The organism is Cribrihabitans marinus (genome assembly GCF_900109035.1).
Taxonomy (GTDB): domain Bacteria; phylum Pseudomonadota; class Alphaproteobacteria; order Rhodobacterales; family Rhodobacteraceae; genus Cribrihabitans; species Cribrihabitans marinus.
Genome location: NZ_FNYD01000008.1, coordinates 165,252 through 264,113 on the forward strand (window position 1 = coordinate 165,252; position 98,862 = coordinate 264,113).

A 98,862-nucleotide genomic window follows, 5' to 3' on the forward strand; every position below is an offset into this window, starting at 1 on the left:
ACGGAAATCGACCACTTCGGACACCGCACGTGCGTTGCCGGCCATCCAGTCGCGTTCTTCCGGCGTGGCGAAGCGATAGGTGAACTCCATCTCGGCATCGCCGCCCAGAAGCGCCGCGCCGTCGCGCGCCAGTCCGGCCTCGATCGCGGCCCGGACGGACCCGACTGCGGCGATGGCGGCAACACCGAGGGCCAGGCAGGCCAGAAAGATGCGAAACCCGCGCAGCCCGCCACGCAGCTCGCGGCGGGCAAAACGGGCGGCAAGGCGCAGGCTCACTCGGCCGCCTCTTGTGTGGTGTCTGACGCCAACCGACCGTCGCGCAGGCGGATCACCCGGTCGCAGCGGGCGGCCAGGCTGTGCGAGTGGGTGACAAGGACCAGCGTGGCGCCATGCCGGTCACGCAGGCCGAAGAGCAGGTCGATGATCGCGGCGCCGTTGGTTTCATCCAGGTTGCCCGTGGGCTCGTCCGCCAGCAATAGCGCCGGCCGCGGGGCCGAGGCGCGGGCCAGGGCCACCCGCTGCTGTTCGCCGCCCGACAATTGCGCGGGGTAGTGATCGGCCCGATGGTTCAGGCCCACGGTCTCCAGTTCCGCCGCGGCGCGGTCGAACGCGTCGGCGTGGCCGGCCAATTCCAGGGGCGTGGCGACATTCTCGAGCGCGGTCATGGTCGGGATCAGGTGGAAATTCTGGAACACGACGCCCATGCTGTCGCGGCGGAACCGCGCCAGGGCGTCCTCGTCCATCGCGCACAGATCGCGGCCCAGCGCGTGCACCTGACCGCCGGTGGCGCGTTCCAGCCCGCCCATCAGCATCAGGAGCGAGGATTTGCCCGACCCGGACGGGCCGACAAGCCCAAGCGTCTCGCCGCGCTGAACGCTTAGCGTGATGCCATGCAGGATATCGACCCGCCCGGCATTGCCATCCAGGGACAAAGCGGCATCATTGAGGCTGAGAACAGGATCGGTTTCGGTCATCTGTCAGGGATATGGAGCAGTTGCCATGTTGCGCAAGTCGATTCTTGCAGGAACGTTCTTCGTGTTGGCGCAGGCGGCACACGCCGAGCCTGTCGTCATCGCGGCATTGGGGGACTCGCTGACCCAAGGATACGGGCTGGTGGAGCCCGACGGCTTCGTGCCCCAGATGCGTGATTGGCTGGCCGAGCAGGGGGCCGAGGTGCAGCTCATCAACGCCGGCGTTTCGGGCGATACCACCGCCGGCGGCGCGGCGCGGGTGGGCTGGACGCTGACGCCCGAGGTGGATGCGATGATCGTGGCGCTGGGCGGCAACGACCTGCTGCGCGGGATCGCGCCCGAGGTGGCGCGGGCCAACCTGGCCCGGATCCTGGACGCGGCCGAGACGGCCGATGTCGAGGTGCTGCTGGTGGGGATGCAGGCGCCCGGCAACTACGGGCCCGACTACAAGGTCGAGTTCGACGCGATCTATCCGGAGCTGGCGGCGGAGTTCGACACGCTCTATGCCGAGGATTTCTTTGCCGGGCTGGAGGCCGGTGACGATCCGGCGGCGGCGCGCGAGATGATGCAGGCCGACGGTATCCATCCCAATGCCGAAGGCGTCGAGCGGATCGTGGCCGCGCTGGGTCCGCATGTGCTGGAACTGGCCGAACGGGCGGCGGGAGAGTAGAGGCGATGCCGGGCCGCGTGTTCCTGACCACGCCGGTGTCCCGGATCGCCGAGAGCCTGGGCCTGTCGGCGGAGATGGGCGACGATCCGCCCCGCTGGAACATCCAGCCCGGGCAAGAGGTTGCCGTGCTGACGCCGGATGGCCTGATCCGGATGCGCTGGGGCATGATCCCGGTGGGCCGAGTGAACGCGCGCGGCCGGCCGGTTATGGAGACCATCATCAATGCCCGGTCCGAAACCGTGTTCGACAAGAGCGCCTTTGACGGGGTGGGGTTCGCCGCGGTTCCGGTGAACGGCTGGTATGAATGGACCGGCAAGGCCCGCCGCAAGACCGCCTGGCGCATCCGGCCCGCGGATGGTGGTCTGCTGTGGTTCGCGGCCATCACCGATACCTGGGCCGCCCCGGGCGGCCGGCAGGTGCCGCAGGTAGCGACGGTGACCTGTGCGCCGAACGCGGATGTGCAGGACATCCACCACCGCATGGCGGTCATCCTGGAGGCCGCGGATCTGCCCGCCTGGCTGGAGGGCGACACGGACACGCGGCGAAGCCTGTCGCGTCCCTGGCCGGAGGGGCGGCTGGTGATCGAACCGGCGGACGACGTAGACTGGCAGGCGCCCTGAGGGCCAAAAAAAGGCGATGTTATACTTGACGTACCCACTCCAGGCGCCTATATATAAGGGGTAAGGAGAAAAGCCATGTCGATCTTGTCCCGCAAAGAGTTCCACAACGAAGAAGCCGCCTACGAATACGTAGAGGCGCGGGTGTGGCCGCATGGCGCAACTTGCCCCAAGTGCGGCGAAACTGAGCGCGTGTCGAAAATGGGCGGCAAGTCCACTCGGATCGGCGCATACAAGTGCTACAAATGCCGCAAGCCGTTCACCGTGAAGGTCGGGACCATCTTCGAGTCCAGCCACGTCAAGATGCACGTCTGGCTGCAAGCGATCTATCTGATGTGCGCCAGCAAAAAGGGCATCAGCAGCAATCAACTGCACCGCATCCTTGGCGTCACCCTCAAGACTGCATGGTTCATGTCCCACCGCATCCGCGAAGCTATGCGCTCCGGCGATCTCGCGCCCATGGGCGGCGGTGGCGGCGTTGTGGAGGTCGATGAGACCTTTATCGGCAACGACCGCACCAAGAAGCCGCATGGCGTCAAGAAGGGCCGTGGCTACGCACACAAGCACAAGGTTCTGGGCCTCGTGGACCGCGCCACTGGCCGCGCCAAGTCGTTCGTTGTGGACGATGTGAAAGCCAAGACCCTCGTGCCGATCCTGCGCGAGAACATTGCCAAGGAAGCCAGCGTCATGACCGACGAAGCCAGCCAGTACTTCAATCTGAGCAACGACTTCGCCAGCCATGACTTCGTGCGCCACCAGCAAGGCGAATACGGGCGCGGGGAAATCCCCACCAACACCATCGAAGGCTTCTACTCGATCTTCAAGCGCGGGATGAAAGGCGTGTACCAGCATTGCAGCAAGGAACACCTGCACCGCTACATGGCCGAATTTGACTTCCGTTACAGCAACCGTGTCGCCAAGGAAGTTGACGACAAACTGCGGGCTGACATTGCCCTTCTGGGCATCGTCGGCAAGCGGCTCACCTACGAAACGATTGGTAAGTGATGGCAAAGAAGCAAAAGCCAGAAAGCGACGATCAGCAGTACCAAAGGTTTCTGGAAAAGGTCCAGGAAATGGTGGACGCTGGCGAACTAAGCCCCACCGAAGCCGAAGAAAGGTTTGAACGGGCGATGAATGAGATCGCCCGTTCAAAAAGTGACAGTTCATGACTTGATGCCTGAATTGCAGAAGGGATGAGTGGGCTGCATATCCTCCCCCCGGTTTCCCCCACCATCCCGAACCCTCACGATATGATCGAAGGTAATCGAATTGCAGTGAACCGCCGCACCGCAGATGCCGCACTTAAGCGGTGTCTCCATCGCGTTTCGGATAAACGCAGACGATTTTGACGCAGAAGATGCTGATTTCTTCCCTCCCTCAAACTCTGCGCCAGGAGGCGGAACCTCAAGTTGCTTTAGGTGTGCAAACTCTTTCCGAATAGTCAGACGGGGCAGGATTTCGTCGTCGGCGGCACCATCCAACATCTCTGATAAAATTGACCAGTACAGATCAATTATTCTCGGCTGACTTCTCCCGCTGGCACCTAAGCGGCTCATCGTCAGAGACACAAAAGTTCTGTTCCTGAGCAGGTACTTTTCGAATCGCTCTCTATACTTGGTGAATTCCTCTTTCTTTCTCCTCTCCTTTACAAGTTCGGCAAAAGAAACAGTCGCCAAGAAGGCATTCGGCTGAAAGTTTCCAGTCGATGAGTAGCAGTAGACTAGCGGGTGTAGCCCAAGCGACCCGCTATAGTTTGTTGAGATCAATCTCAGGCGCGATTTCACACTCTTCAGAAATGCCAATGTCTCCTGACCATCCTTGTCCTCCGGCAATGGCTCCGGCAGCTTCTTCGCGCTACTGCTGGTCGGCAGTGGGATTTTGTTGCACACGCTGACAAGTTCGTAGACAAACGGAAGCGCACTGTACCCTTGGCCCGCTATTGGAACGTCGGTAGTTGTGACCGGTCCACTGTGGGGCGGATCGTAAAGGATGGAGTTCAGTTCTTCACCTATGCTTTCGATTTCTTCTTGGGTCTCCCTGTCAAAAGAGGACCAATATTTGTGCCCCTTGCCTCCCCGCGCAATACACCGAGCGGCAATTGAGTTCGGAGACCGACGGGTCTGCAAAATACGACGTTCAGTTGGATCAATTGGCTGCGCGGCTTGATTGATTTTGAAGAATGAGTCCTCCGCCGCCTTTGAGTTAGTCGCAGTGACCCATTGTATTTCAACCGAGCCAGTTCCGATCCTACTAACCCATTTCGCTTTCTGCGGGTCGGAAATCTCTTGGTCGATCAACCCCTTAAATTCAGCATAGGATCCAATCTTCTTTCGTACTTGGTCGCGTGTGCGTTTCGCAACACGTTTCTGTTCATCAGTGAGACCGCTGCCAAATCGTGCGTTGGAGGCAGTGCCGTCACCGTAATCGTCGCGAATCCATGCAATAAGCGCGCTGATTCTGTGAGCGCCGTCGATAACGAAAACCTTGTCACCGCTTTGCCAAAGTATCACGGCTGGAATCAGGTGGCCTTCGAGATAGGCCCATACCAAATCGCAGACGGCAGCAGGCGTCCAGTGAGTAGTCTCGCGCTGAAAGTCGGGCTTCCGAAGGCTGCGCTGGAAGAAGCCGGTTTCCTCAAGATCGGACAAACTGATGGTCTCGCGCAGGCGACCTCCGGCACTTCCCGCGGTTGATTCAAAATCCTCCCTCGGTATCAATGCGTCTAAGTTAACATGCGATGCTGCCATAGGTGCCTCAAAAGCGAATGGAGATAGGTTAGTCATTAGCTACCTCACACCACCGGGTACGGCAAGTATAACATCGCCCAAAAAAAGGGGCCGCCCGGCGGGCGGCCCCAATTCGGTTGGATGACCGGGTGGCTTACATCATGCCGCCCATGCCGCCCATGTCGGGCATGCCGCCGCCACCGGCGCCGGCGCTTTCCTTCTGCGGCTTGTCGGCCACCATCGCCTCGGTGGTGATCAGCAGGCCGGCAATCGAGGAGGCGTCCTGCAGCGCGGTGCGCACCACCTTGGCCGGGTCGATGACACCGAAGGCGAACATGTCGCCATACTCTTCGGTCTGGGCGTTGAAGCCGAACTTCAGATCGTCGCTTTCGCGGATCTTGCCGGCCACGACCGACCCGTCGACGCCAGCGTTCTCGGCGATCTGACGCAGGGGCGATTCCAGCGCCTTGCGAACGATGGCGATACCGACATTCTGGTCGCTGTTCTCTCCGGTCAGGCCTTCGAGATGCTTGGCCGCCTGAACCAGCGCGACGCCGCCGCCGACGACGATGCCTTCCTGAACGGCCGCGCGGGTTGCGTTCAGCGCGTCATCGACGCGGTCCTTGCGCTCTTTCACCTCGGTCTCGGTCATGCCGCCCACGCGGATCACGGCCACACCGCCGGCGAGCTTGGCAACCCGCTCCTGCAGCTTCTCGCGGTCGTAGTCGCTGGTGGTTTCCTCGATCTGGGTGCGGATCTGGCTGACACGCGCCTCGATCTCGGATTTCTCGCCGGCACCGTCCACGATGGTGGTCTCGTCCTTGGTGATCTGCACCTTCTTGGCCGAGCCCAGCATGTCCATGGTGACGTTCTCGAGCTTCATGCCCAGGTCTTCGCTGATGACCTGACCGCCGGTCAGGATGGCGATGTCCTGCAGCATGGCCTTGCGGCGATCACCGAAGCCCGGCGCCTTGACGGCCGCGATCTTCAGGCCGCCACGCAGCTTGTTCACCACCAGGGTGGCCAGCGCTTCGCCTTCCACGTCCTCGGCGATGATCAGCAGCGGCTTCTGGCTCTGGATCACCGACTCGAGCAGCGGCACCATCGGCTGCAGCGACGAGAGCTTCTTCTCGTGCAGAAGGATCATGCAGTCGTCCAGCTCGGCAGTCATCTTGTCGGCGTTGGTCACGAAATAGGGCGAAAGATAGCCGCGGTCGAACTGCATGCCCTCGACCACGTCGGTCTCGGTCTCGAGGCCCTTGTTCTCTTCGACGGTGATGACACCCTCGTTGCCGACCTTCTGCATCGCGTCCGCGATCTGACGGCCGATTTCCTTTTCGCCGTTGGCCGAAATGGTGCCGACCTGCGCAACCTCGGCGCTGTCGCTCACGCCGCGCGAGGCGGATTTGATGGCTTCTACGACCTTGGTGGTGGCCAGGTCGATGCCGCGGCGCAGATCCATCGGGTTCATGCCTGCGGCAACCGATTTCATGCCTTCCTTGACGATGGCCTGGGCCAGAACCGTCGCGGTGGTGGTGCCGTCGCCGGCCTCGTCATTGGTGCGCTGGGCAACTTCCTTGACCATCTGCGCGCCCATGTTCTCGAACTTGTCCTCAAGCTCGATTTCCTTGGCGACCGAGACACCGTCCTTGGTGATGCGCGGCGCGCCGAACGACTTGTCCAGCACAACGTTGCGGCCCTTGGGACCCAGGGTCACCTTGACCGCGTCGGCCAGGATGTTGACACCCTTGAGCATCTTGTTTCGGGCATCGGTCTCGAATTTGACGTCCTTAGCAGCCATTTGACTTGCTCCTTGGAATTTCTTGTCGTGTTGAGGTCAGACGAATCTGGGCGTTCAGGCGGCCTTGGCGGCTGCCGAAGCTTCGATGATGCCGAGAATGTCGCTCTCTTTCATGATCAGCAGCTCTTCGCCGTCGACGGTGACCTCGGTGCCCGACCACTTGCCGAACAGGATCTTGTCGCCTTCGGACACGGCCATCTCGATCAGTTCGCCGCTGTCCTTGCGCGCGCCGTCGCCACAGGCGACCACGATGCCTTCGGCGGGCTTTTCCTTGGCGCTGTCGGGAATGATCAGCCCGCCAGCGGTTTTCTCGTCGCTTTCCACGCGGCGCACCAGCACCCGGTCATGAAGAGGTTTGAATGCCATCTTTGCAGCTCCTTGGCTCAAAGTTTGTTTCCCTGTAGGGTCCGCCCAGTCAGCGGCACGGACCGTTGGCACTCAGTGAGTGCGAGTGCCAACGGCGCATAGCTAAGGGCGGATTTCGGGCAAGTCAACGGTCACTTGGCGAAAAATTTCGCAGGTTGGAGCGAGCCGGCTCGGGGCGCGTCAGGCCGACGTATCCTCCCAGCTGTAGGCCCAGTGCGTCAGGCCCGCTCTGCCGGCATCCGTAAGCCCGTAAACCCCGCGTTCGACGCGCTCGAACCAGCCGTAATGATTGTCGGCCATGAGGCGGGTTGCGGCCGCCACGCCGGTGGCCCGGGCCACCGCCGCGCCACGGCAGGCACCATGCCGGGCCAGGTGCGCGGCGCAGCGCAGCGCGTCCTGGCGGTAGGCAGTGACGATCCCGTGCCGGGTCGCGCCGCCGGCGTTGGGATCCCCCTGCAGCCGGTCGAACTCGCGCAGCAGGCGCGCCGTCCGCGCCTTGTTCTTGCGCGGCGCATAGGGGCCGGGATCGCACTGCACCTCGGCCCGGCCATCGGCGCGCACGGTGATCAGGCCCAGGCCCAGCCGGCGGCACAGGGCAAGGTTGTCGCGCAGCGCCCGCCGCGCGGTCCGGCCGGTGGGGCGCGGCACGGCGACATAGACGAGGTCGGTGAGGGCCATCCTGGCGATGGCCTGATGGAAGAGGCCGAGCGAGAACCGGGTCTTGAGCTCGACGATGACCGGCGGTTCGGTGCCGCGCCGGGCCACCACGTCCGCCGCACCGACCTCGCCCTTGACGGTATAGCCCTGGCGTTCCAGCAATGCCTTGACCGGCGGATAAAGGTCCTGCTCGCGCGTCATCACGGCCAGTCTAGACAAGCCCGTGCTTCGCGTCCATTTGTCCGCGATCGGGCCGCGTGACATCCGCGCGGCGGCCCCCTATAAGGCGCGCGAAATCCGCCATAACGCAGGACGCTGACATGACCACGCTTGTTTTCGGACACAAATCCCCCGACACCGATTCCACCGGGTCGCCGATCCTCTGGGCCTGGTATCTCAACGAGATCAAGGGCGAGAAGGCCGAGGCGGTGCTGCTGGGCGAGCCGAATACCGAGGCCGCCTTCATGCTGGGGCGCTGGGATCTGCCCAAGCCCCGCATCGTCGAGGGCATCGAGGACGGCACGCCTTGTGTGGTCGTCGACACCAACAACCCCGCCGAACTGCCCGCCAACATCAACGGCGCCGATCTCCGTGCGATCATCGACCATCACAAGCTGGTCGGCGGGCTGGAGACCAGCGGCCCGATCGACATCACCATCCGTCCGCTGGCCTGCACCGCGACGATCATGGTCGACCTGATGGGCGAGGACGCCAAGCGCATGCCCGACTGGGCCAAGGGGGCGGCGCTGACCTGCATCCTCAGCGACACGCTGGAGTTCCGCTCGCCGACCACCACCCCGCATGACCGCGCCCTGGCCGAGGAGCTGGCGCGCGACCTGGGCCTGGACATCCCCGGCTACGCCGCCGAGATGTTCGCCGCCAAGTCGGACGTGTCGGCGTTTTCGGATGCCGAGCTTCTGCGCATGGACAGCAAGGAATACGAGGTCTCCGGCACGAAGTTCCGCGTCAGCGTCCTCGAGACCACTGCGCCCGGCACCGTGCTGGATCGCAAGGCGTCGTTGATGCAGAGCATGACCGAGGTCGCCGCCGAGGACGGCGTGGATCAGGTTCTGCTGTTCGTGGTCGACATCCTCAACGAGGAGGCGACGCTGCTGGTGCCCAATGATCTGGTGAAGGGCGTCGCCGAAAAGAGCTTTGGCGCCAGTGTCGACGGAGACTCCGTGGTCCTGCCCGGCATCATGAGCCGGAAGAAGCAGATCATCCCGAATCTCAAGGTCTGATCCGGCCTTGTCATGTGGTTCAGGGCGTCCCGATGGGGCGCCCTTTGCATTTGCGGGCTGTGCCGAGGTAGAAGGCCGGAATGGCGTCGCTCCTGATCGTATATCATTCCCGCACAGGCGGAAGCCGGCAGATGGCCGATGCAGCGGCCGAAGCCGCCCGCGCCGAGACCGACACCCGTCTGATGCGGGCGCGGGAGGCCGGCCCCGACGATCTGCTGGCGGCCGATGGCTACCTGTTCTGCGCGCCCGAGAACCTGGCCGCGCTGTCCGGCGAGATGAAGGAGTTCTTCGACCGCTGCTATTACCCGGTGCTGGGCCGGATCGAGGGCCGGGCCTATGCCCAGATGGTCTGCGCGGGATCCGACGGCGAAAACGCCGCCCGCCAGACCGCCCGCATCGCCACCGGCTGGCGGCTGCGCGAGGTGCAGGAGCCGCTGATCATCTGCACCCACGCCCAGACGCAGGAGGCTATTTTGGCCGAGAAGACGATCCCGGATGACGACCTGCGGAAATGTCGCGAGTTGGGGCAGGCGATGGCGGCGGGGCTGGCGATGGGGGCGTTCTGAGCACCTGCGATCAAGCTGATGGCCATTCCCGGCCGGATCGGGCATATCGGCTCCATGCCAGCAACCAGGACCGCACCATGACCCAGATCATCTCTGCCCTTTCCGAGGTTTCCGACCGTTACAAGGCGCTTTTTGTCGATCTCTGGGGGTGCGTGCACAACGGGATCATGGCCTATCCCGAGGCTGTTGCGGCGCTGCAGGCCTATCGGGCTGCGGGTGGTGTGGTGGTGCTGGTCACCAACTCGCCCAAGCCGCGGGCGGGCGTGGGCCAGCAACTGGCCGGTTTCGGCGTGCCGAAGGACGCCTATGACACGATCGCCACCAGCGGCGACAGCGCGCGGGCGGCGATGTTCCGCGGCGCGGTGGGCAGCCGTGTCTGGTTCATGGGCGAGTGGGAGCGTGATGCCGGGTTCTTCGAGCCGCTCAGCATTCTGGACGATCCCGTCGACATTCGGCGCGTACCGCTGGAAGAGGCGGAAGGCATCGTCTGCTGCGGGCCGTTCGACCCGCTGAAGGATCCGGCCGAGAACCGGCCGCAATTCCTCTATGCCAAGCAGAAGGGCCTGAAACTTCTCTGCGCGAACCCCGATATCGTCGTCGATCGCGGCGACGTGCGCGAGTGGTGCGCCGGGGCCCTGGCGCGGCTCTATACCGAGATGGGCGGCGAGTCGCTCTATTTCGGAAAGCCGCATCCGCCGATCTATGACCTGGCCCGTCGGCGGCTGGTCGGTCTGGACCTGGATATCCGCGATGGCGAGATCCTGGCGATCGGCGACGGCATCCACACCGACATCGCCGGGGCGATGGGCGAGGGGATCGATTCGCTGTTCATCACGGGCGGGCTGGCCGCGTCCGAGACCAAAACCGACCGCGATCCGGACCCGGACGCGCTAAACACCTACCTGGAAAAGGAAATGGCGGCTCCGACCTACTCCATAGGACAGCTCCGCTGACTTAAAACAGCTTGATTTTCTGCGCTTGCAAAGTAATAAAGTTTCCCAATGGATAACTTGAGGGACGCAATATTACCCTCCGACGCAAGACAGAGGCTTGAAATGTTGGACAACCTGCCGCGCGGAACGATCTGCATAGAAGATATCGAGATGGGCATGTCGCGCGATCTGCGCAAGCAGGTGACGGATTCCGACATCGAGATGTTCGCGACGGTGTCCACCGACCGCAACCCGGTGCATCTGGACGACGATTACGCGCAGGATACGATCTTCGAGGGTCGGATCGCGCACGGGATGCTGACCGCCGGCCTGATCTCGGCGGTGATCGGCGAGCAACTGCCGGGTCACGGCACGGTCTATTTGGGCCAGACGCTGAAATTCCTGGGCCCCGTGCGCCCCGGTGACATGGTCTATGCCGAGGTCAGGGTCACGGATATCGACATCGCGAAGCGCCGCGTCAAGCTGGATTGCCATTGCGCAGTCGAAGGCAAGAAGGTGCTGGTCGGAGAGGCCACGGTGCTGGCCCCGTCGCGCAAATTCGACTGAACGCAGCTTCGGCCAAACAGGGATGGCAGGCCCGGGACCGAGCCTGCCGAAAGGATCCTAGATCAGTTCGATATTCGCCGCCGACTCGCGACCGTCGCGGCCGGCCTGCAGCTCGTAGTTCACCTTCTGATTGTCGGCGAGGCCGGTCAGGCCGGAGCGCTCGACCGCGGAAATGTGAACGAATACGTCCTTGCCGCCCTCATCGGGCGCGATGAAGCCGTAGCCTTTGGTGGTGTTGAACCATTTCACGGTACCCTTGGCCATCGTCTCTCTCTCCTCTCAGGGTCTGCCCGCGGGATGCGGCAGGTCGGCTCAGTCAGTGCAAAATCGAGAACTGAGCCGTGGCAGGAGCAGTGTGGTCGATAGCTTAACGTCGCGGGAACAAAATTGGATTCTTGCCGCGAGTCGCGCAAGAGAAAATTCGTTCGGGTCTATTCTCGGGCTTCCAGCGCCGCAAGTTCCGCCAGCGAATAGCGCGCGGCGATCTCGCCATCATCGCCGGGGCGGAAGGCGGGATCCTGCGGCAGACAGCCCGGACCGCAGAGTTGCACCGCCACCATGACTTTGCTGTCGATATACCACAGCCGCCCGCCCGGCGTGGCGACATAGCCGTTCACGCCCTCGCGCCGGTCGCTTTCCAGGTCGATGACCGACGGGAATTCCGCCGGAACCCCGGGATCGTAGGTGCCGTGCGTGTGCATGGACGCGATCATCTCGACATCTTCGTCCGGCATGATCGGGGTACACCCGTCATGGCCGCCGCGCTGCATCGTGGTGAAGACCAACTGCCGGTCGCGGGTCTGCCCGAGATAGCCGCAGTATTCGAAGCCGGTGGCGAAGGTCAATTGCTGGATCGGTTCGAGCCGCGCGATGACCGCATCTATCTCGGAGCGGTCGGGCAGCGTGGGATCGGCACAGGCCGCGGCGGCGGCAAGGGCCAGCACCATTGCGCCGGTGATGCCGCGCCTCACGCGCCGCGGCGCTGTCACAGCACAGTCACCACCGTTCCGACCGGGACCCGCTGGTACAGATCGACCACATGCGAATTGAGCATCCGGATGCAGCCATTCGACACCGCGCGCCCGATGGTCTCGGGCTGTGTGGTTCCGTGGATGCGGAAATAGGTGTCGACGCCGTTCTGGAACAGGTAGAGCGCCCGCGCGCCCAGCGGATTGCCGGGTCCGCCCGGTTGCACATAGTCGTTGTCGATGAATTTCCCGTAGAGATGGGGGTCGCGCTCGATCATCTCGTCGGTGGGCCGCCATGTGGGCCATTCCTTCTTGACGTCGATCGTCGCCCGGCCGGTGAATTCCAGCCCGGCCTTGCCGACGCCGCAGCCGTAGCGGATCGCCTTGCGCGGTTCGGTCACGAAATAGAGGTAGAAGGAGCGCGGCAGGACCAGCAACTCACCCGGCAGAAAGTCCTTCTTGATGCGCACGTATTGCGGGGTGGGATCGAAGGGTTCGGCGGTATCGGCAAGCGCCATCCGCGGCAGGGCAGAGGCCCCGGCAGCGGCGGCGATAAAGGAACGGCGCGAAATCATGGGCGGCCTCGTCTGTATTTTCAATCGGTTCGCACAAATCTGATCCTTGGCGTGCCTACGGTCAATAGCACGGGGAATCCCCCGCGCCAGGTGTGGCGGGGCATCATCTGTGCGACCCGGGGCGAACTGGACCGGGCGATCCCGTTCCGCAGAAGGGTTGCAGACGCCGCGCCGCATTTGGCACAGAGCACTGATCCGGACGCCATCTCGCACGGGGTGGCTGTCGGTGCCGGGCGCTCCCTCTGAAGCTGCGATTGCGACCGATGGGACCCGCAGCTAGTCTGCGCCCAAGCAGAACGAGGAAGGTGGGCGATGGACGAGGAAACGGCCGGGACCGGGCCGCAGGGCGTGCTGACGCTGCGTACGCTTGCCATGCCGCGGGACGTCAACGTGAACGGGGACATCTTCGGCGGCTGGGTGCTGAGCCAGATGGACATCGCTGCTGGCATCACGGCCGGAGAGCGGGCGCGCGGGCGGGTCACGACGGTGGCGGTCGATGCGATGAAGTTCCTGCGCCCTGTGAACGTGGGAAACGTGATGTGCATCTATTGCCGCATCGGACGGGTGGGGCGCACGTCGATGGCGATCGAGGTCGAGGCCTGGGCCCTGCGTGGACGCGGCGGCGCGCGCGAGAAGGTGACCGAGGCGGTCTTCACCTTTGTTGCGATCGACGAAAGCGGGCGACCGCGCCCGGTTCCCGAGGCCTGAGTGGTTGTGCCAAAGAAAACGGGCGGCGCCGGGATCAACCGGCACCGCCCGCCTGGTCAAGTCGGTCCGGCTCAGGCGAGCTGGATGTTCGACGCGCTTTCGCGGCCGTCACGGCCGGCTTCGACGTCGTAGGTCACTTTCTGGTTGTCGGCCAGGCCGGTCAGGCCTGCGCGCTCGACGGCGCTGATGTGGACGAAGACGTCCTTGCCACCGGTTTCCGGTGCGATGAAGCCGAAGCCTTTGGTGCTGTTGAACCATTTCACGGTGCCATTGGCCATATCCGTGGTCTCCTTTAGAATTCGTTGCCCGCGGAAGTGCGGCAACCCGGCGTAGTCGGTCTGGATCGAGTGACTGAACGCCGTGTAAGGGAGACAGTGGGTCGACATAGAATAACGTAGCCCTTCGCATATGGCACCTGTCGGGGCATGGCGCAAGGGTGTTTCTTTTGTTTGTAGTCCGCTATCGCCATATCGGCGCGCCAAAATTCTGCCCAATCCGAAGGCTATTGCGGCACTCGGAACAGGAGGGCATGGCATGAGGTTTCTGGTAGCGCTTTTCAATCGGCTGTTCGGGCGTTCGAAGCACGTCCGCGGTGAAAACGTGGCGCATTTGCCGGGCGAACGCGCGCGGATCAAGGACACGGGTATGACCGCTCAGCAGATGGCGTGGCGCAAGGTCGGGGCCGAGGTTGGCGACAGGCGCCTTGCGGAGAAACCCACCAGGTCCTCCGAGTTCGAACGGCTCTTGCGCAAGTAAGGGGCGCCTTTCACGCGGTCTTAACCCGATCAGGCCACGGTTCGGCCATGACCAACTACAGGCGTGCCCGAATCCCCGGGGTCAAGTATTTCTTTACTGTCGCGCTTGCCGACCGGGAGTCCGACCTGCTGATCCGCAGGATCCACGCCCTGCGCCGGGCCTTTGCGCAAACGCTGGCGGAGCGGCCGTTCTGGTGCGACGCCTGCGTCGTCCTGCCCAACCACTTGCACACGGTCTGGACCCTGCCGCCCGGGGATGCCGATTTCTCGACCCGGTGGGGCGCGATCAAGTCCCGGTTCACCCGTGATGTGAAGCCGTCCGGTAGGATGGGGTTGAACCCCATCCTACGCTCCCGGTCGAAAGTGTCCAAAGGCGATGCCGGGGTCTGGCAGCGGCGGTTCTGGGAGCATTGCATCCGCAACGAAGAGGACTACCGCCGGCATATGGCCTATTGCTGGTACAACCCGGTGAAACACGGGCTGTCGGGATCTGCCGTGGACTGGCCCTATTCCTCGATTCACAGGGACATTCGCGCTGGGCGCGTCGCTCCGGGATGGTCCGGGGCATGCGAGCAGGGCGAATTTGGAGAGCCGTAGGATGGGATTCCATCCCATCCGGCGCCAGTCGGCCAAGGCCGGTCACGTGACCCCGGCCGGAAATCGTTCACCGAACGAATTTCTTGTGCTTCAACCGTTTCGGCTCCAGCGCGTCCGGTCCGAGCCGGCGCTTCTTGTCCTCTTCGTAGTCCTCGAAATTGCCCTCGAACCATTCCACATGGGCGTCGCCTTCAAAAGCCAGGATATGCGTGCAGATCCGGTCGAGGAAGAAACGGTCGTGCGAGATCACCACGGCGCAGCCGGCGAAATCGACCAGGGCGTCCTCCAGCGCGCGCAGGGTTTCCACGTCGAGGTCGTTGGTCGGCTCGTCGAGCAGCAGGACGTTGCCGCCCTCTTTAAGCAGCCGCGCCATGTGCACGCGGTTGCGCTCGCCGCCCGACAGGAGCGACAGCTTCTTCTGCTGGTCGCCGCCCTTGAAGTTGAAGGACGAGCAATAGGCGCGGGAATTGACCTGGGCGTCGCCCAGTTCGATCACTTCCCCTCCGCCCGAGATCGCCTCCCAAACGGTGTCATTGGGATTCAGGTCGTCGCGGGACTGGTCGACATAAGACAGCTTCACCGTGTCGCCGTAGTCGACAGATCCGGAATCGGGCTGCTCCTGACCGGTGAGCATTCGGAACAGCGTGGTCTTGCCCGCGCCATTCGGGCCGATCACGCCGACGATGCCACCGGGGGGCAGGGAAAAGGACAGATCCTCGATCAGCTGCTTGTCGCCCATATGCTTGGCCAGGTTCTCGACCTCGATCACCTTCGATCCCAGTCGGGGGCCATTGGGGATGACGATCTGCGCGCGGGTGATCTTCTCGCGCTCCGACTGGCTGGCCATCTCGTTATAGGCCTGGATCCGCGCCTTGGATTTCGCCTGCCGCGCCTTCTGGCCCTGGCGCATCCATTCCAGCTCGCGTTCCAGCGTCTTCTGCTTGGACTTGTCCTCGCGCGCCTCCTGCGACAGCCGCTTGGCCTTCTGTTCCAGCCAGCTTGAATAGTTGCCCTCGTAGGGGATGCCGCGGCCACGGTCCAGCTCGAGGATCCAGCCGGTGATGTCATCCAGGAAATAGCGGTCGTGGGTGACGATCAGGATGGTGCCCTTGTAGTCGATCAGGTGCTGTTGCAGCCAGGCGATGGTTTCCGCGTCCAGGTGGTTGGTCGGTTCGTCCAGAAGCAGCATGTCGGGCGCTTCGAGCAGCAGCTTGCACAGCGCCACACGGCGGGCCTCGCCGCCCGAGAGGTTGGCGGGCATGGCGTCGTCGGGCGGGCAGCGCAGCGCCTCGAGGGCGACGTCGATCTGGGAATCCAGATCCCACAGGTTCTCGCTGTCGATCTCGTCCTGGAGCGTGGCCATCTCCTCGGCGGTCTCGTCGGAATAGTTCATCGCCAGCTCGTTGAACCGGTCGAGCTTGGCCTTCTTGGCGGCGACGCCGAGCATGACGTTTTCGCGCACGGTCAGGGTGTTGTCCAGCTGCGGCTCCTGCGGGAGGTAGCCGACCCTGGCGCCCTCGGCGGCCCAGGCCTCACCGGTGTAGTCGGTGTCGAGCCCGGCCATGATCCGCATCAGGGTGGATTTGCCGGCGCCGTTGACGCCCACGACACCGATCTTCACGCCGGGAAGAAAGCTCAGGTGGATGTTTTCAAAGCATTTCTTGCCGCCGGGATAGGTCTTGGAGACGCCCTGCATGTGATAGACATATTGATAGGCAGCCATGTCGTGTCCTTCTGAACGGGAATTCGGGTCGAGCCGCTAGATACCCAAGCGTGTGGGCCGGGGCAAGGCGGCCCTGGTCGTCCGGAATAGGCCAGTACCACCGGCCCGAATTCGGGCCGCGACGCTGCGCCGCAGCGCAAGCGGGAACCTGCCCAGCGCGATACCCCAATTAGGCGAGTTTTGACTTGCGGTTTTGAGACGCCGCGCCGGCCTCTCAAAACCGGCAGGGTGCGTGAGCAACTAGCGAAGGAAGCGCCAATCCCGGCGCGTCAACCAATTAACGAGGGGATTACCGCTATGAAATACGCTCTTCCGTTTGCCTTGGCCTTCACCGGCGTCACCGCAACAAGCGCGCTGGCCGGAAACCTCGAGCCTGCGCAGGTCGAGCCGGCCATCGCTCCCGCACCTGTTCCCGCCTCCACCAGTGGCGACTGGGGCGGCTTCTATGCGGGTGGTCAGCTTGGCTATGGCTTCGGCAGCCTTGATCTGGACCCGCGCAACATCGACGATCTCGACACCGACGGAATCGTCGGCGGTCTGACGCTCGGGTACCTGTGGGATCTGGGCAACTGGGTCGTCGGTCCGGAACTGCAATACGACTTCTCGGACCTTTCGGTGGACGAGCCTTCGGGCAGCGGCAGCTTCGACGGCATTGCACGTCTCAAGGCGCGCGCCGGTTACGACCTGGGCCGCAGCATGGTCTACGGCAGCGCCGGTGTCGCCTATACCAACTTCGACGGGCTGTCCGGCGTGAATGACATCGATCTCGATGACCCGGGCTATGTCGTCGGCATCGGTTATGACTACCAGGTGAATGACAGCTGGGTCGTCGGCGGCGAATATCAGCACCATGTGTTCGACGACTTCGGTGCGGACGGCAACGATGTCGACTTCGGCACGGTGCATCTGCGCGCGACCTACCAGTTCTGATCCCGCGCTGAATTGCGCCGGATCCGATCCGGACAACAGACCCCGGGCCCACGGCCCGGGGTTTTTCGTTTTGGGGACGTGCTGGCGGCGTCGGCGCGCGCACGGATTGACTTTTCCCGCCCCACGAAGGAAGCAGGGTCACGAAGGATGTGACAAGTGCTTGAAAACAGACCCTTTGCGCGGGCGGGGCAGGTTGTGGGCCTGCTGGGCGGATCCTTCGACCCGCCGCACCAGGGGCATGTCCACATCACACGGGAATCCCTGAAGCGTTTCGGTCTCGATCACGTCTGGTGGCTGGTCAGCCCGGGCAACCCGCTGAAAGCGCGCGGCCCGGCGGCGCTGGACCGGCGGATGACGGCGGCGCGGGGGATCATGCAGCATCCCCGGGTCCGCGTCACCGATCTGGAGGCGCGGCTGCGGACGCGGGCAACGGCCGATACGCTGGCGGAACTCAGGCAGGTCTATCCCGGGGTTCGGTTCGTCTGGCTGATGGGGGCCGACAACCTGGCGCAGCTGCACCTTTGGCAGAACTGGCGATCCATCATGGAAACGGTGCCGGTCGGTGTGCTGGCGCGGCCGGGCGATCGCATCTCGGCCAGGATGTCGGTGGCGGCGCGCGCCTACAAGTCGTATCGACTGGACGGGCAGGCATCGCATCTTCTGGGTCGGGCCAACGCGCCGGCCTGGTGTTTCGTGAACGTGCCGCTGATCTCGGTGAGTTCGACCCAACTCCGGGCGCGGGGCCGCTGGGGTGCGGCCCAGTTGCGGCAAGGGACGGACGAAGGTACCCGGGGATAAGCGGAGCCAGATGCGATGCGCGCGGATAGGTTGCATCGGATCGAAAAAACATGGATCCGGTCGCTTGTCCGCCGCCGCGCTCTGCGCTCTTATGGCGAAATGACACAGCGGATTTCTCGTCGGTTCTTTCTGGGTGGTGTTGCGGCTTCGGTAGGCTTGGGGCCGGCTCTGGCCGATGCGCCACTGGTGTCGTTGCGGCCGCAATTGCGGCCACGGCAGAAGCCGGTCCCCGGGGCGCAGAAACTGATCGCGGACGCCGGGCTGCCGGGAATGGTGGCCTTTGCCGTGGCTGATGTTAAAAGCGGCGTCGGCCTGGAGTCGATCAATGCCGGGGCGGGTCTGCCGCCCGCCAGTGTCGCCAAGGCGCTGACCGCGCTCTACGCTCTGGACACGCTGGGGGCGGATCACCGGTTCGAAACGCGGGTGTTCGCCGAGGGCCCGGTCGAGAACGGCATCCTGCAGGGCGACCTGGTTCTGGCCGGCGGGGCGGATCCGACGCTGGACACCGAGGGCCTGGCGCGGCTGGCGGCCAACCTGAAGGCCGCGGGCGTGCGCGAGGTGCGCGGCGCGTTCAAGGTCTATGACGGGGTCCTGCCGCGTATTCACAGCATCGATCCGGGCCAGCCGGATCATCTGGGCTACAGCCCCGCGATCTCCGGAATCGCATTGAATTTCAACCGCGTGCATTTCGAGTGGAAGCGCGGGACGAGCGGGTATTCGGTCACGATGGACGCCCGCACGGCGAATTACCGGCCTCAGGTGGCGATGTCGCGCATGACCGTCGTGTCGCGGCGGATGCCGGTCTATACCTATGAGCCCGCGCCGGGGATGGATCGCTGGACCGTGGCCAGTGGGGCCTTGGGCGGCGGCGGCGCGCGTTGGTTGCCGGTGCGCAAGCCGGCGCTCTATGCCGGTGACGTGTTCCAGACGCTGGCGCGGTCGCAGGGGATCGTTCTGGACAAGGTGCAGGTGGTGCAGACGGCGCCGACGGGGCGGGTTCTGGCCCGCCATGCCAGCGCGCCACTGCGCGACATCGTTCGGGGGATGCTGAAATATTCCACGAACCTGACCGCCGAGATGGTGGGCATGGCGGCCAGTTCGGGGCGGATCGGGACGCCCGCGTCACTGGCGGAGTCGGCGGCCGAGATGTGCCGCTGGGCCACGGATGCCTATGGCATGTCCTCGACGCTTCTGGTGGATCATTCCGGCCTGGGCGATGCCTCGCGCATGGCGCCGCGCGACCTGGTCGGCGCGCTGGTGCAGGTGCGCCGGGCCGGTATCCTGCGGCCGTTGCTCAAGCCGTTCGCCATGCCGGACGCCTCCGGCCGCCTGGTCAAGGCCGGCCCGGTCGCGGTGGCCGCCAAGACGGGAACGCTGAATTTCGTCTCGGGGCTGGGCGGGTTCGTGACCGCATCGGACGGCACCGAACTGGCCTTTGCCATCTTTACCGCCGACATGGAGCGTCGTTCGCGCCTGAAGCGGAGCCAGCGCGAGCGGCCCGAGGGGGCGCGGGCCTGGAACGGGCAGTCGCGCGGTCTGCAGCGAAAGCTGATCGAAAGGTGGGCGAAGGTTTACGCCAAGGGGCACAAGGCCTGAGGCCAACTCCGGATCTTACGTGGCGTGTCGGGCCCGCGCGCCACGCTCTATCGCCGCGGCATGCAGGCGGTCGATGTTGAGCTCATAGCGCATCTCTTCCAGCAGGCGCAGTTCGCTCTCGCTGAGCCGGCCATCGGCGGCGGCAACGTCGCAGGCCAGCGCGTAGGCGGTTTCGTTCAGGCGTTCCGGCAGGTTGTCGCGGATCAATCCGAACAGGGCATCAAGGCCGTCAACCTGGTCGAAGAGGTCGAACACGATTTGCGAGACGCGTTGAATCCGGTCGTCGTCGTAGTCGGCGAAGATCGGCAGCATGTTCACCGCGGACTGGATCTTGACCAGTTCGGCGGTCCGGATGTTCTCGTCCGAGGCGGACACGGCCAGCATGATCGCAACAAGGCAATCCTGCGGAGTCATCGGATGGGGGGCTTGCTGGTTCATGGTCCTGTCCTGATCGGGTTCTGCAGCTGCAAACTATGGTCGCGGGTCGTTTGGTTCAACTGTTTCCGGCGCCGCCATTCATTGACTCATGCTGCACAAGCACAATAGGAGGGGCCGGGCCGGGCGCATGGTGCTGTCCGGCGCCGCATTCGGCCCGATCCGGCCGGTTCCCGATGGAGATCCAAATGTCTGATCTGCGTGACACCGCACTTGCGTCCAAGGCCTGGCCCTTCGAGGAAGCGCGCCGGGTTCTGAAACGCTATGCCAAGGCGCCGCCGGAAAAGGGATATGTCCTGTTCCAGACCGGATACGGACCCAGCGGCCTGCCGCATATCGGCACCTTTGGCGAGGTGGCGCGCACGACGATGGTGCGCCACGCCTTCGAGCAGCTGAGCGACATTCCGACCAAGCTGATCTGTTTCTCGGACGACATGGACGGGCTGCGCAAGGTGCCGGGCAACGTGCCGAACCAGGAGCGTATGCAGGAGGATCTGAACCTGCCGCTGACCAAGGTGCGCGATCCATTCGGCACACATGAGGGATTTGCCCAGCACAACAACGCGCGTCTATGCGCCTTTCTGGACAGTTTCGGGTTCGAGTACGAATTCGCCAGCGCGACCGATTATTACGCCGCCGGCCGGTTCGACGAGATGCTGCTGGTGGCGCTGGAGCGGTTCGACAAGATAATGGAGATCATGCTGCCCACCCTGGGGGCGGACCGTCAGGCGACCTATTCGCCGTTTTTGCCGGTCAGTCCCAAGACCGGCCATGTCCTGCAGGTGCCGACCCTGGAGCGGAGTGTCGAAAAGGGCACCATCGTCTATGAAGAGCCGGATGGCGAGCGGGTCGAACTGCCGGTGACGGGCGGCAACGTCAAGATGCAGTGGAAGCCCGACTGGGCGCTGCGCTGGGCGGCGCTGGGCGTGGATTACGAGATGTCGGGCAAGGACCTGATCGATTCCGTGACCCAATCGTCCAAGATCTGCCGGGCGCTGGGCAAGCAGCCGCCCGAGGCGCTGAGCTATGAGCTGTTCAACGACGAGAACGGGCAGAAGATTTCCAAGTCCAAGGGCAACGGGCTGAGCATGGAGGAGTGGCTGACCTATGCCGCGCCGGAATCCCTGAGCTATTTCATGTATCAGAAGCCCAAGACCGCCAAGCGGCTGTTCTTCGACGTGATCCCCAAGGCCGTGGACGAGTATCACCAGCAACTGCGCGCCTATCCCGGGCAGGATCTGAAAGCGCAGCTGAACAACCCGGTGTGGCATATCCATTCCGGCGACGTGCCGGAATCCACCCTGATCGTTCCGTTCGGGATGCTGCTGAACCTGGCCTCGGTCTCGGGGGCTCAGGACAGCGATGCGTTGTGGGGGTTCATCCGCCGCTATGCGCCGGACGCCTCGGCCGCCAGCCATCCCGACCTGGATCGGGCGGTGGGCTATGCCGTGCGGTATTTCAACGATTTCGTCAAACCGACGCGCCAGTTCCGCGCACCGACCGAGCCCGAGCGCGAGGCGTTGGAGGCGTTGCGGGCGCAACTGGCCGCCTATGACGGCCCTGTGGAGGACGAGGCGCTGCAATCGGTGGTCTATGCGGTCGGACGCGACCGGTTCGACCCGCTGCGCGACTGGTTCAAGGCGCTTTACGAGGTGCTGTTGGGTGCCAGCCAGGGGCCGCGGTTCGGCGGGTTCATCGCGCTTTATGGTGTCGATGAAACGGTGGCGTTGATCGATCAGGCGCTGGCGGGCGATCTGGCCGGCGATTGACGCGGCGGCGCATGGCACTAGCTCTCCGACATCAAGCGGAGGAGATGCCATGCGCCTTTTTCTGTCGGCCCTGGTGATCAGCCTGGGCCTGTCCCTTGCCGCCCAGGCCCAGAATGCCGAGATAGAAGCCAATATTTCGGCCCAGATCGAAGCGTTCAAGGCCGATGATTTCGACGCCGCCTTCAGCTATGCCAGCCCGAATATCCGTCAGATCTTTCGCACGCCGGAGAATTTCGGCGCGATGGTGCGCGGCGGCTATCCGATGGTGTGGCGCCCCGGGAACGTCCAGTTCCTGGAGTTGCGCGAGATCGCAGGTCGGCTCTGGCAGAAGGTTCTGATAACCGATGCGCAGGGTGCGATCCATATCCTCGACTACCAGATGATCAAGCTTGAATCCGGTTGGAAGATCAACGGCGTGCAGATCCTGCAGGCCCCGGGCGCCGCAGCCTGACGCAACACCACCGTGACGGTGCGGTCAAGCGGCCTTAACCGCCGCTGCTTACCCATTCCCAATGTCCGGGTGCGGCCCGGGCCCGGCTTGCACACGTCCGGATCGACAGGTCCGGGCGATTGGGAAAGGGATCTTTATGAACAAGGCAATCACCGACGGCATCGAGTTCATGCCGCGCGCCTTCGAGCATGGCCTGGACAGGTGGTCGAGCGGCGACGGCACGCCCGGCTCGGAGACCTATGACGGCGCGTTCAACGCAGCTTTCGTGCCCGCGGATGCCGATTTCGGCGGCTGTCTGGAATTGCAGAAATCCGACACGGTGCAAAAGCTGCGATACATGGGGCAGACCCCGATGCAGCCGGGCTGCTATCTGATGATCCGCGCGCGGATCAAGGCAGTGAGCGGCAACCTGCCCCAGGTGCGGATCGCGGGTTGGGCTGGTGACGCGGACGGGCATATCGCGGATGTGCCCGAATTCGCCGCGCCGGTGCAGTTGACAGGCTATGGCGCGGTGGTCGAGGTGACGGGCATCGTCGGATCGGGACCGCGCGGCGGCGTGGACATGCCCTGGGGGCCTGATGCGCTCTATGGTCATTTCGGGTTGGACCTGATCGGCCCGAACGGCGGGATCGTGCGCATCGACGACATCGAGATCACCGACATTTCCGCAGCATTCCTCGATGACAAGATCGGTTTGGTGGATGTGCGCGACTACGGTGCCGTGGGCGACGGCGTATCAGACGATTCATTTGCGTTCGAGGCGGCAGACAAGGCTGCCGACGGACGCCGTGTGCTGGTTCCGGAGGGTGTGTTCCACCTGGCAGAAACCACCAGCCTGAAATCCCAGGCGGTGTTTGTCGGGCGGGTCACGATGCCCGCTGACAAGATGCTGCTGATGACCAAGAGCTTCGATCTTCCCACATATATCGACGCCTTCAAGGACGAGGACCTGGCCTTTCGCAAGGCCTTCCAGGCGCTGGTGAACAATTCCGACCATGAATCGCTGGACATGGGCGGGCGCAAGATCAGCGTGTCCGCGCCCATCGACATGGCCGCCGCGGTTCCCAACCGGCCGAGCTATGCCACGCGCCGGGTCATCCGCAACGGCCAGTTCGATGCCCAGGAGAGCACGGAATGGGACACCGAGGTTTTCACCTCGCAGGCGACCTATGCCCCGTCACAGAATGCGCGCGTTCTGAAGAACGTGGTCAATGTCGTCAACATCCCGGTGGGGGCGCTGGTATCGGGTAACGGGGTGGGGCGCGAGATCTATGTCCGGTCCAAGGACGTCGCGGCGCAGGAGATCACGCTGAACGCGCCGCTTTTCGATGCCGATGGCACACAGGTCTTCACCTTCACCGCGTTCAAGTATCTGCTGGATTTCAGCGGGTTCAGCAAGTTGGCGAAATTCGGGATCCAGAATGTCGAGTTCCAATGCAACGGAAGGTGCAGCGGAATCCGCCTGGCGCCGAACGGGGCCGTCTTCAGCCTGAGCGACAGTTTCGTCAGCCGGCCGAGGGATCGCGGCATCACCTCGATCGGCGGCGGGTGTCAGGGCATGCTGATCGACCAGTGCCAGTTCTTGTCCACCGAGGAGACGCTGAACGTGGCCGATCGCCGGACGATCGCGCTCAATGTCAATGCAAACGACGTGAAGCTGCGGAACAACAGGTCCACCAACTTCCTGCATTTCGCTGTGCTGGGCGGCGGCAACCATATCGTGCTGGGAAACCATTTCTTCCAGGGTGATGCCGTCAGCGACGGCGTGCGCAGTGCCGGTCTGATCCTGCAGGACAATTATGTATCGGTCAGCATTGTCGGCAACTATGTCGACAATTGCTTTGTCGAATGGACGAACGAGCGTGATCCGGATCCGGATTTCTCGGGTGGCTTCTCGTTCAGTTCGCTGAGCATCAGCGACAACGTGTTCCTGGCCAGCGACGTGGCGCCCTGGTTCGCCTTCGTGATCGTCAAGCCGCATGGAAACGGCCACTTCCTCAACGGGGTGAGCGTGACCGGCAACAAGTTCAAGGCGGTGAATGGAGTCGTAGATCGGATCGAGGCTGTCGACACCAGCTTTGCCGATCTGGATTACGACCGGTTCAAGCATGTCGAGGTGTCGGGAAACACCTATCACCAGATCACACGGCAGGCGATGTCACCTCTTCGGGTGCGGCACAGCCAGCCGACGGCCGCGCAGACCTGGGTGGTCGATCCCGCCGCCGAGCTGCCCTTCGGCGGATGGGCGCGGGCCGTCGACGGCGTGGTGCCGATCAACGGGGCCCAGGCGGCCCAGGGCCCGGTATTCGCCGCGCCCTATGTCAGCCTGGCGCAGGGCGCCGCGCGGGACCAGGTACACCTGGTCTGGCCCAAACCGGTCCGCGGCGTGGCCGATGTGATCCTGCGGGTCGACACTTGAACACACGGGCGGCACCGGGCGACCGGCGCCGCCCCGCGATCAGAACTCGCGCCAGAGCGACAGCTTGATGCCATAGGAGTCGGGAAAGGCAGAGCGGCGTTCCGCACCCAGGACCAGGCGCAGGTCGTCGCGCAGCGTGACGATGACCGAAGGTGTCACCGACCACAGTATTTCTTTTCCGGACGGGCGGGCGGTTTCGACCTGAAGCATCGGGTTGAGCCGCCTTCCCTCCGACATCCCGGCGGTCAGGTCGAGTTTGACGAGATCGGCATCGGTGCCGTCCCGCCGCTCGAGCGACAGATCGGCCGCGAACCAGCCGGCGCCGAGCCACCCGCCGAAACCTTTGCCGTAGGACACCGATCCGCGATACATGGGCGACCACTGGTCCCACCAGTGATGGGTGCCGACGCCGAACTCCAGCGCGGCGCGCCCGCCGCCATCCCCGCGATAGAGCGGAAACCGTGCGAAGAGCAGCGCATGACCACTGGTCAATTGATACTCGTCGGCATCCAGGCCCAGGGTCATGTTGCGGTGCAGCCCCCATTCCGCGAACAGGGACGAGCGGTATTCCCAGACCGGATCGGCGTGATATCCGGTTCCCGATACCGACAAGAACCCGGCTCCTGCCTCGCGCAACCAGGCGCCGGCCCGGGCGGAATGCGGCGCGGCCAGGCATATCAGCAGGATGAACAAGATGCGGACCATGCAGCAGCCTCCGCCGCGCAGCCTCGGCAATATTGGTTAACAAGGGGTTACGGGAAGCCTTCAGGTATTGAGCGGACCGAAACGGGCCGGAAAACCGGGATGCAGGCGAACACAGCTGTGCTAGGCTGAGACCCAAAGCAAGGAGTCAGCCAATGCCACGCATAGCCCAGGATGCAACCGTTCAAACCGTGATCACCACGTTCGAAATGACCCCCGGCACGTGCCAGGACCTGCTGGATGCCCTGCGCGCGGCCTATGCCGAGTTCATCTCGAAACAACCGGGGTTCATCGCTGCCGGCCTGCATGTGAACGACGCGCAGACGCGGATCGCGAACTACTCGCAATGGGAGCGGCGCGAGGACTTCCTGGCCATGCTGCGCACCGACGAGATGCGCGCGCGCAATCGCAAGTTCAACGATCTGTGCAAGAGCTTCGAGCCGGTGATGTATGATGTCGCGGCAACCTTCGACACCAAGTGATCTGGATCATTGCGCCGGCCCGCCGGGCTTGGCAGGCTTGACCCAAACACGAGGAGGGTACGCCCCATGTATCACAATATCCTGGTCCCGATTTCCTTCGACACCGACCGCGACACGTCCGCGCCGCTGAAGCTGGCCGAGTTGCTGGCGACGCCGGATGCAAGGGTGACGCTGCTGCACGTGGTCGAGCATATCCCGACCTACGCGATCAGCTACATGCCGCAGGACTACATGGCCTCGGCGCGAAAGGCGATCCAGGCGGAACTGGACGAGTTGGCCGGCCGGCTGCCGAACGCCACCGGCGTCGTGGTCGAAGGCCATTCCGGCCGATCGATCCTGGACTGGGCGGAAGAGAACAAACCGGACCTGATCATCATCGCGTCGCACCGCCCGGGCATGCAGGACCTGCTGCTGGGCTCGACCGCCAGCCAGGTGGTGCGCCATGCGGCCTGCGCGGTGCATGTGGTGCGCTGAGCCCACAACGCACGGACGCGGCCATGCGACAGGCGGCATGGATCGCCCGGACCGGCGCGATCTATGCCAGCGTCAGATAGTGCATGTAGACGATCAGAAGAAAGGCCGACACGCCACAGATCGCCGCCAGCGGCAGGAGCGGGCGCGCGGGTTCCTCGGCGTCATCCGACGCGGCGATCACAAGATCGCCGCCCAGGACCAGAAGAACGGCGAACACGGCGAATCCAAGCCCGATCAAGGTGTGCATGTGCTGGTCCCTCCCTATTTCCGCCACTCCGGCAGAGCCTGAGTCATGACCGATTCCGGGCGCGGCGTCTGTGACCTGGACCACACAAGGCGACGGCCGCCGCCTCAGCTTTGCCACAGTGCCGTGCCATCACCAGCGCATGACACGGATCGTCAAACCGCCGCGCCCAGGGGCCAGGACCACGCCTGCCGAGCGCCGCCGGCGCCGGGCCGAACGGACACGTGCGCGGGCGCTGTCGCCAGTGCGCCTTGTCTGGTTGCTTTTCAGCCTGCCACTGATCGCCGGCAGCGTGGCCGTGTCGGTCTATCTGCGCACCAGCCCCTATCCGCGGGCACAGGCGATGCAGCACCTGGTGGCGCGCGCCGGATGCGAGGCGGCGGCGCGGGTCGGCGTGCGGTATGCCCGGAAGGGTCAGCCGGGATATCATGCCCGCAACGACCCCGATGGCGACGGGGTGGCCTGCGGATCGGCCCCGGCGGCGCGAACCGCGGCCAGCGCGGCGCCCGAACCCCCGTCGGGACCGGCCACACGCCAGGTCGGCGGCGCAAAATTCGTTCGGCCCTGACGCACCGGCGGACCCCCGCGCAAGGCTCCAACTCCCCAGAAATACGGATGGATTCCACCGCGCGCACCCCTATCTCCGAACGAGACATTTGGAGGTGCCCGATGAAATGCCCGATTGACGGAAGCGACCTTGTGATCTCGGACCGCAGCGGGGTCGAGATCGACTATTGCCCGCAATGCCGCGGCGTGTGGCTGGACCGGGGCGAGCTGGACAAGATCATCGAACGCTCGGCCGAGCATCTCGCGCCGCCGCCCCCGCCCCAGGCGCGGTATGACGAACGCTCGGACCACGGCTATCGCAAGAAAAAGAAGCGCGGCGGGTTCCTGGAGGACCTGTTCGACTTCTGAGGCGATGGCCGGTCCGGGCGAAAATCCTCCCGCGGCTCCGGAAATCGTGTAACCCTTGTCCGGTCGGACCTCATTTCGAGGCCCGCAAGGGGGTGCTGCGCCCCATGGGAGGGACACGATGTTTGCTCGGATTACCCAATTCAAGATGAAGCCTGGAACCCGCGACGCCGCTACCGCGCGGATGGAGGAACTCAAGGGTCAGATCATGGCCATGCCGGGGATGCACAGTTTCCTCAACGTGATGAACGAGGATGGCAGCGGCTATGTCGTCTCGGTGGTCGACAGCGAGGCGACCTCCGACGCCAACGCGCCCAAAGTGGCCGAGCTATGGGGGCAGTTCGCGGAATTCCTGGAAGGCCCGCCGACGCCCGGTGGGTTCGACGTGATCGCGAATTGGAGCAAGTGAGCCGGTTGGGTGACAGCGCTTTGGGGCGGGGTTTTGCCCCGCCTCTTGCTGTTCGAGGTAGTTCATCGAGGGTGCGGCCCGGCTGTGCAAGAGATGAAATGGCTGCTGGTCTATGACCAGCGCAGCACTTGCGACGTGCCCCTGTGAGATCTTAGCGCGACGTTGATTAGGCTGGTCGTGTCAGTGCAGAGCAAGAAGAAGCGAGCGGAGTTGAAGGTTTAAGTTGGAGTAAAAATCAACTTAAGGTTGCAACCATGCGGCTTTGACAAGAGAATCAACAAGGCGTTCCGAACGTGCAGCAATCGCTGTACTCTGCTTGGCTAGTTGACAATTTAGCTTTCGAACAAGAGAATCATCTAACAATAGGCAATCCGAATCAGCATCAGACCTTCCAAAACCGATTGCCAATTTGGGCGAAAAGGTAGTCCACAACTCGACTCCAGGTTCGCCCAATTCCTGTAATGGATACTCCTCGAACCTCACGACTGGTTTGCTAGCAACTATAAATTGCTTCGCTTCTCGTAGCGGTTTTGCCACGATTATCCGCATAGAAACCAACCTATTAAGAATGCTCTCCGCTTGTTTGCCAAGGTTGTGAACTCTGCTGTTGGTTTTTACTTTCTCTCGAAATTTCTCTTCACTTAGTAACTTCTTTTCGACATCAGAGAGCCTGCGAAACTTTGTCTCTAATTCTGCTTCAATACCTGCGTGAAAAACCTCGTCTGACGCACTTTGTACAATAGGTTTCAGAAAATCAGGTCCACGTTTGATGTGGTTGTAGAAGAACTGAACGAAGCGGTCTCTGGAAGCTATTTTTGGAAAATTCAGAACCCCGGTTTTTGCGGCCATGTCAAAAACTGTTGCCCATTTGGGGACGTAATTGTCAAGCTCATAGGCGAAGAACTTTTCGACTGTATCGTCTGTCTCGCCGTCACCACTAGTAATGCTATTGTAGTGCCGTCGACAGAAAATTCTCTCGATGTTCCGCATTTTTACATCTCGACGATCTCCATACCTAGTAGCGTAGTAGGTTGCGTTGCCAGAAACACAGAATTCCCTCAGAATGGCCTTTGGGATATAATGGTGTCTTTTTGATTTTGACATTTTGTAGAATGCTTCCTTACCTCTTCCGCCGCTTCACATTCCCACCCCTTTGCCCCGGACGTCCAGCCGTTGACCGTCCTTTGCCCTTCACGGCCGCCTCGCCGGCCTTCTCGACCGCCCATTGCCGCGCCATCGGGTCGTCGGCCACCGCAAGGTCGACCGCTTCCAGCCGCTTGATCTCGTCGCGCAGACGGGCCGCTTCCTCGAATTCCAGGTTCTCGGCGGCCTTGCGCATGTCCACCCGCAGCCCGTCCAGCACCGCCTCGAGATTGGCGCCGTGCAGCGGCTTGTCGATCTGGGCGGTCACCCGGTTCATGTCCACGTCGCCCTGGTAGAGGCCTGACAGGATGTCGTCGACATTCTTGCGGATGGTTTCGGGCGTGATGCCGTGTTCCTCGTTATAGGCGATCTGCTTGGCCCGCCGGCGGTCGGTCTCGGCCAGCGCACGCTCCATCGAGCCGGTGATGCGGTCGGCATACATGATGACGCGGCCCTCGGCGTTGCGCGCCGCCCGCCCGATGGTCTGGATCAGCGAGGTCTCGGACCGAAGAAACCCCTCCTTGTCGGCGTCCAGGATGGCCACCAGCCCGCATTCGGGGATGTCCAGCCCCTCACGCAGCAGGTTGATGCCCACCAGCACGTCGAAGGCGCCCAGGCGCAGGTCGCGCAGGATCTCGATGCGTTCGATCGTGTCGATGTCGGAATGCATGTAGCGGACCTTGATGCCCTGCTCGTGCAGGTATTCGGTCAGATCCTCGGCCATGCGCTTGGTCAGCGTGGTGACCAGCGTGCGGAAGCCCGCGGCGGTCACCTTGCGTACCTCGTCCAGCAGGTCGTCGACCTGCATCTCGACGGGGCGGATCTCGACCTGCGGATCCAGCAGGCCGGTGGGGCGGATCACCTGTTCGGTGAAGACTCCGCCGGTCTGCTCGATCTCCCATTTCGCCGGCGTGGCGCTGACAAAGACCGATTGCGGCCGCATGGCGTCCCATTCCTCGAACTTGAGGGGTCGGTTGTCCATGCAGGAGGGCAGGCGGAACCCGTGCTCGGCCAGGGTGAATTTGCGGCGATAGTCGCCACGATACATGCCGCCGATCTGGGGCACGCTGACATGGGATTCGTCGGCAAAGACGATGGCATTGTCGGGGATGAATTCGAAGAGGGTCGGGGGCGGCTCGCCCGGCGCGCGCCCGGTCAGATAGCGGGAATAGTTCTCGATCCCGTTGCAGACGCCGGTCGCCTCGAGCATTTCCAGATCGAAATTGGTGCGCTGTTCCAGCCGCTGCGCCTCCAGCAGCTTGCCTTCGCCGACCAACTGGTCGAGGCGCTGGCGCAGCTCCTTCTTGATGCCGATGATCGCCTGCTGCATCGTCGGCTTCGGCGTCACGTAGTGCGAGTTGGCATAGACGCGGATCTGCTCGAAGGTGTCGGTCTTTTCGCCGGTCAGCGGATCGAACTCGGTGATCGCCTCCAGCTCTTCGCCGAAGAACGAGAGTCTCCAGGCCCGGTCCTCCAGGTGGGCGGGCCAGATCTCCAGGCTGTCGCCGCGCACCCGGAACGACCCGCGCTGGAACGCCTGGTCGTTGCGGCGGTATTGCTGGGCCACCAGGTCGGCTATGATCTGGCGCTGGTCATACTCGCCGCCCACCTTCAGATCCTGGGTCATGGCGCCATAGGTCTCGACCGAGCCGATGCCGTAGATGCACGACACCGAGGCCACGATGATCACGTCGTCACGCTCCAGAAGCGCCCTTGTGGCCGAGTGGCGCATCCGGTCGATCTGTTCGTTGATCTGGCTTTCCTTCTCGATATAGGTGTCCGAGCGCGGGACATAGGCCTCGGGCTGGTAGTAGTCGTAGTAGCTGACGAAATACTCCACCGCGTTTTCGGGAAAGAAGCTTTTGAACTCGCCATAGAGCTGCGCGGCCAGCGTCTTGTTCGGGGCGAGGATGATGGCCGGGCGCTGGGTTTCCTCGATCACGCGCGCCATGGTGAAGGTCTTGCCGGTCCCGGTGGCCCCCAGCAGGACCTGGTTCTGCTCGCCCTCCGTCACGCCTTCGGTCAGTTCGGCGATGGCGGTGGGCTGGTCGCCGGCGGCGCTGAACTCGGTGTGCATCCGGAACGTCTTGCCACCCTCCAGCTTGGGCCGGGCCCGCACGTCTTCGGCAACCATCTGGGACTTGTCGGAATGGGCATAGGGCATCGGGGCGCTCGCGTTTTCGGGTGCGTTCGAGAGTTGTTCCGAATCCCGCCGGGTTCAAGGGGGCTGATGACGGGACATGGCAGCAGGCCCCTGATGTCGCGCGTGCGGCGGCTGGACACCGGCGCGGCAGGATGCGACCAGATACGGGCTTGTCGGGGCGATCCGTTCGCCGCATATATGGGCCGACGCCAGACCTCAAGGGAGAGACCGATGCGCGCACGGATCTACAAGCCCGCCCGGAACGCGATGACCTCGGGCACGGCGAAGACCCGCAAATGGGTGCTCGACTTCGCACCGTCCTCGGCCCGCGAGGTCGATCCGCTGATGGGGTGGACCTCCTCTGACGACACCCAGAGCCAGGTGCGGTTGCGCTTCGACACCAAGCAGGAGGCGCTGGACTATGCCAAGGCGCATGGGATCGACGCCATCGTGACCGAGCCCCACAAGCGCAAGCAGAACATCCGGCCGCGCGGATACGGCGAGAATTTCGCCCCCGACCGGCGCGGGCCCTGGACCCACTGAGCACATGACCGGCACGGCTGCGATCGGTCGGGACCGGCCGGACGATCCGGCGGTCGTGGCGCTTTTGCAGCAGCATTTCGCCCTGATGCGCGCGACCTCGCCGGAAGAGAGCTGTCACGTTCTGAAGCCCGGGCAGTTGCTGGACAGCGGCGCGGTGGTGGTCACCGCAAGGCAGGATGGCGCGGTGCTGGGCGTCGGCGCGCTGACCCGGATCGGGCCGGATCATGGCGAGTTGAAGTCCATGCACACCGCCCGCGCGGCCCGCGGTCGCGGCATTGGCCGGGACATCCTGACCGCCCTGATGCAGGAGGCTCGGGCGCAAGGGCTAACCCGTCTCAGCCTGGAAACCGGATCGCAACCGGACTTCGCCGCCGCCCGCGCCCTCTATGCCGCGAACGGGTTCGAGATCTGTCCGCCCTTCGGCGCCTATGTGTCCGACCCGCTGAGCGTTTTCATGACCAGGCGGCTTTGACCGCTTGCCCCGCCCGCCCGGCTGCGGCAAAAGCGGGTCAGCGGTCCCGTAGCTCAACTGGATAGAGCAGCTGACTTCTAATCAGCAGGTTCGGGGTTCGAGTCCTCGCGGGATCGCCAGTTTACCCTTTTAGGTCAGTATCTTGCCGGTTTCTGCGTTCAGTGTCCGTCCGACCGTCCGAATGCGTCCGAGTCGGACGGTGCTCGTTGATCGGGATATGAGCGCAAATCAGGTCTAGGACTGCCTCATGCTCGGCGCGTCGTTCCGCGCTGCTCATTTCCGCCGGGTCTTTCTTGATAATTTCGCGATAAGCCTTCCGCGCGGCTGCGATCGCGCCTTCGTCAAGCTTGACCATCTTCACCCCTCCCGCCGGCACTGGTTGCAAAGCCGGTTGTGCGGGCCTTCGGATGTGAACTTGGCGCCGCAGCACAGGCAGGGGCGGCGGAGCTGGCGGGAGCGGCGCAGCAGGCGCTCGGCCGCGCTCTGGGCCTGACAGCGGTTGTGGTACCACCTGGTGACGCGCTGTTCGCCATTGAACGCGGCGAAGGCGCGGCCGGATCCGATGACGTCCAGCATCTCAGTGCACCTTTCCAAGCGTCGGCCGCGGCGCCTTCAGCTCGTCCGAGATCGCCTTGCCGAGGAAGTGGTGGACGGCCGCCTGGTTGATCTTCAGCGCGCAGCCCGGGCAGTCGCAGCCGGCGGAATAGACGGCCGAGTTGCCGGCGTCGTCGACCAGGAAGGCGGCCCAGCTGTGCACGTCGGCGCGGCCGGCCTCTTTCTCCTCGCTGATCACGCGGGTCAGGTACTCCATCGCGGCGTCGATCCGCGCGTTGTTCTTCAAGCTGCTCATGCCTCTTTCCTCTTTTTCGGCCTCTCGATAGACAGCACCGCGCGGCTCGAGGTCGCAAAGCTCGCCGGCATGTAGGTGTCCTGCAGCCGGGGATCGAGCGCGGCGGTGTTGCCCAGCACGTCGCCGACATCGTCGTCAGTGGCGCCGCCGGCGCGCGACCAGACGGCGAAGGTGCGGCGCAGATCGCGGAACTGCAGCGGGTCTCGGCCGTCCAGGCTGCGGCAGTGCGTGGCCGCGGCCGCGCGGACCTCCCCCCAGCGCGACCAGAACAGGTCTTCGGAATAGCCCTGGCCGGTGCGCTCCTCGATCAGCAGCCGTGCGTCCTTGTCGGCGTCGGCCAGGCGGGCCTCGATGCGATCCAGCACCAGCGGGTGCAGCTGCATCAGTCCCAGCGTGCCGCGCTTGGAGCGGTCGACCTGCCAGGCCCAGACCGTCTGTTGCGCGCGGCCGAGCGGGATCGTGACCTGGCGGAAGTCGCCGCAGGTGGCCTCGATCACGTCGGTCTGGCGCTGGCCCTGCAGGGCGCTGAGCAGGACGGCCGTGCCGATCGAGCGCAGGCCGCAGGTCGTTGCGGCGTCGAGGATGGCGTCGAGCTCGTCCCAGGTGGCGATGCGGCGGCGGGGCTTCGGCACTTTCATCTTGATGCGGAAGCAGGGGTTGCTGTCCTCGGCGCGCCAGCCCTTGAGCTCGGCGAAGCTGAACAGGATCGACATCATCCGGATCAGTGCGACGGCCTGCGTCTCGCCCCGCGCGGCGCGGTTCGTCACGTACCATTCCCGCATCACCGGCTTGGTGAAGCTGGTCACCGGGTAGCTGCCCCATTTCGCCTCGATGAGCCGGAGGTTGCGGGCATAGCTGGCCTGCGTCTTGAGTTTCTTGTCGGTGAACTCCGGATCCCGCTGGTAGGCGTGGATCAGCGCGGCCAGGGTGCGCCCGGTCGAGGTGACGGGCGTCTTCGTTTCGCCGGCGCGCTTGCGGGCGACGTCCTCGTTCAGCTCCGTGGCGCGGCGCACCGACCAGCTGAGCTTGTCCGCGCTCAGCTCGACCGGCTCGAAGCCCAGGGCCCGCGCGCCTGCATTGGGTTCCCACCAGATCCGCCAGCTGCCATCGGCGCGCGCGCGTTGCCGCAGGCCGGGGATCTTTTGGGAGATGGGCGCGCGCGGCTTCATGATGTCAGCCAGTATTCCCGAACCTGGCTGTCCGGCTTTTCGTCGAAATCGGTGAAGTCGCCGTCCTGGTCCATGAGGAAGATGTCGGCGACCGTGCGTTCCGCGACCGACCCGGTCACCGGATGGTCGCCATACACGTGTACCAGCTCGGTCAGGCGGGCGATGAGTTCGGAGGCCTTCATGCCTTCCGCGCCTCTTCGAGAAGGACCACGTTGGCCCCGATCGGGGTCGGCGCGGCCGGGTTTGCGATGCCGGCGGTGTCCAGCCAGGCCTGGACGGCGTCGGTGCGCCATTTCAGCGGGCGCTGGCAGGTGGGCATGGGCGGCGGAAAGTCCTCCTGCCGCTCCAGCCGGCGGCGGGCGGCCAGGAAGCCGGCGGCGGTTTCGAAGCCGACCATCTCGGCCACGGCGTCTGCAGTGATGAAAGTCATTCGCCCATCCTTTCCTGGACGTGGCGGTTGCGCTCCATTGCGGCGCGGAAATCGTCCTGGACCTCGGGGTGGTTCTCGGGCCAGGGCGTGCGCTTCTCGGCGAAAGCCATGATCGCCAGGAAGGCCAGGCTGGAGACGATCGAGATTGCGCCGATGATTGCCAGTGCCAGTGTCATCATGGTCGGTTGATCCTGTGTGGCGTCCCGGACGTGCCGCCTGCCGGCCGGGTGTGAGTGATGGCGGGGGCGAAGGCGAGCAGCTCTTCGCGGGCGGCCCCCAAGCGCAACTCAGGTCAGAAAGGTGACGTTGTCGGGGGCGGCCATGTCCTGGATCACCCGCAATGCGCGGCGGTGGTGCAGGCATTCGCGCAGCAGCGGGGCGGCGACCATGCTGATCAGGTTCAGATGGGCGCCCAGCTCCTCGGGCTTCTGGTCTTCCCAGTCGCCCTCGAGCGCCTCGGCCGAGCGGATGGCCATCTCGAGCTTCTCATCCGAAATCGGCCCGGGGACGGCGCGGGGCACGGTCTGCTCGACAGGGTGTGCCATGATGTTCCTCCTCTTGGTTGTGACCCAAGAGTTAGGAGTTGCTACCCCTGACTGTCAACGCAAAAAAGGTAAAAATCACAAAAAAGGTGACGCGAGGAGTAAGGGAGACGTCCGTAGGAGTGGGCGAAAGCGCACATTTCGTGCGCGCCGGACGTGGCACGCGGGCGTCGTGCCGGGCAGATCAGGGGCTTCGTTCTTGTGGTTAATGGATTGGAGATTTCGTGACACAAAGGGATTTGTGCCGCATTTGTCGGTCACGAAACGAGCGCATTAGTTGCGCCAGCTGGCGATGACCTTGCCGCGGATCAGGACGTTGTTCCGATCGACCACCAGAACGCGACCGTCTTCCGGATCTGGGCTGGCCGCGACCAGGACAGGTGGCTCGAAGCGCCGCAGTAGGGTTGTGGCGCCGCCCGATTGCCAGTCATAACTCTGGGCGATCACTACATCGCCGGCGCTGCATGTCTCACTTTGGTGGGTGTCGACCAAGAGGCGGTCGCCGGGCAGATAGCCGCCCAGGATCATTGAGTTTCCCTTTACAATCCAAGTATCCACACCGGGACGGTCGCCGCCGAATGCCGAGATAACCCCGATCATGCTGTGGTTCGATCCAAGCTTGGACATGAACGGCACGGCATCGCCATCGGAGAAGCCGGGCTGCAATTCGCGGGCTTCGTCCTCGTCCAGAACGCCGGCGCGCTTCATGACTTCGGCAAGCGGAACATCGAGGACCCTGGCGAAAACCTTGGCCTGCGCAGCGGACATGGCTTGTCGGCCAGTGTAGATGCGCGAGACGACCGAGCGGTCACGTCCGAGTTCGGCGGCAATATCTTCGGCGGTAACGCCTGCGATTTTCTGCCGCTGTTTGAACCACTTGTCATCCATTGCCGACAAGTAGGCACCCATGACTACAAAAATTAGAGTGAAAATCACAAAATTGGTATTGCAATTTGTAGTGGGCGGCCGCTACATCTGGGGTCATGAGTGACCACCTCACACCATTGGAAGTATGCGAACGGCTGATCGCGCCCCGGAAATCGCTGGGTTCGCTGATCGGCTACAAGCCCAAGGCCGCATACAATTGGGTCAACGGCTCGGCCTGGCGCCGGCCGGGCGACATGCCGCCCGATGCAAACCGGCGGCTGCTGGCGCATGCGGCCAAGAACGGGATCCCGCTCACGGCCGATCACCTGATCTGGGGCGCGCCGCGTGCCGAGATCGAGGCGCTTGTCGCAGAAGCCAATCCCGCCCAGGTGGCCGCCCAATGAATGCCTGTCGCGCATATCCGCGTGCGCGACCTGCGACGCCGGTGTTTGCGATTCCACCGGCGCACCTGCGGGGCGGGGCGTCGACCTCCCCGTCCGTTCCGTCCCGCCTTTTCCATTCCGAGGCCCGCCATGGCCGGTGATCCGCAGCTCGCCCTGCGCCTGGCCGCGTTCTCGGCGGGCATGAGTGCCAAGGCCGGCACGCTGGACATGGCCGACCTGGAGCGGCTGCGCGCGCAGGCGGCCATGTTCGATGTTGCGCTGACGCTGCGCCGCGCGATCGAGGGGTTCGCGCTGGACGCGCGGGTGCATGCCCGCGACCCGGTGCGCCTGGCCGAGCTGGGCCGCGACCTCTGCCGCTACATCGACACGCTGAACATCCCCGAACCGCCTGACAGTCAACGGAGGGATATCTATGGCTGAACCGCAACTCACCTCGCAGGATCACCTGCTGGCCTCGGCCCTGACGGCGCTGGTGACCAACCGCATCGCAGACAGGAAGCGCGAGGGTTTCTGGCTGGGCATGCTGACCGAGACGCTGCCCCATGCCTCGCGCGCCCACAGCCGCGTCGTGCCGCTGATCGAGGCGGCCGAACGCCTGGTCGAGGCCGGTGACGGCCCCGATCGCGCCTGGGCGCACCTGAAGGCCTCGGCCGCCGTGTGCGCCTGGTCCGAATGGCGCATGGCCCGCGCGCAGGAGGTGATCTCGAAGCGGGAGGCGGCGGCATGAGCGCGATCGAGGAGCTGCGGCGCGAGGCCGCGCAGCACATGGAGTGCGCAAAGGCCCGGCTGGAGGCGGTCAACGACCTGGCCTGGGCCGAGGGCAAGCTGCGCAAGGCGGGTTTCGCACCGCAGCTGGTGCGCGACGAGACGGGGTTCATTATCCTGCGCGTGGATCTCGATGACTGGCAGGCCGTGGCGATTGTGGGCCGGATCGAGCTGGTCCACGAGATCGAGGTGCCCGCCGAGATACCGACGATGCCAGAAGCTTCGGCGGAGGTTCCCCCGCCGCCGGAGCTGGTCACCGGGCCGTTCAGCGACGAGGAACGCGAGATTGCAATTGCGCAGTTCGCCCAGGGCATCGCGCCGGCCGAGGTGGCCCGACGGCTGAACCGCAAGACCAAACAGCTGGCCAACTTGAGGCAGCGCAGCAAGGATGTGATCGAGGCCATACAGGCCCGCGCCGAAGATCTCGCCGATGAAGAGATCCTGAGGCCAACAAAACCAGCGTCAGGCCCGGGGCTCGTCGCTGCCGCTGCCGACCACAAACCGGACCCCGAGCCTGCGCCACCGGACGCGCTGAACGCTGCCGAGCGCGAGATCGACATGCACCTGAACGCGCTGGGATACGGCAACAGCTGGTCGCCGGCGCGCGATCTGCGCCTGGCCGAACTGCTGGCGGAAGGTGCAGGTGCGTTCGCCGCAGCCGAGGAGCTGGGCATCGCCAAGACCGAGGCGGTCGGGCGCTGGATGAACCTGAACACCGACAAGGGCTCGATCGACCACCAGGCGCGCCTGCTGCGCGTCCTGCGCCACCGCGCCCAAGGCCAGCAGGAGGCGGCGGAATGAGCGCGATGTCCGAGGCCACCGAAAAGGCCCACCGCGCCCTGATCGCGGCCGAGATCGCGGCGCTGCCGGATCCGCCGGTGAAATGGTGCGCCGAATACGACCTGGCGCTGGTGCGCTGCCTCCTCTCCGGGGGGGGGGCTGGAGCAGGCCATCGCGGCCACCGGCTACGCCGCCAGCACCTGCTGGACGCGCCTTCAACGGCTTCTGCCCAAGGTCATGAGCCACGACGCCAAATCCGCGCTGCTGGCCGAGCTGGAAGCGCGGGCTGAAAGAGAAAGAAGGGAAGGCTGACATGAGATTTGAAGATGCGCTGGCGGCACTGAAAATGGGCGATGCCGTGGCCCGTAGTGGCTGGAACGGCACGGGGATGTTTATCGTTCTCATGCCGGCACTCTACCTGCCTCCGTTCAACACGCAGGACACGGCACGCAAGGTCAACGATCGCACCGCGAAGTGGATCGGCAAGGACACCCCGCTCGATTGCCAGCCCTATATCGCCATGTTCACTGCGCAGAAGCAGTGGCAGCCGGGTTGGGTGGCGTCGCAGGCCGACCTGCTGGCCGATGACTGGGTAGTCGTGCCGGTGGAGGCTTGAATGGCTCGGATTTACGTCGCCTCAAGCTGGCGAAACCCCTATCAGCCGGACATCGTTGCCCTGCTGCGCAATAACGGCCACGAGGTGTACGATTTCCGTAATCCATTTCACGGCCGATCCGGGTTCTCCTGGTCGGATCTCGACGAGAGATGGGAAAGTTGGACAGCGGAGCAATATCGCGAGGCTTTGCTGACTGATCCGCGCGCGGCAGCGGGTTTCATGAGCGATCTGCGAGCAATGCAGTGGGCAGATACCTGTTTGCTTGTGCTTCCATGCGGCCGATCTGCTCATCTCGAAGCCGGCTGGTTCGCTGGTCAGGGCAAACGCACGATCATTCTGACCAATGATGGCGAAGAGCCGGAGCTGATGGCATTGCTCGCAACCGACATTTGCGTGTCGATCCGCGAGGTTCAGCGTCTGCTGTCCGGAGGCTGACCCATGGCCGCCCGCCAGACATACTCGATCGACCAGATCAAGGACATGCTGCTGGCGCAGCTGGCGGGGGTCGTGGATCACTACGCCCCGCCGGCGCCGGGATCCTATACCCATCACGGGCTCTATTTCACGCTGAACCCCGGCCGGGCCGACCGCAGCGTCGGCAGCTTCTACATCCGCATGACCGGGCCCAGGGCCGGCAATTGGGTGGATCATGCCACCGGCGAGTTCGGCGACGTCCTCGACCTGGTCGCGCTCAGCTGCAATTGCGACCTCATGGGGGCGCTGGCCGAGGCGCGGGCCTGGCTGGGTCTGCAGACCGCCAGCGCCGAGGACATTGCTCGCCGCAAACGCGCCGCCCAGGCCGCGGCCGAGCGCCGGCGCAAGCAGGCGGCCGAGGATCGCGAGAACGCGGCCCGACGATCCCGCGCGGCGCAGCGGATCTTCCTGTCGGCGCAGGAGCGGCTGCGCGACACGCCGGTCGCCCGATACCTGCGCGACCGGCGGGGCATCGACCTGGCCCGGCTCGGCCGGCAGCCCGGCGCGATCCGGTTCCACCCGGCCTGCCGGTATTACGACGAGGATCCCGAGACCGGCGAGGTGATCGAGGCCGAGTTCCCCGCCATGGTCGCCGCGATCTGCGATGCGCGCGGCAATTTCACCGGCGTGCACCGGACCTGGCTGGCGATCGACCGGCGCGACGGTGTCTGGAACAAGGCGCCCGTGCGCCAGCCCAAGAAGGTGCTGGGCGACTATGCCGGCGCCGGCATCAACATCTGGCGGGGGCGCGGCCCGCGCGGCGGCAAGCCCGCCAGCCTGCCGCAATGCCCGCCGGGCACGCGGGTCTACCTGGCCGAGGGCATCGAGGACGCGCTGAGCGTGGCGCTGCTGCTGCCCGACGAGCGGGCGGTGGCCGCGATCAGCCTGTCGAACCTGGGCGCGCTGAAGCTGCCGGAGAACGTCAGCGAGGTGACGCTGGTCGCTGACCGCGACGAGAACGAACAGGCGCGCGCGCAGCTGCTGCGCGCCGCCGAGCTGCACCAGCAGGCCGGGCGCACAGTGCGCCTGTGGCAGAACCCGCTGGGCGGCAAGGATCTGAACGACGCCCTGCGCGCGGTGCAGGGCCAGAGGAAAGAGGGGGCAGCATGAACGGGATCATGATCGACGGGGACGCGGCGCTGGTGCTGACGTTTCTGTTTGTCGTCGCCGGTGTGTGCACGGCGACGGTGCTGGTGCTGGAGGTCATCAAGGCGGCTGGGGAGATGGATGGGCATCCTGCCGCGCTGGCGGGTTTCGTTCAGCGTGGACGAGCTGACCTGCAGTCCGCCGTAATGTCCGCATTGCGGCCGGGCGATGGGGGATCAGCCATGAGCGATCCGATCATTGCCGAGACCGTCTTGCTGGCCAACTGTCCGCCCGATTGCCCCTGCCAGTCGGTGAGCGTCGAATTTTACGACACCGATCACACCTGCTTCGCGGCGATCCCGCTTTCCCCGGAAGATGCCCGCAAGATGGCCGCCGATCTTCTCGCCAGCGCCGACCAGGCCGAGGCGCGCAAGGCGCAGCTCGAGGGGCGGGTGATATGAGCGGCGAGTGGGGTCCCTGGATCGAGCACGATGGCAGCGGGTGTCCGCTGCGCGTCGGGCAATTTGTTCACATCGAGTATCCATGGGCACGCTATGTCGGGCCGGTCCTGCCGGGGTTTGAAAGCGATCCCGCCAGGTGGGAGGTCACGGGCGTTCCGAACTCCTCGCAGGGCTATGTCGACAGCTGGGAATGGTCGCAGCCGGGACCGTGCCAGCCTGTCCAGCGCTACCGCATCCGCAAACCCCTCGGCCTGGTGATCCTCGAGGAGCAGCTGCAGCGCATCGAGGCTCCGCAGCGGGACGAGGTGCCCGCATGACGGTTGTGTTCCTGGTCTGCATCCTCTGGCGGTTCGACGGGGAGTGCGGCGGCGCCGTTGCGATCTCAGCCCGCACCGCGACCTGGTCGGACAAGCCCTGCGAGGAGCTGTGCCCGCCCAAACTGCGACCGCACCTGCTGAACTGCGCCAAGCGCCGCGAGGTGCGGGCATGAGCGAGCCGAACAACGACGACTGGCTGCCGGACCCCGAACCCCGGCCGATCGACGAAGAGGCCCTGCGCCGCAACCTGGCCGACGCGCCGGTGGTGCCGGGCGAGGTTTCCGAAAAGAAGAAGGGCAAGGACGATGGACCTAGAAAAGCCGGATCCCGAACTGCAAAAGCGGATCGATCGTCTCAGGGATCTGATGGTGGAAGGGGCAGAGGCTCACGAAAACGCGGAGAAATCTTTGACGACTGTCCGGTCACGCCTTTGGGGGTCCACGGCGATTACGCCTATTTCCTCGATGTCAGCTCTCAGATCCGCGCGGTAAAGAAGCTCGAGGGGCAGGTCATCCAGTCGCTGTTCGGACATGCCCTGCCGCAGCTGCGCCATCATTTCCCGGTCTGGAAGAAGTCCGGCGACGATTTTGTGCGCGATCACAAACGTTTCGACCAGACCCACGCAAGCATGGTGATGTGGGAGGCGGTAACCGAATGCGGTGTTCTGAACCCCAAGGGAGCGGTGCGCGGTGTCGGTGCCTGGACGGACGACGACGGCCAGCTGATCTATCACCTGGGCGACGCGGTACTGGTGGGTGGCGAGCTGCAAAAGCCCGGCCGCATCGGCAAGAAGATCTACCCCGCCCTGCCGCCGATGCCGCATCCGTCGGATGATCCCGGACCCGATCCGGTGCCCGAAATTCTCGACACGCTGGAGAGCTGGAACTGGCGGCAGCCGGACCTGCATCCGTTCCTGACGCTGGGCATGATCTGCGTGATGATGCTGTGCGGTGCGCTGGATTGGCGACCTGTGTTCTGGATGCTGGCGCCGGCGGGTGCCGGCAAATCGGAGTTCCAGAAACTTCTGGGCTTCCTGCTGGACGATGGCGGCGTCATCCAGACCACCGATACCACGAAGAGCGGTATCACCTCGCAGCTGGGCCAGTCGAGCCTGCCGGTTTCGGTGGACGAGCTGGAGCCCGGTGACGAGCGCAGCACCAAGGAAAGGGACATGATCGCCCTGGCGCGCGTCGCGGCCTCGGGCGGCGAGTGGTTGCGCGGATCCTCGGACCAGAGCGGGGTTGGCGGCAAGGTGTTCTCGGCCTTCCTGTTCTCCTCGATCCTGATCCCGGGCGTGATGAAGACGCAGGATGTCCAGCGTCTGATCCGCCTGGAGCTGGAGCCGCTGCCCGAGGGCACGGCCGGGCTGAAGCTGCAGCCCAGAACATGGCGCGACCGCGGTGCCCGATTGCGGCGGCGGCTGATCGATCGCTGGGCCGGCTGGCCCGAGCGCTATTCCGCCTGGCGGCAGTCGCTGGAGCTGGCCGGCGTGACCGGGCGGAACGCCGACAACTGGACGCCGGTGCTGGCGCTGGCGGATATGGCGATCGGCGAGGACATCGCCGGCGAAACGGCGCGCGCCGGCTGGGCCCGGAAAGCCGCGTTCCAGGTGACCGCGGACCGGGACGACACCACCAACGACAGCGAGGCGATGCTGCTGTACCTGCTGTCGCACCATTACGATCCCTGGCGGCGCGGCGAGCAGTGGACGGTCGCCCAGTGGGTCATGGCCGCAGCCGGCCTTCCGGGTGCGCCCGACGCGCTCAGGGACCATCTGAGCGACGCCAGCGCTATCGACGACCGCACCGGCCGGATGGGCAGGGCCAACGCGCTGCTGGCCAAGATCGGGCTGCGGGTGGTTCACAACGATCCGCCGTCGCTGTTCATTTGCAACGCGCAGATCCAGGGCCTGAAGGATCTGTTCCGGAACAGCGACTGGGCCGGCGGCGTCTGGAAGCAATCGGCCGGCCGCGTGCCTGGCGCCAGTCTCACCCCGAACCCCCTGACACTGGCCGGGATACGCTCGCGCGGCACGTTGATGCCGCTCAAATCCATTCCCGGCCTGATGACGTTCCCGATGGATCGCGAGGCGCCTGCGGCTGGTGCCCCGAGCGACGAGATCGAGGATTTCATGTGATGGCGCGCAACCTGCTGTTTCACCGCGATATTATGCGCTTTCCCCGCACCCCGGCCTGTGCCATCATTGACGCGCGATCAGGCGCCGCAGGCGCGGGTCTGGGGCACAACGGCGCACAAATTGACACCTCTCCCGTTGTGCCCTGCGTTGTGGGTTATCTCGCAACGAAATCAACAGCTTACGTCACCCCACAACGGCACAACGGCGAAATTGAGCCGCCTACATGTGTGTGCGCTCGGGCGCGCGCGCGCGTATGGGACACCCATGTTTCCCGTTGTGCCGTTGTGCCTATTTCTTATCTCCTTGAAAAAGAAAGAGAAAAAGAGGGAATAGCCCACAACGCTAGGCACAACGGTGCCGAAAATGGCCGGAAAACCGTTGTGGGCAGCGTTGTGGGTCAACGCCGGCCATCTCTTAACCCTCTGTTTTCGAATAGAAAAGGGGGTTTCTGATGGCCAAGGTGCGCAATTCCTTCGAACGGTTGGCCGGCGAGGCGGCCGAGCGGCTGGATGCGGCGCGGCAGGCTGGCGAGCAGCTGGCGCTGCTGGCGGATGAGCCGGGCCGGACGCCGGTCGAGGCGGGATCCGGGAATGTCGGGCGGCCGAAGGGTGCGCTCGGCAAGGGGTCGAGCCAGCTGCGCAAGTGGCTGGCCGAGCGTGGCTACCGGATGCCCGAGGACGTGCTGGCCGAGATCGCCGGGCTGGCCAGCGGGCAGGATGCGATGCTGACGGCGATGGCCAAGGCCGACCAGGTGCTGACCTGGGCGTATGGCGGCCAGGGCGACAAGGTGGCGCAGCCCGAGCAGCGGATCTCGATGTTCATGCAGATCTACGCGGCCCAGCTGCGCGCGGCCGACGCCCTGCTGCCCTATGGCACGCCGAAGGCCTCGCCCGACACCGTGGTGCAGCAGTCGGTGACGGTGAACGTGCCGGCGGCACCCGCCCAGGCGCGCGATGTGACGCCGCAATCGCCCCGGATCAGCGGTCGGATGGTGCCTGCGGACGTGGCGCATGAAATTGAGCAAAAACAAGACGTTAGCACGGATGGTATCGAGCGTCCGACCGACGAGAATTCGGACGGAGACGCCAAGTGACTGAAAAACAGGCAAAAAACCGGGCCAACCTGCTGATTGAAAATCAGCCAGTGCGCCGCCTGGTCGCGACCAGGGCAGGCCTCGATCGAACCCGCGCCGCGCTGGCATCGCGGATCGCCTCGACCCCCCCGGGGGGGGTCCTGCCCGGTGGGTCGAGAGGGGTCTCTCCGACCCCGTACAGCTTTTTGGCAGACCCGGAGGTTGGCCAATGAGCGCGATTGCTGGGTTCGACGGATGGGGTTGGGGGGTCGTTCGGGCTGCGCCCGAGGGGGTGCGGGGGGCGGTCTCCGATCCGGCGGCCAAGGGCCTGACGGACGATCAAATCGCGGCGCTGCAGGGGCAGGGGGCGAAAGAGGCAATTGACAGCCTAAACGGGGAATTCGCCGCGGGTCAACTGCCCGATGTCGAGACGGTCACGTTCCCCGGCCCGATCGCCGAGCGGTTCTACTGGTCGAACGACGACGTGATCGGCATCCAGGGCCCGGTCGGTTCGGGCAAGACCACAACGCTGATGAAATCCCGTCTGCGCCGGGCCATCGAGATGCCGCGCAGCGTGATCGACGGGGTGCGGCGCTACAAGGTGCTGTTCATCCGCGAAACCTATCGCCAGCTGTGGTCGACAACGATCCCGAGCTACCTGGAGAGCTTCCCGAAAGACCTGGGCAAGTGGTCGGGCGGGCGCGGCGACCCGGTGACCCATGTGATCCGGTTCGAGGATGCGCATGGCCCGATCGAGTTCGTGGCCGAGTTCATGGCTTTCGGCGATGACATCATCGCCTCGATGCGCGGCGTGCAGACCACCGACATCGTCCTCAACGAGGCCGATACCATGCCGGTCGAGATCCTGACGGTCGGCATCGGTCGGATCGACCGCTGGCCGGCGCGCGAGCATTTCGCGGGCCTGCCCCTGCAGCTGCAGAGTTATGGCCAGATCGTCGGCGACTTCAACGCGCCTGACGAGGACAACTGGACCTTCAAGGTGTTCCATGACACCGAGGCGCGCGAACGGCTCGGCAAGGAGCTGACCGATGCGATGCAGCAGGACGAAAGCGCCCGTGCCCGCAAGGAAGGCCGCGACCCCGTCACCGTCCGACCGATCACGATCGCGTTCTGCAACCAGCCGGGCTATGGCGAGCCGGGCTGCGAAAACCTGCAGAACCTGAGCGCCAGCTACTACCCGCGCCAGATAGCCTCGATGCAGCTGGCCGGACGCGGCGACATGGTCGAGCGGCTGGTGCGGAACAAGATCACCTACATGCGGGTGGGCGACCCGGTCTGGAAGCGTGAATTCAGCCGGCGGGTGCACGTGAGCGACACGCCGCTGGCGCCGATCGCGGGCCTGCCGCTGCTGATCGGTCTCGACCAGGGCTTCAAGGGCGCGGCCGTCATCGCGCAATGCGCCGGGTTCTACCGCTGGCGCATCCTGGGCGAGCTGCATTTTCCCGAAGAACGGCTGATGGCGCAGGTCTTCGGCCAGCGCCTGGCGGACCTGATCGAGGATCGCTGGCCGGGGATCCGGATCGAAAGCGGCTATGGCGACATGGCCGGCGAGCACGGGGCGTCCCAGGCGGCCGACGAGAACGCCACATGGAACCTCATGGTGGGCCGTGCGGGTGAGTTCACGGTGCGCCCGCAGGTGATCGGCACGAACCGGATCCAGCCGCGCCTGGAGGCCGTGCGCGCCGCTCTCGAGGCGCCGATGGAGGCCGGCGAGCCGGGGTTGCTGATCGATCCGTCCTGCCGTTTCCTGATCCGGGGTTTCGAGGCGCGGTACGTCTGGAAAGACGACACCGACGCCCATGGCGACAAGCGCAAAATCCCCGACAAGAGCTTCACCGAGGCCAACGTGCATGACGCGCTGCAATACCTGCTGCTGAGCGGGCATTCCGGCGATGGCACGTCGCCCTATGCAAGACGCCGCCCCGGCGGTTCACCGGCCCGGATGGGCCACAACGGCGGCCCGCGCCTGACCGGGGACGATCAAGGCGGGCTGACAACGGGATGGAATGTCCTGGAACCCTATGGAGGGATGCAATGACCACGAAAAAGGCGGCGAAACCGGCCGCGAAGAAGGCGCCGCGCAAGCGCAAGCTGGATCTGGCGCGGCTGCGGAGGCTGGCCGACGAGCTGGCGGAGTACGGGCGGGGCGACCTGTCCAACCTGGTGCATCGCTGGGAGGCCGAAGAGGGCGCCAAGTTCGACGAGGCCGGCACCGCCGGCAGCCGGATCCGCCTGGCCGGGATCACCGCAACCTCGACCGCCGGGCAGCGCGGCGCCGTGACCAACTGGGGTCAGGCGGCGCGACGGGCACTTCTGAAAGGGGGTGTCTGATGGAAAAGCAGGAAGCCGTTGAGATGATGGAGCGCGCCAGCTCCGAAATCAAAAATCTGCGTGCACAGGTGGCTGAACTCCGCCCTCGCGCGGAGGCTTTCGATGCAGTGCAGAACGTACTTGGGCTGACTTGCTCGAAAAGCTTGGGTTACACCGAAGACTGGGCGTGGATGCTCGACAAGCGGGCAGCCGAACTCAAGGCAGAATTGGCCGCCGAAAAGGCCTCAGCTGTCGAGGGCGAGTAATGATCCTCGCGCAGCCCTATGACGATCACGTGGCGATGGCGGTTCTGTCCTGCCTCGATGGCGACGACCTGGTCGAGGCGCAGCTGGTACGGGGCGGGTATGCCTCGCACCTGGCGCTCTTCGCCGACTGGCGGTCGCTGCAGCCGCATTGCGTGCTGAGCCTGGTGCTGCGCGATCAACGTCTTGCCGGCCAGCCCTTTGCGGTGCTGGCCGTCAGCAACACCGGGCAGGCCGGGGTGGCGCAGGCCGCCCTGCTGGCCCGGCCGCACCGGCGCCATGCCCGCGCCCTGGTGGCGACCTGCCGCCGGATCCGGACCGAGATGCCCGGCTGGTGCGCCGATCTGGGCATCCACCGCGTCGAGGCGCGCGCCCATGCGGGCCATCCGCGCGCCAGCCGCTTCCTTTCCGCCTGTGGCTTTGTCCACGAGGCCGACATGCCGGGTTTCGGGGCCGATGGCCGCGCGACCTTCCGCCAATTCGCCTGGACCGACCCAACCCTGAAGACAGGAGACTGAGCCCATGTGCATGATGAGAACCCCTAAAGCGCCCTCCGTCGCGGCGCCCCAGCTGATCCCGGCCGCCCGCTCGGCCGAGGCGGGCGATGCCGCCGACATGGAAGCGCGCCTGCGCCGCCGCCGGGCGGGCGCGGCCGCCAACGTGCTGACCAGCGCGCTTGGCATCCCGTCAAGCGCCAAGCTGGGAGAGCCCGCATGAAACCCGACGCCATCACGGAAAAGGATCCCCGCGCGCAGGAGGCGATCCGGCGCTGGGACGAGCTGAAGATCGAGCGAAACCAGTTCGACCAGGACTGGTCCGACATCGCGCGCCTGATCCGGCCGCAGCGCGGCGGGTTCGGCATCGACAGCCCGACGCTGCGCCAGCTGGAAAAGCCGCTCAGCTCGGAACCGGTGATCGCGCATGGCAATTTCGCCGCCGGGATCTATGCCGGGATCACCAACCCGGCAAACCGCTGGGCGGGGCTGGAGACGCCCGACCAGGAGCTGAACAACTGGCAGCCGATGGCCGAGTGGAACGACCAGGTCACGCGGATCGTGATGAACTCCTTCAGCCCCTCTATGTCGAGCTTCTACCCCGCCAGCTACCAGGCCTATGCCGACATCTCGGCCTTCGGCAACGCCGCCGGATACGACCAGGTGGATCCCGACCGGCGCGGCTTCATCGACGTGACGATCAGCCTGGCCGAGGTGGTGGTCGATATCGACTTCCACGGCCGGGTGGTCGAGGCGGTGCGCAAGTTCCACCTGACCCCGCGGGCGGCGGTGCGCGAGTTCGGCCGGGACAACGTGCCGCCCAAGGTGGCCGAGCTGGCCGAGAAGGGCGAGACCGAGAAACACGCCTGGTTCCACCATGTGCTGCGCAACGAGAGCTTCCAGGCCGGCAAGCTGGGGCCCAAGGGCAAGCGCTGGCTGTCGCACCATGTCTGCGAGCTGGGCGATACGCTGGTCCGGGTGAAGGGCTATGACGAGATGCCGTTCTACTATCCGCGCTGGGATGTCGACAGCGGCTTCACCTACGGCACCGGGCCGGGTTACATCGCGCTGCCGTCGGCGCGGGTGAACCAGCGCATGACCGACGCCACGATCCGGGCTGCGCAATATGCCGCCGACCCGACCAAGCTGGCGCCCGATCGCAACACGGTGCCGCTCAACGGCACGTTCCGGCCCGGCGCGGTGGTCTATGGCGGCGTGAACATGCGGGGCGATCCGCTGATCCGCAACATGGACGGCGTCGGCAATATCGGCCTGACGGTCGAGCACCAGCGCGCCACGGTCGAGGCGATCAAGGAGGCGTTCTACTACTCGGTGATGTCGCTGACCGGACGCACGGGGATCTCGGACGACGAGAACCGGATCATCGAGGAGGCCCGCCTGCGCAACTGGGCGCCTCATGCCGACCGGATCATGGAGGAATACGCCGCCCGCAAGGTCGAACGCCGGTTCCGCATGCTCTGGCGCGCAGGCCAGATCCCGCCGCCACCCGAGGGCGTGCCGGAGGGAACGCCGCTGCAGGTGCGCTACCAGTCGGCCGCGACCATGGCGCTGCGCGCCTCCGAGGGGCAGGCGATCCGCGGGTTCCTGCGGGACATCGTGCCGCTGGCCCAGGTCAAGCCGCGCTACATGGACCGGATCAACGACGACGCGCTGATCGAGGCGCTGCACGACGCCAGCCCGTCGGTGCCGGCATCGATCCTGCACTCGCGCGAGGTGGCCGACCAGGCGGCCGAGGCGCGCGCCCAGCAGGCGCAGGCGGCCCAGATGATGGAGGCCGCCCAGGCCGGTGGTGGGGTCGTCAAGGATCTCGCCCAGGCCGCGGCTGCAGGGCAAGGGCAGGGGGGTGGTCAGTGACGGCGGAGCAGTTTGTCCAAGACGATCCCGGCGATGCCGCGCGGGCCAACCGCGACGACAGCCTGACCGACCAGGGTTTGCGTTGCCGCAATGACGGGCTGTTCATCGCGAATTATCCCCTGCCGGTTTTCCACGGCACCCGTTGGGCGGGCGGGGAGCATGTGCCGCTGTTTCGGTCACTTTCCGGGGCGTTTGCCCCTGTCTCCTCGCTCACGCTGGGACGTGTCGCCGCGCGCGGCCGGATCCTGCCGTGGGCTCTGATCGAAAGGGGACTTTCCAATGATTGATCAATTCACATTCGACAAGGCCGAAGAGATCGCCGAGGCGCTGCACGAACAGGGCGCGTTGGCGGATGTGCTGGTGTCCATCCTGGGCAATCGCCTGCCGCAGGAAGATGAGCGGCTGGTGCACGGTCTTCTCCACGCCCAGCTGCATTGCCGCAACCGTGCGGTGGCCGCGGCCACCTGCATCGCCAAGTCCGGAGCATCCCATGATCTTTGACCGCATTGCTGTCTTGCGCTCGGTATTCGGCAGCAACGACCGCGCCGCGGCGAATGTCGCGCGGCGCTGGCGTCGGGCGTTCCAGCAAGACGATGACCTGGCGGCGGATGTCGCCCGGCTGGGGGGCGTGATGGTCGCCGAACCTGTCGAGATGGTCGATGGCCTGCCGCAGGCGGCGCCGATCGATCCCTACCGGCTGGCCTATGAGGCCGGCAAGCGCGACCTGGCCCTCCTGCTGCTGGCCCAGGGCGGAATTTCCTACGACGAGCTCAACCAACTGATGGAGGCAAACGAGCCATGAAGCCTGAATTCTGGAACCTGATGACGATGCCGCGCCCGGTCTGGGCGCCGGATGACGATGGCGCTGGCGGTGGCGCCGGGGATGGTGGCGACGCCAGCGGGGATGGCGATGGTACCGGTGATGTCGGTGACGGTGGCGGAGCCGATGGCGGCGGCGGCTCGGACGGCGGAGATCAGCGCTGGTGGGAAGGCAAGGGGCTGACCGATGAACAGCGCACCTCGCTGACCCGGATGGGCCTGACCGTCGAGGATCCCGTCGAGGCGGTCGCCAAGCTGACTGACATGGAGATCGCCGCGCAGCGGAAGCTGAGCAAGCCGGCCGACCAGCTGATGGACCGGCCCACAAAGGACCAGGACGTGGCCGAGTGGATGCGTGCCAATGGCGATATGTTCGGCATTCCCGACGATCCCGAGAAATACGAGATCGTGCCGCCGAAGGACTGGCCCAAGGATCTGCCCTGGAACAAGGACCTGGAGGCCGAGGCGCGCAAGATCGCCCATGAACACGGGATCGGCGGCAACGCGTTGCAGGCCTTCTCGGACCTTCAGGCCCAGGCCATGCTGAAATTGAGTGCCGATGCCGAGACCGAGCTGCAGGCGGCCAACGACCAGCTGCAGGCGGATCTGAAGAAGGACTGGGGCGACCAGTACGGGGCGAAGGTGGCGCAGGCGCAGCAGGCGGCGTCGGTCGTCGCCGAGGCGGCCGGCCTCGATGCCGAGGGTATCGCCAACCTGGCGGCGGTTCTGAAGCCGAAGGTGGGCGACGCCAATACCATGCGGATGTTCGCCGCCATCGGCGAGCTGATGGGCGAGGACGGCGCCGCGGGTCTGAACAAGGGCGGCAACACCCTGGGCACCACGCCGGCCGATGCCCGCGCCGAGTTGGCCAAGATGCAGTCAAAGGACGGCGCATGGTACAGGGCCGTCGAGAGCGGCGACCAAACCGAGATCAAAAGGCTGCAGCCGAAGATGGATCAGTTGCGGAAGCTGGCGGCCGGGTGAGTTCGGCCTCAAATGGGAAATTGATCGTATGCCCCGGCCTTATGGTCGGGGCATCTCGCTTATGGCGGAGCTGGAGGCAATAATCAAAGATTCGACCGTCCAGCCTTGATGTAGCGCACAGCTGCCTGAAATCTCTCTTCGGCTTCTTCAACGGACCATTCGTCGTCGTCAGCAAACATGACCTGCAGGGTTGTCTGCGCTCCTTCAGTCGTCCAGTCGACTTCTGGGGTGTCGTTCATCCTCTCCCGCAGGAACTCGCTAACCGTCCAAAGTTGCAACTCTCTATCCCTTTGCCGACTGCCTGGTTCGCTCCACAAGTGAAGTAATTAGGCGTTCCGGGCTGATACTTCAATCCGATGATCTAGGCAAATATGGCCTTGCGGTACGAAGTCGAAAAGATGAAAAGGGAGCTGTTTGAGTTCAAGGAGCCAGCCCCGAACAATGAAGGTCGACGCGAACAGATTTCTCTCCGGTCATGACAGGGCAGCCGATGAGGTTTTTGGGCACGTGCCATATTCTGGCGGCCCGGTTTTTGATTGCGACCTAGCCGTTGTGGCCTTCACGAACAGATCAGGATCAAACCTGTTGGCCGACTACATGCGGCGGTCTGGTGAATTTGGTCGGATCGGTGAGAACCTGAACGATGGCGCTGTCAGGGGAATCGCGAAAAGGCACGAAAAGATCGACGTTTTGAAGTTCTTTTCTGTACTCCACAACAGGTTCAACAAGGACGCCAAGATATTCGGCGTGAAGGCATCATCGTCCCAGATTGCCATGCTGCACAGATACGGAGCCTTTGGCCTGTTCCGGGGCGTTCGTGTTGTGCACATTCAGCGGCATGACGTCATAGCGCAGGCAGTGTCCTTCTCAATAGCCGACCAGACAAAGAAGTGGACGAGCGAACATCAGGGAGTGGGCGATGATGTCCAGTACGATGCGGCGGATATCCTCGGCAGGATGCAATCTATCAATGCGGAAAACGGGCGGATCACAGAAATCTGCTCTATCCTGCAAATCCCGAAGCTGGACGTTGCCTACGAAGACCTTGAGCAAAGGCCACTGTTGCAGATCAAACGGGTTTTCAGGCACTTTGGACTGGACCCCAGCGGTGCGAAGGTTTCTGCGCCCGGTATCAAGAAGCAGAGTTCCGACTTGAACGAAAAGTTCTGCGCCAGATTCCGCGCGGAGATGCTGCGAAACCTGCCCAAGGCGTGACCTGCCGAAAAAATGATCACCATGCCCTGACTGAGGGTATCTGCAGTTTCTCCACAATATATGCGAGCTTTGGCCGATCACACATCTAGGGCCAGTGCGCCCCGCTAGATATTGAATGCCTCTTGACTTTCCGCCAAAAATCCGGATCAAATCGCCTTTGACGGGTGGCCCCTTATTTTCGGGGTCCGTCTGACACCGGGACAAGCCCCGGCGCGCAGGTCACGATACGACCAGGTGCGGGTCCGGACTTGCCGGGCGGCCCCTCCGAAATCTCACCAATACCGTTGATTTTTCGAGAGGAGGGACGCCCGTGTCCTTTGAACAGCTCGTAGAAGCTCACCACAAGCTCACCTATTCCGACAACGTCCAGATGGTGGCGCAGCAGAAGCAGAACCGCCTGCGTCCGGCCGTGACCATCGTGCCGGCCACCGGCGAGGCGCGGTCGGTTGCCGACCTGCTGGGCGCCAAGGAATACATCCGCGGCGAGGATCGCAGCCGCCGGAACCCCGAGAACCCGACGCCGCGCAGCCGGCGCTGGCTGGTCCGTCCCGGCGTCATCGAGGATGGCGAGTATTGCGACACGGTCGACAAGTTCGACATGGCGATGGATCCCACCTCGTCCCTGGTGCGCAACTCGGTCGTCACGGTCGAGCGCGGTGTCTTCGACACGATCCTGGGCATCGAGAAGAACGCCGATGGCACGTTCTCGGTCTCGGGCTCCGGCATTCTGGGCAAAGCCACCAGCGGCAAGCGCAAGGAAACGGTCAGCTCGCTGCCGGCCGGCAACTACATCGCGGCCGGCGCTGCCGGGCTTACCCTGGACAAGCTGCGCGAAGTGAAGAAGGCGCTGAACAAGGCCGAGTTCGGCATGGAGGACGATGACGAGCTCTATGCCGCCATCACGCCCGAACAGGTGGACGATCTGATCGGTATCGCCGCGGCGACCAACCAGTCGCTCAACGCCTTCGCGGTCGAGCAGCTGCGCTCGGGCAAGCCCACCATGCTGATGGGCATCGGCTGGATCGCAACGAACCGCCTGCCGCTCGACGGCAGCGGCAACCGGCTCTGCCCCGTCTGGTCGAAGAAGAACATCGTGGTCGGCATGTGGCAGGATGTTCAGGGCCGGATGTGGAACGACACCGGCGCCAAGAACCTGCCTTACATCTACACCTCGGCCTATGTCGACGCCGTGCGCGTCGAAGATGGCGGCGTCCGCGTCATCCGCTGCGCCGAGTCCTGATCCCCAGCTGACCCCGGAGGCCGGGCAGCCGGCCTCCGATCCCCGACAGACTGACCCCAAGGAGGCCCAGACATGGCCATTGTTGAAGGCAAATCCGACCTGATCCACGACTATCTCGACGACGCATCCGTCGCGCCCGACCCGGTGCAGGCGCGCGGGCGGCTGATCGTGGCGACCGGCACCGTGACCAACGCGGCCGACGACAGCAACACCTCGATGTACCACCTCGTCGACCTGCCCAGCGACTGCATCCTGCAGCCCGGCACGTTCTTCGATGTCGAAAACGACGGGTTCGCGCAGATCGTGATCGGCACCCGGTCGGACAGCGATGCCCTGATCGACCAGACCAAAGCGACCGAAAACACGATCACCCCGATCGCCAATGGCGACGCCAACCACGGCAAGCGCCTGTGGGAGGTCCTCGGCCTGGCCGAAGATCCCGGCGGCATGATCGCGCTGTGGAAGCATGCCGAGGCGGATGCCACCGGCGCGGGCAACATGCCCTTCGCCATTCACTACCTGCACCACTGACGTGCCCGGCGGGGCCGTTTTCGGCCCTGTCGTTTCTGCCTGAAGACCGGAGGCCGCCAGTCCGATGTCCGCGCCGCAACCGATTGCCGCCAGCACCATTGCCGCCCAGGCGTTCCGCTACATGGAACTGGCGCCGATCGGATCGTTTGCCGATGACAGCCCGCAGGCGTCGGCGGCGCGGGAACAGTACACGCTGGCGCTCAAGACGGTGCTCGAGGCTCATGACTGGAGCTTTGCGCGCCGCCTGGCCGGGCTGGCCGAAAAGGCCGAAACGGACACCACCGATCCCGACATGATCCACCTCTACGCGCTGCCGGCCGATTGCGTGGCCCTGCGCCATGTTTATGCGCCATGTGCGCTGTGGCGGCAGGACGGGTTGGAGATCCGGTCGGAACTGGCCGAGAAGCTGGTGGTTCGCTACACCGCGCTGACCCAGAACGAGGCCCTGCTGCCGGCGTCCTTCCAGACCGCCGTCTCACTGGCCCTCGCGGTGCGGCTGGCGCCGCAATACGTTTCGTCCCGGACCAAGCGGTCCGAGCTGAAACTCGATCTGCAGGAAGCGATCGCCGCGGCCTGGAACGCCGACCGGCACAGCGCCTCGCATGCCCGGCTCGATGGCCGGGAGATGCAGCCGGACTGGGCACAGGAGGCGACCTGGTGACCCGCTCGCGGCCGTTCCAGAACGCGTTTTCCTCGGGCGAGATCGATCCGCTTCTGCATGCCCGTCCGGATTTCCAGCGCTACCAGACCGGCCTGGCCAAGTGTCGCGGGTTTCTGGCCCTGCGCCAGGGCGGGTTCACGCGGGCGCCGGGCACCCTGTATCGCGGCAACACGCGCAACGATCTGCCCGCGCGGCGCATCCCCTTCGAGTTCGCGGCCAACGATGCGCTGAGCCTGGAATTCACCGACGGCCGGATGCGCGTCTGGCGCTATGGCGCGCTGGTCGAGAGCGGCGGCTCGCCCTACGAGCTGACCACGCCCTATACCGAGGCGGATTTGCCGAACCTGCAATGGGTGCAGGACAAGGATGTGGTCTACATCGTCGACGGCCGGCAGCCAATGCAGAGGCTATCGCGCTTCGCGCTGGACAATTGGTCGATCGCAGCCGCCCCGCTCAATCTCGGGCCGTTCCGGCCGCAGAATGTCGACACGGGCCAAACCATCCAGTGCTCGGCCGAAACCGGCTCCATCACCCTGAACGGTGCCGGGAACATTTTTTCGGCCGATTGGGTCGGTTCGCTGATCCGCATCGAGGTCAATGACATCACGGCTGTGCCGCTCTGGGTCGGCAACGCGACATGCGCGGTCAACGATCTTGTGCACTTCGACGATGCGATCTTTCGCGTCGCGGCTGGCACCAACACCGGCATCAACCCTCCGACGCATCGCAGCGGCACCCGTCGCACCGATTTCTCGAAATCCATCTCCTACGAATACATCTCCGGTTTCTTCGGGCTGGTCCGGGTCACCGGATTTACCGACAGCAACACGGTCAGCGCCGACGTGATCCGCCGGATCCCCAAGCCCTGCGTCGACAGTGCCACGCACCGCTGGTCGGAGGGAGCATGGTCGGCCCGCCGCGGCTATCCCGCTTGCATCGAAATGGCCGAGCAGCGGCTTTGGAACGCGCGAACGCCGGAAGATCCCCGGACAGTCTGGGCTTCGGCGATCGGCGACTTCACAGATTTCGAACCGGGCGTGGATGCCGATCAGAGCTTCGCCTACTCGATCGCCGCGACGCAGACCCAGAACGCCATCGAGTGGCTGCGCCGCGGCCGCAACGGCATCTATATCGGTGCCCTTGGCGAGGTCTATCGCGGCTTTTCCGCCGCATCCAACCAGGCGATCGGGCCAACCACCTTCGACACCGAGCTGGTGAGCGAGGACGGGGCGGCGCCGGCGCGGCCGATCTCGGCCTACGGCTACCCGATCTACATCACCAAGGGCGGCCGGCGCGTGCAGGAGCTGCGCTATTCGTTCGAAGAGGACGGCGCTCGGCCGGTCGAGCTGTCGCTGCCGTCGCAGCACCTGGGCGCTCGGGAATTCCTGCAACTTGACTGGCAATCCTCGCCCTTGCGGCTGGCGTGGATCCGCGACGCCGACGGCTCGCTTGTCGTCATGTCGTACGATCCTGCCCAGGACGTGCTCGGCTGGGCGGTGGTTCCGCTGGCCGGCGGGATTGTCGAGGACATGGATGTCACCTCGGGCCCTGGCGGGACGACCGATGTCCTGACGCTGATCGTGCGCCGCACGGTGGACGGGCAGACGCGCCGCTTCGTCGAAGAGCAGGCGCTGATCTACGGCGTGCTGACCGGCGGCGAGCCGATCCACAAGGCCATCCACCTTTTCGCCGCATCGGAGTTCGAGCCCGGCTCGCCCGACGACACGTTCAGCGTGCCGCATCTCGACGGCGAAACCGTCTATGCCTGGACCGATCAGGGCGAATACGGCCCCCTGACCGTTGCGGCCGGCGGCGGCGTGACGCTGCCCGTGCCCGTGTCCAACGCGGTCATCGGCCTGTTCGATGACAGTCATTTCGTCGAGACGCTGGATCTGCCGGCGCAGGCCCGGGACGGCAGCTCGCGCGGCCGGGCGCAGCGGTTGCATGGTGATGCCGGGATCGATCTCTACCGCAGCGCCGCCGGATCCGTCGCCCCGGTCGAGCGGCATTTCGGCCAAGCCGAGATCGAGGGCGGCCGGCAGGAGCTGATACCGCTGTCGATCGCGGCGGATCTCGACGCGGCCTATTCTGGAACCTCCCGCGTGCATCCGGTGTCCGGACATGCGGATGCCGTGCGCCTGCGCTTCTTCCCCGTCGGCGGGGCCCCGTTGACCGTCACCGCGATCACACCCGAGGTCGAGGAGGCCGGCGCCTGATGTGTATTCCAGCGGTCACACCACTGTTGACGGCCATCGGGGCGGGCGGCGCCGCCACTGCCACCGGGGCGGCGGCGGGTGCGGCGACCATCGGATCGACATTGCAGACGATCGGCACGGTGGCCGGTCTCGTGGGCACGGTCGCCCAGGGCGTCAGCTCCTACAACGCGGCCAAGGATCAGATCGCCCAGATCGAGACCCAGAAACAGACCGAGATGCAGCTGAACTCGGTCGAGGAGCAGCGCGCGCGGCAGCAGTTCCGCAGCGGCATCGCCCAGCAGCGCGCCGACCTGGTCGCGCGCGGCGTGTCGCTGGACAGCCCCACGGCCGTGTTCCTGGGCCAGACCGCCGCGCGTGAGATGACCTTCGAGGCGCAGGCGATCCGCCAGGGCGGCCTGGCCACGCAAACCGAGCTGACCGGCCAGCAGCGCGCTTTGCGCGCCCGGGGCAAGAACGCGCTGGTCAAGGGCGGCATCAGCGCCGCGGGTGGGCTCTTGCAGGCCGCGCCGGATCTCTGGCCGGAGCTTCTGAAATGACGCTGACCGTGCCCAGATCCAATCGCCGCCCGGGCCGAGCTGCGCGCCCCGGCCCGATGGTGGTTGACGAAACCGCAGGTGCCGTGGCCGATTTGGGCCAGACGATGCTGGCGGTTGGAACCGCCGTCGAAACGGACCGGCTCGATCGCGAGATGCAGCGCCTGCAGGTCGACATGACCCGCGATCTGAACGATCTGCGCCTGCAGACCGAACAGATCGGCGATCCCGATGCGGCGGAAAGCGCGTGGACCTCGGGCGTCGAGCAGATCCGCGACAGCTATGCTTTGCCCGGTGAGGACGGGCGCCCGCGCCTCGACCCCAAGAACGCCGAGCGGTTCGGAATTGCCTTCGACAGCCTGGCCAACCGCCACGCGTTTTCGCTCGGCCGCCGGACACTGGAGCTGCGGAATTCCCAGCGTCAGGCGAATTACCTGTCCTATGCCCATGCCGCCACCCAGGCCTATGCCACGGGTGACGACCAGCTCCGCGAAGGAACGCTGGCGGACCTGGACGCGATGATCGACGCGGATGTCGCCGCCGGCCGGATCGACGCGGCCGAGGGCCAGAAGCGCAAGATGGCGTTCCGCGCCGATGGCGACAACGCACGCGCGATCCACATGATCAGCAGCGATCCGGCCGGCTTCCAGGAAGCCCGTGAACGCGGCGAGTTCACGGGGATGTCGGCCGATACGCTGGCCAGGTATGACGTTCAGGCCAAGAGCGCCCTGGAGCGGCAGCAGGCCGAGGCGGCGAAGGCCGAGGAAAAGGCGATTGAGGCCCGCGACAAGGCCATCGGCCAGCGTCTCGATGAAATCGGCGGCATTGCCGATGACGGGCGGGTCGCTGTCGACGAGACGTTCCTTGCCGATCCAGCCGTGAAGGCGCACCCTAAATACGCCGAAACCAAGGCCAAGATAGCCCTGCGCGAAGAGGGCTTCGAGGTTGCCCAACTGACCCCGGCCCAACTGCGCGCCCAGATCGAAACCGAGCGCAAGCGAAAGGTCACCCATGAGTGGGAAACCGCGCGCCTGCAGGTCCTTCAGGACGCGCTCGCGGCGCATGAAACCGGGTATTCGAAGGATCCGGTTGCCTATGCCCGGTCGGTGAACCGGGACGTTCCGGACCTGCCGGAATTCGATCCGGCCAATCCGGTGGAGTTTGGCCAGGCCGTCCAGCAGCGCGTCGAATTCGGAGAGCGCGAGCAGTTCCGCGGCTTCACGAACGCCCCGCGCTACTTCTCCAACGAAGAGCGCGAAGAGCTGCGTCAGCTTGCCTCGGCCGAGACCGACCCGGAAACCCGTGCCGCCCTGGCCGGTCAGCTGGCCATGTCGCTCAGCGGCGCCAGCCCGGACACGATCGAGGCGTTCGGCTTCGACCCGGTCTTCGTGCAGATGGGCGAATTGCAGGCCGCGACCGGCAACACCAGGCTGACCGCCGAGATCTCCAGGGGGCAGCAGGCGATTGCCTCGAAAACCGTTGTCATGCCCAGCCAGAAGGACCGGCAGGAGCCTGTCGTTGATCATCTCGAGCGCGTCTATTCCGGACAGAGTGACGGCGCTGCCCGCCAGCAGCGGATCGTCGCTGCGGCGGATGCGCTCTATGCCGCCCGTGTCCAGGGGCAGGATGCCTCGGGCGACATCCAGACAGATGTCTACCGCCAGGCCTTGCACGAGGTCATGGGTGGCGTTGGCAGCTACGACAGCAATGAGGCCTTGGGTGGTATTCAGGACGTCAATGGCGTTCTGACACCGCTACCGGTCGGCATCGGCCGCAAGGACATCAGTACGGCCATCATGCAGTTGCGCCGTGATCTGACCGGTGTTCGCAGCCCGGCCTATCCCGACGCGATGGAGAAATCCCGGATCATCGCCGGCGGAACCGGAATGACAGTTCGGCCAATCACCTACCTGACGTCGGCGGAGGCGCAGGCCCGTGCCGATGCCATCCTGCAGGGCGCATCTGTCACCGGCGGCAGCCCGGGCATCAATGGTGAGCCGCTCGATGCGTCGGAGCTGGGCGACTACGAGCTGCTGCCGGCCGGCGGGGACACCTATGCCCTGGCCGTCAACGGTGTTCCGGTCATGGACCTGGCATCGGGCAATTTGTGGCGCTTCGATCTGCGCAAGCTGGTCGGGGAGTACGGCCAATGAGCTTTGCGATTTCCGAACGCAGCGACGACGAGATCCTGGCGGGGGGCGAATTCAAGGCCGGCCCGGCGCCGAGCTTCGGCGAAACCATCCGGGCCCAGGCCGAAGAAACCCGGATCCTGAAGGATCTGAATGGCCGCTCCTCCCGTGTCGAGCAGGAATATGTGGACGAGCTGAAAACGCTCCTGGGGCCGCACCAGCTGTCTCGGCCGCCGGATCCACGGCAGACCCCGCTCGAGGCGCGACATGACTGGCTCTTCTCGGACATTCGCCGCGCCCAGTCCCAGGATCCCGAGCGGTTCACCCACCTGCCGACCTCCGTCGAGGAGTTCGATGCCGAGGTGATCTCGCGCCGGCAGGCGGAATTGGCCGATGCCCGGGACATTCTCGCCAGATCCGACAGCTGGTCGGCCGAGCTGGTGGGCGACCTCTGGGCCGAGATCACCACGCCGCAAAGCGCCATGATGCTACTGGGCGGCGCCAGTGCGGGTGCCCGCGTTCTGACCACCATGGCGATCGAGGGCGGTGTTGCCGCGCTGGACGAGGCGCGCACGCTGCCCACGCAATTCGACGTTGCCGAGGACCTGGACCAGCCGGCACCGCGCGCTGGCCTGCAAGTCGGCGTCGCGGCCCTGACCGGCGCCGGGCTCGGCGGCCTGATCGCCGGCGGCGCCCGGTTGTTGCAATACGGCAGCGCCAAGGCCCGTGCCACCGGCGACCAGCGCCCGCCCGACGCTCGCCCCGCCGAATTCGAGGCCTCCGTCGAAGCCGAGCGCGAGCGCCTCGAGCGCGGAGATCGACCCGCCGATGAGCCGGATGTTCCGCTCCGCCTTTCGGATTTCGATTTCGGGGCGGGTGGCAACGCCTCGCCGCAGACCAACCGCGTGGGTTACGTCTATGGCCGCCTGATCGAACGCGGAATGGAGCCGCATATCGCGGCCGGGTTCGTCGGCAACTTCATGGTCGAGAGCGGCGTCGGTCTCAACCCGCAAGCCATCGGCGATGGCGGGTCGGCCCTGGGGATTGCCCAGTGGAACGACCGACGCCCCGCGCTGATTGCGTTTGCCCAGGCGCGCGGGAAGCCGCCCACCGATCTCGATGTGCAGATCGAGTTCCTGTTTCACGAACTGGCAACGACCGAAGCGCGCGCCGGCCAGCGGATCTTCCAGGCGCAGACGGCGCAGGAGGCGGCCCGCCTGGTGTCGGATCTCTACGAGCGCCCCGGCATTCCGCATATGCCCCGCCGGCTGTCACATGCCGCGGCGGTAATGGCGCAGTACCAATCCGGATCCGTGCCGAAATGGGATGGCGCCATGCCAGCCGTGCAGACGGGCGGATCCGGCTTCACCGGCTACAACTCTTCGCGGCCCTACACCGGCAGCGGCCAGGTCATCGCCGGCGACGACATCCGCGTCGACGTCGAGTACGAGGTGGTCGACATCTCCGCGCTCCGCCAGGCAACCGGAGATCTCCAGCCCCGCGATCGCGGCCGCGGCGCCTCCGATGTCTGGGTCTCGGATACCGCGGCCCGGCTGGACCCGGCACAGCTCCTCGACAGCCCCTGGGCGGATCGGGGTGCCCCGCTGGTTGGACCCGACAACATCATCGAAAGTGGCAATGGCCGGGTTCGCGCGATCGAGCGCGCCTATGACCAGGTGCCCGATCGGGCCGATGCCTATCGCCAGGCGATCGAGCAACGCACCGGCCGGCCGATCCCGCCGGAGATCGAGCGACCGGTTATGATCGCCCGCCGAACCTCCGACCTCAGCGCGGCCGAGCGCCGCCGGATGGTCGTCGATGCACAGGACAGCGGCGTGGCGCGCATGAACGCGACCGAGCGGGCCCAGATCGGCCAGCGCGCGCTCAACGCCGACCTGCTGGCCTCCTATCGCTCGGGTGCAAAACTGACCGGGGCGGAAAACCGGGATTTCGCCCGGGCCTTTGCCGGCGCGTTTCCGCGATCCGAGCGCAACGCCTTCGTCACCGATGGCGGCCGGCTGTCGATCGACGGTATCCGGCAGATCCAGGACAGCCTGTTCGCGCGCGCCTGGGATGCGCCCGACATCGTGGCGCGCGCCGTCGAGGCGGAGCCCGGCGAACTGAAGACGTTGATCGATGCCATGGCGGATGCCGCGCCGGAAGTCGCCCGTCTGCGTGCCGACATCGAGGCGGGCCTGGTGCGTCCGGAGATGGACATCACAGGCTTCATCCTCGAGGCGGCCCGGCTGATCATGCAGGCGCGCGACCTGGCCGGCCGGGGCGGCAAGGCGGCCGAGATCCTCGAGGAGCTGCTGGCCGACGAGGATCTGCTTCTGGGTTCCCTGGCGCCGCTCACAAGGGCACTGGTGCGCAAGTTCATGCCCAGGGGGCGCCAGGCCCCGGCCGACAAGATCGCCCGCTTCCTGAAGGACTATGCCGAAGAGGCCCGCAAGGCGGGGCGCACCGGCGACGCGCTGGATCCGGTCGGGCCGCTCGATGTGCTCAAACGCATGGATCCCGAGGCTTTCGGCGACCTGGATCAGATCGGGGCCGTTCGGGCCCTCGATGTCGAGCCGGCGCCGGTCGACACTTCGGTCTTACCCGAGACCGCGTTTGCCGATGGCGCGTCGTCGCCGGACGCCCAGGCCGCGGACGCCCTGGTCCGCGAAAGCTTCGACGAGCCGTCGGAGGAGCTGCGCGATGCCGTGGCCGAGCTCCGATCCGGCGACGCAGACCTCGACCAGCTGCCGGACGGCACGACCTTCGACGACATCCTGTCCGATCTCGACGCCGACGAGACGCTCGACACCGTGATCGACCTCTGCACCGTGAAAGGAGCGGCGTAATGGCCAACCTGCACGATTGCCTGCAACGGGCCGTTGACGCCGGCGAGCTGGACCAGATCCGCGCCGACGAGGCCAAATCCGAATTCGATCAGCTGGTGGAACGGTACGGTCAGGCGATGCCGTTCCACCAGGCTGAGGCGACCGCCGCGCTTCATCTGAAAGAGGCAACCCAGAAAGCGCGGCGGTCGCGCAGGCATGCGGTCCTGAACCAGCTGCAGAGCATGGTCCGCCTGCGCCACATGGTGCAGACGGCCGACGATCCGGCGCTGGCTTTGCGCAGCATGATCGAGCGTATCGAGGGCGGCGGCTTCAAGGGCGAAAGCGTCCAGTCGCTTTCCGAGGCCTATATCCGCTCGGTCAATGCGGGCCTGAACGATGTTCTTCCCGAAGTGCGGCGCAACCTGATCGGCAACAACCGAAAGCCCGCCCTGCTTCGAGACATCGTGCGCGAGCTGCACGGGGACGCCAGCGGCAGCGAGATGGCGGCCGCCCTGGCCGAAAAGGTGCGGCACCAGCAGAAGCGCATGCGCCAGATGTTCAACGCCCACGGTGGCGACATCGGCGAGATCGACGACTACGGACTGGCCCACAGTCACGACGCCGTCCGCCTGCGCAAGGCCGGTTTCGAGGCCTGGGCGGAAAAAGCCGCACCGCTGCTGGATTGGCACCGCATGATCGACAAGCGCAGCGATCAGCCCTTCGCCGCGGCACCAGGTCAGCGCCCGGATCCCGTGCGGGAGCGGGAACACCTCGCGCAGCTCTACGAGAATATCGTCACCGAGGGCTGGAACACGCGCGAGCCGAGCATGGCGATGGGCGGCAAGGCGCTCTACAACCGACGCGCCGACCCGCGGCACATGCATTTCCGCAACGGTTCGGCCTGGATGGAGTATAACGAGGCCTTCGGCCGGTCGGATCCGTTCACGGCGATGATCGGGCAGCTGCACGGGATGGCCCGGGACGTGGCGATGATGCGCGTGCTGGGGCCGAACCCGAAACTGGGCCTGGAATACGCCACGCAGGTCGCCAAGAAACGCGCGATCTCGGCTCAGGATTTCGACCTGGGCGGTCGCGTGGACAAGGCCGGCAAGCTGGCGCAGACCATGCTCGGCCATATCGACGGCTCCGCCAACGAAGTCTATTCCGAGGGCTGGGCCCGGTTCTTCTCGAGCACGCGCCAGGTCCTGACATCGATCCAGCTCGGCTCGGCCGCGCTGTCGGCGGTCACCGACCTGCAGACCATGCGCGTGGCGAGCTCCGCGATGGGCTTGAACCCCAACAACGTGATGGCCCGCCAGGTGCAGCTGCTGGCCTCGAGCGCCACGCGCGAGACGGCCCGACGCATGGGCTATGTCGCCGACACCCTGGCCCAGGCCGGCAGCGCGGCGGCGCGCTATACCGGCGAGATCGTCTCCGGCGAATTTGCCGAGCGTCTGACCGGGTTCACCATGCGCGCCTCCGGCCTTGCGCACTGGACCGACGTGAACCGCATTGCCTTCCAAATGGAATTCGCCGGCTACATGGCCGAGAACGCGGCGCGCGGTTTCGATCAGATCGAGCCCCCCCTGCGCCGCCTTTTCGAGGAGCGCGGCATCACCGCGCGCGACTGGGACCTGCTACGGGCGCCGGACACCCTGTTCAACACCGACACCGGCGCCGATTTCCTGTCGCCCTTCCACTGGCTCGAGCACCAGTCGTCTCTGCCCCGGGCCGAGGCGGAGGGTCTCGCCATGCGCCTGCAGATGGCGATCGAGGAGCAGATGGAGTTTGCCGTGCCTTCGGCGACAGTCGAGGGCCGGGCGCGGATGATCGGCAGCTCGGAGGCCGGAACCTTCTTTGGAGAATTGCTGCGCTCGACGGCGATGTACAAGAGCTTCTCCGTATCCCTGACGCTCAACCAGTATCGCCGGTTCATGGCCCTGCCATCGCCGATGTCGCGCGCGGTCTATGCCGCGCGGATGATCACCGGCCTGACGATCCTGGGCGGCGTGGCGGTCCAGCTGAAGGAGTTGTCAAAGGGCAACGATCCGCGCCCCATGGACAACATGAAGTTCTGGGCGGCCGCTGGCTTCCAGGGCGGCGGCCTGGGCATTTTCGGTGACTTCTTCGCCTCGGAAACCAGCCGCGCCGGGGGTGGCCTTGCGGAAACGCTGGCTGGTCCTGTCGCCGGCCTGGCGGGCGACATCATCCGTCCGATATCCTCGAACGTGGTCCGGGCGGCCGAAGGCAAGGATCTCTTGCTCGGCCGGGATGCCGCCAACTTCATCCGCTACAACACACCGGTCGCCTCCAGTCTCTGGTATGGCCGGGTCGCCTTCGACCGTATCGTGGCCGACCAGGTCCAGTCCTTCCTCGATCCCGAAGCCGATGCGGTCTGGCGCCGCCAGATGCGCCGGCGCGAGCGCGAATACGGCACCCGCACCTTCTGGCCGCGCGGCGAGCCGGTGCCGGAGCGCGGCCCCGATATTTCCAACGCCCTGGGAGGATCCCGATGACCACCGAGGCCTTCACCGAAGCCACTCCGTTCACGATCTCGGGCACCGGGCCATACGCGATCGGCCACGCCTACAAGGCCGGCGCGATCACCGCCACGGTCGAGCAGGCGGACGGGACCATCGTGACGCTGGCCGACCCCGCCGATTACACCGTGTCGCCGGCCGCCGGCGAGAATGGCGATGTCACCCTGTCATCCGCGGCCGCGACGACCCATGACGGGCTGACGCTGCGGATCATCCGTCGGACGGATATCGAGCAGGGCTTTGCAGGCCAGACCGCCCGGGAAACTGGTTTGGAGGACAGCATCGACCGGCTGGCCATGGGCCTGCAGGAGGTCGAGAAACAGGCCTATCGCGGCCTTCGGACAGAAACCGGCGAAGTAGTGCCCTATTCACCCACCGATGGGTATATTCCGAAATGGGACGCGGCGCGCGGTGGGTTTGTCGACGGGCCCAGCATCGGCGAAATCGAGAACGCCGCCGGGTTTGCGGCAATCGCCCAGGCCGCTGCGGACAGCATCGCCGCGCAGGCCGCCGTTGACGCCTTCGGGGCCGAAGGTGACGGGGTCACGGATGATACTGCGGCATTCCAGGCGACTATCGATTTCCTGCCGGCTTCTGGCGGGATCATAGAAATCGGGCAGAAGGATTATGCCGTCACGACCGCCAGCCTAAATATCGGATCAAAGCACATCTTCTGGCGTGGCAACGGGACGATCAACGGAGGCACGCAGCTGTCGGTCTTGCCCGGTGTCTCCATCAGCTATCACTCGGCCGCCAATCAGATCCTCTACAACCACAACGATGACAATGGCGATCTCGATCCGGTGGTGCGAATTCGCCGGGATGCGACCTATACCGGTAGCGGCTCGGCGATCGGCACGGGCTTTCGAATTGAGCACATTGTTGGATCGTCAGCCAACTTCTTCGAATTCGGCCAGGTGATCGACTTCTCTACCGACAGCGACGACAGCGGGGCCGAGCAGGGCGGTCTGTATGTACGGGCGATCAAGAATGCTGCCTCAGAAACGAAGATGTGGGGCATCGCCTATTCGGTAATCAACCGTTCGACGGTCGACGCCTCGATGGTTGGGGCGGAGTTCAATGTTCGTGCCCTGGGGGACCACACGGATGCTGGAGACCCCCGGTTCGGAACAGGCGCCCGCTACAACCTCGATGTCATTTGTTCGACCGCCGATGATCTCGCCGCGACAGATCGGGCGACCTTCGATGCTGGGATCAACATCATCGCGAATGGCGGGTCCAAGGCGGCAACCGTCCGACACGGGATCCGGCTGCAGGACGAAACCGATGGTGTGATCGAAACGGGCATCCATCTCGATTTGAACAACGCCGACATCGGCATCCAGATTGGCGGCGCCTATTCCGGGGATGCGATCAATATCGGCGGGTCCTGCGCCTACGGCATCGACCTCGCGTCCGGCTCCTATTCCGCGCAGGCTGTCCGAGTTGGCGATAACAAGCGGATCGCCTTCAACAACTCGGCCACGGTGCGGCTTGGATGGGACACTGCCAACCTGGCGCTGCAAGTGACAGCGGGTGCCAACGTCCTGCTTGCGGCGAAGGATGCGACCGACGCCATCCAGCTGCGCGTCGGCGGTTCACTCAAACAGGCAAGCCAGGGTGCCGTTGATAGCGGTGGCTCCGGGTTCCGTGTTCTCAGGGTTCCGAACTGAATGGAGATGTTATGAAGATCGATTTTTCCCGGACCATGACCGATTTCGAAGGTCAGCCCGTACAGAACGGCCAACAGCCTCTGACCCTGGGTGTTGTCGCGGCGCGCGCCTTGAACGCAACCGGCGATCCGCGCAGCTCGCCGGACGATGCATTGGCCCGGGGTATGCTGGCCTTCAAGGTCTATGGCCAGACCGAAGCCGACGTTACACCCGAGGATCTGGCGCTGATCCGCAAGATGCTTCCGGTGGCCTGGGCGCCCATGATCGTGGCCCAGGCGCACGAGATGCTGGGCGGGTGAGATGACCGACGAAGAGCGCCTGCATCCGACCTGGAAGACGCGGCTGATCGAGTGGGGCAAGATCGCCAGCGCCTGCACAATCATCTTCGGTGCGATCATCGGCGCCATCCAGTGGGCGAATGGCTCGATCGGAGATGTCTGGCGCGACGTGCAGGGCATGATCGAGACGACGACAGAGCTCCAGCGCGAGCAGGTCGACATGCAGCGGGCGCAGCAGAACGTGCTGGGCCAGCTCGCCAACGTGGTCGAGAAGCAGACCGATCTGCTGGGGCGGGTGGAAAAGTTGGAGGCCCGGCGCGCGCGGGATGCCAGCCCGGCCATTCGCTTCACCAATTCCGGGTCGGCCATCAGCGATGGTCGCCCGGGCGAGATCGTCCGTCTGACCTGGTCGTTCATCAAGCTGCGCGATTGCGGCCGCCCGTCGATCGACCTGCTGTTCCGCAATGGCGGGGACCAGATCCACCGGTTCCGCGATGTCTCGGTCCTCGACGAGGATGGCCGTGGCGTGGCGTTCGATCCCGATCCGACACAGGCGCAGTCGATCAGCTACACCGCCCGCATCCCGGCCGGCGAGGGCGTCGAGCCGGGCGCGGGCTTCGGCTACGTCCGCGTCTCCTATCCCGAGAAGTGCCCCGCGGTCGAAAGCGTCCAGTCGCCGCGCATCTATTTCCAGATCCTTCCAGAGAGGAGCCAGCAATGAGACTTGTATCCAACGCCAGAACCGTCGCCTGGCGCGCCTATTCGATGTGGTGCAACTACCTGGGCATCCTCTGCCTGGTGGCGCCCGAGCTGATCTACTGGATCTGGCTGGTCGATACCAACCCGCGCATCTGGTGGATCGGCGGGCTGGCCCTGATCCTGGCCGGCATCGTGCTGCGCCTGATCGACCAGGGAATCGCGCGGGCCCCGGCTGCGGTGACCCTGCTGGCGGCGCTGCTGGCCGGCATGCTGGTATCCCCGGCCGCGCGGGCGGGGCCGCCCAGCGAGGCGGCGTTCCTCGAGGTGGCAACGCCGCTGGTGGCGCAGTGGGAGGGCAAGCGCAACAAGGCCTACCTGGACCGCATCGCCAGCCCGCCTGTCTGGACCATCTGTTTCGGCGAGACGCGCGGGGTGAAGCCGGGCGATTACCGGACGGATGCCGAATGCCTGCAAATGCTGCGGGCGGGGCTGATCGAATATCGCTCGGGCCTGCACCGGTATTTCACGGAGGAAACCCTGGCAGCCCGGCTGACGGCCGCCAGGGATGCGGCCTATACCAGCCTGTCCTGGAACGCCGGGATCCGCGCGATCGGGCGCAGCACGGCCGTGCGCCGCCTGAACGCAGGGCGCATCGCCGGTGGCTGCCAGGCGCTGACCTGGTGGAACAAGGCCGGCGGGCGGGTGATCCGCGGATTGGTGAACCGGCGTGCCGATGAATACCGCCTGTGCATGCAGGGCGTCGCGTGAAGCGCGTGGCGGCATATGTCGCCCTGGTCCTCGCCCTTCTCGGCGGGGTCGCCTGGCTGGCCTATCGGCAGGGCCGCGCCGCGGCCGAGGCCAGGCATGCGCAGGAGCTGCTGGACCGGATCGAGGCCGGCCGCAAGCTGGAGGCCGAGCGGTTCCGGATCGCCCGTGAGCGCGACGCCTTGCTGCGACGAATGGAGGAGGATGCCTATGCGGACCCCGTGGTCGTGCGCCAGTGCCTTGGCCCTGGCCGGGTGCGCCGTCTCAACGCCCTTCGTTGAGACCGCCGAGCCCTGCGACAGGCCGGTGCAGATCCCGGTCGCCGGCGTGAGCGACCGGCAGGTCGAGATCCTCTGGGCCCGCGATCGCGCGGCGCTGCTGGATTGCGGCGACACGGTTGAGACCCTCTCCGGGCGCAAGCCCGGGGGTGGCTAGGCGAGGACAGGACGGCAGAGACAGGAGACACCAATGCCACAAGATCCATTCAGACATCACGTGCCGGGGCTTTCGGACCCCGGCCGTCACGCGGCCGCGGTGACGCCCAACGACACGGTGGATCTCGATCCGCCGGCGCGGTCGCTGTTCATCGGCACCGGGGGCAACGTGCGGGTGCTCACCTACGGTTCCGAGACCGTCGATTTCAAGGGCGTCCAGACCGGTCACGTGCTGCCCATGCACGTGCGCCGTGTCCTGGCGTCGGGAACCACGGCCGCCGATATCGTGGCCATCTGGTAGGAGGCAGGACAATGGCGAAGGAAAAATGGCTGACCGACAATCTGTGTGCACTCGGCGACCGGGTGCGCATCGAGCGCGGTCCCCAGGTGGTCGAGCTCGACTGTACCGACGAGAACCTGGACGATCGCGTGACGCCCAGGCGCTACGCGAAGGGGCGCCGCGATGCGCTGGGGCGGCTGATCCAGCCCGACGAGGCGGTGGCCGAGCTGCAGGGCAAACTGCAGCGTCTGGGCGCAGGAGAGCCGGCTGAGGGGGTGGTCAAGGCCATCGGCGAGATCACGGCCGCCAAGGCCCTCGATGATGCCCTGGAGCGCCCGCATGTCGCTGCTTCCGGCAAGATGGCCGTGATCGACGACAAGGCGCGGCACAAGCCGTGGCTGTGGAAGGTCTACCAGCTGCAGGCCGGGCAGGAGTTCAACCACCGCACCGGCGAGGTCCAGACCCGCGAGCGCTTCGTCAAGGTGAAGGAGCTGCAGGGTCTCGAGAAGGCGCTGGAGCACGCGCGCAAACTGGCGAAGGGAGACTGACCATGGCGTTCTGGAACGACAATGTCCACGACCAGGGGCTGAACTGGGCCATCGCCCAGGCCAATCTGCTGAGCATCTGTTCACAGGAACCGACGACATTCACCGAGGCCACCAGCACCTACGAGCTGGGCAACGGCGCCGTGACGCTGGGCAGCGCCCAGAACGGCGACACGGACGGCCGCAAGTCGGTCGTGCCTGCGTTGACCGACGAGGATGTCGACAGCAGCGGGACGGCCAGCCACGTCGCGCTCACCGGATCCGGCGGGTCCGACCTGGTGGCGACCGTTGCGCTGACCGCGTCGCAGGCGGTGACCTCGGGCAACAAGTTCAGCACCTCGGCCTTCGACCTGGTCAAGCGCGACCCGACCTGATCCGCGGGGCCATACGGCCCCGCTTCGATCTTGAACGGAGGTAGGTCATGCCGGCGGACCGCTACTGGCGCATTCTTTGCACGCATGAAGCGGGCGAAGACTATATCATCATCTATGAAATTGAGATGCGCGCCACGATTGGCGGAGCGGACCAGACCAGCACGTCCTACACCATATTTTCGAGCGAGGTGAACTCGTCGAATGAGGCGGCCAACGCATTCGACGACACAAACTCAAGCCGATGGGTCAGCGAGCACAAGGTCAACGACGCATCGCCCTGGATCGGCCAGGATTTCGGGTCGTCCACGACCGTTGTCGAGATCACGATCTACACGGATAACGGCGATCGGCCTCCCAGCGCAATCGAGATCCAGCATTCGTCGGACGGATCGACCTGGACCACGACCGACACCTATACCGGCCTGACCTGGAGCACGGGCGAAACCAAGACCTTTGCCGTATCCGGCGCCACGACGATCGACCTGGAGCCGGACAGCGCCGAGGCGACGGCCCAGGTGACATCGGCCATCCTGTCCCAGCTGCATCAGATGGCCGGTGCCACGGCCGGAGACGGCGCGACGGCGCTGACCACGCCGTCCCTGTCGCAGACCAGCGATGTTGCGCCCGGCGGATTGGCGTCACTGGCGGAGCTCGCGCCCGCGTCGATCGATCAGAGCCATTCGATGACCCTGCCGGATCTGACGGGCGTCACGGTCCTGGAGGCGACGGCGCTGGTGCAGGATCACCAGGTCGCACCGGGCACTGTCCAGGCGGCATCGCAGGTCGAGGCGCCCTCGATGACAGTGGGCTCCGATCTCTCGGTGGGGCCAGTCTCCGGCACGACGCAAATTGCAGAGACGTCCCTGTCGGTGCTCGTGATCTCCGATCCGGCCAATTTGCAGGGATCCACGGCCCTGGGCAGTCCGTTGCTGAGCCAGCCTCACGACCTGTCCGCGCCGGATCTGGAAAGCGTCGCGCAGGCACAGTCGCCCGACCTGAGCGCCGGCAGCACCGCGGCCCCGGGCGATCTCCAGGCAATCTCCGAGCTTGCCGGTCCCGTGCTGTCCCAGGAGCAGATGGTCGCGCCGGCCTCCGTCGCCTCGGTTGCACAGATCGGCACTTCTGCACTTGGACAGAAGCACCAACTGGCCGCCGGCCATCTCCAGGCGACGTCCACGGTTGATCGGCCGGCCCTGTCAACGGGCGCTGACCTGGTCGCGGCGCTGTTGCAGGCCCAGGCGGAAATCACCGGCCCGGCCGCCAGCGTGGTTCAGCCCGTGGCGCCGCGATCGATCACGGGCGTGGCGTTGGCGGGACTGCCGGCGATGTCACAGGGCCATGTCATGGCGGTTGCGAATGCAGCATCGATGTCCTCGATCGCTGCCCCGGCGATGTCGACGGGAAGTGCATCACCATCCGGAGCTCTGCCGCCAAACGATGTGTTTGTCGGTGTCCGCGTGACCTGAGGGATCTGGCGATCGCAACCGAAGTGGATTTCGCAAGCCATTGAAATCAAACGGACTGCAGAATGACGCGAGTTCATCTAAGTGATTGAAAACAAACCAACCGCCGAGAACTTCTAATCAGCAGGTTCGGGGTTCGAGTCCTCGCGGGATCGCCAGTTCCATTCGATTGCCAAGGGGTCATAAGAGGGCGCAAAACTGGGTATTTCGTGCGCGCCTGTGTCAAGAGAATTCTCTCGCGATAGCGAGATTCTTGCAGTGTCTTGATAAAGAATGGTTTCCGCCCGGCTGCGCTTTCCGACGAAAACCTTCAGGTTTCGGAGTAATCACCCAGCCATCGCAAACCGGATCGCACGACACCCTCTACTGGAGAGCGCCAGTAACCTCTTCACGCAAGTAGATCGCGCCGAAGTCCTGATCGCGTGGGGCGAAGCGGGCGACTCGGGATGCTTCGAGCAGGCTCTTCAGGGTGTTGCGATGATGCCCCGTCTCATTGGACAGAGTGGTCAAGAACAGCGGCTACCGGGTCGAGGACTGTCCAGACATGGCGCAGGCGCTGAAGATGGGCAAGCGCGCCGAAGCATTCCCGAAGATCTTCGGCGCCGTTTTCCGGGAGTATCAATCCCGCCTGTGCGCGGCACTAAGGCGATTTCAGGCTGCAGGATCACCTGCTCCGGTCCATCAATTGGTTTGTTGATCTGAGCAGCATCCGGGCCCATCTGGCGGATTTTCATAGCCATATGGGCCGTCCGTCGGTCGATCCCGAATTGCTGATCCGGATGCTGTTGGTCGGATACTGCTTCGGCATCCGGTCCGAGCGGCGGCTCTGCGAAGAGGTGCATCTGAACCTCGCGTGCCGCTGGTTCTGCCGCCTCGACCTTTCCGATAGGGTCTTGGATCAATCCACTTTCTCCAAGAACCGCCACGGTCGGTTTCGAGACAGCGAGTTGCTGCGGCAATTGTTCGAGGTGACCGTCGCACGCTGCATCCAGGAAGGCCTGGTCAGCGGCCAGCGCATGGCGGTCGATGCCAGCCTGATCGAAGCGGATGCCAACAAACAGAATTCGACGCCGAAGGAGGAATGGGATACATCGCTCATCGACCCGGCCGATGCGCCCCGCGCCGTGCGAGAGTATCTCGACACTCTGGACTAGGCCGCCTTCGGCGCCGCGAGCGAGGTCCAGCCCAAGTTCACGTCACATTCCGACCCGGCCAGCCAGTGGACCATTGCTCGCAAGTGACCGGCATTCTTCAGCTATTCCAACAACTGCCTGATCAACATGGACCATGGCGTCATCGTGGATGTGGAGGCCACAAGATCTATCCGCCAGGCCGAGGTCGGGTCGACCAAGCCCATGCTCGAGCGGGTGCAGGGCACATTCGAACTGCATCCCGAACGCCTGATCGCCGACACCGCCTAAGGCACAGGACCGATGCTGGGCCGGCTGGTCGACCGCAAGATCGCGCCGCACATCCCGGTGTTCGACAAATCCGGCCGCAGCGACGGCACCTGGACCCGCGCCGACTTCCAGTGGGATCCTGACAACGACCAATACATCTGCGCCGAGGGCCAGGAGTTGAAGTAGTTCCGTCGGAACTATTCCGACCCGAGCCGGGGGCCGACCGGAAAGGGCAGAACCAAATACCGGGCCCTGAAACTGACCTGCCAAGCCTGCCCGTCCAAGGCGAAATGCTGCCCGAACGCAGATGCCAGATCGGTTACCCGCGAAGAACACGAAGACGCTCGCCAGGTCGCCCGGGATATCTCGAAAATCAGGCAATACGAGATCTCGGTGAAGCTCAGGAAGAAGGTCGAGATGCTCTTCGCGCACCTCAAGCGTATCCTCGGCCTCCGAAGGCTCCGATTACGCGGCCCATGTGGCGCAAATGACGAATTCTTGCTCGCAGCTACCGCCCAGAACCTCCGGAAGCTGGCGAAGATCTTCCCCGCACCGCAGCAAACGCCAAAAGCCAAAAGCCTGACACGAAAGGCCCCCCCGCCAATCATTTTATCTCTGGATGCTGCGCCGCCTCCGCGGGCAGCTCAGTGCCCGATTTTACCGAATGCTCCGCTTTGCGTGAATGTCCATAATTCAGGCGGCGGCAGAAAAAACTGCCAAGATCAAACAAGGTGTTGCAACGAGTTTGTGGCACAATCGTTCTGGCAAGGGGTTTCCAATCGATGCAAATGAATGACGTCAAACAATTGATCCTGGACCGGTGTCATGCGTTACCGAGCCGCGTCCGACCTTCTGCGAGACGCGATGACAAGCGCAGGAGGTGGTCGTTGCGGACCACAGCGACCAAGAAGGGCTGGGGCAGGATTTCGAGTGCCTCGGGGTGCGCGCGGACCAGGTCAATTTCGATATCCGGCGAGACGAGCGTCGTTCCGTGCGGATTTTAGTCATCGCCTATTCCACCGAGCGCTGCGTGACTGCCGTGCCGTCCGCGATCGCTGCCGACGGGTAAAGGATGACCTGCTCGCCCGGGTCCAGCCCCTCCCGCACCTCGGCGATGATGCCGTTGTTGCGACCGATCTCGACACCCCGCAGCACTGCGACACCGCCTTCCGCCACGAAGACCGACCAGTCTTCCCTGGTGCGAAAGAGCGCACTCGCCGGAACGCGCAGCGCATCGTCCTCCTGCCAGACGACGATTCGCGCCTCGACGCGGTAGCCGTGACCCAGGGCGCGGCGCTCCTCGGGCGGTCCGGTCAGCGCGACCGTGACGGGAACGCGCTGCTCCTCGACGCCAAGCGCGGAGTACTCCGTGATGCCGAAAGGGTCGATGCGGCGCACCTCTCCCTCGAGCGGCCGCGTGCCGCCCCAGTCCTCGATGATGACCGGATCGCCGACCTCGACCTGAACCGCATCCGACGAAATCAGATCGACGACCACCTCCAACTCACCTTCCACGTCGCCGATCTCCATGATCGGTGCACCAGCGGGCAAGGTTGTCTCGCTCTGCTGCATGATCCGAAGGATGCGGCCGTCAGCGGGCGCGTAGAGGGGGATGTCATCGCTGCGCGTATTGCCGATGGCCGCTGCAAGCCCTTGGTCATCGAATCCGATCAGCTGTGCGCGCGCGTTCGCCAGATCGGCTTCGCGCATCGCAATGGCGGCCTCCGCCGTTTCGACCGCCGCCTCAGCAACACGGAAGTTCTGGCGGGCGCGGTCAAAAGCCGCTTCGCTTGCGATCTGGCGTTCGGTCAGCTGCCGGGCGCGGTCAAGCTCCGTCTCGGCAAGGTCGCGGTTGGCGATGGCGGCGTTCAGATCGGCGCGGGCGACGCGCAGCGCGGCTTCGGCCGCCTGAACCGCCGCCAATGCCTGTTCGCGGGTGCGCACATCCAGCGCCGCCGGGTTGGAGGGCCGCATGTGCGCGACGACCGTCTCGCCCCGCACGACCGGATCGCCGGGAACGACCTGCACCCTTTGCAAGCGTCCGGCGACCGGAGTGGAGACGATATAGGCCTCGGCCACCCGTGTGCGCCCCTCCTCGTCAATGGTGACCATCATCGGGCCGCGCGTCACTTCGCCCAGATCGACCATCACTGGACGCGGCCAGAATGCCGCCGCAAGCGCGCCACCGATCAGCACGACGATGATGAAGGTCAGGATCAGGCGGGATCGTCTTTTTGCTTTTGCCATGGTCTATTCCCGTGTCTTGAGGGCCTCGATCAGGTCGGCGTGATCGAGTTCGCGTTTGACCAGCCCGCCTGAAACCAGCGCGGCGCCGAGCACGACAAGCGTGGCCTGGCCGTAGCTGACCGGATCGAAAACGGCCGGAATCTGGTAGAGGTCAGTCGAAAAGCCTGCGGCGATGCCGAAGGACAGGTAATAGCCCAGAGCCGCACCGACCGGCAGCGCGATCACGGTCACGACAGCCAGCTCGCCCAGCAGCACGAAGGCGGCCTCGCCCTTGCTGAATCCGATCACGCGTAGGCTGGCCAGATCGCGGGACCGTTCGGCCAGCGCGATGCGGGCGGCGTTGTAGACGATGCCGAAGGTGATGATGAAGGCGATGGCGCCCATCACGTAGCGGATCGCGCCCGCGCCCTGGTTCATCAGCCTTACGAAGGCGTCGCGCGCTTGGCTTTTCAGACTGACGCCCGCGACCGTCGGCATGTCCTGAAGCGCGGCATAGATAGCGTCGGCCTGAGCCTCGTCGATGGTGAGGTATGCGCCCGAAACCCGGCCCGGCTCTCGCAGGGTGCGGTTCAGGGCCTCCATATCCATGTAGGCGGGCGATCCCAGAAGGGTCTGCGCGGTGCCGGCGACAGGGATTTGCAGAAGCGGTTGTCGGCCCTCGCGCACATCCATGCTGAGCATGTCGCCGGGCGCAACACCCAGCATCTCGGCCAGCACGTCCGAGAGTACCACGCCCCGCTCCGGCAGGGCGATGGGGGCCATATCGGCATCGAGTGCGCGGTTCAGTTCCGGTCTGTCCGGCAGCCCGATCAGCACGCCGCGATGGCTTTCCAGCCCGTGGCGCAGCACGACGCTGACGTTGCGCACCGGCTCGGCCCGTTCCACGCCCGGCAGGCGCACGAGTTCAAAGAGGGTCTTGTCACTGACGGGGTGCGTGAAGCTGACGGTCACATCGCTGCGGTCCACGACCGAGAAGGTCAGGTCGATCGTCCGGTCGAAACCCGCGTAGATCGTGATCATCGCGACCGACAATGCCATTCCGCTGGCGATCCCGATGATGGATCCGGCCATGCGCCCCGGCTGGCGTGTCAAGCGGCGCAGGACCATGCGCGAGGGCTGATCGAGAAAGCGGTTCAGGCTGTGGCCGATCCGCCCCGTCCGGCTGAAATTTGGCGGTGCGGGCGCGCGCATCGCCGTCGCGGGCGTCAGCGCGAAAACCCGGCGCAGCACAAAAAGCCCGCCCGCAGAGGCCGAGAGGATGCTGACCGTCACGCCGGTCACGAAAGAGGCCGGGTCGAGTTGGAACACGAGGAAAGGAAACTTGAAATAGGCGGTGTAGACGCCGATCAGCGCCCGCCCCGCCGCGATTCCTCCGAGGCATCCGGCCAATGCCCCACCCACGGCGATGGCGAGGATCAGCTTGAAATAATGCGCGCCGACCTCGGTGTTGGTGTAACCGAAGGCTTTCATCAGCCCGATCTCCTCGCGCTCGGACTGCACCATGCGGCTGATGACGATGTAGAGCAGGAAGGCCGCGACCGCGAGGAAGATGGGTGGCACGCCCACGGCGGCGGCCTCGAGCCCGGAAATCTCCTCCGAAACGAAGCGATTGGAGAACTGATCGGCCAACCCATAGGCCCCGGCACCGCCATAGGGTTCCAGCAGGCGGTCCACGGCAGCGAGCACGGCATCCTCGGAGGCTTCGGGCGACAGACCGATCAGCGCCTCGTTGAACGCGCCCGCCATGTCATAAGCGGCGGCAAGTCCCGAACGCCCCATCCAGATGACGCCGAAGCGGGCGTCGTCAGGCACAAGCTCGCCCGGCGCCGTGGTGTAGAGGAACTCGGGCGACTGCGCGAGACCGACGATGTCGAAGCCGCGCCGCGCGCCGTTCATCGTGGCGCGCAGGGTGTCACCGGGGCGCAGACCATGCGCGAAGGCAAAGCTCTGCAGCAGCAGGATTTCGTCCGGTCGCCCGGAGGCGGGCATCCGCCCGGCGGTGAGAAAGACGTCGTTCAGCGACGGGCGGCCGCGATCCGGCAGCGACACCGCCTGCGCCTGCACTGGAAGAACCTGCCCCGGCAGATCGATCAGCGCGCGGCCCTCGACCCGTGTCTCGACGGCCGAAACGCCGGGAATCTCAGCCAGCCTGCTTGCCAGCCGTTCGGGCGCACGCGCGACGGGCACGAAGACATCGGCCAGACGGTAGCGGTCGTAATAGGCGTCGCGCGTCTCAGACAGCGACGCCGTCAGGCCGGTCATCATCACCAGCATCAGCACGCCCACGGCGATCACCGCCCCGATGGCGGTGGCCTGGCCCTTCATGCGCCAGAGATCCCGCAGCAGCTTGTGGTCGAGCGGGCTCACCACTCGATCTCCTCGGGTGCCAGCTTCTTGCGGTTCTCCACGATCTCGCGGATGTCGCCATCGGCGAAATGGATCACCCGGTCGGCCATCTGCGCCTGGCTCGCGGCGTGGGTCACCATCAGAACCGTCGACCCCAACCGTTCGTTCACGTCCGCCAGCACCCGCAGCACCGACCGCCCGGTCTGGCTGTCGAGCGCGCCGGTGGGTTCGTCGCAGAAGAGGACGTCCGGCTGCTTGGCGATGGCGCGCGCGATGGCGACGCGCTGCTGCTCGCCACCCGAAAGCTGAGCGGGAAAGTGATCGGTCCGCTCCTTCAACCCGACCAGCGCCAGCGCCTCGTCCGGGTCCATCGGGTCGGCGGCGATCTCGGTCACGAGCTCGACATTCTCCCGCGCGGTGAGGCTGGGCATCAGGTTGTAGAACTGGAAGACGAAGCCGACATGGTTGCGCCGGTAGCGCGTCAGCTCCGCGTCTTTCATCTCATCCAGCCGCTGGTCGCGGAACTGCACCAGCCCCTCGGTGCCGCGGTCCAGCCCGCCGATGATGTTGAGAAGCGTGGACTTGCCCGAGCCGGACGGCCCCAGCAACACGATGACCTCGCCGGCCGGGATCTCCAGGTCGACGCCGCGCAGCGCGTGGACGGCCGAGCGCCCCTCGCCATAGACCTTGGTCAGGCCCTTCGTCGTGTAGGCGGCCTCGGTCACGCGGCGCCCCCGGTCGTCATGCGGCCCGCGCCCAATCGCGCGCGGCGGCGTCCGCGGATGTGTCATCACCGGTTACATCGACCAAATCCTCCATCTGCTGGACCAGCCGCATCTTGCCCTCGGGCTCCAGTGCGGGTGTCAGGCCGCGCCTCATCCCCTCGATGTCGGACGCCTCGACAACACCCGCAAGCATGACCTCGAAGACGCGCGGATCCGGTTCCTTTACGGTCAGCATGCCATTTGTCCTCCCTTTCATTCTTCAATTACTCGTCGTCGGCACCGGCCAGTCCGGCCAGTCCGGCCAGCATCCGGCGGTAGTCCTCGGGGCTCGACAACGGCACGCTGCCCGGCGGCAGGCCAAGCAACCGGTCGCAGGTCAGGCCCTCGGCCCGCATCCGCGCATCCAGACGGCCCGTGCCAGCGTCGATGTCGCCCGCTGCGGCGAGGGCTATCGCATCCAGAAGGACGGCCTGGCGCCCCTGCGACAGCCCGATGACGATCTCGGCCGCGAGCCTCGGGTCGGCCACATCGAAGACGCCTTCCCGCGCGCCGTCGGCAATCATCTCCTCCAGGATGGGCGCGACGGCCTCGGCGGTTGCATTGAAAACTCTCTGGTAGAGGATGTCATTGCCCGGACGGATCAGGACTTCTGCGACAGCCCGCATCTCCGCCGCATGTTCGGCCTTCCAGCGCAGCGAGCCTGCCAGAAGGGCGTTCAGACGGGCGAGTGCGTCGCCAGAGGCGCGGTTCCGTGCCTCTTCGGTCGCGGCGAAAATCTGATCGGTCATGCGCGCCACGATACCGGTCAGAAGATCTTCCTTGGCGGTAAAGTGGTGATAGAACCCGCCTTTCGAAATCCGTGCGGCCTCCAGCACGTCCGCGATCGTCACAGTTTCCCAGCCGCGCGCCATAAACAAGCCTTGCGCCGCATCGAGGATCGCCTCGCGCCGTGCATCCGGGGCCATCCGGCGATGCGATTCTTTGGTGCTGTCTTGATTCATTTCGGCGGCGTCCCCACAAAACAGACCGACGGTCGGTATGTAAAAGGGATCAAGCTTGATTGCAAGCGCGGTACCCTCAAGCGCCGCAACAAAAGACCAAGAGATATACATCAGCGGGGCCAATCGAGAGCTCATAACTGTTGCACAGAAAACCGTTGAGCGGACGTTCATTGTAGCCGCAGCGAAAGAGCATATTGTCCCGCGAAACCGTGAGTTCGCCGATTTTCATAATTGGCGGTCGCAGCGAATTGCAGGAATGATGGGCTGCACCGCAGCATCCATGACCTTGGTGGACGGCAGCTTTGGGACGTTTGTTCCAAGTGCTCCAATCTTGCGAGCAATAATGCCATGACCGATCTTACGGCGGCATGGAGCCCTTTTGGACAATTCGTCCTGTTGCAGCGAATGGCCGCTCCCGCGATCAGCCATAAAGGTGCCAGAACGACGAAGGTTTTGCGTAGGGGTTTTGTCTGGTCCAACCGACTGACGTAGTTAGCACGACAGGAGGATCAGAAATGCCCCATTGTGCAACACGCTGTTAGGCAACATTGGCTCAATGACGCTAAAGGTAGGTGTGCCCTAGCGCAAATTGTCAGCACTTCGGCACTGCCTCAGCAACAGCGCCATACGATCCTGAGCGGCTTCTTCGGAGCGTCCTTCCGGGTTTGCACGGAAATCGTGGCCTCGGACGCGCAAGCACGGTGCAGCAGCGTCTCGATCCCGCGGGCGCAGGCGCGAAAGACATGCCGGCCGGTGCAGGTTTCGAGGACGAACCCCTCGAAATCGCCATGGCAGTCGTAGTGGAGTTCGGCGACCTTGCCGCAGATGCCATCGTCCTTGTTCCCGCCGGGTGAATCTCTCACGCGCGGAAAGTCGCGTTGCGGGCTGATCTCACCCGAATTGCCGCCGAGGCCGTCGATACGGCCCGCGATCCCGACGACATAGCGTTCGAAGACGGGCCACCAGCGGTCGTTTCCCTCCATCCCGGCTTGGATCGCGCGCAGGACGCCGAGCTTGCGTTCCTCCGCCGCCAGAAATACTGGGCTGTGGCGGACGGGGATGCGCACTTCGATCCCACCCATGATGAGCCAGGAGCGACCCGCGATCTGTTGAAGAACCGCGCGGTGCATATCGCCCGCCGTTACGCCGTCCGGCAGGCGGAACGAGATGAGCGACGGGATCGGCTTCGTCAGTCCGCCCGGCACGGGAATGAACGTAACATCGCCGTAGCTCGCGCGGATCGTGTGGTCGTCCACCTTGTGGAGAGGATTGGCCGTGGGCCGGCTGGCAGCCATGTCGAGAATGCGGTCCGCATCGATGGACGGAAAAAAAGGTCGATCTCCGTCCCCTTGGGCAGCGTATGCCACCAAATGATGAGTTCATCCGGCCTGAGCCGCCCGTCTGGGCTGATGACGGCGTCGGTGCTGGGAGTCTTCGACGGCTGGATCATCATCGTGGAATGGATGGTTCGGCTGCCGGCGCTTCCGGGGTTGGACGAATTCTCGACGATCAAGTTGCGCTGTGAGAGGTTGTCGCTGGTGCCCGGCGTGTCGCCGAAATTCCCGGAATCGTCCTCGTAGTAGATCTCCGCGACGAGGCACAGGTGATTATTTCGCAACGATTCGAACACCGACCGCAACGGGCCGCCGGCGAGGGGGGCCTCCGAATAGGGCCTGTCGCCGTTCGGGTAGTGGGGAAAGTGATGCTCGGTCTGGTTGATGTCGAGCCAACATCCGAAATAGGCCGTCGATTCCGCCGACCCTTCGGCGGCCAGCGTTCGGGTGTTGAGCGGGTTCTCCTGCTCGGTCGCGCTCCGGCCTGGCGTGTAGCGCGGGGCGGCGAAGAAGGGCATGGAGATGATCTCGCCTTTGTTGCCCCCGGTCATGCCCAGAAGGCCGACAGTCTGTCGCTGTTGTGCTACCCAACGCGCCCTCGGCCGTTGTCAGAGTTTCCGCCCTTCGATCAAGTGCACGGGCTGGTATCGTGCGCTGATTTCATCAGTTCCGCCGGTGCATTGTTCCCGATGGCGCTGTGCGGTCGTTCCTCGTTGTAGTCTCTACGCCAAGCCTCCAACTCTTCGGCCGCATCTTCAAGGCTCATGAACCAATGGCTGTTCAGACATTCCGCTCGGAACCGCCCGTTGAACGCCTCGATGAAGGCGTTGTCTGTCGGTTTTCCCGGCCGCGAGAGCCGCTTCAACTCGGAAGGCATCAGCCCTGCATACATCTTCTTCCAGTTGAAGAACGTCGCCGAGCTGATCCCGGCCTTCCGACAGACCTCTGCGACAGACGTTCCATCCTCCGCCTGCTTGATGATGAACGCCTTCTGCGCGTCCGTGAACTTCGATGCTTTCATGCGTTTCCGCTCCTCTCCCAGCCAAGAGATTCATACGGAAAGCTCCAACCAAAATCGGGCGCGTTTTCGGGGATCACATCAGCCCACCGGGTCTGCTGTGTCGCCTTGCTCACCGCCGCCGCGGGGGATGGCGCCGTCAGGTGCGACCTGTGTCTTCGAACCGGGCAAAGGCCTCGGCGTAATCCGGGTGCCAGCGGGACAGGGCCGGGCGGTTCTCCGACACGTCGCGCACCGCCCATTCGACGCGGCGGCGGTCGCGGGTTTCGTCCACGTCGTTGTCGGGGCACAGGATGTAGAAATCCCCCTTTGCCATGCGGTCGATGAAATAGTCGACCGTCTGTTCGCTCGTCCAGGCCGAGGGCGGCTTTTCGGAGATGAAGGACGCGATCATGCCGGTATAGGTGAACCCCGGCACGAAAAGATGGGCCGTGATGGGCGCATCGGCCTGTCTCAGCTCATGCGCCAGCTGTTCGGTCAGCACTTTTACGGCGGCCTTCGAAACGTTGTAGCCGGGGTTGCCGGGCGGTGAGGTGATGCCCTGTTTCGAACCGGTGTTGATCACCACGGCCGGCCGGTTCGCCGCGATCATGCGGGGCAGGAAGGCGTGAACGCCCCTGAGAACCCCAAGGAAATTCACATCGAGAAGCCGGCGCCAATTGTCCAACTCCGTCCAGGCGGTTGTGGCCAGGCCGATGCCGGCGTTGTTCATCAGGACGGCCACCGGACCCGTGGCAAAGGCCTTGTCCGCCAGCGCGTCCATGTCCGCGTCCTGTGAAACGTCAGTGGGCACCCCCAGCACCTCGGCCCCGTCACCCGCGACGGAACGGACCTCGGCCACCGCCTCGTCAAGGGTGGACCCCGACAGATCCGCTAGGATCACGCCCATCCCGGCCTGGGCAAAGCGCAGGGCGGCAACCCGTCCGACACCGCTGGCCGCGCCGGTGACGACAGCAAGCCCGCCTTCGCTGATGGCGTTTTGGTACATGGTCAACCCTCCGCTGTTGCCCCGTCACGATCCGGCGGGGCTGCGACGAGCATAGCAGAGTTCAGGGGCGCTGTTGACCGATCGATACGGGCCTTTCGTCCCGCCGACCGTCAAACGGGAGCGCGAGGTCAGCGCGCGCGCCGCGCCCGGGATTGCAGCCTTTGGCGCTTCTCCTCCAGGACTTCGCGGCGCGGGCGCCACTTGTAGCTCTTGTCGGCCTGTGGCGTGGACCAATAAAGCGCACCGCCATAGCGCCAGGGATCGACCACGATGCCCTCATACATGGTCTCGCCCCGCCGCGAGATGAGGGCGGTGGAATGGTCGATGCGGAAGGCGACATCGGAATTGGCGATGGCGCGGTGAATCTGCAGCGTCTGGAAATTCTCGGCCTTCAGCCGCGCCTCCATGTCCTCGGCCCATTGCCAGCACAGCCCGCGCGGGCGCAGCCCCATGTTGACCTTGGAATTGTGCACGATCGGCGGGTCGCTGACCTGGTATTCCTCGCGCAGACGCAGCGGATAGTCATAAGAGATGCGCGCGGCGCGGGCGGCCTCTTCGGGATCGATATCGGGGCCCAGCGCCATCAGCGCCATGGTCAACCCGGCGACATCGCGATCCTTTGCGGGGTCCTGCGCGGCGCAGCCGGCAAGGCTCAGCGCCGCCAGCACCGTCAGAGTGATGGCCAGAATTCTCATGTCCGGCTTTCCTCCTGCTTCCGGGCGCTCATGTTCGGTTCCGGCCCGCCTTCTCGTCGATCCCGCTGGTGCCGCTGCGCCGCGCGAGTTCCGACAGAACGTCGTCGAGCGCGACATCCCGCGCGGCCAGCATGACCAACAAGTGATAAAGCACATCGGCGGCCTCGGCGGCAAGCCGTCCGCGATCGCCGCGCACCGCCTCGATGATCGCCTCGACGGCCTCTTCGCCGAACTTCTCGGCGGCCTTTTCCGGCCCCTTCGCCAGAAGCTTGGCAGTCCAACTGCTCTCGGGATCGGCGGTCTTTCGGGCCTCGATGGTGGCGGCCAGGTCATGCAGAATGGTCATGTCAGCCTCATCGGAATGCCGGCGGCGGCCATGTGGGACTTGGCCTCGCGGATCGAAAATTCGCCAAAATGAAAGATGGACGCGGCGAGAACCGCGCTGGCGCCGCCTTCGGTCACGCCTTCGACCAGGTGGTCGAGCGTGCCGACGCCGCCCGAGGCGATCACCGGCACGTCGACCGCGTCGGAGATGGCGCGGGTCAGGGCCAGGTTGAACCCCGCCCGCGTGCCGTCTCGATCCATCGAGGTCAGCAGGATCTCGCCGGCGCCCTTGGCGGCGACGGTGCGTGCAAAATCCACCGCATCGATGCCGGTGGGCCTGCGCCCGCCATGGGTGAAGATTTCCCATCGGCCGGGGGACACGGTCTTGGCGTCGATCGCGACCACGATGCACTGGCTGCCGAACTGGTCGGCGGCGGCGGCAACCACATCCGGATCGGCCACGGCGGCCGAGTTGAAGCTGACCTTGTCCGCCCCGGCCAGCAGCAGGGCGCGCACATCCTCGGGGCTGCGCACGCCGCCGCCGACCGTCAGCGGCACGAAACACTGCTCCGCCGTGCGTTGCACTACGTCGAACATGGTGCCGCGATTCTCGTGGGTCGCGTGGATGTCGAGAAAGCAGATCTCGTCGGCGCCGGCAGCGTCATAGGCCCGCGCGGCATCGACGGGATCGCCGGCATCGCGCAGGTCCACGAAATTGACGCCCTTGACGACCCGGCCGTCGGCCACGTCGAGGCAGGGGATGATGCGGGTCTTGAGCATGGCCTTGCTGTCCTTCGGGGTTCACGGGATTGTTTATGTGCATTTGGGCCGCGAGGCCAGAGGATGCGGGCAGCATCGGAACAGGACGAGAGGGTTTGCCATGAGACAGATGATTGCAGCCATTGCATTTGCCGCGGCGGCGGTCCCGGCGGCGGCATCCGAGGACATCGTGAAGGTGAAGGCCGGCGGCGATGTGGCCGCGACGATGGACGCGCTCGAGGCGGCGGTAAAAGGGGCCGGCGCCACTGTCTTTGCGCGGGTCGATCACGCGGCCGGTGCCGCCGGTGTCGATATGGAGCTGGCGCCCTCGCAGCTGCTGGTCTTCGGCAACCCCAGGCTGGGCACACCGGCGATGCAGGACGCGGCCCTGGCGGGGCTGTTCCTGCCGCTCAAGGTCCTGGCCTATGAGGATGCCGAGGGGCAGGTCTGGCTGGCCTACGAGGATCCCGGCGAAATGCTGGACGATCTGGGCGGGGTTCCGGACGGTGCCGATTACGTCGAGAAGATGCGCGGCGCGCTGGGCAAGCTGACCGCCAAGGCGGCCGGCGGCTGACGATCCGGCCACGCCCGACGGGGGACGCTGCCCCGAGGCACCAAGCCTGGCCATGTGTGACCTGTCGATTGGCGCCCTCCGGCAACGTCTGAATCCGGCGTTGCCGGGGTGAGGTCTCCCCGTCATCGGGCCAAGAATACCACCGCCGGAGGCATCGAGGATTCCATTGGAAAAGCGATGAACGGCAACGGTGCGGCACGTTGCCCCGGCGGTGGCTCTGTTGTAGGTCTCGTGCCGGGCAGCCGATCCGGATATTTCGCATGACCAACCACATCAGCCATATCGAACTCGACGACCGCAACCTGCCGCCGCCGACGCCGGAGATCGAGCAGGAGCGCAAGGTCGCGATGTACGACCTTCTGGAGGACAACACCTTCAGCCTGCCCAGTCGCGACGACCGCGTGGCGCCGGGCGGGCCGTATCGTGTCAACCTGTCGATCCGGGACAAGCGCCTGGTCTTCGACGTCGATACAGAGGACGGGCGCAAGGCGGCCGAGTTTCACCTGTCGCTGGGGCCGTTCCGGCAGGTGGTCAAGGATTACTTCCAGATCTGCGAAAGCTATTTCAACGCGGTCAAGACCCTGCCGCCCAGCCAGATCGAGACCATCGACATGGCGCGGCGCGGAATACATGACGAGGGCAGCCGCGTGCTGCAGGAACGCCTGCAGGGCAAGGCCGAGATCGACACCGACACCGCCCGCCGGCTGTTCACGCTGATCTGCGTGCTGCATTTCGGGGGCTGAAGGTGCCCCGGCCGCTGCCCCAGTCGGTGCTGTTCTGCTGTGACCACAACGCGGTCCGCTCGCCGATGGCCGAAGGCATCACCAAGAAATTCTATGGCACCGGCACTTATGTCCAATCCGCCGGCGTCCATACCGACCTGGAGATCGACGGGTTCAGCGTCGCGGTCTGCCAGGAGCTTGGCGTGGAGCTGAGCCGCCACCGCTCGCGCTCGTTCGACGAGATGGAGCAATGGGGCGACGATCTGGGTTCCTTCGACCTGGTGGTGGCGCTGTCGCCGGCCAGCCAGCGGCGCGCGCTGGAATTGACGCGCTATGCCCATCTCGACGTGGAATACTGGCCGATCATGGACCCGACGGGGCTGGGCCAGACCCGCGAGGAGAAGCTGCACCACTATCGCCAGACGCGCGACCAGATCATCCACCACCTGACCGAGCATTGGGGCCCGCCCCGGGAGGACGCGCCATGAGCGAAACCGTCAAACGCTATTTCGATGCCTTCAACGCCGGCGATACCGCCGCCATGCTGGCCTGCCTGACCGAGGATGTCGCCCATCACGTGAACGAGGGGCAGATCCGCACCGGACGGGAGCAGTTCGCCGCGTTCTGCGCGCATATGGACCGGTGCTATCGCGAGGAGCTGACCGAGATGGTGATCTTCGCCACCCCGGACGGCAGGCGCGCGGCGGCGGAATACATGGTCAACGGGACCTACCTGCAGACCGATGCGGGCCTGCCTGAGGCGCGCGGCCAGACCTATCGCCTGCCGGCCGGGTCGTTTTTCGACCTGCGCGACGGCCGGATTTCCCGGGTCACGACCTATTACAACCTGGCCGACTGGATCCGGCAGGTCTCGGATGGCTGAGGTCACCGATGTCCGCGTCCTGACCGGCCCGGCACTGGAGGCGGCGCTGGACGACGTCGCCCGGCTCAGGATCGATGTCTTTCGGGACTGGCCCTATCTCTATGACGGGGACCTGCCCTACGAGCGGAGCTATCTGCAGCTTTTTCGTGACAGTCCCGGCGCGGTCCTGGTCGGCGCCTTTGCGGGCGGGCGCCTTGTGGGCGCGTCGACCGGCACACCGCTGTCGGATCATGCCGAAGATTTCGCCGCGGCCTTCGCGCCCACGGGTCTGGACACGGCGGAGATATTCTATTGCGCGGAATCCGTCCTGCTGCCCGCGTATCGTGGGCAGGGGGTCGGGCATCGGTTCTTCGACCTGCGCGAGGCGCATGCCCGCCGTCTGGGGTTTGCGAGATCCGCCTTCTGCGCGGTGCAGCGTGACGCGGATCACCCACTTCGCCCTGCGGACACAGCACCGCTGGATCCGTTCTGGCGCGCGCGCGGCTATGCGCCGTTGCCCGGTGTCGTGGCGCGGTTTTCGTGGAAGGATGTGGACCGGGTCGAGGAGACGGTGAAGCCGTTGCAGTTCTGGATCCGCGATCTCTGAGGCGGTGGCTCAGAGGACCCCGATCTCGGCCAGCGCACGGCTGAGATCGTCAGGCAGGGCGTCCTCGTCGGCGCGGGCCCTGGGCAGGTCGCGCGGGCTGTCGCCGGGTTCGAGATAGCGCCAGCCCTGGAACGGGCGCTTCAGGGCCGTCTGCGTGCGGTGCAACTCCGGATCGAGCACGATGGCGCATCGGCGGATGCCGTCCTGGCCGATCACTTCGTCCAGGCGCAGGATGCGCTGGCGGCACTGGACGCTGCCCTTGATGACCCAGTAGATCGATCCGCCGTTCAGGATCCGGGCCTCCTGCTTGGGCCACATGCGGGTGACGTGCCGGGGCAATCCGTCCTCGGTTTGCGCCCGCCGTGTCTCCTGCCACATGGCAAGGCTTTCGACGGTTTCGGTCCCGACGCTCAACTTGATGAGATTCACATGGTTATCCACAGAGTCGCCCCCAGCGCTTGGCTTATATTGTAGGCCTTGTGCGTCCAACTTCAAACTGTTGTGGCTTTCGCCGGATTTCGGTATCCTAGAGGGCCGCCCCGCTGCTCAGGAATCAGCCGATGACCCGCTTTGCCGCCCCGATAGCCGAACAGATCTGGGACATGAAATACCGCTTCAAGCAGGCGGATGGCACCCCCATCGACCAGACTGTCGAGGACAGCTGGCGTCGCATCGCGCGCGACCTGGCCTCGGTCGAGGCCGATCCCGCGGCCTGGGAGGAGAAGTTCTATTCGGCGCTGGAGGATTTCAAGTATCTGCCGGCGGGCCGCATCACCGCCGGCGCCGGCACCGCGCGGCGCGTGACCCTGTTCAACTGTTTCGTGATGGGCACCATCCCCGACAGCATGGGCGGCATCTTCGACATGCTCAAGGAGGCCGCGCTGACCATGCAGCAGGGCGGCGGCATCGGCTATGACTTCTCCACCATCCGGCCCCGGGGCGCGGCGGTGTCGGGGGTGGCGGCGGATGCCTCGGGCCCGCTCAGCTTCATGGATGTATGGGACGCCATGTGCCGCACCATCATGTCGGCGGGGTCGCGCCGGGGCGCGATGATGGCCACCATGCGCTGCGACCATCCCGACATCGAGGATTTCATCTCGGCCAAGTCCGACCCCGCCCGGCTGCGCATGTTCAACATGTCGGTGCTGGTGACCGATCCGTTCATGGAGGCGGTCAAGGAGGACGGCCCCTGGGAGCTGACATTCGGCGGCAAGGTCTATCACACCGTCCAGGCGCGCGACCTGTGGAACCGGATCATGCGCGCGACCTATGACTATGCCGAGCCGGGCGTGATCTTCATCGACCGCATCAACGCGATGAACAACCTGTCCTATTGCGAGACGATCTCGGCCACCAATCCCTGCGGCGAACAGCCCCTGCCGCCCTATGGCGCCTGCCTGCTGGGCTCGGTCAACCTGGCCCGGCTGGTGTCGGACCCGTTTGACGAGGGCGCCGCGCTGGACGAGGCCGCGCTGGGCGAGTTGGTCGCCACCGCGGTGCGGATGATGGACAACGTGGTCGACACCTCGAATTTCCCGCTGCCGCAGCAGGCCGAAGAGGCGCGCAACAAGCGCCGCATCGGGCTGGGCGTCACCGGGCTGGCCGATGCTTTGCTGATGATGGGGCTGCGCTACGGCTCGGACGAGGCGGCGCAACAGACCGAGCGCTGGTTGCACGCCATCGCCCGCGCCGCCTACCTGGCTTCGGTGCAGCTGGCGAAGGAGAAAGGCGCCTTTCCGCTTTTCGATGCCGAGGCGTTCCTGGCCAGCGGTGCGATGCAGCAGATGGACGAGGATGTGCGCGATGCCATCCGCAGCCACGGCATCCGCAACGCCCTGCTCACCTCGATCGCGCCCACCGGGACGATCAGCCTCTATGCCGGCAATGTCAGTTCGGGGATCGAGCCGGTGTTCGCCTATGCCTATACCCGCAAGGTGCTGCAGAAGGACGGCTCGCGCACCGAGGAAGAGGTGGTGGACTATGCCGTGCAGATGTGGCGCGACAAGTTCGGCGATGCCGAGTTGCCGGATCACTTCGTGAACGCCCAGACGCTGGACCCGGCCGATCACGTGCGGATGCAGGCGGCAGCGCAGAAATGGGTGGACAGCTCGATCTCGAAGACCATCAACTGCCCCGCCGATATCGGGTTCGACGCGTTCAAGGATGTCTACATGCAGGCCTGGGATCTCGGCTGCAAGGGATGCACAACCTACCGGCCCAACGAGGTGACCGGCAGCGTCCTGTCGGTGAGCGAGACCGCCGATGCCGCGCCGGGCGAGGATGCCGACGCACCACAGGCGGTGGATGGCGGCGACGTGATCTACATGTCCGAACCTCTGGACCGGCCACAGACGCTGGAGGGCAGCACCTACAAGCTGAAATGGCCCGACAGCGAGCACGCGATCTACCTGACCATCAACGACATCGTCATCAATGGCCACCGCCGGCCCTTCGAGGTGTTCATCAACTCCAAGAACATGGAGCATTTCGCCTGGACCGTGGCGCTGACCAGGATGATCTCGGCGGTGTTCCGGCGCGGCGGGGACGTGTCCTTCGTGGTCGAGGAGCTGAAGGCGGTGTTCGACCCGCGCGGCGGCGCCTGGGTGCAGGGCAAATACATCCCATCGATCCTGGCCGCGATCGGCGGCGTGATCGAACGCCACATGATCGCCACCGGTTTCCTCGCCGGCGAGGGCATGGGGCTGAAGACCGACCCGCAGGCCCAGGTCGTCAACCTCGACGCCCCGCGCGGCAAGGCCTGCCCGTCCTGTGGCCAGTATGACATGGTGATGATCGAAGGCTGCATGACCTGCCGAAGCTGCGGCCACAGCAAGTGCGGATAGGGCGGACGCCGTTCATTCGTGTTCTGACTACCAATTAGTGGCCACCGGCGGGCTTCGGAGGTCCATTTTGCAAGCGAATAAGGTCAATCGGGCGAAAGAGCCCGATTTTCCGTTATATCCGCCATTTTGCGCATGACCGCGCGTTCGGCTCTGTCCTGAGGGATATGGGCACCGGAAACTGGCGGCAGAAATGGTTTTGAGAATTTTTCTTCGGCTTGGTTATGGCCGGTAGCGCTCTTGTGCTGGTGGCGCCCCTCCGCTGCTGCTCACCGTGGACCAGTTTGCCAGGAAGAGCACATCAGCGCACGTTCCGACGACTTGCCGAGAAGTAGATGAGCGATATCGGTAGATATAGGACCAAGGAACGCCAGGCACAAAAAAGGGCGGCTTGCGCCGCCCTTCACCGAAGTGCATGTAATTCCCTATTTCGAGCGCCAACGTTGCAGCGCGGCTTCTATACGACCGTATGCGCGCAGCGCATCGTGTCTCGAATGATGGCCATCGCAGAATTGGTGTCCGTAGATGTCCGCGCCCGTATCGTTGATCCCGTAGCCGAGCGCCCGGAACGCTTCGTATGCCACTTCAGTCAGCGGTGCCGGATGTCTTGGCGAAGTCATGACGGTGACGCCAGCGATATCTCGGCCGACATTCGTGTAATGCCGGTCCACCCAGACATGAACACGAGACGGTTTGTACTTCTCGATGATCCACAGCGTAACGTCGCAGATGTCATTCTCCATCCCTAACTCATCGGGATAAAGGCTCAGGCGGCGCTCGCGCACCACTTGGAGGGCGCAGCGCATCTCAGTCTCAGTCGGCATGACGGAACCGCGCGAGTAGGTCGCTGACCCGCGCGCCATGCCAGAGGGTCATGTCGGAGGCCGGCAGACCTCGTTCATGACCGATCCGATCGAGCGTCGACGGTATCTGGTCGGCGAGGACGCGCTGGATGTCGCGCAGCGCGGCTTCGACGGCATCGGTATCCGGGATCGGCTGCCCGAAGGCGCTGTGCAGGTCGCAGAGCCCAGCGAAGCCGGCCGGGTCGTCGAGCGCGTCGAGCAGGTCGCAGAGACTCGCGCCGTGGCGGCGGAGGTGCTGCTCTACTGCATAGGCGGCGCCGAGACGCGCCTCGGCAATGTCGAGGGTGGTGGTGTTGAGCATGATGTTCTCCCTTCATGCGGTGGCGGAAACGGTGCTGGTGTGCCTGATTCATCGGCGTCATGTTTCGCCGCAGGGAGATGCTTGGGCGTTGGCAGGCTCCTTTCGGTTCGTGTCGATTGCTGGTTTCGTGTGCTGGTGACGAGAACATTGGTCGTTCATCGAGATGACGAAGAAGAAATCTGCCGGACACATGATTTTTTTCGTCGCGCCGCGCCGCTCACGAAGTTCCAAGACGGTGCAAGGCTGGGCCGTGGGCGTAGTGTTCGCCCACGGCGTGACGCCGGCCATGTAAACCGCACATGACCGGCGCCGCAGTTCAGGCCGCGTCCTGGTCCGTGAGAGCGAGCGCGATGGCATCTTGCTCGTCGTCCCGTTCGCCGATCTCGACCAGGAGATCATAGAGCCGATCGGTGAGCAGGCAGAGCTCTTCCACCTCCGGGCTGGCGGGATCGAGAAGCACCCAGGATGACAGGTCCGGTTCGAGATCGTCGACGACCGGATTGAGGGACAGGAGCCGGTGCAGATCGACCAGCCTGCGCCGCGTCGCCCGCTCGAGGCGCGACGCCTCGTGCAGCCCGGACATGAGGCGCAGAACGCGGGCCGTTCCGGCCTCGCCGTCGATCAGCCTCGCGGCGTTGCACAGCGCAGATCCGTGCTTGTCGAAATGCACGCGGACAGCGGTGAGTTGCAGATCTGCGGACAGCGTCTTCGCGGGGAGCTTGCGCAGCATGGTGTTCCTCCTGATTGTTGCGCGTCTGCCAGTCGTGGCAGCATCAAGCCTGTCCGCTGTCGTTTCGCCGAAATGAACCTCCTGTCTGTTGTCGGGCCTCAACGGCGTTTGAATCGGTCCCTCGACATGCAGATTGGCCAAGATCCCGCTGCACGAAGAAAAAAACTTCGTCCTGCCCGACAATGCTTGGGAATTCCCCTGCCAAAGTCGTCAACCGGCCCCATGATGCCGGATGACGATATTGGCTGGGGCCGTGATAAACCTCCCGGAGCGCTTGCTTTCCGCCCCGTCGGAAGCTTTTTCGGGCGCGTCGGAAAGGATCACGAGGGGTCGTTACCGCGAAGTGCGGAGGAATATTTTGCGGCTATCGGCGGGAAAATGTTTCCGGCTGACGTCGAACATTCCATTTCTTTCCTATGACGGACGGAATGAAGATGCCGTTCGGGACCGCACGATGAGCGAAGAGAAAGGAGGCAGTGCGAAATCCAGAACCACTGGACGCTCGTGAACAGTGTTGTGCATCACCGAAGAGCAGCGCGCTGCGGGGACCTGATCAGTCCCCAGAGGTGGTGGCATCCGCTTGAGCGGAAGCAACGACGTGCATCTCGGACAAATTCCCATACCATCTGTCGGAGAGGGCCGCCTTGGCAGCCCTCGCAGTCCCGGCCGCTGACGGGAGACGACCACGAGCGCGGCGGCGCTCGTTCCAAATGCCACAAGATACGACCTGACGCAGACATTGAAAACGGGGAGTTCCAATTCCAAACGGTGGTGCGAGATGATGCAACACGCGTGACGATCCGCAGTCGTCGCCGCACGCAGCACTGCGTAGGGTTTGTCCGCGATCACGCGCTCAAGTTTTTTCCAATTGAATGTTGTTCCAAAATCACCTTTGTTCTTGCGAGAGGTGACTGTTAATGCATCGTTTTTTCGATCCGAGCGTACATGATCGCGATGTGGTTTCCGTGGCTTTGCGCCCGTTTGATTCTCTTGAGGATCTATTTTCGCGTTCCGTTGTCTTCGATCTGGAAACCTCAACCGGACGGGATGGCCAAAGCTACCTTTGTGATGCCTCAGCCTTTCCAGCTGATTTTCCAATGGAAGAAGCGGCTAAGCGACGCAATATGTCTTTACGCTCTGTCGAGGCGGAGCTTGGCCGTCGGCAATTTGTTATCGGCCACAATGTTGCAGTCCACGACATCCCCGAGCTCGAAGACATGCTCGGCAAAAAACTCAGTGATCTTCAAGTCATCGACACGATCTGGCTTAGCCCTCTCGCCTTTCCCGGCAAAGCTTCGCATGCGCTGAAGAAGCCATACCTGTCCGAGACCAGCTTGGCAGACCCAGTCAAGGACTCTCAGGAAACGCTCGAACTGCTAAGAGCCGAGGTCAGTGCATTCACCAAGATGAACCGAGAGTGGCTCGAGATATTGCGATGGCTGTGTGCCCTGGGCACGGGTCATTTTGGCTACAAGGCATTCTTCGCTGCGGCGCTGGGCCCGCAGACAGGCGCTTCCGGCGAGAGCTTCGAGACCGTGCGGTTGGTGATAGACTCGATTGCTCGGCTCTTTCAGGGCGAAGTCTGCATGCGCGGCCTACACGACCAACTGGTCCACGCTTTCAAAACGAGAAATGGCTGGCCATTGGCGTGGGCTCTCAGCTGGGTGTGCCATCGCTCGGATCGACCATCTCCGGCCGAATGGCTCCTAAAAGGCAATCTGGGATTTCACGAAGCGCTCGACGATCTCGGTCGTCGGCGATGCAGCCAGTCGTCGTGCCATCGCTGTCGGCAGCACGCGACATCGCTCCATAGCATGCGCAGTTGGTTCCCGCCTGCCGAGGGCGAGACCCCGTGCTTCCAGCCGCCCCTGGATGAGAAGGGCATCGCCTACCAGCAGCGCGTGATGGACGCAGCCTTGGCACGGCGCTCTGCGCTGGGCATTCTCCCCACCGGCACAGGCAAGTCGCGCTGCTTCCAGGTGCCCGCCCTCGAAAACCACGAGCGCACGGGCGATCTCACCGTGGTGGTCTCGCCTCTGAAGGCCTTGATGGAAGACCAGGCTGCCAAGGCCGACGACCAGGGACTGCCGGGCGTTGCGCGGTTGCACAGCGACCTCGATGTCGTGACCCGCGACGAAATCCTCTCGGCCATCCGCGAGGGGCGAATCGCGCTACTCTACCTTGCACCGGAAAGCCTTGGCTCGAAATCGACCCGCACGGTGCTCGATAGTCGCCGGATCGGCATGTGGGTCTTCGACGAGGCGCACTGCATCCCGGCTTGGGGTAACGGCTTTCGAGGCGACTATCGACGAGCGCCAAAGTGGATCGCCGAGTGCGGCACCCGCGGCAGCGAGAAGGCCACCATCTTGTGCCTGACCGCCACCGCCCGCCCGGAGACCCAGAAAGGCATCCAGGCAGCCTTCAAGACCGGTATGGGCAGAACGCTCGCGGTCATCGACGGCGGCTCAGAACGCCCGAACCTCACCTACCGCGTGGTGCCCCGTGATGGGGAGGCACATGAGCAGCTGAGCGACATGCTTCGCGACCCGGAGCTATTGCCCGAAGGTGGCCAGGCAATCATTTATGCCTACAGTCGCAAGGACACCCAGCAGATCGCGGCCAGTCTCGGAGCTCTCGGCCACAGCGTGGAGTTCTACCACGCCGATCGCACCCCGGAGGATAAAGCGCGCGTCGAGCGCGACTTCGCCGAGGGGGGCCTACAGGTCATTGTCTCGACCATCGCCTTCGGCATGGGGGTCGACTGCCCGCGGGTGCGGCTGGTGCTCCATACCGGACCCTCGGCCTCCCTTGAGGCCTATGCCCAGGAAGCAGGGCGCGCCGGGCGCGACAAGAAGCCAGCCACCTGCATTCTCCTGCACGACCCAGAGGAGCATGACCGCCGCCTTGGTCTTTGCGCCCAAGGGCATCTCCATAAGGAAGACATCGATTCTGTCCTGGCTTATGTACTCGACATCCAGCGCCGCGTGCAGCGCAAGGCCAACTGCTTCCCACCAATCTCACTGCCCTACCAGGTGGTCGCTGAAGATGTGCTCGGGTTTCTGAAGGACTCGACCTACGAGCGCGCCGAGGAACTACAGAGATCAAGGGTCGACCGCATCGTCGATGAACTCGAGGCCCATGGCCTCATTCGCAAGGTGGGGGCCCAATCCGGATTTTCCCATCTCCGGGTCAAGAGGCAGGTTCTGGACGCGCTTCAGCGCGATCCCAAGGGTCTTACCCGCATCCAGACCCGGATCGTCCAGCACCTGTTCTCACAGGCGACCAAAGGCGAAGAGCCCCAGCTCCCCGACGATCTCGAGGAACTCGCGGATATCTGCGGCCTGCGAAAAACCGGCCGACTGAGGATCGTGCGCAAAGCCGTGACCGCCCTGCGAAAGCATCGCGATCTCCTGCATGTCGATAAGACCGTCGACATCAAGCTTGGCGGCGCAAGGATCGCGCCTCGTCTCGTCTCGACTTGGGCGGAGAAGAGCAATGCAGTGGTCGAGGTCATTATCGCCCTGTTCGAGGCCCGGGCCGCGGTGGAGGAGGACATCTTCGACGACACCCAGGAGATCAAGGTAGACGAGCTACCCGCCAAGCAGGCGCCGCGGCCATTCCAGATAACGCTCGCGGCGCTCCTCCAAAAAGTTCAGAACGAGCTTGAGGACGGTGTGCGCCTTACCGCCAAGGAGGCTCTTCAGCTTCTCGAGGAACTGCGCCGGCTGAAACTTATCGGCGTCAAAGTGGCACCGGCCAATCTGACGAAGCAGCTCACGATCTTCGCGCCCGAGCTCGAGCCGGACGACCTTCGGGCCCGGCTCGAACAACACCGTTCGCAGACCGCCCGCCTGTTCCAGGTGCTCGAAAAGCTCGCCGACGACGAGCGCCACCTACGTATCGAAACGGATCGCCTCGCCGAAGAAGTGGCAAGTTTCGACATGGATGTCGAAGGGACCTGGCGCGCTCCGGACGGCTCCAGTCTCGCAGCAGGAGCATCAGAGCGTCTCGTGAGGCGCCATCTGCGCCTACTAACGCGGATCAAGGCTCTCGACATCTCGGCCGGCCTCTTCGACAAGAAAGAAGCTATCCGCGTCGAGATCGCGCGACGCGATACCAACCTGACCGTCCGCTCCTACACACTGGAAATGTTCCGCACGGGGGTCGAGGCCTTCCAGGAGGAGGAGATCCGCCAGCTGCACCTCATGGACGGCTACGCCCGGCGGGTGCTCGATGTGCCGGATGAGGCGCCCGAGCTTCTCAAATCCTACTTCGCGGCACCGTCCAAGGAGAGCCTCGCGACTTTCTTCGAGGGCGAAGAGTTGAAGGTGGTTCGTGAAAACCGTCCCGGTCCTGTCCGGCGACAGATCGAGCTGCGCAGCAGGCTCGACCCCGAGCAGTCGAAAATCGTGCATGACGACACCAGCCTGAAAGATCTGCTGGTCCTGGCCGGCCCGGGCGCCGGCAAGACGCGGGTGCTGGTGGAGCGCATTGTCTGGCTTGTCGGCGTCGAGCGCGTACCACCCGATCAGATCCTGGCTTTGTGCTACAACCGGCGTGCTGCGGAGGAGATCAGCTCGCGCCTACGTGCAAAGTCCGCGCTTGGCCGGCGCGGCGCCGTCGTCTCGGTCTACACCTATCACTCCTTTGCCTTGCAGGTGCTCGGTCAGTCCTTCGCCGAGCTCTCGGATGAGGCGGTAGGCGAGGAAGTCGGGCTCACCGACACCGAGGCCGACAGCGGGCGCAAGGCCAGCGCCTTTGATCGCATCCTGGCGCGCGCCAGCGCGCGGCTGACCCAGCAACGCGATGACGGCGGTAATCTCTCGGACCTCATCCTACGGCGCTTCCGTTGGGTCTTCGTCGACGAGTTCCAGGACGTGACCGAGGACTCCTTCGCATTGATCAAGGAGATCTCCCAGCAAAGCCAGAAGAAAGCCGCGAGTGAAGCGCGCAGCGCGGCCGACCTCGTCAATGTCCGCTTCATCGCTGTCGGAGATGACGACCAGAACATCTATGACTTCGGCGGCGCCAGCGGGCAGCATATCCGCGCCTTCGACCGGCTGTTCAACACGCCCAAGAAGATGCCCGAGCTGACATGGAACTACCGCTCGAGCGGAGCCATCCTGCGTTGTGCGGCGGAGATCATCTCCTATTGCTCCGATCGCCTGAAGACCCGGGAGATCGAGATCGATCCAGGCCGGGCCCATGACCCGTTGCAAGGGCGCTATCACCGGCCGCGCGATCCTGATCTTGGACGTGTAACGGTCCTCGAGAATGCCGATCAAACCATCGAAAGCCACGCGGCCATCGCGACTGCCGAGCTACTGCGCCTGCGTGCCGCGGTCGGCAAGGAGAAATGGCGCTGGGCATCTACGGCAGTGCTGGTGCGCCGGCGCGCGCATATCCCGGTGGTCGAGCGCGCGCTGGTGGATGCCGGGATCGAGGTGTCGCGTGACCTCCAAGGACTCGTGCCAATGGCGCGCGTGAAGGAAGCTGTCCGGGTCAGGGAGTGGCTGGAGAAGAAGGAGCGCGTAGGTAGGGTGCTCCTGCCGGAGAACATCGAGCGGGTCGCTGGATGGCTGGAGGGGCAATACGGAAGCCTCTGGGCGCGAGCCGTGGCACAATGGCTCAGGGATTACCTGCGTGACCAGATAGATGCGGCTCAGGAAAGCTCCGAGGGACGCGAGTCAACTGATGACTTGCCGGTAGAGTTCTCGCCGCGCTTGGTGCTTGAGGAGTTCGTTGAATGGGCGCATGGCTGGCGACCAGAGCAGAACGGGGTGATGGTGCTCACCGCGCACAGTTCCAAGGGTCTCGAGTTTGACAATGTCGTCGTCTGCGATTGCGATTGGTTGCACAGGGTAACGATCACCGATGCAGATCGGCGGCTCTTCTATGTTGCCGCCACCCGGGCCCGATACAGCCTAAGCTTGGTGACGGGTGGCTTCATGGCACCAACGAGCCGGTTGATCTCGGTGACGAGATCGGAGCATCTCGCACCGCTCCATCTCGAACCGCACCTGCCTTCAGTGTCGGCTCAAGCCAAGGCGCCGCTGGTCCCCTGCTCCGTCCGCGAAGTCTTTCTGTCTTTCCCAGCCTGGGACGGGCCGCGCTGCACATCTGATCAAAAAACGCGGGAAAGAACCAAAGAGATCATTGCCGGGTTGAAGTCTGGCGACCGTATCCGGATTTCCAAGACCCAGGACCGGCAGGACCGGAACCCCTGGCATGTCTTCGCGCCGATTGGGGTTGGATGGCATCGGATCGGCAAGATGCAGAGGGACTTTGTCCCCGGAGTTCCTGGGGAAGAGGTTTACGCCCGGGTTTTTGCGCTCGTTCGCTGGCGCAAAGCGGACAGCCAGGAATATCTTCACGGCAAGATCTTCCTCGATGCTTGGTATACTGTGATTCCCGAATTGGAAGCGCTAAGGTGAGGCATTTCGTACATTGGGACACAGCCGCACTTGAAACGGGATGGGCGGCGCCACCATTTGGATGCCGAGCCAATATATTGGAGCAAAAGGCTGCCATGGGCTGCAACGCTTGGAATCATCCTTCGAACTGCAACTGTGGCTGGGGTGGGGACACAGGCGGTGGACATTCGGTCAGGCACTTTCATGCCCAAAGCGAAGCAACGGCTTATGCTCGAGGGGTTCTGGAATATCTCAATGTCAGAACTGTCTCGTCTCATTTCGTCAACCCCAACGCTCAATGTCCAGTATGTGGAAAAACCGTATTCTTTTACTCTAATCATCATGGAAGTCGTGTATTCTTTGATGAACTCGGTCCCCCTTGGCCCAAGCATCCCTGCACGGATAGTTCGCCGAGCGCGAGCGGCAAAGAGACCTCCAGAAACCGACCCCCTCGGCGGCCTGCCCACGAGATTGACGCGATCTTCCGCGCTGAGAAGGCTTTGGAAAACTCTGGCGCTTTAAGCTAATGGGATGAACTGCCTTCCCACCAACCCGCTGCTACCGTGGCGGGCATAGGTGGAGAGAGGAGCATCTGATGGACATCAAGGTTCTGG

114 protein-coding genes, 1 tRNA gene and 4 pseudogenes (1 of these 119 cut by a window edge) are annotated in these 98,862 nt (G+C 64.7%); 76 read left to right on the top strand and 43 right to left on the bottom strand.

The annotated features are described in order from the left end of the window. Both BMX57_RS14410 and BMX57_RS14415 read right to left on the bottom strand, forming a co-directional pair. A protein-coding gene (locus BMX57_RS14410) for an ABC transporter permease (RefSeq protein ID WP_092368480.1) crosses the window boundary here: on the bottom strand, positions 1–276 show its 5' portion. The gene continues 2,253 nt to the left of window position 1, outside the view; 276 of the gene's 2,529 nt are visible here — the first part of the coding sequence; it begins with the start codon at positions 274–276; the stop codon falls past the left edge of the window. After that, positions 273–974: an ABC transporter ATP-binding protein gene (locus BMX57_RS14415; protein ID WP_092368483.1), complete on the bottom strand. Its 702-nt coding sequence runs from the start codon at positions 972–974 to the stop codon at positions 273–275. Before BMX57_RS14415 ends, BMX57_RS14410 begins: the two co-directional genes overlap by 4 nt. 25 nt (positions 975–999) lie before the next feature. Here BMX57_RS14415 and BMX57_RS14420 point away from each other — a divergent pair, with 25 nt between their 5' ends. From BMX57_RS14420 to BMX57_RS20710, 4 genes are all read left to right on the top strand, one after another. Continuing rightward, positions 1,000–1,641: an arylesterase gene (locus tag BMX57_RS14420; protein WP_092368486.1), complete on the top strand. Its 642-nt coding sequence runs from the start codon at positions 1,000–1,002 to the stop codon at positions 1,639–1,641. A 5-nt stretch (positions 1,642–1,646) separates the two neighbouring features. After that, positions 1,647–2,261: an SOS response-associated peptidase gene (locus BMX57_RS14425; protein ID WP_092368489.1), complete on the top strand. Its 615-nt coding sequence runs from the start codon at positions 1,647–1,649 to the stop codon at positions 2,259–2,261. Positions 2,262–2,336: 75 nt separating this feature from the next. Continuing rightward, entirely contained in the window at positions 2,337–3,263 is a 927-nt protein-coding gene (locus tag BMX57_RS14430; RefSeq protein ID WP_092368492.1) for an IS1595 family transposase, read from the top strand. Further along, the gene (locus tag BMX57_RS20710; RefSeq protein ID WP_177175464.1) at positions 3,263–3,427 is read left to right on the top strand and encodes a hypothetical protein; all 165 of its coding nucleotides are present in this window, start codon (positions 3,263–3,265) and stop codon (positions 3,425–3,427) included. Before BMX57_RS14430 ends, BMX57_RS20710 begins: the two co-directional genes overlap by 1 nt. Here BMX57_RS20710 and BMX57_RS14435 read toward each other — a convergent pair. The 4 genes from BMX57_RS14435 to BMX57_RS14450 all read right to left on the bottom strand — a co-directional run bounded on the left by BMX57_RS14435 (position 3,422) and on the right by BMX57_RS14450 (position 8,009). After that, a complete protein-coding gene (locus BMX57_RS14435; protein ID WP_177175465.1) occupies positions 3,422–5,005 on the bottom strand; it encodes an HNH endonuclease signature motif containing protein in 1,584 nt (527 codons plus the stop codon). The genes BMX57_RS20710 and BMX57_RS14435 overlap by 6 nt on opposite strands. 133 nt (positions 5,006–5,138) lie before the next feature. After that, the gene (groL, locus tag BMX57_RS14440) at positions 5,139–6,785 is read right to left on the bottom strand and encodes a chaperonin GroEL (protein ID WP_092368498.1); all 1,647 of its coding nucleotides are present in this window, start codon (positions 6,783–6,785) and stop codon (positions 5,139–5,141) included. Positions 6,786–6,839: 54 nt separating this feature from the next. Continuing rightward, positions 6,840–7,151, bottom strand: a complete 312-nt coding sequence (locus tag BMX57_RS14445; RefSeq protein WP_092368501.1) for a co-chaperone GroES — start codon at positions 7,149–7,151, stop codon at positions 6,840–6,842. 180 nt (positions 7,152–7,331) lie between these two features. Continuing rightward, positions 7,332–8,009 carry a DUF2161 domain-containing phosphodiesterase gene (locus BMX57_RS14450; protein ID WP_092368504.1) on the bottom strand — a complete coding sequence of 226 codons (678 nt, stop codon included), beginning with the start codon at positions 8,007–8,009 and terminating at the stop codon, positions 7,332–7,334. 119 nt (positions 8,010–8,128) lie between these two features. On the opposite strand from BMX57_RS14450, the gene BMX57_RS14455 reads away from it, so the two are divergent. From BMX57_RS14455 to BMX57_RS14470, 4 genes are all read left to right on the top strand, one after another. Continuing rightward, positions 8,129–9,049: a manganese-dependent inorganic pyrophosphatase gene (locus tag BMX57_RS14455; protein WP_092368507.1), complete on the top strand. Its 921-nt coding sequence runs from the start codon at positions 8,129–8,131 to the stop codon at positions 9,047–9,049. Positions 9,050–9,129: 80 nt separating this feature from the next. Next, positions 9,130–9,615 carry a flavodoxin family protein gene (locus BMX57_RS14460; protein ID WP_092368510.1) on the top strand — a complete coding sequence of 162 codons (486 nt, stop codon included), beginning with the start codon at positions 9,130–9,132 and terminating at the stop codon, positions 9,613–9,615. A 77-nt stretch (positions 9,616–9,692) separates the two neighbouring features. Then, positions 9,693–10,568 carry a TIGR01459 family HAD-type hydrolase gene (locus tag BMX57_RS14465; protein WP_092368513.1) on the top strand — a complete coding sequence of 292 codons (876 nt, stop codon included), beginning with the start codon at positions 9,693–9,695 and terminating at the stop codon, positions 10,566–10,568. Positions 10,569–10,670: 102 nt separating this feature from the next. Further along, a complete protein-coding gene (locus tag BMX57_RS14470; protein ID WP_092368516.1) occupies positions 10,671–11,114 on the top strand; it encodes a MaoC family dehydratase in 444 nt (147 codons plus the stop codon). Between the two features lie 57 nt (positions 11,115–11,171). On the opposite strand, the gene BMX57_RS14475 is transcribed toward BMX57_RS14470, so the two are convergent. The 3 genes from BMX57_RS14475 to BMX57_RS14485 all read right to left on the bottom strand — a co-directional run bounded on the left by BMX57_RS14475 (position 11,172) and on the right by BMX57_RS14485 (position 12,657). Beyond that, entirely contained in the window at positions 11,172–11,378 is a 207-nt protein-coding gene (locus BMX57_RS14475) for a cold-shock protein (protein ID WP_092368519.1), read from the bottom strand. Between the two features lie 167 nt (positions 11,379–11,545). After that, positions 11,546–12,085: a DUF4329 domain-containing protein gene (locus BMX57_RS14480; RefSeq protein ID WP_143057924.1), complete on the bottom strand. Its 540-nt coding sequence runs from the start codon at positions 12,083–12,085 to the stop codon at positions 11,546–11,548. A 14-nt stretch (positions 12,086–12,099) separates the two neighbouring features. Continuing rightward, the gene (locus BMX57_RS14485) at positions 12,100–12,657 is read right to left on the bottom strand and encodes a L,D-transpeptidase (protein WP_092368525.1); all 558 of its coding nucleotides are present in this window, start codon (positions 12,655–12,657) and stop codon (positions 12,100–12,102) included. A 312-nt stretch (positions 12,658–12,969) separates the two neighbouring features. On the opposite strand from BMX57_RS14485, the gene BMX57_RS14490 reads away from it, so the two are divergent. Continuing rightward, positions 12,970–13,365: an acyl-CoA thioesterase gene (locus tag BMX57_RS14490; protein WP_092368528.1), complete on the top strand. Its 396-nt coding sequence runs from the start codon at positions 12,970–12,972 to the stop codon at positions 13,363–13,365. A 71-nt stretch (positions 13,366–13,436) separates the two neighbouring features. Here the strand turns inward: BMX57_RS14490 and BMX57_RS14495 are convergent, their stop codons facing one another. Next, entirely contained in the window at positions 13,437–13,643 is a 207-nt protein-coding gene (locus BMX57_RS14495) for a cold-shock protein (protein WP_092368531.1), read from the bottom strand. A gap of 256 nt (positions 13,644–13,899) precedes the next feature. On the opposite strand from BMX57_RS14495, the gene BMX57_RS14500 reads away from it, so the two are divergent. Further along, a complete protein-coding gene (locus BMX57_RS14500; protein WP_092368533.1) occupies positions 13,900–14,121 on the top strand; it encodes a hypothetical protein in 222 nt (73 codons plus the stop codon). 47 nt (positions 14,122–14,168) lie between these two features. Further along, the gene (locus tag BMX57_RS14505) at positions 14,169–14,717 is read left to right on the top strand and encodes an REP-associated tyrosine transposase (RefSeq protein ID WP_092368536.1); all 549 of its coding nucleotides are present in this window, start codon (positions 14,169–14,171) and stop codon (positions 14,715–14,717) included. Positions 14,718–14,784: 67 nt separating this feature from the next. On the opposite strand, the gene ettA is transcribed toward BMX57_RS14505, so the two are convergent. Next, positions 14,785–16,440, bottom strand: a complete 1,656-nt coding sequence (gene ettA / locus BMX57_RS14510; protein ID WP_092368539.1) for an energy-dependent translational throttle protein EttA — start codon at positions 16,438–16,440, stop codon at positions 14,785–14,787. A 297-nt stretch (positions 16,441–16,737) separates the two neighbouring features. Here ettA and BMX57_RS14515 point away from each other — a divergent pair, with 297 nt between their 5' ends. The 3 genes from BMX57_RS14515 (at position 16,738) to dacB (ending at position 19,764) form a co-directional block, all read left to right on the top strand. Next, on the top strand, positions 16,738–17,370 hold the full coding sequence (locus BMX57_RS14515) for an outer membrane protein (protein WP_092368542.1): 633 nt from the start codon (positions 16,738–16,740) through the stop codon (positions 17,368–17,370). Between the two features lie 156 nt (positions 17,371–17,526). Continuing rightward, entirely contained in the window at positions 17,527–18,168 is a 642-nt protein-coding gene (locus tag BMX57_RS14520; RefSeq protein ID WP_092368545.1) for a nicotinate-nucleotide adenylyltransferase, read from the top strand. 99 nt (positions 18,169–18,267) lie between these two features. Beyond that, positions 18,268–19,764, top strand: coding sequence for a D-alanyl-D-alanine carboxypeptidase/D-alanyl-D-alanine endopeptidase (dacB, locus tag BMX57_RS14525; RefSeq protein WP_092368834.1), 1,497 nt, complete (start codon positions 18,268–18,270; stop codon positions 19,762–19,764). Between the two features lie 15 nt (positions 19,765–19,779). Here dacB and BMX57_RS14530 read toward each other — a convergent pair whose 3' ends face one another. Beyond that, a complete protein-coding gene (locus BMX57_RS14530) occupies positions 19,780–20,202 on the bottom strand; it encodes a tellurite resistance TerB family protein (protein ID WP_092368548.1) in 423 nt (140 codons plus the stop codon). Between the two features lie 185 nt (positions 20,203–20,387). Here BMX57_RS14530 and BMX57_RS14535 point away from each other — a divergent pair, with 185 nt between their 5' ends. The 3 genes from BMX57_RS14535 to BMX57_RS14545 all read left to right on the top strand — a co-directional run bounded on the left by BMX57_RS14535 (position 20,388) and on the right by BMX57_RS14545 (position 24,838). Continuing rightward, on the top strand, positions 20,388–21,968 hold the full coding sequence (locus BMX57_RS14535) for a lysine--tRNA ligase (RefSeq protein WP_092368837.1): 1,581 nt from the start codon (positions 20,388–20,390) through the stop codon (positions 21,966–21,968). A gap of 49 nt (positions 21,969–22,017) precedes the next feature. Then, positions 22,018–22,419, top strand: coding sequence for a DUF4864 domain-containing protein (locus BMX57_RS14540; protein ID WP_092368551.1), 402 nt, complete (start codon positions 22,018–22,020; stop codon positions 22,417–22,419). A 136-nt stretch (positions 22,420–22,555) separates the two neighbouring features. Then, positions 22,556–24,838 carry a glycosyl hydrolase family 28-related protein gene (locus tag BMX57_RS14545; protein WP_092368554.1) on the top strand — a complete coding sequence of 761 codons (2,283 nt, stop codon included), beginning with the start codon at positions 22,556–22,558 and terminating at the stop codon, positions 24,836–24,838. A 39-nt stretch (positions 24,839–24,877) separates the two neighbouring features. On the opposite strand, the gene BMX57_RS14550 is transcribed toward BMX57_RS14545, so the two are convergent. Continuing rightward, positions 24,878–25,543: a hypothetical protein gene (locus BMX57_RS14550; RefSeq protein WP_092368557.1), complete on the bottom strand. Its 666-nt coding sequence runs from the start codon at positions 25,541–25,543 to the stop codon at positions 24,878–24,880. Between the two features lie 152 nt (positions 25,544–25,695). On the opposite strand from BMX57_RS14550, the gene BMX57_RS14555 reads away from it, so the two are divergent. Together BMX57_RS14555 and BMX57_RS14560 are read left to right on the top strand one after the other, a co-directional pair. After that, a complete protein-coding gene (locus BMX57_RS14555) occupies positions 25,696–26,022 on the top strand; it encodes an antibiotic biosynthesis monooxygenase family protein (protein ID WP_092368560.1) in 327 nt (108 codons plus the stop codon). A gap of 66 nt (positions 26,023–26,088) precedes the next feature. Continuing rightward, positions 26,089–26,496, top strand: a complete 408-nt coding sequence (locus BMX57_RS14560; RefSeq protein WP_092368563.1) for a universal stress protein — start codon at positions 26,089–26,091, stop codon at positions 26,494–26,496. Positions 26,497–26,557: 61 nt separating this feature from the next. Here BMX57_RS14560 and BMX57_RS14565 read toward each other — a convergent pair whose 3' ends face one another. Next, on the bottom strand, positions 26,558–26,743 hold the full coding sequence (locus BMX57_RS14565; RefSeq protein ID WP_092368566.1) for a hypothetical protein: 186 nt from the start codon (positions 26,741–26,743) through the stop codon (positions 26,558–26,560). Between the two features lie 70 nt (positions 26,744–26,813). On the opposite strand from BMX57_RS14565, the gene BMX57_RS14570 reads away from it, so the two are divergent. From BMX57_RS14570 to BMX57_RS14580, 3 genes are all read left to right on the top strand, one after another. Beyond that, complete coding sequence (locus BMX57_RS14570) at positions 26,814–27,308, top strand: excalibur calcium-binding domain-containing protein (RefSeq protein ID WP_218142425.1); 495 nt, start codon at positions 26,814–26,816, stop codon at positions 27,306–27,308. Positions 27,309–27,409: 101 nt separating this feature from the next. Continuing rightward, on the top strand, positions 27,410–27,655 hold the full coding sequence (locus tag BMX57_RS14575; RefSeq protein WP_092368572.1) for a TFIIB-type zinc ribbon-containing protein: 246 nt from the start codon (positions 27,410–27,412) through the stop codon (positions 27,653–27,655). A 118-nt stretch (positions 27,656–27,773) separates the two neighbouring features. Continuing rightward, entirely contained in the window at positions 27,774–28,061 is a 288-nt protein-coding gene (locus BMX57_RS14580; RefSeq protein WP_092368575.1) for a putative quinol monooxygenase, read from the top strand. 240 nt (positions 28,062–28,301) lie between these two features. Here the strand turns inward: BMX57_RS14580 and BMX57_RS14585 are convergent, their stop codons facing one another. Next, positions 28,302–29,165: a DUF4238 domain-containing protein gene (locus BMX57_RS14585; RefSeq protein WP_092368577.1), complete on the bottom strand. Its 864-nt coding sequence runs from the start codon at positions 29,163–29,165 to the stop codon at positions 28,302–28,304. Positions 29,166–29,181: 16 nt separating this feature from the next. Next, positions 29,182–31,368: an excinuclease ABC subunit UvrB gene (gene uvrB, locus BMX57_RS14590; RefSeq protein ID WP_092368580.1), complete on the bottom strand. Its 2,187-nt coding sequence runs from the start codon at positions 31,366–31,368 to the stop codon at positions 29,182–29,184. 210 nt (positions 31,369–31,578) lie between these two features. Between uvrB and BMX57_RS14595 the strand changes: the two genes are divergently transcribed. From BMX57_RS14595 to BMX57_RS14605, 3 genes are all read left to right on the top strand, one after another. Then, entirely contained in the window at positions 31,579–31,890 is a 312-nt protein-coding gene (locus BMX57_RS14595; protein WP_092368583.1) for an ETC complex I subunit, read from the top strand. A gap of 4 nt (positions 31,891–31,894) precedes the next feature. Continuing rightward, complete coding sequence (locus BMX57_RS14600) at positions 31,895–32,362, top strand: GNAT family N-acetyltransferase (protein WP_092368586.1); 468 nt, start codon at positions 31,895–31,897, stop codon at positions 32,360–32,362. Between the two features lie 42 nt (positions 32,363–32,404). Next, a tRNA-Arg gene (locus BMX57_RS14605) sits at positions 32,405–32,481 on the top strand. 238 nt (positions 32,482–32,719) lie between these two features. On the opposite strand, the gene BMX57_RS14615 is transcribed toward BMX57_RS14605, so the two are convergent. The 8 genes from BMX57_RS14615 to BMX57_RS14650 form a co-directional block, all read right to left on the bottom strand. Next, positions 32,720–32,938 carry a hypothetical protein gene (locus BMX57_RS14615; RefSeq protein ID WP_092368591.1) on the bottom strand — a complete coding sequence of 73 codons (219 nt, stop codon included), beginning with the start codon at positions 32,936–32,938 and terminating at the stop codon, positions 32,720–32,722. A 1-nt stretch (position 32,939) separates the two neighbouring features. Beyond that, positions 32,940–33,212 (bottom strand): hypothetical protein, encoded by a 273-nt coding sequence (locus BMX57_RS14620; protein WP_092368594.1) that lies wholly within the window; start codon positions 33,210–33,212, stop codon positions 32,940–32,942. Beyond that, positions 33,209–34,381 (bottom strand): site-specific integrase, encoded by a 1,173-nt coding sequence (locus tag BMX57_RS14625; RefSeq protein ID WP_092368597.1) that lies wholly within the window; start codon positions 34,379–34,381, stop codon positions 33,209–33,211. Before BMX57_RS14625 ends, BMX57_RS14620 begins: the two co-directional genes overlap by 4 nt. After that, entirely contained in the window at positions 34,378–34,563 is a 186-nt protein-coding gene (locus BMX57_RS14630) for a hypothetical protein (protein WP_092368600.1), read from the bottom strand. The genes BMX57_RS14625 and BMX57_RS14630 overlap by 4 nt, the downstream gene beginning before the upstream one ends. Next, positions 34,560–34,811 (bottom strand): hypothetical protein, encoded by a 252-nt coding sequence (locus BMX57_RS14635; protein ID WP_092368603.1) that lies wholly within the window; start codon positions 34,809–34,811, stop codon positions 34,560–34,562. Before BMX57_RS14635 ends, BMX57_RS14630 begins: the two co-directional genes overlap by 4 nt. Further along, a complete protein-coding gene (locus tag BMX57_RS14640; protein WP_092368606.1) occupies positions 34,808–34,990 on the bottom strand; it encodes a hypothetical protein in 183 nt (60 codons plus the stop codon). The genes BMX57_RS14635 and BMX57_RS14640 overlap by 4 nt, the downstream gene beginning before the upstream one ends. Before the next feature lie 108 nt (positions 34,991–35,098). Then, complete coding sequence (locus tag BMX57_RS14645; protein WP_092368609.1) at positions 35,099–35,356, bottom strand: hypothetical protein; 258 nt, start codon at positions 35,354–35,356, stop codon at positions 35,099–35,101. A gap of 270 nt (positions 35,357–35,626) precedes the next feature. Continuing rightward, positions 35,627–36,241, bottom strand: a complete 615-nt coding sequence (locus tag BMX57_RS14650; protein ID WP_092368612.1) for a helix-turn-helix domain-containing protein — start codon at positions 36,239–36,241, stop codon at positions 35,627–35,629. 95 nt (positions 36,242–36,336) lie between these two features. Here BMX57_RS14650 and BMX57_RS14655 point away from each other — a divergent pair, with 95 nt between their 5' ends. From BMX57_RS14655 to BMX57_RS20720, 24 genes are all read left to right on the top strand, one after another. Beyond that, on the top strand, positions 36,337–36,624 hold the full coding sequence (locus BMX57_RS14655) for a hypothetical protein (RefSeq protein ID WP_143057926.1): 288 nt from the start codon (positions 36,337–36,339) through the stop codon (positions 36,622–36,624). Positions 36,625–36,753: 129 nt separating this feature from the next. Next, positions 36,754–37,044, top strand: a complete 291-nt coding sequence (locus BMX57_RS14660) for a hypothetical protein (protein WP_092368618.1) — start codon at positions 36,754–36,756, stop codon at positions 37,042–37,044. After that, on the top strand, positions 37,037–37,351 hold the full coding sequence (locus BMX57_RS14665) for a hypothetical protein (RefSeq protein WP_092368621.1): 315 nt from the start codon (positions 37,037–37,039) through the stop codon (positions 37,349–37,351). The genes BMX57_RS14660 and BMX57_RS14665 overlap by 8 nt, the downstream gene beginning before the upstream one ends. Then, complete coding sequence (locus BMX57_RS14670; RefSeq protein WP_092368624.1) at positions 37,348–38,190, top strand: hypothetical protein; 843 nt, start codon at positions 37,348–37,350, stop codon at positions 38,188–38,190. Before BMX57_RS14665 ends, BMX57_RS14670 begins: the two co-directional genes overlap by 4 nt. After that, positions 38,187–38,459: a hypothetical protein gene (locus BMX57_RS14675; RefSeq protein ID WP_092368627.1), complete on the top strand. Its 273-nt coding sequence runs from the start codon at positions 38,187–38,189 to the stop codon at positions 38,457–38,459. The genes BMX57_RS14670 and BMX57_RS14675 overlap by 4 nt, the downstream gene beginning before the upstream one ends. A 23-nt stretch (positions 38,460–38,482) precedes the next feature. Then, positions 38,483–38,785, top strand: a complete 303-nt coding sequence (locus BMX57_RS14680) for a DUF2829 domain-containing protein (protein WP_092368630.1) — start codon at positions 38,483–38,485, stop codon at positions 38,783–38,785. Then, a complete protein-coding gene (locus tag BMX57_RS14685) occupies positions 38,786–39,220 on the top strand; it encodes a TIR domain-containing protein (protein WP_092368633.1) in 435 nt (144 codons plus the stop codon). It abuts the gene before it with no gap. 3 nt (positions 39,221–39,223) lie between these two features. Then, entirely contained in the window at positions 39,224–40,369 is a 1,146-nt protein-coding gene (locus BMX57_RS14690) for a DUF7146 domain-containing protein (protein ID WP_092368636.1), read from the top strand. After that, a complete protein-coding gene (locus BMX57_RS14695) occupies positions 40,366–40,806 on the top strand; it encodes a hypothetical protein (RefSeq protein WP_092368638.1) in 441 nt (146 codons plus the stop codon). Before BMX57_RS14690 ends, BMX57_RS14695 begins: the two co-directional genes overlap by 4 nt. Next, positions 40,803–41,123, top strand: a complete 321-nt coding sequence (locus BMX57_RS14700; protein WP_092368641.1) for a hypothetical protein — start codon at positions 40,803–40,805, stop codon at positions 41,121–41,123. The genes BMX57_RS14695 and BMX57_RS14700 overlap by 4 nt, the downstream gene beginning before the upstream one ends. After that, positions 41,120–41,296: a hypothetical protein gene (locus BMX57_RS20715; RefSeq protein ID WP_177175466.1), complete on the top strand. Its 177-nt coding sequence runs from the start codon at positions 41,120–41,122 to the stop codon at positions 41,294–41,296. Before BMX57_RS14700 ends, BMX57_RS20715 begins: the two co-directional genes overlap by 4 nt. Beyond that, complete coding sequence (locus tag BMX57_RS14705) at positions 41,293–43,260, top strand: hypothetical protein (protein WP_143057927.1); 1,968 nt, start codon at positions 41,293–41,295, stop codon at positions 43,258–43,260. The genes BMX57_RS20715 and BMX57_RS14705 overlap by 4 nt, the downstream gene beginning before the upstream one ends. After that, on the top strand, positions 43,260–43,712 hold the full coding sequence (locus tag BMX57_RS20445) for a hypothetical protein (protein WP_143057928.1): 453 nt from the start codon (positions 43,260–43,262) through the stop codon (positions 43,710–43,712). The genes BMX57_RS14705 and BMX57_RS20445 overlap by 1 nt, the downstream gene beginning before the upstream one ends. After that, positions 43,712–44,353 (top strand): hypothetical protein, encoded by a 642-nt coding sequence (locus tag BMX57_RS14710; protein WP_092368646.1) that lies wholly within the window; start codon positions 43,712–43,714, stop codon positions 44,351–44,353. The genes BMX57_RS20445 and BMX57_RS14710 overlap by 1 nt, the downstream gene beginning before the upstream one ends. Positions 44,354–44,561: 208 nt before the next feature. After that, the gene (locus BMX57_RS14715; protein ID WP_092368649.1) at positions 44,562–46,391 is read left to right on the top strand and encodes a hypothetical protein; all 1,830 of its coding nucleotides are present in this window, start codon (positions 44,562–44,564) and stop codon (positions 46,389–46,391) included. Then, on the top strand, positions 46,388–46,684 hold the full coding sequence (locus BMX57_RS14720) for a hypothetical protein (RefSeq protein WP_092368652.1): 297 nt from the start codon (positions 46,388–46,390) through the stop codon (positions 46,682–46,684). The genes BMX57_RS14715 and BMX57_RS14720 overlap by 4 nt, the downstream gene beginning before the upstream one ends. Further along, on the top strand, positions 46,684–46,929 hold the full coding sequence (locus BMX57_RS14725; RefSeq protein ID WP_092368655.1) for a hypothetical protein: 246 nt from the start codon (positions 46,684–46,686) through the stop codon (positions 46,927–46,929). Before BMX57_RS14720 ends, BMX57_RS14725 begins: the two co-directional genes overlap by 1 nt. Next, on the top strand, positions 46,929–47,444 hold the full coding sequence (locus BMX57_RS14730) for a GNAT family N-acetyltransferase (RefSeq protein WP_092368658.1): 516 nt from the start codon (positions 46,929–46,931) through the stop codon (positions 47,442–47,444). The genes BMX57_RS14725 and BMX57_RS14730 overlap by 1 nt, the downstream gene beginning before the upstream one ends. A gap of 4 nt (positions 47,445–47,448) precedes the next feature. After that, positions 47,449–47,643 carry a hypothetical protein gene (locus BMX57_RS14735; protein WP_092368661.1) on the top strand — a complete coding sequence of 65 codons (195 nt, stop codon included), beginning with the start codon at positions 47,449–47,451 and terminating at the stop codon, positions 47,641–47,643. Further along, a complete protein-coding gene (locus BMX57_RS14740) occupies positions 47,640–49,295 on the top strand; it encodes a portal protein (protein ID WP_092368664.1) in 1,656 nt (551 codons plus the stop codon). The genes BMX57_RS14735 and BMX57_RS14740 overlap by 4 nt, the downstream gene beginning before the upstream one ends. Further along, complete coding sequence (locus BMX57_RS14745) at positions 49,292–49,582, top strand: hypothetical protein (protein ID WP_092368667.1); 291 nt, start codon at positions 49,292–49,294, stop codon at positions 49,580–49,582. The genes BMX57_RS14740 and BMX57_RS14745 overlap by 4 nt, the downstream gene beginning before the upstream one ends. Next, on the top strand, positions 49,575–49,796 hold the full coding sequence (locus BMX57_RS14750) for a hypothetical protein (protein ID WP_092368670.1): 222 nt from the start codon (positions 49,575–49,577) through the stop codon (positions 49,794–49,796). Before BMX57_RS14745 ends, BMX57_RS14750 begins: the two co-directional genes overlap by 8 nt. Beyond that, a complete protein-coding gene (locus tag BMX57_RS14755) occupies positions 49,786–50,097 on the top strand; it encodes a hypothetical protein (protein WP_092368673.1) in 312 nt (103 codons plus the stop codon). The genes BMX57_RS14750 and BMX57_RS14755 overlap by 11 nt, the downstream gene beginning before the upstream one ends. Further along, positions 50,094–51,098, top strand: a complete 1,005-nt coding sequence (locus BMX57_RS20720; RefSeq protein ID WP_092368676.1) for a hypothetical protein — start codon at positions 50,094–50,096, stop codon at positions 51,096–51,098. The genes BMX57_RS14755 and BMX57_RS20720 overlap by 4 nt, the downstream gene beginning before the upstream one ends. A gap of 83 nt (positions 51,099–51,181) precedes the next feature. On the opposite strand, the gene BMX57_RS20725 is transcribed toward BMX57_RS20720, so the two are convergent. After that, positions 51,182–51,376, bottom strand: a complete 195-nt coding sequence (locus BMX57_RS20725) for a hypothetical protein (RefSeq protein WP_092368679.1) — start codon at positions 51,374–51,376, stop codon at positions 51,182–51,184. Positions 51,377–51,683: 307 nt separating this feature from the next. Between BMX57_RS20725 and BMX57_RS14770 the strand changes: the two genes are divergently transcribed. The 20 genes and pseudogenes from BMX57_RS14770 to BMX57_RS14860 form a co-directional block, all read left to right on the top strand. Beyond that, positions 51,684–52,313, top strand: coding sequence for a Stf0 family sulfotransferase (locus BMX57_RS14770; RefSeq protein WP_177175467.1), 630 nt, complete (start codon positions 51,684–51,686; stop codon positions 52,311–52,313). Positions 52,314–52,623: 310 nt separating this feature from the next. Continuing rightward, entirely contained in the window at positions 52,624–53,553 is a 930-nt protein-coding gene (locus BMX57_RS14775; protein WP_177175468.1) for a phage capsid protein, read from the top strand. A 72-nt stretch (positions 53,554–53,625) separates the two neighbouring features. Continuing rightward, positions 53,626–54,084, top strand: coding sequence for a hypothetical protein (locus BMX57_RS14780; protein ID WP_092368685.1), 459 nt, complete (start codon positions 53,626–53,628; stop codon positions 54,082–54,084). Between the two features lie 64 nt (positions 54,085–54,148). Then, positions 54,149–54,745 carry a phage connector family protein gene (locus BMX57_RS14785; protein ID WP_092368688.1) on the top strand — a complete coding sequence of 199 codons (597 nt, stop codon included), beginning with the start codon at positions 54,149–54,151 and terminating at the stop codon, positions 54,743–54,745. Continuing rightward, a complete protein-coding gene (locus tag BMX57_RS14790; protein WP_092368691.1) occupies positions 54,742–56,961 on the top strand; it encodes a phage tail protein in 2,220 nt (739 codons plus the stop codon). Before BMX57_RS14785 ends, BMX57_RS14790 begins: the two co-directional genes overlap by 4 nt. After that, the gene (locus BMX57_RS14795; RefSeq protein WP_092368694.1) at positions 56,961–57,497 is read left to right on the top strand and encodes a hypothetical protein; all 537 of its coding nucleotides are present in this window, start codon (positions 56,961–56,963) and stop codon (positions 57,495–57,497) included. Before BMX57_RS14790 ends, BMX57_RS14795 begins: the two co-directional genes overlap by 1 nt. Further along, positions 57,494–59,647, top strand: coding sequence for a hypothetical protein (locus tag BMX57_RS14800; protein WP_092368697.1), 2,154 nt, complete (start codon positions 57,494–57,496; stop codon positions 59,645–59,647). The genes BMX57_RS14795 and BMX57_RS14800 overlap by 4 nt, the downstream gene beginning before the upstream one ends. Then, positions 59,644–62,469 (top strand): phage tail tip lysozyme, encoded by a 2,826-nt coding sequence (locus BMX57_RS14805; RefSeq protein WP_092368700.1) that lies wholly within the window; start codon positions 59,644–59,646, stop codon positions 62,467–62,469. The genes BMX57_RS14800 and BMX57_RS14805 overlap by 4 nt, the downstream gene beginning before the upstream one ends. Next, complete coding sequence (locus BMX57_RS14810; RefSeq protein ID WP_092368702.1) at positions 62,469–64,964, top strand: hypothetical protein; 2,496 nt, start codon at positions 62,469–62,471, stop codon at positions 64,962–64,964. Before BMX57_RS14805 ends, BMX57_RS14810 begins: the two co-directional genes overlap by 1 nt. Next, positions 64,961–66,661, top strand: coding sequence for a hypothetical protein (locus BMX57_RS14815; protein ID WP_092368705.1), 1,701 nt, complete (start codon positions 64,961–64,963; stop codon positions 66,659–66,661). Before BMX57_RS14810 ends, BMX57_RS14815 begins: the two co-directional genes overlap by 4 nt. 11 nt (positions 66,662–66,672) lie before the next feature. Further along, on the top strand, positions 66,673–66,960 hold the full coding sequence (locus BMX57_RS14820) for a hypothetical protein (protein ID WP_092368708.1): 288 nt from the start codon (positions 66,673–66,675) through the stop codon (positions 66,958–66,960). 1 nt (position 66,961) lies between these two features. Then, complete coding sequence (locus BMX57_RS14825) at positions 66,962–67,660, top strand: hypothetical protein (protein WP_092368711.1); 699 nt, start codon at positions 66,962–66,964, stop codon at positions 67,658–67,660. Continuing rightward, positions 67,657–68,406, top strand: a complete 750-nt coding sequence (locus tag BMX57_RS14830; RefSeq protein ID WP_092368714.1) for a lysozyme — start codon at positions 67,657–67,659, stop codon at positions 68,404–68,406. The genes BMX57_RS14825 and BMX57_RS14830 overlap by 4 nt, the downstream gene beginning before the upstream one ends. Beyond that, positions 68,403–68,684: a hypothetical protein gene (locus BMX57_RS14835; protein ID WP_092368716.1), complete on the top strand. Its 282-nt coding sequence runs from the start codon at positions 68,403–68,405 to the stop codon at positions 68,682–68,684. The genes BMX57_RS14830 and BMX57_RS14835 overlap by 4 nt, the downstream gene beginning before the upstream one ends. Positions 68,685–68,871: 187 nt before the next feature. Further along, positions 68,872–69,138, top strand: a complete 267-nt coding sequence (locus BMX57_RS14840) for a spike base protein, RCAP_Rcc01079 family (RefSeq protein WP_092368719.1) — start codon at positions 68,872–68,874, stop codon at positions 69,136–69,138. An 11-nt stretch (positions 69,139–69,149) separates the two neighbouring features. Continuing rightward, positions 69,150–69,665, top strand: coding sequence for a hypothetical protein (locus BMX57_RS14845; protein ID WP_092368722.1), 516 nt, complete (start codon positions 69,150–69,152; stop codon positions 69,663–69,665). A 2-nt stretch (positions 69,666–69,667) separates the two neighbouring features. Continuing rightward, positions 69,668–70,036 carry a hypothetical protein gene (locus BMX57_RS14850; protein WP_092368725.1) on the top strand — a complete coding sequence of 123 codons (369 nt, stop codon included), beginning with the start codon at positions 69,668–69,670 and terminating at the stop codon, positions 70,034–70,036. Between the two features lie 47 nt (positions 70,037–70,083). After that, positions 70,084–71,502 (top strand): discoidin domain-containing protein, encoded by a 1,419-nt coding sequence (locus BMX57_RS14855; protein ID WP_092368728.1) that lies wholly within the window; start codon positions 70,084–70,086, stop codon positions 71,500–71,502. Positions 71,503–72,043: 541 nt separating this feature from the next. Continuing rightward, positions 72,044–72,196, top strand: coding sequence for a hypothetical protein (locus BMX57_RS20730; protein ID WP_177175469.1), 153 nt, complete (start codon positions 72,044–72,046; stop codon positions 72,194–72,196). Then, positions 72,156–73,460 (top strand): annotated as a pseudogene (locus BMX57_RS14860) (IS1182 family transposase); the annotation flags it as partial. The gene BMX57_RS20730 and the pseudogene BMX57_RS14860, both read left to right, overlap by 41 nt. 262 nt (positions 73,461–73,722) lie before the next feature. Here the strand turns inward: BMX57_RS14860 and BMX57_RS21110 are convergent. From BMX57_RS21110 to hisF, 14 genes and pseudogenes are all read right to left on the bottom strand, one after another. Further along, positions 73,723–73,872, bottom strand: a pseudogene (locus BMX57_RS21110) (alpha/beta hydrolase); the annotation flags it as partial. Positions 73,873–73,910: 38 nt separating this feature from the next. After that, complete coding sequence (locus BMX57_RS14865) at positions 73,911–75,146, bottom strand: efflux RND transporter periplasmic adaptor subunit (RefSeq protein WP_092368731.1); 1,236 nt, start codon at positions 75,144–75,146, stop codon at positions 73,911–73,913. Positions 75,147–75,149: 3 nt separating this feature from the next. Then, positions 75,150–77,513, bottom strand: a complete 2,364-nt coding sequence (locus BMX57_RS14870) for an ABC transporter permease (protein ID WP_092368734.1) — start codon at positions 77,511–77,513, stop codon at positions 75,150–75,152. Continuing rightward, the gene (locus tag BMX57_RS14875) at positions 77,510–78,217 is read right to left on the bottom strand and encodes an ABC transporter ATP-binding protein (protein WP_218142426.1); all 708 of its coding nucleotides are present in this window, start codon (positions 78,215–78,217) and stop codon (positions 77,510–77,512) included. Before BMX57_RS14875 ends, BMX57_RS14870 begins: the two co-directional genes overlap by 4 nt. Positions 78,218–78,233: 16 nt before the next feature. Further along, complete coding sequence (locus BMX57_RS14880; protein WP_092368740.1) at positions 78,234–78,452, bottom strand: hypothetical protein; 219 nt, start codon at positions 78,450–78,452, stop codon at positions 78,234–78,236. A 28-nt stretch (positions 78,453–78,480) separates the two neighbouring features. After that, on the bottom strand, positions 78,481–79,341 hold the full coding sequence (locus BMX57_RS14885) for a TetR/AcrR family transcriptional regulator (protein WP_229724255.1): 861 nt from the start codon (positions 79,339–79,341) through the stop codon (positions 78,481–78,483). A gap of 488 nt (positions 79,342–79,829) precedes the next feature. Next, positions 79,830–80,474: a hypothetical protein gene (locus BMX57_RS14890; RefSeq protein ID WP_177175471.1), complete on the bottom strand. Its 645-nt coding sequence runs from the start codon at positions 80,472–80,474 to the stop codon at positions 79,830–79,832. Beyond that, positions 80,408–81,070: a hypothetical protein gene (locus tag BMX57_RS14895; RefSeq protein ID WP_177175472.1), complete on the bottom strand. Its 663-nt coding sequence runs from the start codon at positions 81,068–81,070 to the stop codon at positions 80,408–80,410. Before BMX57_RS14895 ends, BMX57_RS14890 begins: the two co-directional genes overlap by 67 nt. Before the next feature lie 110 nt (positions 81,071–81,180). Then, positions 81,181–81,405 (bottom strand): annotated as a pseudogene (locus BMX57_RS20895) (integrase core domain-containing protein); the annotation flags it as partial. An 18-nt stretch (positions 81,406–81,423) separates the two neighbouring features. Further along, positions 81,424–81,573: pseudogene (locus tag BMX57_RS20900) on the bottom strand (transposase); the annotation flags it as partial. Between the two features lie 136 nt (positions 81,574–81,709). Next, positions 81,710–82,558, bottom strand: a complete 849-nt coding sequence (locus tag BMX57_RS14905; protein WP_092368752.1) for an SDR family NAD(P)-dependent oxidoreductase — start codon at positions 82,556–82,558, stop codon at positions 81,710–81,712. Positions 82,559–82,686: 128 nt separating this feature from the next. After that, positions 82,687–83,253, bottom strand: coding sequence for a hypothetical protein (locus BMX57_RS14910; RefSeq protein ID WP_092368755.1), 567 nt, complete (start codon positions 83,251–83,253; stop codon positions 82,687–82,689). Between the two features lie 28 nt (positions 83,254–83,281). Then, complete coding sequence (locus tag BMX57_RS14915; RefSeq protein WP_092368758.1) at positions 83,282–83,599, bottom strand: phosphoribosyl-ATP diphosphatase; 318 nt, start codon at positions 83,597–83,599, stop codon at positions 83,282–83,284. Next, entirely contained in the window at positions 83,596–84,357 is a 762-nt protein-coding gene (gene hisF, locus BMX57_RS14920) for an imidazole glycerol phosphate synthase subunit HisF (protein WP_092368761.1), read from the bottom strand. The genes BMX57_RS14915 and hisF overlap by 4 nt, the downstream gene beginning before the upstream one ends. 100 nt (positions 84,358–84,457) lie before the next feature. On the opposite strand from hisF, the gene BMX57_RS14925 reads away from it, so the two are divergent. From BMX57_RS14925 to BMX57_RS14945, 5 genes are all read left to right on the top strand, one after another. After that, entirely contained in the window at positions 84,458–84,910 is a 453-nt protein-coding gene (locus BMX57_RS14925; protein WP_373283109.1) for a DUF302 domain-containing protein, read from the top strand. 260 nt (positions 84,911–85,170) lie between these two features. Continuing rightward, positions 85,171–85,653 (top strand): UPF0262 family protein, encoded by a 483-nt coding sequence (locus BMX57_RS14930; protein WP_092368767.1) that lies wholly within the window; start codon positions 85,171–85,173, stop codon positions 85,651–85,653. A 65-nt stretch (positions 85,654–85,718) separates the two neighbouring features. Beyond that, entirely contained in the window at positions 85,719–86,120 is a 402-nt protein-coding gene (locus BMX57_RS14935) for an arsenate-mycothiol transferase ArsC (RefSeq protein ID WP_373283110.1), read from the top strand. Beyond that, complete coding sequence (locus BMX57_RS14940; RefSeq protein WP_092368773.1) at positions 86,117–86,515, top strand: ketosteroid isomerase-related protein; 399 nt, start codon at positions 86,117–86,119, stop codon at positions 86,513–86,515. The genes BMX57_RS14935 and BMX57_RS14940 overlap by 4 nt, the downstream gene beginning before the upstream one ends. Continuing rightward, positions 86,508–87,101: a GNAT family N-acetyltransferase gene (locus tag BMX57_RS14945; RefSeq protein WP_092368776.1), complete on the top strand. Its 594-nt coding sequence runs from the start codon at positions 86,508–86,510 to the stop codon at positions 87,099–87,101. Before BMX57_RS14940 ends, BMX57_RS14945 begins: the two co-directional genes overlap by 8 nt. Before the next feature lie 9 nt (positions 87,102–87,110). Here BMX57_RS14945 and BMX57_RS14950 read toward each other — a convergent pair whose 3' ends face one another. Further along, positions 87,111–87,542 carry a DUF1489 family protein gene (locus BMX57_RS14950; protein WP_092368779.1) on the bottom strand — a complete coding sequence of 144 codons (432 nt, stop codon included), beginning with the start codon at positions 87,540–87,542 and terminating at the stop codon, positions 87,111–87,113. Positions 87,543–87,661: 119 nt separating this feature from the next. Between BMX57_RS14950 and BMX57_RS14955 the strand changes: the two genes are divergently transcribed. Continuing rightward, positions 87,662–89,944, top strand: coding sequence for an adenosylcobalamin-dependent ribonucleoside-diphosphate reductase (locus BMX57_RS14955; RefSeq protein ID WP_092368782.1), 2,283 nt, complete (start codon positions 87,662–87,664; stop codon positions 89,942–89,944). Positions 89,945–90,366: 422 nt separating this feature from the next. Here the strand turns inward: BMX57_RS14955 and BMX57_RS14960 are convergent, their stop codons facing one another. The 3 genes from BMX57_RS14960 to BMX57_RS14970 all read right to left on the bottom strand — a co-directional run bounded on the left by BMX57_RS14960 (position 90,367) and on the right by BMX57_RS14970 (position 91,835). Further along, the gene (locus BMX57_RS14960; protein ID WP_092368785.1) at positions 90,367–90,747 is read right to left on the bottom strand and encodes a hypothetical protein; all 381 of its coding nucleotides are present in this window, start codon (positions 90,745–90,747) and stop codon (positions 90,367–90,369) included. 7 nt (positions 90,748–90,754) lie between these two features. Beyond that, entirely contained in the window at positions 90,755–91,105 is a 351-nt protein-coding gene (locus BMX57_RS14965; RefSeq protein ID WP_092368788.1) for a hypothetical protein, read from the bottom strand. Between the two features lie 316 nt (positions 91,106–91,421). Further along, positions 91,422–91,835, bottom strand: coding sequence for a hypothetical protein (locus BMX57_RS14970; protein WP_092368790.1), 414 nt, complete (start codon positions 91,833–91,835; stop codon positions 91,422–91,424). Between the two features lie 917 nt (positions 91,836–92,752). On the opposite strand from BMX57_RS14970, the gene BMX57_RS14975 reads away from it, so the two are divergent. Beyond that, positions 92,753–98,269, top strand: a complete 5,517-nt coding sequence (locus BMX57_RS14975; protein ID WP_092368793.1) for a RecQ family ATP-dependent DNA helicase — start codon at positions 92,753–92,755, stop codon at positions 98,267–98,269. Positions 98,270–98,862 lie beyond the last annotated feature (593 nt).

Excerpts from the sequence above, each read along its gene's own strand:
- BMX57_RS14415 (WP_092368483.1), bottom strand. The coding sequence starts at position 974 with ATGACCGAAACCGATCCTGTTCTCAGCCTCAATGATGCCGCTTTGTCC.
- BMX57_RS14420 (WP_092368486.1), top strand. The coding sequence starts at position 1,000 with ATGTTGCGCAAGTCGATTCTTGCAGGAACGTTCTTCGTGTTGGCGCAG.
- BMX57_RS14425 (WP_092368489.1), top strand. The coding sequence starts at position 1,647 with ATGCCGGGCCGCGTGTTCCTGACCACGCCGGTGTCCCGGATCGCCGAG.
- BMX57_RS14430 (WP_092368492.1), top strand. The coding sequence starts at position 2,337 with ATGTCGATCTTGTCCCGCAAAGAGTTCCACAACGAAGAAGCCGCCTAC.
- BMX57_RS20710 (WP_177175464.1), top strand. The coding sequence starts at position 3,263 with ATGGCAAAGAAGCAAAAGCCAGAAAGCGACGATCAGCAGTACCAAAGG.
- BMX57_RS14435 (WP_177175465.1), bottom strand. The coding sequence starts at position 5,005 with ATGGCAGCATCGCATGTTAACTTAGACGCATTGATACCGAGGGAGGAT.
- groL (WP_092368498.1), bottom strand. The coding sequence starts at position 6,785 with ATGGCTGCTAAGGACGTCAAATTCGAGACCGATGCCCGAAACAAGATG.
- BMX57_RS14445 (WP_092368501.1), bottom strand. The coding sequence starts at position 7,151 with ATGGCATTCAAACCTCTTCATGACCGGGTGCTGGTGCGCCGCGTGGAA.
- BMX57_RS14450 (WP_092368504.1), bottom strand. The coding sequence starts at position 8,009 with ATGACGCGCGAGCAGGACCTTTATCCGCCGGTCAAGGCATTGCTGGAA.
- BMX57_RS14455 (WP_092368507.1), top strand. The coding sequence starts at position 8,129 with ATGACCACGCTTGTTTTCGGACACAAATCCCCCGACACCGATTCCACC.
- BMX57_RS14460 (WP_092368510.1), top strand. The coding sequence starts at position 9,130 with ATGGCGTCGCTCCTGATCGTATATCATTCCCGCACAGGCGGAAGCCGG.
- BMX57_RS14465 (WP_092368513.1), top strand. The coding sequence starts at position 9,693 with ATGACCCAGATCATCTCTGCCCTTTCCGAGGTTTCCGACCGTTACAAG.
- BMX57_RS14470 (WP_092368516.1), top strand. The coding sequence starts at position 10,671 with ATGTTGGACAACCTGCCGCGCGGAACGATCTGCATAGAAGATATCGAG.
- BMX57_RS14475 (WP_092368519.1), bottom strand. The coding sequence starts at position 11,378 with ATGGCCAAGGGTACCGTGAAATGGTTCAACACCACCAAAGGCTACGGC.
- BMX57_RS14485 (WP_092368525.1), bottom strand. The coding sequence starts at position 12,657 with ATGATTTCGCGCCGTTCCTTTATCGCCGCCGCTGCCGGGGCCTCTGCC.
- BMX57_RS14490 (WP_092368528.1), top strand. The coding sequence starts at position 12,970 with ATGGACGAGGAAACGGCCGGGACCGGGCCGCAGGGCGTGCTGACGCTG.
- BMX57_RS14495 (WP_092368531.1), bottom strand. The coding sequence starts at position 13,643 with ATGGCCAATGGCACCGTGAAATGGTTCAACAGCACCAAAGGCTTCGGC.
- BMX57_RS14500 (WP_092368533.1), top strand. The coding sequence starts at position 13,900 with ATGAGGTTTCTGGTAGCGCTTTTCAATCGGCTGTTCGGGCGTTCGAAG.
- BMX57_RS14505 (WP_092368536.1), top strand. The coding sequence starts at position 14,169 with ATGACCAACTACAGGCGTGCCCGAATCCCCGGGGTCAAGTATTTCTTT.
- ettA (WP_092368539.1), bottom strand. The coding sequence starts at position 16,440 with ATGGCTGCCTATCAATATGTCTATCACATGCAGGGCGTCTCCAAGACC.
- BMX57_RS14515 (WP_092368542.1), top strand. The coding sequence starts at position 16,738 with ATGAAATACGCTCTTCCGTTTGCCTTGGCCTTCACCGGCGTCACCGCA.
- dacB (WP_092368834.1), top strand. The coding sequence starts at position 18,268 with ATGACACAGCGGATTTCTCGTCGGTTCTTTCTGGGTGGTGTTGCGGCT.
- BMX57_RS14530 (WP_092368548.1), bottom strand. The coding sequence starts at position 20,202 with ATGAACCAGCAAGCCCCCCATCCGATGACTCCGCAGGATTGCCTTGTT.
- BMX57_RS14535 (WP_092368837.1), top strand. The coding sequence starts at position 20,388 with ATGTCTGATCTGCGTGACACCGCACTTGCGTCCAAGGCCTGGCCCTTC.
- BMX57_RS14540 (WP_092368551.1), top strand. The coding sequence starts at position 22,018 with ATGCGCCTTTTTCTGTCGGCCCTGGTGATCAGCCTGGGCCTGTCCCTT.
- BMX57_RS14545 (WP_092368554.1), top strand. The coding sequence starts at position 22,556 with ATGAACAAGGCAATCACCGACGGCATCGAGTTCATGCCGCGCGCCTTC.
- BMX57_RS14550 (WP_092368557.1), bottom strand. The coding sequence starts at position 25,543 with ATGGTCCGCATCTTGTTCATCCTGCTGATATGCCTGGCCGCGCCGCAT.
- BMX57_RS14555 (WP_092368560.1), top strand. The coding sequence starts at position 25,696 with ATGCCACGCATAGCCCAGGATGCAACCGTTCAAACCGTGATCACCACG.
- BMX57_RS14560 (WP_092368563.1), top strand. The coding sequence starts at position 26,089 with ATGTATCACAATATCCTGGTCCCGATTTCCTTCGACACCGACCGCGAC.
- BMX57_RS14565 (WP_092368566.1), bottom strand. The coding sequence starts at position 26,743 with ATGCACACCTTGATCGGGCTTGGATTCGCCGTGTTCGCCGTTCTTCTG.
- BMX57_RS14575 (WP_092368572.1), top strand. The coding sequence starts at position 27,410 with ATGAAATGCCCGATTGACGGAAGCGACCTTGTGATCTCGGACCGCAGC.
- BMX57_RS14580 (WP_092368575.1), top strand. The coding sequence starts at position 27,774 with ATGTTTGCTCGGATTACCCAATTCAAGATGAAGCCTGGAACCCGCGAC.
- BMX57_RS14585 (WP_092368577.1), bottom strand. The coding sequence starts at position 29,165 with ATGTCAAAATCAAAAAGACACCATTATATCCCAAAGGCCATTCTGAGG.
- uvrB (WP_092368580.1), bottom strand. The coding sequence starts at position 31,368 with ATGCCCTATGCCCATTCCGACAAGTCCCAGATGGTTGCCGAAGACGTG.
- BMX57_RS14595 (WP_092368583.1), top strand. The coding sequence starts at position 31,579 with ATGCGCGCACGGATCTACAAGCCCGCCCGGAACGCGATGACCTCGGGC.
- BMX57_RS14600 (WP_092368586.1), top strand. The coding sequence starts at position 31,895 with ATGACCGGCACGGCTGCGATCGGTCGGGACCGGCCGGACGATCCGGCG.
- BMX57_RS14615 (WP_092368591.1), bottom strand. The coding sequence starts at position 32,938 with ATGCTGGACGTCATCGGATCCGGCCGCGCCTTCGCCGCGTTCAATGGC.
- BMX57_RS14620 (WP_092368594.1), bottom strand. The coding sequence starts at position 33,212 with ATGAGCAGCTTGAAGAACAACGCGCGGATCGACGCCGCGATGGAGTAC.
- BMX57_RS14625 (WP_092368597.1), bottom strand. The coding sequence starts at position 34,381 with ATGAAGCCGCGCGCGCCCATCTCCCAAAAGATCCCCGGCCTGCGGCAA.
- BMX57_RS14630 (WP_092368600.1), bottom strand. The coding sequence starts at position 34,563 with ATGAAGGCCTCCGAACTCATCGCCCGCCTGACCGAGCTGGTACACGTG.
- BMX57_RS14635 (WP_092368603.1), bottom strand. The coding sequence starts at position 34,811 with ATGACTTTCATCACTGCAGACGCCGTGGCCGAGATGGTCGGCTTCGAA.
- BMX57_RS14640 (WP_092368606.1), bottom strand. The coding sequence starts at position 34,990 with ATGATGACACTGGCACTGGCAATCATCGGCGCAATCTCGATCGTCTCC.
- BMX57_RS14645 (WP_092368609.1), bottom strand. The coding sequence starts at position 35,356 with ATGGCACACCCTGTCGAGCAGACCGTGCCCCGCGCCGTCCCCGGGCCG.
- BMX57_RS14650 (WP_092368612.1), bottom strand. The coding sequence starts at position 36,241 with ATGGATGACAAGTGGTTCAAACAGCGGCAGAAAATCGCAGGCGTTACC.
- BMX57_RS14655 (WP_143057926.1), top strand. The coding sequence starts at position 36,337 with ATGAGTGACCACCTCACACCATTGGAAGTATGCGAACGGCTGATCGCG.
- BMX57_RS14660 (WP_092368618.1), top strand. The coding sequence starts at position 36,754 with ATGGCCGGTGATCCGCAGCTCGCCCTGCGCCTGGCCGCGTTCTCGGCG.
- BMX57_RS14665 (WP_092368621.1), top strand. The coding sequence starts at position 37,037 with ATGGCTGAACCGCAACTCACCTCGCAGGATCACCTGCTGGCCTCGGCC.
- BMX57_RS14670 (WP_092368624.1), top strand. The coding sequence starts at position 37,348 with ATGAGCGCGATCGAGGAGCTGCGGCGCGAGGCCGCGCAGCACATGGAG.
- BMX57_RS14675 (WP_092368627.1), top strand. The coding sequence starts at position 38,187 with ATGAGCGCGATGTCCGAGGCCACCGAAAAGGCCCACCGCGCCCTGATC.
- BMX57_RS14680 (WP_092368630.1), top strand. The coding sequence starts at position 38,483 with ATGAGATTTGAAGATGCGCTGGCGGCACTGAAAATGGGCGATGCCGTG.
- BMX57_RS14685 (WP_092368633.1), top strand. The coding sequence starts at position 38,786 with ATGGCTCGGATTTACGTCGCCTCAAGCTGGCGAAACCCCTATCAGCCG.
- BMX57_RS14690 (WP_092368636.1), top strand. The coding sequence starts at position 39,224 with ATGGCCGCCCGCCAGACATACTCGATCGACCAGATCAAGGACATGCTG.
- BMX57_RS14695 (WP_092368638.1), top strand. The coding sequence starts at position 40,366 with ATGAACGGGATCATGATCGACGGGGACGCGGCGCTGGTGCTGACGTTT.
- BMX57_RS14700 (WP_092368641.1), top strand. The coding sequence starts at position 40,803 with ATGAGCGGCGAGTGGGGTCCCTGGATCGAGCACGATGGCAGCGGGTGT.
- BMX57_RS20715 (WP_177175466.1), top strand. The coding sequence starts at position 41,120 with ATGACGGTTGTGTTCCTGGTCTGCATCCTCTGGCGGTTCGACGGGGAG.
- BMX57_RS14705 (WP_143057927.1), top strand. The coding sequence starts at position 41,293 with ATGAGCGAGCCGAACAACGACGACTGGCTGCCGGACCCCGAACCCCGG.
- BMX57_RS20445 (WP_143057928.1), top strand. The coding sequence starts at position 43,260 with ATGGCGCGCAACCTGCTGTTTCACCGCGATATTATGCGCTTTCCCCGC.
- BMX57_RS14710 (WP_092368646.1), top strand. The coding sequence starts at position 43,712 with ATGGCCAAGGTGCGCAATTCCTTCGAACGGTTGGCCGGCGAGGCGGCC.
- BMX57_RS14715 (WP_092368649.1), top strand. The coding sequence starts at position 44,562 with ATGAGCGCGATTGCTGGGTTCGACGGATGGGGTTGGGGGGTCGTTCGG.
- BMX57_RS14720 (WP_092368652.1), top strand. The coding sequence starts at position 46,388 with ATGACCACGAAAAAGGCGGCGAAACCGGCCGCGAAGAAGGCGCCGCGC.
- BMX57_RS14725 (WP_092368655.1), top strand. The coding sequence starts at position 46,684 with ATGGAAAAGCAGGAAGCCGTTGAGATGATGGAGCGCGCCAGCTCCGAA.
- BMX57_RS14730 (WP_092368658.1), top strand. The coding sequence starts at position 46,929 with ATGATCCTCGCGCAGCCCTATGACGATCACGTGGCGATGGCGGTTCTG.
- BMX57_RS14735 (WP_092368661.1), top strand. The coding sequence starts at position 47,449 with ATGTGCATGATGAGAACCCCTAAAGCGCCCTCCGTCGCGGCGCCCCAG.
- BMX57_RS14740 (WP_092368664.1), top strand. The coding sequence starts at position 47,640 with ATGAAACCCGACGCCATCACGGAAAAGGATCCCCGCGCGCAGGAGGCG.
- BMX57_RS14750 (WP_092368670.1), top strand. The coding sequence starts at position 49,575 with ATGATTGATCAATTCACATTCGACAAGGCCGAAGAGATCGCCGAGGCG.
- BMX57_RS14755 (WP_092368673.1), top strand. The coding sequence starts at position 49,786 with ATGATCTTTGACCGCATTGCTGTCTTGCGCTCGGTATTCGGCAGCAAC.
- BMX57_RS20720 (WP_092368676.1), top strand. The coding sequence starts at position 50,094 with ATGAAGCCTGAATTCTGGAACCTGATGACGATGCCGCGCCCGGTCTGG.
- BMX57_RS14780 (WP_092368685.1), top strand. The coding sequence starts at position 53,626 with ATGGCCATTGTTGAAGGCAAATCCGACCTGATCCACGACTATCTCGAC.
- BMX57_RS14785 (WP_092368688.1), top strand. The coding sequence starts at position 54,149 with ATGTCCGCGCCGCAACCGATTGCCGCCAGCACCATTGCCGCCCAGGCG.
- BMX57_RS14795 (WP_092368694.1), top strand. The coding sequence starts at position 56,961 with ATGTGTATTCCAGCGGTCACACCACTGTTGACGGCCATCGGGGCGGGC.
- BMX57_RS14800 (WP_092368697.1), top strand. The coding sequence starts at position 57,494 with ATGACGCTGACCGTGCCCAGATCCAATCGCCGCCCGGGCCGAGCTGCG.
- BMX57_RS14805 (WP_092368700.1), top strand. The coding sequence starts at position 59,644 with ATGAGCTTTGCGATTTCCGAACGCAGCGACGACGAGATCCTGGCGGGG.
- BMX57_RS14810 (WP_092368702.1), top strand. The coding sequence starts at position 62,469 with ATGGCCAACCTGCACGATTGCCTGCAACGGGCCGTTGACGCCGGCGAG.
- BMX57_RS14815 (WP_092368705.1), top strand. The coding sequence starts at position 64,961 with ATGACCACCGAGGCCTTCACCGAAGCCACTCCGTTCACGATCTCGGGC.
- BMX57_RS14820 (WP_092368708.1), top strand. The coding sequence starts at position 66,673 with ATGAAGATCGATTTTTCCCGGACCATGACCGATTTCGAAGGTCAGCCC.
- BMX57_RS14825 (WP_092368711.1), top strand. The coding sequence starts at position 66,962 with ATGACCGACGAAGAGCGCCTGCATCCGACCTGGAAGACGCGGCTGATC.
- BMX57_RS14830 (WP_092368714.1), top strand. The coding sequence starts at position 67,657 with ATGAGACTTGTATCCAACGCCAGAACCGTCGCCTGGCGCGCCTATTCG.
- BMX57_RS14840 (WP_092368719.1), top strand. The coding sequence starts at position 68,872 with ATGCCACAAGATCCATTCAGACATCACGTGCCGGGGCTTTCGGACCCC.
- BMX57_RS14845 (WP_092368722.1), top strand. The coding sequence starts at position 69,150 with ATGGCGAAGGAAAAATGGCTGACCGACAATCTGTGTGCACTCGGCGAC.
- BMX57_RS14850 (WP_092368725.1), top strand. The coding sequence starts at position 69,668 with ATGGCGTTCTGGAACGACAATGTCCACGACCAGGGGCTGAACTGGGCC.
- BMX57_RS14855 (WP_092368728.1), top strand. The coding sequence starts at position 70,084 with ATGCCGGCGGACCGCTACTGGCGCATTCTTTGCACGCATGAAGCGGGC.
- BMX57_RS20730 (WP_177175469.1), top strand. The coding sequence starts at position 72,044 with ATGGCGCAGGCGCTGAAGATGGGCAAGCGCGCCGAAGCATTCCCGAAG.
- BMX57_RS14865 (WP_092368731.1), bottom strand. The coding sequence starts at position 75,146 with ATGGCAAAAGCAAAAAGACGATCCCGCCTGATCCTGACCTTCATCATC.
- BMX57_RS14880 (WP_092368740.1), bottom strand. The coding sequence starts at position 78,452 with ATGCTGACCGTAAAGGAACCGGATCCGCGCGTCTTCGAGGTCATGCTT.
- BMX57_RS14895 (WP_177175472.1), bottom strand. The coding sequence starts at position 81,070 with ATGCCCTTCTTCGCCGCCCCGCGCTACACGCCAGGCCGGAGCGCGACC.
- BMX57_RS14905 (WP_092368752.1), bottom strand. The coding sequence starts at position 82,558 with ATGTACCAAAACGCCATCAGCGAAGGCGGGCTTGCTGTCGTCACCGGC.
- BMX57_RS14910 (WP_092368755.1), bottom strand. The coding sequence starts at position 83,253 with ATGAGAATTCTGGCCATCACTCTGACGGTGCTGGCGGCGCTGAGCCTT.
- BMX57_RS14915 (WP_092368758.1), bottom strand. The coding sequence starts at position 83,599 with ATGACCATTCTGCATGACCTGGCCGCCACCATCGAGGCCCGAAAGACC.
- hisF (WP_092368761.1), bottom strand. The coding sequence starts at position 84,357 with ATGCTCAAGACCCGCATCATCCCCTGCCTCGACGTGGCCGACGGCCGG.
- BMX57_RS14925 (WP_373283109.1), top strand. The coding sequence starts at position 84,458 with ATGAGACAGATGATTGCAGCCATTGCATTTGCCGCGGCGGCGGTCCCG.
- BMX57_RS14930 (WP_092368767.1), top strand. The coding sequence starts at position 85,171 with ATGACCAACCACATCAGCCATATCGAACTCGACGACCGCAACCTGCCG.
- BMX57_RS14935 (WP_373283110.1), top strand. The coding sequence starts at position 85,719 with ATGGCCGAAGGCATCACCAAGAAATTCTATGGCACCGGCACTTATGTC.
- BMX57_RS14940 (WP_092368773.1), top strand. The coding sequence starts at position 86,117 with ATGAGCGAAACCGTCAAACGCTATTTCGATGCCTTCAACGCCGGCGAT.
- BMX57_RS14945 (WP_092368776.1), top strand. The coding sequence starts at position 86,508 with ATGGCTGAGGTCACCGATGTCCGCGTCCTGACCGGCCCGGCACTGGAG.
- BMX57_RS14955 (WP_092368782.1), top strand. The coding sequence starts at position 87,662 with ATGACCCGCTTTGCCGCCCCGATAGCCGAACAGATCTGGGACATGAAA.
- BMX57_RS14960 (WP_092368785.1), bottom strand. The coding sequence starts at position 90,747 with ATGCGCTGCGCCCTCCAAGTGGTGCGCGAGCGCCGCCTGAGCCTTTAT.
- BMX57_RS14965 (WP_092368788.1), bottom strand. The coding sequence starts at position 91,105 with ATGCTCAACACCACCACCCTCGACATTGCCGAGGCGCGTCTCGGCGCC.
- BMX57_RS14970 (WP_092368790.1), bottom strand. The coding sequence starts at position 91,835 with ATGCTGCGCAAGCTCCCCGCGAAGACGCTGTCCGCAGATCTGCAACTC.
- BMX57_RS14975 (WP_092368793.1), top strand. The coding sequence starts at position 92,753 with ATGCATCGTTTTTTCGATCCGAGCGTACATGATCGCGATGTGGTTTCC.